Annotated in this window: 99 protein-coding genes, 1 tRNA gene, 9 rRNA genes and 2 riboswitches; of the genes, 12 read left to right on the top strand and 97 right to left on the bottom strand. The window is 45.5% G+C overall.

From position 1 onward, the window contains the following. Positions 1-47: 47 nt before the first annotated feature. From MKY99_RS00545 to MKY99_RS00530, 4 genes are all read left to right on the top strand, one after another. Positions 48-476 carry a C40 family peptidase gene (locus tag MKY99_RS00545; RefSeq protein ID WP_042193080.1) on the top strand — a complete coding sequence of 143 codons (429 nt, stop codon included), beginning with the start codon at positions 48-50 and terminating at the stop codon, positions 474-476. 359 nt (positions 477-835) lie between these two features. Beyond that, positions 836-977: riboswitch (cyclic di-AMP (ydaO/yuaA leader) on the top strand. Positions 978-982: 5 nt separating this feature from the next. Then, positions 983-1,474, top strand: coding sequence for a C40 family peptidase (locus tag MKY99_RS00540; RefSeq protein WP_042183954.1), 492 nt, complete (start codon positions 983-985; stop codon positions 1,472-1,474). Positions 1,475-1,729: 255 nt separating this feature from the next. Beyond that, positions 1,730-2,215: a GNAT family N-acetyltransferase gene (locus MKY99_RS00535; protein WP_076301049.1), complete on the top strand. Its 486-nt coding sequence runs from the start codon at positions 1,730-1,732 to the stop codon at positions 2,213-2,215. Between the two features lie 127 nt (positions 2,216-2,342). Next, the gene (locus tag MKY99_RS00530; RefSeq protein ID WP_042183950.1) at positions 2,343-2,699 is read left to right on the top strand and encodes a cytochrome c; all 357 of its coding nucleotides are present in this window, start codon (positions 2,343-2,345) and stop codon (positions 2,697-2,699) included. A 91-nt stretch (positions 2,700-2,790) separates the two neighbouring features. Here the strand turns inward: MKY99_RS00530 and MKY99_RS00525 are convergent, their stop codons facing one another. Together MKY99_RS00525 and MKY99_RS00520 are read right to left on the bottom strand one after the other, a co-directional pair. Then, complete coding sequence (locus tag MKY99_RS00525) at positions 2,791-3,078, bottom strand: 4a-hydroxytetrahydrobiopterin dehydratase (RefSeq protein ID WP_042123209.1); 288 nt, start codon at positions 3,076-3,078, stop codon at positions 2,791-2,793. Positions 3,079-3,306: 228 nt separating this feature from the next. After that, the gene (locus MKY99_RS00520) at positions 3,307-3,600 is read right to left on the bottom strand and encodes a hypothetical protein (protein ID WP_042131745.1); all 294 of its coding nucleotides are present in this window, start codon (positions 3,598-3,600) and stop codon (positions 3,307-3,309) included. A 206-nt stretch (positions 3,601-3,806) separates the two neighbouring features. Here MKY99_RS00520 and motA point away from each other — a divergent pair, with 206 nt between their 5' ends. Then, positions 3,807-4,610: a flagellar motor stator protein MotA gene (gene motA, locus MKY99_RS00515; protein WP_076286892.1), complete on the top strand. Its 804-nt coding sequence runs from the start codon at positions 3,807-3,809 to the stop codon at positions 4,608-4,610. Beyond that, positions 4,594-5,412, top strand: a complete 819-nt coding sequence (gene motB / locus MKY99_RS00510; protein ID WP_042183946.1) for a flagellar motor protein MotB — start codon at positions 4,594-4,596, stop codon at positions 5,410-5,412. The genes motA and motB overlap by 17 nt, the downstream gene beginning before the upstream one ends. A 99-nt stretch (positions 5,413-5,511) precedes the next feature. Here the strand turns inward: motB and rluF are convergent, their stop codons facing one another. Continuing rightward, complete coding sequence (gene rluF / locus MKY99_RS00505) at positions 5,512-6,213, bottom strand: 23S rRNA pseudouridine(2604) synthase RluF (protein WP_076286905.1); 702 nt, start codon at positions 6,211-6,213, stop codon at positions 5,512-5,514. Continuing rightward, positions 6,203-8,530 carry an ATP-binding protein gene (locus tag MKY99_RS00500; protein ID WP_339268103.1) on the bottom strand — a complete coding sequence of 776 codons (2,328 nt, stop codon included), beginning with the start codon at positions 8,528-8,530 and terminating at the stop codon, positions 6,203-6,205. The genes rluF and MKY99_RS00500 overlap by 11 nt, the downstream gene beginning before the upstream one ends. A gap of 442 nt (positions 8,531-8,972) precedes the next feature. Between MKY99_RS00500 and tadA the strand changes: the two genes are divergently transcribed. Beyond that, the gene (tadA, locus tag MKY99_RS00495; protein ID WP_218641875.1) at positions 8,973-9,446 is read left to right on the top strand and encodes a tRNA adenosine(34) deaminase TadA; all 474 of its coding nucleotides are present in this window, start codon (positions 8,973-8,975) and stop codon (positions 9,444-9,446) included. 111 nt (positions 9,447-9,557) lie between these two features. Further along, positions 9,558-10,127: a GNAT family protein gene (locus tag MKY99_RS00490; protein WP_339268101.1), complete on the top strand. Its 570-nt coding sequence runs from the start codon at positions 9,558-9,560 to the stop codon at positions 10,125-10,127. Positions 10,128-10,236: 109 nt separating this feature from the next. Here the strand turns inward: MKY99_RS00490 and MKY99_RS00485 are convergent, their stop codons facing one another. The 48 genes from MKY99_RS00485 to pth all read right to left on the bottom strand — a co-directional run bounded on the left by MKY99_RS00485 (position 10,237) and on the right by pth (position 62,341). Then, positions 10,237-11,328 carry a hypothetical protein gene (locus MKY99_RS00485; RefSeq protein WP_339268099.1) on the bottom strand — a complete coding sequence of 364 codons (1,092 nt, stop codon included), beginning with the start codon at positions 11,326-11,328 and terminating at the stop codon, positions 10,237-10,239. Positions 11,329-11,430: 102 nt separating this feature from the next. Further along, the gene (locus MKY99_RS00480; RefSeq protein ID WP_042183936.1) at positions 11,431-11,583 is read right to left on the bottom strand and encodes a small acid-soluble spore protein P; all 153 of its coding nucleotides are present in this window, start codon (positions 11,581-11,583) and stop codon (positions 11,431-11,433) included. A gap of 12 nt (positions 11,584-11,595) precedes the next feature. Further along, on the bottom strand, positions 11,596-11,937 hold the full coding sequence (locus MKY99_RS00475; RefSeq protein WP_042183934.1) for a hypothetical protein: 342 nt from the start codon (positions 11,935-11,937) through the stop codon (positions 11,596-11,598). 173 nt (positions 11,938-12,110) lie between these two features. Then, positions 12,111-12,199, bottom strand: a tRNA-Ser gene (locus MKY99_RS00470). Between the two features lie 68 nt (positions 12,200-12,267). Continuing rightward, complete coding sequence (gene serS / locus MKY99_RS00465) at positions 12,268-13,554, bottom strand: serine--tRNA ligase (protein ID WP_076301054.1); 1,287 nt, start codon at positions 13,552-13,554, stop codon at positions 12,268-12,270. 73 nt (positions 13,555-13,627) lie between these two features. Further along, positions 13,628-14,224, bottom strand: a complete 597-nt coding sequence (gene pdxT, locus MKY99_RS00460) for a pyridoxal 5'-phosphate synthase glutaminase subunit PdxT (protein WP_280789057.1) — start codon at positions 14,222-14,224, stop codon at positions 13,628-13,630. Positions 14,225-14,242: 18 nt separating this feature from the next. Then, the gene (pdxS, locus tag MKY99_RS00455) at positions 14,243-15,124 is read right to left on the bottom strand and encodes a pyridoxal 5'-phosphate synthase lyase subunit PdxS (protein ID WP_042123186.1); all 882 of its coding nucleotides are present in this window, start codon (positions 15,122-15,124) and stop codon (positions 14,243-14,245) included. A 111-nt stretch (positions 15,125-15,235) separates the two neighbouring features. Continuing rightward, positions 15,236-16,582 (bottom strand): D-alanyl-D-alanine carboxypeptidase family protein, encoded by a 1,347-nt coding sequence (locus MKY99_RS00450; RefSeq protein ID WP_076286904.1) that lies wholly within the window; start codon positions 16,580-16,582, stop codon positions 15,236-15,238. 161 nt (positions 16,583-16,743) lie between these two features. Then, a complete protein-coding gene (guaB, locus tag MKY99_RS00445; protein WP_042183912.1) occupies positions 16,744-18,201 on the bottom strand; it encodes an IMP dehydrogenase in 1,458 nt (485 codons plus the stop codon). Between the two features lie 530 nt (positions 18,202-18,731). Then, a 5S ribosomal RNA gene (gene rrf, locus MKY99_RS00440) occupies positions 18,732-18,848 on the bottom strand. Positions 18,849-18,976: 128 nt separating this feature from the next. Continuing rightward, a 23S ribosomal RNA gene (locus tag MKY99_RS00435) occupies positions 18,977-21,905 on the bottom strand. 233 nt (positions 21,906-22,138) lie between these two features. Further along, a 16S ribosomal RNA gene (locus tag MKY99_RS00430) occupies positions 22,139-23,696 on the bottom strand. The 16S, 23S and 5S rRNA genes sit together here, the layout of an rRNA operon. Before the next feature lie 407 nt (positions 23,697-24,103). Continuing rightward, a complete protein-coding gene (gene lysS, locus MKY99_RS00425) occupies positions 24,104-25,624 on the bottom strand; it encodes a lysine--tRNA ligase (protein WP_339268095.1) in 1,521 nt (506 codons plus the stop codon). A gap of 156 nt (positions 25,625-25,780) precedes the next feature. Further along, entirely contained in the window at positions 25,781-26,260 is a 480-nt protein-coding gene (gene greA, locus MKY99_RS00420; protein WP_042183910.1) for a transcription elongation factor GreA, read from the bottom strand. Positions 26,261-26,461: 201 nt separating this feature from the next. Further along, positions 26,462-27,478, bottom strand: coding sequence for a tRNA dihydrouridine synthase DusB (dusB, locus tag MKY99_RS00415; protein ID WP_339268093.1), 1,017 nt, complete (start codon positions 27,476-27,478; stop codon positions 26,462-26,464). Positions 27,479-27,518: 40 nt separating this feature from the next. After that, a complete protein-coding gene (locus tag MKY99_RS00410; protein WP_234540301.1) occupies positions 27,519-27,713 on the bottom strand; it encodes a helix-turn-helix transcriptional regulator in 195 nt (64 codons plus the stop codon). Continuing rightward, positions 27,680-28,231 carry a 2-amino-4-hydroxy-6-hydroxymethyldihydropteridine diphosphokinase gene (folK, locus tag MKY99_RS00405; protein WP_339268091.1) on the bottom strand — a complete coding sequence of 184 codons (552 nt, stop codon included), beginning with the start codon at positions 28,229-28,231 and terminating at the stop codon, positions 27,680-27,682. Before folK ends, MKY99_RS00410 begins: the two co-directional genes overlap by 34 nt. Positions 28,232-28,242: 11 nt before the next feature. Beyond that, on the bottom strand, positions 28,243-28,605 hold the full coding sequence (folB, locus tag MKY99_RS00400) for a dihydroneopterin aldolase (protein ID WP_042183904.1): 363 nt from the start codon (positions 28,603-28,605) through the stop codon (positions 28,243-28,245). 30 nt (positions 28,606-28,635) lie between these two features. Then, a complete protein-coding gene (gene folP, locus MKY99_RS00395) occupies positions 28,636-29,493 on the bottom strand; it encodes a dihydropteroate synthase (RefSeq protein WP_339268090.1) in 858 nt (285 codons plus the stop codon). Next, positions 29,490-30,371, bottom strand: a complete 882-nt coding sequence (locus tag MKY99_RS00390) for an aminotransferase class IV (protein WP_339268088.1) — start codon at positions 30,369-30,371, stop codon at positions 29,490-29,492. Before MKY99_RS00390 ends, folP begins: the two co-directional genes overlap by 4 nt. Further along, complete coding sequence (pabA, locus tag MKY99_RS00385) at positions 30,368-30,949, bottom strand: aminodeoxychorismate/anthranilate synthase component II (protein WP_339268086.1); 582 nt, start codon at positions 30,947-30,949, stop codon at positions 30,368-30,370. Before pabA ends, MKY99_RS00390 begins: the two co-directional genes overlap by 4 nt. Then, on the bottom strand, positions 30,946-32,490 hold the full coding sequence (locus MKY99_RS00380) for an anthranilate synthase component I family protein (protein ID WP_339271427.1): 1,545 nt from the start codon (positions 32,488-32,490) through the stop codon (positions 30,946-30,948). The genes pabA and MKY99_RS00380 overlap by 4 nt, the downstream gene beginning before the upstream one ends. 416 nt (positions 32,491-32,906) lie before the next feature. Next, complete coding sequence (gene cysK / locus MKY99_RS00375; protein ID WP_042123166.1) at positions 32,907-33,845, bottom strand: cysteine synthase A; 939 nt, start codon at positions 33,843-33,845, stop codon at positions 32,907-32,909. A gap of 174 nt (positions 33,846-34,019) precedes the next feature. Continuing rightward, a complete protein-coding gene (locus MKY99_RS00370) occupies positions 34,020-34,964 on the bottom strand; it encodes a peptidylprolyl isomerase (protein WP_339244202.1) in 945 nt (314 codons plus the stop codon). A gap of 8 nt (positions 34,965-34,972) precedes the next feature. Next, a complete protein-coding gene (hslO, locus tag MKY99_RS00365; RefSeq protein ID WP_339268084.1) occupies positions 34,973-35,857 on the bottom strand; it encodes an Hsp33 family molecular chaperone HslO in 885 nt (294 codons plus the stop codon). A gap of 47 nt (positions 35,858-35,904) precedes the next feature. Next, on the bottom strand, positions 35,905-36,672 hold the full coding sequence (locus tag MKY99_RS00360) for a type III pantothenate kinase (protein WP_042183892.1): 768 nt from the start codon (positions 36,670-36,672) through the stop codon (positions 35,905-35,907). Further along, on the bottom strand, positions 36,669-37,544 hold the full coding sequence (nadC, locus tag MKY99_RS00355; RefSeq protein ID WP_042183890.1) for a carboxylating nicotinate-nucleotide diphosphorylase: 876 nt from the start codon (positions 37,542-37,544) through the stop codon (positions 36,669-36,671). Before nadC ends, MKY99_RS00360 begins: the two co-directional genes overlap by 4 nt. Further along, positions 37,534-39,150: an L-aspartate oxidase gene (nadB, locus tag MKY99_RS00350; protein WP_339268081.1), complete on the bottom strand. Its 1,617-nt coding sequence runs from the start codon at positions 39,148-39,150 to the stop codon at positions 37,534-37,536. The genes nadC and nadB overlap by 11 nt, the downstream gene beginning before the upstream one ends. Positions 39,151-39,189: 39 nt before the next feature. Further along, on the bottom strand, positions 39,190-40,128 hold the full coding sequence (nadA, locus tag MKY99_RS00345) for a quinolinate synthase NadA (RefSeq protein ID WP_042183878.1): 939 nt from the start codon (positions 40,126-40,128) through the stop codon (positions 39,190-39,192). A 258-nt stretch (positions 40,129-40,386) separates the two neighbouring features. Next, positions 40,387-42,441: an ATP-dependent zinc metalloprotease FtsH gene (ftsH, locus tag MKY99_RS00340; protein WP_339268079.1), complete on the bottom strand. Its 2,055-nt coding sequence runs from the start codon at positions 42,439-42,441 to the stop codon at positions 40,387-40,389. A gap of 109 nt (positions 42,442-42,550) precedes the next feature. Further along, complete coding sequence (gene hpt, locus MKY99_RS00335; protein WP_042183870.1) at positions 42,551-43,090, bottom strand: hypoxanthine phosphoribosyltransferase; 540 nt, start codon at positions 43,088-43,090, stop codon at positions 42,551-42,553. Positions 43,091-43,136: 46 nt separating this feature from the next. Next, positions 43,137-44,579 carry a tRNA lysidine(34) synthetase TilS gene (gene tilS, locus MKY99_RS00330; RefSeq protein WP_339268077.1) on the bottom strand — a complete coding sequence of 481 codons (1,443 nt, stop codon included), beginning with the start codon at positions 44,577-44,579 and terminating at the stop codon, positions 43,137-43,139. 36 nt (positions 44,580-44,615) lie between these two features. Continuing rightward, on the bottom strand, positions 44,616-45,554 hold the full coding sequence (locus MKY99_RS00325; protein ID WP_339268075.1) for a serine/threonine protein kinase: 939 nt from the start codon (positions 45,552-45,554) through the stop codon (positions 44,616-44,618). After that, complete coding sequence (locus MKY99_RS00320; RefSeq protein WP_042183866.1) at positions 45,544-46,290, bottom strand: VWA domain-containing protein; 747 nt, start codon at positions 46,288-46,290, stop codon at positions 45,544-45,546. Before MKY99_RS00320 ends, MKY99_RS00325 begins: the two co-directional genes overlap by 11 nt. A gap of 538 nt (positions 46,291-46,828) precedes the next feature. Continuing rightward, a complete protein-coding gene (gene spoIIE, locus MKY99_RS00315) occupies positions 46,829-49,336 on the bottom strand; it encodes a stage II sporulation protein E (protein WP_149643863.1) in 2,508 nt (835 codons plus the stop codon). 343 nt (positions 49,337-49,679) lie between these two features. Beyond that, a complete protein-coding gene (locus MKY99_RS00310; RefSeq protein ID WP_036678766.1) occupies positions 49,680-50,180 on the bottom strand; it encodes a S1 domain-containing RNA-binding protein in 501 nt (166 codons plus the stop codon). 124 nt (positions 50,181-50,304) lie between these two features. Further along, a complete protein-coding gene (locus tag MKY99_RS00305) occupies positions 50,305-50,640 on the bottom strand; it encodes a septum formation initiator family protein (RefSeq protein ID WP_042183861.1) in 336 nt (111 codons plus the stop codon). 23 nt (positions 50,641-50,663) lie between these two features. After that, on the bottom strand, positions 50,664-51,227 hold the full coding sequence (gene yabQ, locus MKY99_RS00300; RefSeq protein WP_042183859.1) for a spore cortex biosynthesis protein YabQ: 564 nt from the start codon (positions 51,225-51,227) through the stop codon (positions 50,664-50,666). Next, positions 51,224-51,508, bottom strand: coding sequence for a sporulation protein YabP (gene yabP, locus MKY99_RS00295; protein WP_042123140.1), 285 nt, complete (start codon positions 51,506-51,508; stop codon positions 51,224-51,226). The genes yabQ and yabP overlap by 4 nt, the downstream gene beginning before the upstream one ends. 137 nt (positions 51,509-51,645) lie before the next feature. Further along, the gene (locus tag MKY99_RS00290) at positions 51,646-51,924 is read right to left on the bottom strand and encodes an RNA-binding S4 domain-containing protein (protein WP_042183857.1); all 279 of its coding nucleotides are present in this window, start codon (positions 51,922-51,924) and stop codon (positions 51,646-51,648) included. Beyond that, on the bottom strand, positions 51,924-52,196 hold the full coding sequence (locus MKY99_RS00285; protein WP_036678778.1) for an HU family DNA-binding protein: 273 nt from the start codon (positions 52,194-52,196) through the stop codon (positions 51,924-51,926). The genes MKY99_RS00290 and MKY99_RS00285 overlap by 1 nt, the downstream gene beginning before the upstream one ends. A 287-nt stretch (positions 52,197-52,483) precedes the next feature. Further along, positions 52,484-53,983, bottom strand: a complete 1,500-nt coding sequence (gene mazG / locus MKY99_RS00280) for a nucleoside triphosphate pyrophosphohydrolase (RefSeq protein ID WP_076286875.1) — start codon at positions 53,981-53,983, stop codon at positions 52,484-52,486. Between the two features lie 66 nt (positions 53,984-54,049). Next, positions 54,050-55,732: a polysaccharide biosynthesis protein gene (locus tag MKY99_RS00275; RefSeq protein ID WP_339268071.1), complete on the bottom strand. Its 1,683-nt coding sequence runs from the start codon at positions 55,730-55,732 to the stop codon at positions 54,050-54,052. Positions 55,733-55,880: 148 nt separating this feature from the next. Continuing rightward, positions 55,881-56,423: a stage V sporulation protein T gene (gene spoVT, locus MKY99_RS00270; RefSeq protein ID WP_042123132.1), complete on the bottom strand. Its 543-nt coding sequence runs from the start codon at positions 56,421-56,423 to the stop codon at positions 55,881-55,883. A 355-nt stretch (positions 56,424-56,778) separates the two neighbouring features. Further along, positions 56,779-57,822: a peptidylprolyl isomerase gene (locus tag MKY99_RS00265; protein ID WP_076286878.1), complete on the bottom strand. Its 1,044-nt coding sequence runs from the start codon at positions 57,820-57,822 to the stop codon at positions 56,779-56,781. Beyond that, positions 57,809-61,333: a transcription-repair coupling factor gene (gene mfd, locus MKY99_RS00260; protein WP_042123128.1), complete on the bottom strand. Its 3,525-nt coding sequence runs from the start codon at positions 61,331-61,333 to the stop codon at positions 57,809-57,811. Before mfd ends, MKY99_RS00265 begins: the two co-directional genes overlap by 14 nt. Positions 61,334-61,464: 131 nt before the next feature. Continuing rightward, positions 61,465-61,695, bottom strand: a complete 231-nt coding sequence (locus tag MKY99_RS00255) for an anti-sigma-F factor Fin family protein (RefSeq protein WP_042123127.1) — start codon at positions 61,693-61,695, stop codon at positions 61,465-61,467. Between the two features lie 85 nt (positions 61,696-61,780). Beyond that, positions 61,781-62,341 (bottom strand): aminoacyl-tRNA hydrolase, encoded by a 561-nt coding sequence (gene pth, locus MKY99_RS00250; RefSeq protein WP_042183849.1) that lies wholly within the window; start codon positions 62,339-62,341, stop codon positions 61,781-61,783. 125 nt (positions 62,342-62,466) lie between these two features. On the opposite strand from pth, the gene MKY99_RS00245 reads away from it, so the two are divergent. Then, positions 62,467-62,667: a hypothetical protein gene (locus MKY99_RS00245; protein WP_042183847.1), complete on the top strand. Its 201-nt coding sequence runs from the start codon at positions 62,467-62,469 to the stop codon at positions 62,665-62,667. A gap of 185 nt (positions 62,668-62,852) precedes the next feature. Here the strand turns inward: MKY99_RS00245 and MKY99_RS00240 are convergent, their stop codons facing one another. The 13 genes from MKY99_RS00240 to MKY99_RS00180 form a co-directional block, all read right to left on the bottom strand. Beyond that, positions 62,853-63,806: a ribose-phosphate diphosphokinase gene (locus MKY99_RS00240; protein WP_036678796.1), complete on the bottom strand. Its 954-nt coding sequence runs from the start codon at positions 63,804-63,806 to the stop codon at positions 62,853-62,855. Positions 63,807-63,893: 87 nt separating this feature from the next. After that, a complete protein-coding gene (gene glmU, locus MKY99_RS00235; RefSeq protein WP_042183845.1) occupies positions 63,894-65,294 on the bottom strand; it encodes a bifunctional UDP-N-acetylglucosamine diphosphorylase/glucosamine-1-phosphate N-acetyltransferase GlmU in 1,401 nt (466 codons plus the stop codon). Positions 65,295-65,566: 272 nt separating this feature from the next. Beyond that, positions 65,567-65,854, bottom strand: coding sequence for a septation regulator SpoVG (gene spoVG / locus MKY99_RS00230; RefSeq protein WP_020425826.1), 288 nt, complete (start codon positions 65,852-65,854; stop codon positions 65,567-65,569). A gap of 210 nt (positions 65,855-66,064) precedes the next feature. Further along, the gene (gene purR, locus MKY99_RS00225; RefSeq protein ID WP_042183840.1) at positions 66,065-66,892 is read right to left on the bottom strand and encodes a pur operon repressor; all 828 of its coding nucleotides are present in this window, start codon (positions 66,890-66,892) and stop codon (positions 66,065-66,067) included. A 76-nt stretch (positions 66,893-66,968) separates the two neighbouring features. After that, complete coding sequence (gene ispE, locus MKY99_RS00220) at positions 66,969-67,823, bottom strand: 4-(cytidine 5'-diphospho)-2-C-methyl-D-erythritol kinase (RefSeq protein WP_042183839.1); 855 nt, start codon at positions 67,821-67,823, stop codon at positions 66,969-66,971. A 140-nt stretch (positions 67,824-67,963) separates the two neighbouring features. Then, positions 67,964-68,140, bottom strand: a complete 177-nt coding sequence (locus MKY99_RS00215) for a small, acid-soluble spore protein, alpha/beta type (protein WP_042183837.1) — start codon at positions 68,138-68,140, stop codon at positions 67,964-67,966. Positions 68,141-68,320: 180 nt separating this feature from the next. Beyond that, on the bottom strand, positions 68,321-68,596 hold the full coding sequence (locus MKY99_RS00210) for a Veg family protein (protein ID WP_019914493.1): 276 nt from the start codon (positions 68,594-68,596) through the stop codon (positions 68,321-68,323). A 414-nt stretch (positions 68,597-69,010) separates the two neighbouring features. Then, complete coding sequence (gene yabG, locus MKY99_RS00205) at positions 69,011-69,913, bottom strand: sporulation peptidase YabG (RefSeq protein ID WP_042183835.1); 903 nt, start codon at positions 69,911-69,913, stop codon at positions 69,011-69,013. Between the two features lie 71 nt (positions 69,914-69,984). Next, on the bottom strand, positions 69,985-70,869 hold the full coding sequence (gene rsmA, locus MKY99_RS00200; RefSeq protein ID WP_042183833.1) for a 16S rRNA (adenine(1518)-N(6)/adenine(1519)-N(6))-dimethyltransferase RsmA: 885 nt from the start codon (positions 70,867-70,869) through the stop codon (positions 69,985-69,987). Further along, a complete protein-coding gene (gene rnmV / locus MKY99_RS00195) occupies positions 70,866-71,417 on the bottom strand; it encodes a ribonuclease M5 (RefSeq protein WP_042183831.1) in 552 nt (183 codons plus the stop codon). Before rnmV ends, rsmA begins: the two co-directional genes overlap by 4 nt. 176 nt (positions 71,418-71,593) lie before the next feature. Further along, positions 71,594-72,757, bottom strand: a complete 1,164-nt coding sequence (locus MKY99_RS00190; RefSeq protein ID WP_149643867.1) for a 3D domain-containing protein — start codon at positions 72,755-72,757, stop codon at positions 71,594-71,596. 281 nt (positions 72,758-73,038) lie between these two features. After that, positions 73,039-73,268, bottom strand: a riboswitch (cyclic di-AMP (ydaO/yuaA leader). 197 nt (positions 73,269-73,465) lie between these two features. After that, positions 73,466-74,236, bottom strand: coding sequence for a TatD family hydrolase (locus MKY99_RS00185; protein WP_042183828.1), 771 nt, complete (start codon positions 74,234-74,236; stop codon positions 73,466-73,468). A 111-nt stretch (positions 74,237-74,347) separates the two neighbouring features. Further along, positions 74,348-75,631 carry an HD domain-containing protein gene (locus MKY99_RS00180; RefSeq protein ID WP_339268065.1) on the bottom strand — a complete coding sequence of 428 codons (1,284 nt, stop codon included), beginning with the start codon at positions 75,629-75,631 and terminating at the stop codon, positions 74,348-74,350. 304 nt (positions 75,632-75,935) lie between these two features. Between MKY99_RS00180 and MKY99_RS00175 the strand changes: the two genes are divergently transcribed. Continuing rightward, positions 75,936-76,190: an AbrB/MazE/SpoVT family DNA-binding domain-containing protein gene (locus tag MKY99_RS00175; protein ID WP_042123095.1), complete on the top strand. Its 255-nt coding sequence runs from the start codon at positions 75,936-75,938 to the stop codon at positions 76,188-76,190. A gap of 325 nt (positions 76,191-76,515) precedes the next feature. Here the strand turns inward: MKY99_RS00175 and rsmI are convergent, their stop codons facing one another. From rsmI to MKY99_RS00125, 10 genes are all read right to left on the bottom strand, one after another. Continuing rightward, entirely contained in the window at positions 76,516-77,430 is a 915-nt protein-coding gene (gene rsmI / locus MKY99_RS00170; RefSeq protein ID WP_339268063.1) for a 16S rRNA (cytidine(1402)-2'-O)-methyltransferase, read from the bottom strand. After that, on the bottom strand, positions 77,427-78,200 hold the full coding sequence (locus MKY99_RS00165) for a tRNA1(Val) (adenine(37)-N6)-methyltransferase (protein WP_042183822.1): 774 nt from the start codon (positions 78,198-78,200) through the stop codon (positions 77,427-77,429). The genes rsmI and MKY99_RS00165 overlap by 4 nt, the downstream gene beginning before the upstream one ends. A gap of 76 nt (positions 78,201-78,276) precedes the next feature. Continuing rightward, on the bottom strand, positions 78,277-78,642 hold the full coding sequence (gene yabA / locus MKY99_RS00160) for a DNA replication initiation control protein YabA (protein ID WP_042123089.1): 366 nt from the start codon (positions 78,640-78,642) through the stop codon (positions 78,277-78,279). Between the two features lie 31 nt (positions 78,643-78,673). After that, entirely contained in the window at positions 78,674-79,474 is an 801-nt protein-coding gene (locus tag MKY99_RS00155) for a stage 0 sporulation family protein (RefSeq protein ID WP_076286882.1), read from the bottom strand. Between the two features lie 137 nt (positions 79,475-79,611). After that, positions 79,612-80,586: a DNA polymerase III subunit delta' gene (gene holB / locus MKY99_RS00150; protein ID WP_339268061.1), complete on the bottom strand. Its 975-nt coding sequence runs from the start codon at positions 80,584-80,586 to the stop codon at positions 79,612-79,614. 117 nt (positions 80,587-80,703) lie between these two features. Further along, a complete protein-coding gene (locus MKY99_RS00145) occupies positions 80,704-81,147 on the bottom strand; it encodes a YaaR family protein (RefSeq protein ID WP_042183820.1) in 444 nt (147 codons plus the stop codon). A 49-nt stretch (positions 81,148-81,196) separates the two neighbouring features. Beyond that, positions 81,197-81,526: a cyclic-di-AMP receptor gene (locus MKY99_RS00140; RefSeq protein WP_042183817.1), complete on the bottom strand. Its 330-nt coding sequence runs from the start codon at positions 81,524-81,526 to the stop codon at positions 81,197-81,199. 123 nt (positions 81,527-81,649) lie between these two features. Then, on the bottom strand, positions 81,650-82,291 hold the full coding sequence (gene tmk, locus MKY99_RS00135) for a dTMP kinase (protein ID WP_042183814.1): 642 nt from the start codon (positions 82,289-82,291) through the stop codon (positions 81,650-81,652). Next, positions 82,292-83,833 (bottom strand): aminotransferase class I/II-fold pyridoxal phosphate-dependent enzyme, encoded by a 1,542-nt coding sequence (locus MKY99_RS00130; RefSeq protein WP_339268059.1) that lies wholly within the window; start codon positions 83,831-83,833, stop codon positions 82,292-82,294. A gap of 209 nt (positions 83,834-84,042) precedes the next feature. Beyond that, entirely contained in the window at positions 84,043-84,228 is a 186-nt protein-coding gene (locus MKY99_RS00125) for a sigma factor G inhibitor Gin (RefSeq protein ID WP_042123074.1), read from the bottom strand. 208 nt (positions 84,229-84,436) lie between these two features. Between MKY99_RS00125 and MKY99_RS00120 the strand changes: the two genes are divergently transcribed. Further along, on the top strand, positions 84,437-84,961 hold the full coding sequence (locus tag MKY99_RS00120) for a hypothetical protein (protein ID WP_042183802.1): 525 nt from the start codon (positions 84,437-84,439) through the stop codon (positions 84,959-84,961). Positions 84,962-85,033: 72 nt separating this feature from the next. Here MKY99_RS00120 and MKY99_RS00115 read toward each other — a convergent pair whose 3' ends face one another. The 16 genes from MKY99_RS00115 to gyrA all read right to left on the bottom strand — a co-directional run bounded on the left by MKY99_RS00115 (position 85,034) and on the right by gyrA (position 107,698). Next, complete coding sequence (locus MKY99_RS00115) at positions 85,034-85,447, bottom strand: hypothetical protein (RefSeq protein ID WP_042183800.1); 414 nt, start codon at positions 85,445-85,447, stop codon at positions 85,034-85,036. A gap of 256 nt (positions 85,448-85,703) precedes the next feature. After that, a 5S ribosomal RNA gene (gene rrf / locus MKY99_RS00110) occupies positions 85,704-85,820 on the bottom strand. Positions 85,821-85,948: 128 nt separating this feature from the next. After that, positions 85,949-88,877 (bottom strand): 23S ribosomal RNA (locus tag MKY99_RS00105). A 212-nt stretch (positions 88,878-89,089) separates the two neighbouring features. Further along, positions 89,090-90,647: ribosomal RNA gene (locus MKY99_RS00100) — 16S ribosomal RNA — on the bottom strand. A 425-nt stretch (positions 90,648-91,072) separates the two neighbouring features. Next, positions 91,073-92,224, bottom strand: a complete 1,152-nt coding sequence (locus MKY99_RS00095) for an amidohydrolase family protein (protein WP_339268057.1) — start codon at positions 92,222-92,224, stop codon at positions 91,073-91,075. A 2-nt stretch (positions 92,225-92,226) separates the two neighbouring features. Then, positions 92,227-93,285, bottom strand: a complete 1,059-nt coding sequence (locus tag MKY99_RS00090; protein WP_339268055.1) for an aminotransferase class V-fold PLP-dependent enzyme — start codon at positions 93,283-93,285, stop codon at positions 92,227-92,229. Next, positions 93,282-94,055 (bottom strand): ATP-binding cassette domain-containing protein, encoded by a 774-nt coding sequence (locus MKY99_RS00085; protein ID WP_339268053.1) that lies wholly within the window; start codon positions 94,053-94,055, stop codon positions 93,282-93,284. Before MKY99_RS00085 ends, MKY99_RS00090 begins: the two co-directional genes overlap by 4 nt. Beyond that, a complete protein-coding gene (locus tag MKY99_RS00080; protein WP_231573369.1) occupies positions 94,046-94,813 on the bottom strand; it encodes an ABC transporter ATP-binding protein in 768 nt (255 codons plus the stop codon). The genes MKY99_RS00085 and MKY99_RS00080 overlap by 10 nt, the downstream gene beginning before the upstream one ends. Continuing rightward, the gene (locus tag MKY99_RS00075; protein ID WP_143764167.1) at positions 94,810-95,676 is read right to left on the bottom strand and encodes an ABC transporter permease; all 867 of its coding nucleotides are present in this window, start codon (positions 95,674-95,676) and stop codon (positions 94,810-94,812) included. Before MKY99_RS00075 ends, MKY99_RS00080 begins: the two co-directional genes overlap by 4 nt. Further along, positions 95,673-96,662, bottom strand: coding sequence for an ABC transporter permease (locus tag MKY99_RS00070; protein WP_339268051.1), 990 nt, complete (start codon positions 96,660-96,662; stop codon positions 95,673-95,675). The genes MKY99_RS00075 and MKY99_RS00070 overlap by 4 nt, the downstream gene beginning before the upstream one ends. Beyond that, positions 96,659-98,281: an ABC transporter substrate-binding protein gene (locus MKY99_RS00065; RefSeq protein ID WP_339268049.1), complete on the bottom strand. Its 1,623-nt coding sequence runs from the start codon at positions 98,279-98,281 to the stop codon at positions 96,659-96,661. The genes MKY99_RS00070 and MKY99_RS00065 overlap by 4 nt, the downstream gene beginning before the upstream one ends. Before the next feature lie 154 nt (positions 98,282-98,435). Next, positions 98,436-98,552, bottom strand: a 5S ribosomal RNA gene (gene rrf / locus MKY99_RS00060). 128 nt (positions 98,553-98,680) lie between these two features. Beyond that, a 23S ribosomal RNA gene (locus MKY99_RS00055) occupies positions 98,681-101,609 on the bottom strand. A gap of 234 nt (positions 101,610-101,843) precedes the next feature. Continuing rightward, positions 101,844-103,401 (bottom strand): 16S ribosomal RNA (locus tag MKY99_RS00050). Between the two features lie 390 nt (positions 103,402-103,791). Next, complete coding sequence (locus tag MKY99_RS00045) at positions 103,792-104,889, bottom strand: HD-GYP domain-containing protein (protein ID WP_339268047.1); 1,098 nt, start codon at positions 104,887-104,889, stop codon at positions 103,792-103,794. A gap of 268 nt (positions 104,890-105,157) precedes the next feature. After that, complete coding sequence (gyrA, locus tag MKY99_RS00040; RefSeq protein WP_042183783.1) at positions 105,158-107,698, bottom strand: DNA gyrase subunit A; 2,541 nt, start codon at positions 107,696-107,698, stop codon at positions 105,158-105,160. A gap of 355 nt (positions 107,699-108,053) precedes the next feature. On the opposite strand from gyrA, the gene MKY99_RS00035 reads away from it, so the two are divergent. Beyond that, a complete protein-coding gene (locus MKY99_RS00035; protein WP_339268046.1) occupies positions 108,054-108,929 on the top strand; it encodes a YheC/YheD family protein in 876 nt (291 codons plus the stop codon). 86 nt (positions 108,930-109,015) lie between these two features. Here the strand turns inward: MKY99_RS00035 and gyrB are convergent, their stop codons facing one another. From gyrB to dnaA, 6 genes are all read right to left on the bottom strand, one after another. Beyond that, the gene (gyrB, locus tag MKY99_RS00030) at positions 109,016-110,926 is read right to left on the bottom strand and encodes a DNA topoisomerase (ATP-hydrolyzing) subunit B (protein WP_042183779.1); all 1,911 of its coding nucleotides are present in this window, start codon (positions 110,924-110,926) and stop codon (positions 109,016-109,018) included. Positions 110,927-110,973: 47 nt separating this feature from the next. Then, a complete protein-coding gene (locus tag MKY99_RS00025) occupies positions 110,974-111,222 on the bottom strand; it encodes an extracellular matrix/biofilm biosynthesis regulator RemA family protein (RefSeq protein WP_036677731.1) in 249 nt (82 codons plus the stop codon). A 16-nt stretch (positions 111,223-111,238) separates the two neighbouring features. Further along, positions 111,239-112,357: a DNA replication/repair protein RecF gene (recF, locus tag MKY99_RS00020; RefSeq protein WP_042123050.1), complete on the bottom strand. Its 1,119-nt coding sequence runs from the start codon at positions 112,355-112,357 to the stop codon at positions 111,239-111,241. 20 nt (positions 112,358-112,377) lie between these two features. Then, positions 112,378-112,608, bottom strand: coding sequence for a S4 domain-containing protein YaaA (yaaA, locus tag MKY99_RS00015; protein ID WP_042123047.1), 231 nt, complete (start codon positions 112,606-112,608; stop codon positions 112,378-112,380). 48 nt (positions 112,609-112,656) lie between these two features. Further along, entirely contained in the window at positions 112,657-113,799 is a 1,143-nt protein-coding gene (dnaN, locus tag MKY99_RS00010) for a DNA polymerase III subunit beta (RefSeq protein ID WP_042123045.1), read from the bottom strand. 197 nt (positions 113,800-113,996) lie between these two features. Beyond that, on the bottom strand, positions 113,997-115,343 hold the full coding sequence (gene dnaA / locus MKY99_RS00005; protein WP_042183777.1) for a chromosomal replication initiator protein DnaA: 1,347 nt from the start codon (positions 115,341-115,343) through the stop codon (positions 113,997-113,999).

The following is a 115,343-nucleotide window of genomic DNA, read 5'->3' as shown; positions in this document are numbered from 1 at the left end:
TGAAGAATTTAAGAAAAGCATGCGTCGCTGCGGCGCTAGGACTTGTGATGGCGTTCTCTATTGGTGGAGGAAGTGCCTTTGCAGATTCTAAGATGGACAGTGTTATTTCAAAGACAATTGGAGTTGCCTATAAAACCGGAGGCACTAGCACTGCCGGGTTTGACTGTTCTGGATTTACTACGTATGTATTCAAGAAGGTGGGTCTTTCTTTGCCCCGTACTTCAAAAGCTCAATATAATGTCGGAACTCCTGTAGCCAAAAGTAAATTACGTTCAGGTGACCTAGTTTTCTTTAACACATTGGGCAACGGCGTATCCCATGTCGGCATTTATGTTGGAAACGGAAAATTCGCACAATCATCATCTTCATATGGCGTGACCATCACTTCACTTAGCCAGTCCTACTGGGCCAATCGCTACGTTGGTGCTAAAAGAGTAATGAGTACTTCCTCATATCAAGCTATAGCCTACGATTAATACTTCCCCACAACTATAACCTCACAATTACATTATATAGACCTGGGTTTGATTATTGACTTAATCGAATCCAGGTTTTCTTTTGCCTTATTATATTCTTTACACCTCTTGAACGGACTTTAAACACTTTTATTTGATAAAAATTTCAATAAATATAAAAATTAGTTTAATATTATCGCTTACATATGCATTTTGACTTTAAAAAAACGAATTTTTCTGCATGATTATGTTAAAAACGATTGCCAAGCGGCACTCTGTTTGTTACAATAACTGCAGTAAGATTTTAGTAACATTTTTGTAATCATTAAGTTGTTATTTACAAAGGTTTTGTCATGTATTGATTACAAGCTATTCCTAATCAACAGTATCAGCCGAGTTTCCTAACTATTAGGAAAACGGGGGAACCAACTTTGGGTGAATTGACCTCCATTTTTAGAGGGGTCATAGGGGACCTTCAACCGAACCCTTAAGCTAACCTCGTAGGCATCCGGAAGGGGTATAAACTTTTGAAGAAGAAGCTAGCAGCAGCAGTACTTAGCTTTTCCATTATTTTCACCATCGGAGCAGGAAGCGCTTTCGCGGATTCCAAAATGGATAAAGTGATCGACAAGACCATCGGAACTAAGTACGTATCCGGCGGCATCTCCACAAATGGATTTGATTGCTCCGGATTTACAATGTATGTATTTGATAAAATTGGTATAAACCTACCACACCAATCAGGTTCCCAGTATCAAATGGGTACTGCTATCTCCCAAGATGATTTAAGATCTGGAGATCTTGTATTCTTCAATACAAGTGGTAAGGGTGTCTCCCATGTCGGTATTTATGTCGGTGAAGGCAAGTTTGCACACGCATCTTCCTCACGCGGTGTAACGATTAGCTCCCTGAGTGATAGCTACTACGTGAAACGCTACATCGGTGCTAAACGAATTATGAGCACGGATGCTTATCATTCTGTTGCTTCTGAGACAGAAGATAATGATGATGTTCAATAAGTAAATCGTACATAGGCTCTTTTCCAAGATGTTGATTCTTGGGGAAGAGCTTGTTTTTTGTCTTATTTAGTATTTACCCCTCTCAGAATTTGTAAAACAATAATCCTCATAAATTTCTGAGTCGACCATGCCTCTTTTTGTATATAATTAGTTACAAGCATAAACGCCTTCGATGTCCTTATAAGGACCATAAGTATTTTAAGCTACAAATATAAGACATTTAAAGTTCCCCCGTGAAAGGAGGTCCTTGACCTTATGATAAATCCCTCTGTTACTTTTCATGTAGCGCCTATGGAGACCAGTCACGCGGAAGAGGTTTGCAACTGGGATTACACTGCCCCTTATAATATTTACGGCTGGATGCCGTGGGAGCAAATGCAGGCTCTTGGAATCGAGTTCGGTGACCCGCAGCTACGGAATGAGCAATATGTCTCCATACTAAATGGGCAAGGGATTTTGTGTGGATTCGCGCAGTTGTTTCCAATGGAAGGTGTTGTTCGCTTGGGGATTGGTATGCGCCCTGATCTATGCGGTCAAGGTCTAGGGAAAATATTCATGGATGCAATCGTGCAAGCAGCCTTAATTCGTTATCCTGAGCGTGAGATTGATCTAGAGGTATTGACCTGGAACCAGCGGGCGATCCGAACTTACCAAAAGTGTGGATTTACGATTACCGATACGTATGAGCGCCTAACCCCCACAGGAAACAAACCTTTTTATTGCATGGTCTATGATAAATAATATTAAATTCCATATTTTTCAATGATTTGATGGCATTATCGTTCATTTTTTTGTCACAAACCCTATGATAACGCTTCACCTTGAGCTATAATGTAGGGAGCAGCTTACATAGAAGGGACGAACTGGGATGCAGAAATGGATCATGAGCGGTTTGTTTTTTGCCGCCTGTGCCTTTGCGGTAGTACTTATGTTTACACTTCCAGGTAAAGAAGAGGTAGCTGAACAGAATAAACCGACGATGCCGGAAGTTCAATTGGATGCGGCAAAGGCCGAAGCAACCGTGAAAGCCAGCTGTATCACCTGTCACGGCGATCAGCTTCAAGGTGGAGTTGGACCCAGTCTTCAAAATGAAGGCGGTCAGCATGATGCTGAAGAAATCTACAGTATCGTCACTAAAGGACGCGGTCAAATGCCTTCCTTTAAAGAAAAGCTAGCCCCTGAGGAGATTGCAAACGTCGCCCTCTGGCTCTCAGAGAAAAAGTAACAGTAACTACTACCTAAGCAACTAAAAACGCCCGTGCCAGAAGATAGTTCACTATCTGCGCACGGGCGTTTATTTATGAGTTTGGGTGACACTAACGATTTTTCTCAAAGGCTTCATTAAATTCATGTGCCTCTCGAATATCTAGAGCTGTAATACCGTCTTCCTCATTTGATTTCAGTCGTAAAGTCACTGTCTTATAATCAATCGTAATATGTGGATGGTGATCAAAGGCTTCTGAAATGGTGGCTACTTCATCAACGAAAGCAATACCCTTCATATATTGGCTGAACATATATTTTCGCACCATGGTATTCTCTTCCAGCTTCCAACCTTCCAGCTTGCTGATCTGCTCACGCAGTTCTTCTTCCGTAAATAACAATTCGTTTCCTCCCTTACTAAAAATTGCAGTAAAATCCGCAGGTCCCTTTACTCGTCTTATTCGTTAAACAAAACATCCCTTAGCTTCTGAGGTCCAAGGGATGTGCCAGGATAAAGGCAATATTTTCGATTAAATGTATTCAAGAATCCCAGCGATTATAACTCGGCTACACCAATTTTAACACGGGCTACTAACTACGGGCAAATTACGCCCCCCCGCCCCCTCTTCTTAAATCAAAACAACAGAGGCTAAATCCTCTTCTCCGACTAAAATATTAATGCGGTGCGTGTCCTTATCGTAGATGATAACGCCGCTCCCCACCTCAATCATAGGTTCATTACCCAGCGCGAAGAAAAGATCCTCAGCCAGTGCCTCCCATACCTCCATCTTGGATTCCTGCGGCAATTCTTGCCACTCTTCTGGATCCATTTCAAAAAATAAGTACCCATCGGAAATTCTTCCGACAGCCTCAGTCAAATCCGTTAGGATTTCACCGTAATCTCTACCATGCTTTACACCCACATGTATCACTCCGTTTTCTCCACAGATGAATAATTACTTACCTTATCCATTATAGCCGAAAAAATGACTTCACAAAAAACGGAATGATGTCGATAAATAAGAATATACGTTATTCGGTTTCGAACAGAGTGCCTTGCCGCTGTTTCAAGGATGATATACGCGGCTTTGTCGGAACACATCTTATAATCTCATGGACGAGGTGCATAATGGAAATTTCAACAATACTTGGTTTAATTTTTGGTCTAGTTGCAGTTATTTGGGGTATGATCCTCAAGCACGCTCCTCTTCACGCTTTAGCCACACCTGCTGCTTACGTTATTATCTTAGTGGGTACGGCAGCTTCCATCTTTATGGCCTTTCCGTTCTCGGAGGTCAAGAAGATTCCAAGTCTGTTTAAAATGATTTTTGTCAAAAAGAAATTAATCAGTAAATCCGAATTAATTACTATGTTCATGGAGTGGGCTTCTATTACACGGCGTGAAGGTCTGCTGGCTCTTGAGTCGAAAGTCGATGAAATAGAAGATAACTTCCTCAGAAATGGCATGCGGATGATTATTGATGGAAATGATCAGGATTTTGTCCGCGATGTTCTCATGGAGGACATCCACGCCACAGAGGATAGACATAAAGCAGGCGCACTCATTTTCTCACAAGCAGGTATGTATGCTCCTACACTTGGCGTACTTGGGGCCGTTATCGGACTTATAGCCGCTCTGGCTGATATGAGTGATATGAACAAATTGGCTGCAGCAATCGGGGCTGCCTTCATCGCAACGCTACTCGGTATCTTTACAGGTTACGTATTATGGCATCCTATTGCCAATAAGCTAAAACGACTTTCCAAACGTGAAATTGAAGTTCGAATGATGATGGTCGAAGGTCTTTTGTCCATACAATCCGGTGTATCCACTATTGCCATCAATCAGAAGCTTGCTGTCTTCCTGACACCTTCGGAACGAGCTAAGTTAAATGATGAGAAGGAGAGTGGATCGGGTGAGCAAAAAGACTAGACGACACGAAGAGCATGAAGAACACGCCGATGAATCGTGGCTACTGCCTTATTCTGATCTTATGACCCTTCTGGTAGCCTTGTTCATCGTAATGTATTCTATGAGTGCAACGGATGCCAAAAAATTCGAAGAGATGAGTCAAGCCTTCAGTTCTGCTCTTAATGGCGGTACAGGTGTTCTTGAAGAGCGGGCGGCAATGCCATCTAAGAGTCAAGAGGATTTAGGAAAAAATGATCAAATGGATAAATCAGTAACCAAGAAAAATGAACAAACAGAAATGGCTAAGCTGCGGCAAAAGGAACAAGAGGATTTAGAGAAGCTTAAGAAGCAGTTTGATCAATATATCAGCAAGAACGGCCTTACCGATCTACTCAGTACTAAGCTCAATCAATCCCAGCTTATGATTACGATAAGTGATAACGCGTTGTTCGCATCCGGACAGGCAGTAGTTAAAGATGATTCTCGACAATTAGCAAAGTCCATCTCAACCATGCTGCAGCAATTCCCGGATTATGATGTAGTCGTGCAAGGACATACCGATAATATCCCTATCTCTAATAGCGACTATTCTTCCAACTGGGACCTGAGCGCCGATCGCGCCCTTCAGTTCATGAAGATCTTGCTAACAAATACGAACCTGAATCCACGGAAATTTAGTGCGATTGGATACGGGGAATACCACCCCATTTCTGAAAATACAACAGCTGTTGGACGAAGTAAGAACCGCCGGGTTGAAGTATCCATTATTCGTAAATATCAAGAAACCAAAGAGTTCTCAGGTATTGCTCCTTCCGATGAATAATGGTTATCCTATTACAAACATAAAGAGCTGTCCCAAGGTCTTAGACCGATGGAACAGCTCTTTTTTGACACATTGTATTCAAATCTAGGCTTTTCTAAGTTATAGAAGTTCGTAGTTCAGTGTAGCTCCAAGTTCTTGCTTCTCTTCAGCAGACAGCTCACGCCATTCTCCTGTTTGTAATGCCCCTAGACGAATATTCATAATCCGAATGCGTTGAAGCTTTCTAACCTCGTAGCCAAAAGCGCTGCACATACGGCGGATCTGACGATTCTTACCCTCCGTCAAAATAATACGGAATACACGCTCTGTAATACGAGTGACCTCACAAGGTAGCGTCTTCTCACCTAATATCTTTACGCCGCTGGACATGCCGGTAATAAATGATGGCGTAATCGGTCTGTCTACAGTAACAACATACTCTTTTTCATGCCGACCTTCGGACCGTAAAATCTTGTTAACGATGTCCCCATCGTTGGTAAGCAAAATCAATCCTTCTGAATCCTTATCGAGTCGCCCAATCGGAAAGATTCGCTCATGATGACCTACAAAGTCAACAATATTCCCCTTAATATGCTGCTCTGTAGTTGAAGTGATACCCACTGGCTTGTTTAACGCAATGTAAACCGTCTGGCTTGATGTTTCAAGCGCAACACCATCTATTCTCACATCATCGCCTGGAACGGCCTGACTGCCAAGCACAGCAGGTTGTCCGTTGATCGTAACTCTACCACCTTCCACCAGCTTATCTGCTTCACGGCGTGAACAGTACCCTGTCTCACTGATGAATTTATTAATTCTCACGTTGTCCTTCACTCCGTTCATCCTTAATATTAAGCCAAGGGCTATCCGTACCAGCTGCAGGCAGCTTGATCATAACAGTTGTCCCTTGACCCACTTCACTTTGTATTTCCAAATGACCCTTATGAGCCTGAATAATACGTTGGCTAATCATTAGCCCTAAGCCTGTTCCCGACTCCTTATTGGTGAAGAAGGGCTCACCCAGCTTAGGCAGCATATCCTTAGGAATTCCTTCGCCTTGATCTGAAATAAGAATGAAGACCGAATCCAAGGTATTTCTTAACTCCATTGAAATCACACCACCATCAGGCATAGCTTCAATAGCATTTTTGACGATGTTAATAAACACCTGCTTTAGCTGGTTCACTTCACAATGTACGGTGGATGGATATTCAGAGAATGTCGCACTAAACTGAATCCCAAACAAATGAGCTTGACTGTCTAATAGAGAAACCACATCGCCAAGGATATCCCGCACATCTTTTTCCTGGAAATGAACAGCTTGAGGCTTGGCCAAAATCAAAAATTCACTTACGATCAGATTAATCCGCTCGAGCTCGGACAACATCAGTTCAATATGAAGGGGAACCAAAATCTGCTTTTCTTGTTGAAGCTGCAGAAATCCTTTTAGCGTCGTAAGAGGATTACGAATCTCATGAGCTACTCCCGCGGCTAATTGACCAACTGTAGTCAGCTTCTCAGAGCGTCTAAGCAGTTCCTCCATTCGGTTACGTTCTGTCATATCACGTGAGACGTGAATAAAGGAATGTGGATACCCGTCTTCATCACGAATCACTGAGGTACTAACACTAACTTCAACAATTGTTCCATCACGTTTAAGTCTTACGGTTTCAATTGGTGGTAGAACCGCACCACTCTTTAACGCATCAAGCCGTTCTTCCTCCTGCCTAAGCGCTGTCGCAGGCACAAGGTAAGGCTTATTCCCTAGCACCTCTTTGGCACTCCATCCATACAGCTCTTCGAAGGCTCTGTTCGTACTAGTAATTCGGCCGTCCATATCGATGGTATGTATCGCATCAGAGGTTCCATTAATGACCGATTCCAAATGCTCCTTAACCGCTCGGTTCTCTTCCAGTGTCTGTTTGAGTCGATTAGTGCGCTGCATGAGATGAGCCGTCATAGCGTTGATTCGTAGTGCCAGTTGCCCTAACTCATCCCGGCTAGTTACCTTAAGTGGAGGCTCGAATTTCCCTTTGGCTACATCGTTCACTTTGGCAAGTATCGCCTGAATAGGACGAGTAACAAATCCAGACAGTATGTAACTGCATAACAAGAATAATGTAAGTAATAACAGTGAAGTTGTCAGATTATTAATTAATTGTTCATGAACCACAGATGAAATCACGGAGTAATCCAAAACGACACCAATTACATAAGCTTTCAGTCCAGGTGATTGGATAGGAATGAAGCTTTTGAGCACTCTTTTTCCAAGCACTTTCGTCTCCAGTGTAACCGGCTTCTGCTTCTCCTGAGCCAATAGCATCGCTGTTCTATCCTGCTCCACATTACCATAAGTATAGGTGCCGTACTTAATGGGACGGTTACCAAGATTCTTATTCAATGTGTCAGTTCCGTCAGCCTTCATACTTGCTGAACCAAATGTTACCGGGTTAAATCCTGTGAGTTCTAAGATCCCTGGATTAGCTTCCTTAGTCTGCGCTGCGATTTGATCGGGATTGGTAATCTTGACATAGTCGCTGGCTGCAGTATTGAGAATAACAGGATTTATGATGTAGTTGCTCTCTTCATCATGGTAATATCCCCACTTTTCAATGAAATCGAGATTGTAGGTTGAATAATCAAAAGGGCCTGACCAAAAATGGTCCATGGCCTGCCCCTGACCCACGGATACCTCCTGATTATCGAACAACTCCAAAAAGGCCAGATACCAGTACCCCCAGTCCTTTGTGGACACCCCAATATCACTAGGCACCGAAGACCTCGCTATTACAATATCGTTATCAGTCTTTACCAGAATTGAAATATTAGACACGCCCACCTTGGAAGTTAGGGCCTTAAGTTCTTCATTCGTCACATTCCTATAGTCGGGGTCCAGCTCTTCGGAGGCAAAGATAGCCGCCATCCTTAAATTATGCGCAATTTGATATTCTACATAGTTAGAGCTATAGTTACTTTGTTCTACAGAAACGGCCATTTGCATAGCGGTTAGTTGCATATTATTAATGCTTTCATTCCGTAGATTATTTTGGGCGGCATAAAGGTTAAATGTCAGGTTCAGTGCTAAAATTAGCAACACCGCCCCAAAAATAATAGCAGATAGTTTTGTCTTTATGGACAAACTGTTTGTTCACCTCTTATCCACTGGTAAATCCTTGCGGGGCCTACAATAAACATCATACCTTTTGCCCTCACATTTGAAAAGACATTTCAATGAAGCGTTCCAATTCAAGAAATATTGAAATTCAAAAGGTCTTTCTCTACAATATACAAGTATAAATGCCTTCGGCGTACTTATACCGACGGGAAGCGTTTAAGCGCGAAATATAAGGATAAAGTATAGCGTGAAACTTATACTTTCTTATATTTTAAGAAACCATCCACAGCTTATGCACATATAAACATTTTATTATAAAACGATGTGTACAAAAATGTGCATAAGTAGGCGGTTATCCACAGAGTTATGCACATTTTGTTAAGAACGAATATTTGTTCGTTGTACAATGGATATAAAGGAAGGGAAGATGATCTTGAATATTAAAGCAGGTGAATCGCTAGATGATATGCGAGCGGTTCATGAACACTGGATGAGGCAGGCGATAGCAGAAGCCCGCAAGGCTGAAGCATTAGGGGAGGTTCCCATTGGGGCGGTCATCGTACGGCATGGTGAAATTATCGGACGTGGATACAATTTAAGAGAAACTACAATGGATTCTACAGCTCATGCAGAAATGGTTGCCATTCGTGAGGCCAGCAATGTCATGAACTCATGGCGACTGCTGGATTGCCAGCTGTATGTTACTTTAGAGCCTTGTCCTATGTGTGCGGGAGCGATTGTACAATCAAGAGTACCCCTCACTGTATATGGCACTCCTGATCCTAAGGCTGGATGTGCTGGGACCCTCATGAATTTGCTTGAAGAACCGCGTTTTAACCATCGCACCGAAGTGATTCAGGGGATTTTACAAGAAGAATGTGCAGACCTACTGACCTCATTCTTTCGTCGTTTACGTCAAAAACCATCGAAACAAGCATAAACGCCTTCGGCGTCCTTATAAGGACGGTAAGCGTTTAAGCGAGAAATATAAAACATAAAGTATAGGTGCTAAACTTATACTTTCTTATATTTAAAAAAGGAGAGACCTGAAATGACCCTTACTTTATATCATACCTCACATGGTATCTATATTTCTCCTCTAGAGCTAAAGGATACAGAGAAATTACTGGAGCTGCGTTTGAATAATCGGTTAACACATGAACCATTTGAACCAAAACGCGATGAGCAATTCTACACTTTGGAGAGTCAACAACGGATCATCAATCAGCGTCTGGTGGATGCTCAGGAGGACAAAGCCTATATGTTCGGTGTCTATCTGCTTGATGGACAACTAATAGGTCAAATCACGCTATCTAATGTCTCAAGAGGTGTAGCTCAGTATGCTGATTTAGGCTATTTAATGGATCATCGGATGCAGGCAAAAGGTTACATGACTGCTGCGGTCGGATTAGTTCTCGGCTACGCTTTTCGAGCCTTAGGTCTTCATAGGATTCAAGCAGCCATCTTATTGCATAACGAGGCTTCTCGGAGGGTGCTGGAGAAGAGCGGATTTAAACCTGAAGGTATTGCACGCCGGTATCTCAAAATAAACGGCCAGTGGCAGGATCATCAAACCTATGCAATATTAGCCGAAGATATGCTGCCGGATGAACACAAATAACTTTCTGCTGACTCGTTCAGGATTAAAAATCTTATTCTTCTAATAAAAAAAAGACCCGCATGGGCGTATATCATACGCAACATGCGGGTCTTTCTCTCGTAACTTCTTATTAATAAGTCCCCAAGCTACCGAATTGCTCCTCTAGTTGATCCATTGTAATTACATCATCGCCCTGAGGAATGCCAATCTTGAACTCTGGCTTCTCGTTAATCTTGCCATATTGACCTGTTCCGTTTACAGAGAAGGCTACGTTCGTGCCATCTTCCGGATCATTTACTTTAATGTCCATCAATAAATCCTGATACACAGGGAATCCGTCTTTATTGATCGCTGTATTGTAGTGGAACTGATTAATTGTAAGATACTTATCAAGATCCGCCAAACTCTTATCGAATTCAGTTCTAGTTTCACTTGATGTGATCTCTTCTTTAGCCTTAGCCAGATCAGCATCATTAATTTGCAGCATATCCTTGTATTCTTCCTTGCTCACAATATCAATGATTTTAGGCAGGGCATTATTCACAAAGATGGTGATTGCTTCTTTAACATTATCGTTTGTCACTTGGAACTGAACGACCTGTTTAGCTTCAACACCCTCCGGTAAATTTGCTTCTTTTGGACTAAGCTCATTAAAATATTTTCCTTCATCATATTCCGCTAATACAGTGTCCATCACTTCATTAGAGAACTTTTGCATTTTCTGTGTATCAAGAGCACTTGGATTAAACTCAGCACCCTCTTGCTCTGCCAACGCCTTCAGATCCACCTCTACAAACTTATTTACGATTGTCTCCGGAATCGGGAAGAACGGAATCGATGGAATCTTAACATACAACTTCTCAGTGGTCATCACCATAGGGACATTGAAGCTCATGCTCATATCGCCCTTGAGATTCAGAACCATAGTTAGCTCTGTCTGCATTGGATCAGCCTGATAAACCCCGTCGACGGTAATATCAGCATTCTTGAGCATGCTGAGTACCTGTGTGGTCATTGCAGCAGATTCAGCATCAGCAGTCTCGATGGTTAAATCATTGATCGAGAATTTACTCTTCATCTCATATGAAGACATCGTAGTCGCTTTTGACGCAGCTGATTTTAAGGCCTCTTTTGGCGCCTCCTGTTTACTTGCACATCCCGGCAGAATTACTGCTGCTGTAAGCAACAGTGCCGCGGCCGATAAACCCCATTTTTTGTTCATTATTTTTCTCCTCTCCCATGTAAAAAAAATCTCCCCCACTTATCATAAACTATTTGTAAAAATCAAGAAACACTTCTTTATAATTCTTATTGTTTTTATTTGTTATCCTTGCGGATTATGATGGTCTACATGATTAGCCTGCTTCACCTTTTTAGAGCCAGAAAGTGGTTCTGGTGCAGAAGAATTATGCTCCTTTCTACGCTGGCCATCGTTGGGCTGTGCCCCGGGAACTGGAATACTTTTTGGCTTTGACATTGTTCATTCCTCCTAAGGATTAGTTATATTCTGTAGAGCCTGAGCACATTCGTGAATTTGTCGTGAATACTGCTGTGCTAATAGCTGTACTGCATCACTATGCTCATCAATATGAATTCCACTCTGCTCCACATCAAGCAGATCAACAGCGACCTCCCTGCTATCTACATACCTGCAACGAAAATCAAGTGAGTATCCTTGACGTCCTGCTGCATTAAAATGAATAAGCAGACTATTCGGATCACCATCATCCGCTAGTACATTGAAACTGTCCCCATCCTCCATTAACGCAGGCAGGCGTTCTTGCCAGGCCGAGACAAGATTATGCTGATCTACTTCCAATTGTCTGTCCATAATTATGATCATCCTCCTTCTCTAATACATTGCGGAGAAATCAATCTTTTTATTCTCAATGGAACTAGGTTCATCAAACAATAACTAAAACTGTACCAGTTCAAGCAGAACAAAAAAACCGCCTCCAAAGGAGACGGTTTCTATCTGCTTATTTCTTAAAGTTCATAAAGGAATGGCGGAGAGGATGGGATTCGAACCCATGTGGGCTTGCACCCTAACGGTTTTCAAGACCGCCCCGTTATGACCGCTTCGGTACCTCTCCAAATGCATATAAATTTCACATGCATTAGTAATTGTACCATATGGTGCGAAGAAAAAGCAACTATTTTCTTAAATAGTTTTAGGTTGGATCGATTTTACATTGCGCATATACGGTTGTAGACATTCCGGAATCAGAACACTACCATCCTCTTGCTGATAATTCTCAAGAATTGCTGCAACAGTACGCCCAACAGCCAAAGCAGATCCGTTCAGTGTATGAACAAATTCAGGTTTGGATTTCGGATCTTTACGGAAACGAATATTTGCCCGACGCGCTTGGAAGTCCTCCGTATTTGAGCAAGAAGAGATCTCACGGTACATTCCACTCTCAGGCAGCCATACTTCCAAATCGTACGTCTTAGCCGATGTAAAGCCCATATCAGCTGTACATAGCCCAAGTACGCGATATGGCAATCCAAGAAGCTGCAGCACACGCTCAGCATCTGCTGTCATTTTTTCTAACTCCTCATAAGAGGATTCAGGTGTAGTAAGCTTCACCAGCTCTACCTTGTTGAATTGATGCTGACGGATCAGACCGCGAGTATCACGGCCAGCTGAACCCGCCTCAGAACGGAAACAAGAGCTGTATGCTACATGATACTTAGGTAGATCTGCTGCTGTCAAAATCTCTTCGCGATAGTAGTTGGTCACAGGTACTTCCGCTGTAGGAATCAAATAGTATTCAGTGTCACGTAACTTAAACAGATCTTCCTCAAACTTAGGAAGTTGCCCCGTTCCGTACAAGCTGTCTTTATTCACAATGTAAGGCGGCAGCATTTCTTCATAGTTATGCTCACCACTGTGCAGATCCATCATAAAGTTAATAAGCGCCCGCTCTAAACGTGCTCCCAGTCCTTTATAAAAAACAAACCGAGATCCCGTAACCTTCGCTGCAGCTTCAAAATCAATAATATCGAGCTGCTGCGCAAGCTCCCAATGTGATTTCGGAGTAAATCCGAATTCCTTTGGCTCCGACCAGCGACGCAATTCAACGTTATCATCCTCAGATTTACCAACTGGAACTGAATCATGAGGAATATTCGGAATACTCATAGTAAGTTCAGCAATCTGAACTTCCAATTCACGCACTTCGTCATCAAGCTCTTTAATTCGGTCAGATACCGTACGCATTTCTGCAATTAGATCATCTGCTGGCTCACCATTCTTCTTCTTCTTCGCTACTTCACCAGAAACCGTATTACGACGGTTCTTAAGACCTTCTGTTTCTTGCAGTAATTCACGTCTGCGTAGATCAAGTTGTGGAAAATCAGCAATTAAATCCAGTGATTTACCCCGTTTCTCTAAGGCTTGTTCAACTCGAGCGTAATCACTGCGTAATACTTTTACGTCTAACACAAAGTTTCCCTCCTGAAAACAGCCTAAACTCTTTCAAATTGCTGCTTACAGCTTTGAAAGAGTCAGGATGTTCTTATATGCGATTCTGTTGTTGCACTTGCCTAGTAGCCTCTACCATATCAGCAAAATATTGATGCAGTCTGAAATCATCGGTCAATTCTGGATGAAAAGAAGACACCAGCAGATTACCCTCCCGTGCAGTTACAATCTCATCATTATAGACTGTAAGCACATCTACACCCGGGCCTACCTCGTTGATAAGCGGTGCACGTATAAAAACAGCGCGAACCGGCTCATCAATTCCTTTAACCTCCAGATCACATTCAAAGCTTTCCCGTTGACGACCGAATGCATTCCGAGCCACCGTAATATCCATTAGCTCCAAATGCCCTGGTTCGCCGCCGGCAATTTGTTTGGCCAGAACAATCATACCCGCGCATGTTCCAAAAATCGGCTTGCCTTGATTGGAGAAGTTACGTATGGCTTCGATGAAGCCATATTTTCGCATCAGTTTACCGATCGTTGTACTCTCACCACCAGGAATAATTAGACCATCAACCTCCTCAAGCTGCTCTACTCGCTTGATAGGTACGCCCACTGCTCCGGTCTTCTCTATACTAACAATATGCTCCGTAACTGCGCCTTGAAGCGCCAGCACTCCTATTTTCATCCGGCAACCTTCTCTCTATTAACGGCCACGCTCCGACATACGTTCAGCCGGGGTTAGAGTTGCAATATCAATCCCCTTCATTGGTGCGCCAAGGTTCTTAGATACTTCTGCAATCAGTTTGTAATCAGTATAGTGTGTAGTGGCTTCAACGATCGCACGGGCAAATTTCTCAGGGTTGTCCGATTTAAAAATACCTGAGCCTACAAACACACCATCCGCACCTAGATGCATCATCAGGGCAGCATCGGCAGGAGTTGCTACACCGCCAGCAGCAAAGTTAACAACCGGCAGCTTACCAAGCTCATGCACTTCAAGCAGTAGCTCGTAAGGAACTCCCAGGTTCTTAGCTTCATTATATAGCTCATCCTTGGACAAATTAGTTACTTTGCGGATTTGACTATTGATAAAGCGCATATGACGCACTGCTTCAACAATGTTGCCTGTTCCTGGTTCACCTTTCGTACGGATCATGGATGCACCTTCGTTAATACGTCTCAAGGCTTCACCCAAGTCTTTAGCTCCACATACGAACGGAACAGTGAACTCACGTTTATTAATATGGAAGACTTCATCAGCAGGAGTAAGAACTTCACTCTCATCCAAATAGTCAACACCCAAGGATTCCAGAACCTTTGCTTCTACGTAATGGCCAATACGAGCCTTAGCCATAACAGGGATACTTACCACTTTGATAACTTCTTCTACAATTGTAGGATCGGCCATCCGTGCTACACCGCCAGCTGCGCGAATATCAGAAGGCACGCGTTCCAATGCCATAACAGCTACTGCACCCGCAGCCTCAGCAATTTTTGCTTGTTCTGCATTCATGACGTCCATAATGACGCCGCCTTTTTGCATTTCTGCCATGCCTCTTTTAACTCGCGATGTTCCAGTTTCCATGTCCTAGCCCCCCGAATGATCTATCTTAATCTAACTTGTAATTTTACCCCAATGAAGGGAAATATACAATCCACTTACTCGGATTTAACGCAATTTTCGATGCTAAATTCATTAGAACAAGTTCTTGATCCCTGTAAATAAATCGCCGAAGAAATCTCCAATGGCTCTAAGGAATAAACTGAACCAACCGGCTTTCTCCGCTTCTTCAGCAGTAATCAGATTAACTGTCTTCTGCTGAACATCAGACATGCCTTCAACTTGGTAGGAATAAGTAACCTTACCCACTTTAGCAGATTGTTCTATAGGAGCAACTAAGGTTGCTGGATCATTTATTTCAACAGTTGTTTTAATTTGAGGGGAGGTTGTTCCCTTAGGGACGATAAACGAAACAGCTTCATCCGTAACTACAGACACCTTTTTATTTTTCCCTTTAAGAACTGGCACGGTTTCGTTGCCGGCTATCACTGCTTTAGGGGCCACAACCTGTTTAATTTCAAAATTATTAAATCCGAAATCAAGTACTTTCTTCGTCTCTGTAAAACGGTGTGGCTCTGTATTAGCCCCCATTACTACACTTATCAGACGCATGCCATCACGTACAGCTGTACCTGCAAAACAATATTTTGCTCTAGCGGTATGGCCTGTTTTCAAACCATCCAATCCCTCATAAGCATAAGCCTTAAAATTCTGGATACTCTTGTTAGCTTCCAACATCCAGTTAAAGTTAATCATTGGTGCGGTATCACGTTCACGGAACTTATAAGACTGAACCGTTGTAAATCTATTAAAATCAGGATGATCAGTAACGATATATTTGGCAAGAATAGCAGCATCCATCGCTGACATTACGTTTTCTTTTTTATCAGTTGAGCGGAACTTCTTAGGCATGTCAGCTTTGTCTAATCCAGTAGAATTAACAAAATAGGCAGTTTTCATCCCCATCTTCTGGGCAGTCTGATTCATTAGCTCTACGAATTCCAATTCTGATCCGGAAACTAGTTCTGCCAAAGCTACTGTAGCATCATTTGCAGATCCGACAGCCATTGCTATATACAGCTCTTCAACCGTATGCTCGTCATTTTCCGCTAGAAAAATTCGTGATCCAACCTGTTTAGACGCATTTTCTCCTACTATGACTTTTTGATCCCATGAAAGCTGTCCAGTCTTCACCGCTTCTGCTACAAGATACTCTGTCATCATCTTAGTCATACTAGCTGGAGGCAAAGCCTCATCTGCATTCATAGATAAAAGAATTTCACCTGTTGTTGGTTCTATTAGAACCGCTGATTTCAAATTTAGACCCAGTGATTCCACAGAAGGGATCTTCACTGCTTTCTGAGTCGTCTGAGTTGCAGTACCAGCTTGTATTGTCGTTGTCGTACCTTCCTCAGCGAATGCCGGAAGTGGAGTGGAAACTAACATATTTAAAAGTAGACCTACTGTGACTGTCTTAATCATAAATTGCTTACCGTTAAATTTCTGTTTGTGATTCAATGATTACTACTCTCCTTTAAACCTCATATCAATAGCTTGTTCTATTCTAACACAGGGGTACACGCAAAAAAAGACAGACAGGACGAAATAGTCCTGTCTGTCCAAAAAATAGTCTTTCTAGTCCATTACACGGAATAGTTTGGCGCTTCTTTCGTAATTTGCACATCATGTGGATGGCTTTCGCGAAGTCCGGCACTTGTGATGCGAATGAAAGAAGTGTCATTCCGAAGTTCTTCGAGTGACTTGGTCCCACAGTAGCCCATACCCGAACGCAGTCCGCCAATCAATTGATGAACGGTATCCGAAAGAGGCCCTTTAAAAGCGATACGACCCTCAATTCCTTCAGGAACAAGCTTCTTATCGTCATCCTGGAAATAACGATCCTTACTACCTTGTTTCATGGCACTCATACTGCCCATACCACGATATACTTTAAATTTACGGCCTTGATAAAGCTCCGATTCTCCTGGGCTTTCTTCTGTACCCGCAAACATACTTCCCATCATTACAGCATGAGCACCTGCGGCAATAGCCTTCGTGATTTCACCGGAGTACTTGATTCCACCGTCAGCGATGATAGGAACTCCGTACTCACGAGCAACCGTTGCACAATCATAAATGGCTGTAACCTGCGGAACACCGATACCAGCGATAACTCGTGTTGTACAGATAGATCCAGGTCCAATACCTACTTTAACTACAGAAGCTCCAGCCTCAATAAGTTCACGGGTTGCTTCACCTGTAGCCACGTTACCAGCAACAATTGTAAGATCAGGATACAACTCACGAATTTGGCGAACCGCTTCAATAATATTAATGTGGTGGCCATGTGCAGAATCGACGACGATCAAATCCACACCTGATTTCACTAACGCTGCAGTACGCTCGAATGTATCTTTAGAGATACCAACAGCTGCTCCAACCAGTAAGCGACCCTGTGCATCTTTCGCTCCGTTAGGGAACTGAATCGCCTTCTCGATATCTTTAATTGTGATTAGGCCCTTAAGAACGTTATTCTCGTCCACCAGCGGCAATTTCTCAATTTTATGACGTTGTAAGATGCCTTCTGCTTCTTGAAGTGTCGTGCCTACAGCAGCAGTCACGAGATTCTCATGTGTCATAACTTCTTTGATTGGAATATTAAAGTCATGAATAAAACGTAAATCTCTATTAGTTAGAATACCGACCAGTTTGTTGTCATTGTCTACAATCGGTACTCCGGAAATACGATATTTACCCATCAGCAGTTCAGCATCGGATACCAGATGTTCTGCTGAAAGAGAGAATGGGTTAGTAATAACTCCGCTCTCAGAACGTTTTACACGATCCACTTCTTCCGCTTGCTGCTCTACAGGCATATTCTTGTGAATAATCCCGATACCACCCTCACGAGCAATAGCAATGGCCATAGCCGCTTCTGTGACTGTGTCCATACCTGCACTCATAAGCGGGATGTTCAACTTCACATTCTTACTTAGAACTGTAGTCAAATCTACTTCCTTCGGCAGTACCTCAGATTTACGCGGAACCAGCAGCACATCATCAAAAGTCAGACCTTCTTTACCAAACTTATCTTTCCACACCTGGGTCATTCCTCCTCGGTTGTTTTTAAATTATACCCGCCTACAAACTTTACAAGCTAAAACGCCTTTGCCGTCCTTTTAAGGATGGTAAGCATTTATGCGAGAATTATAAGGATAAAGTATAGCGTGAAACTCATACCTTCTTATAATTTAAAAGAAGAACCTTCGACTTTAAGTCCATTCACGACAGACAACTCTGTACATCTGGAAGTTGAACAAGTTCATATCTTCAATTTAGGTTTGAGATGCTTATCCAAAAATATATTATTGCCATCTTAGCAAAGGGCATTTGGACTGTCAAGAACATTACATCATCAGAGTAGGTATTCAAAAAACGACTCCCGCGTAAGCGAATTATTGGACTATTGTCCGCACAGAGTGGACATTTAGTGGTGAAATTATACAATCCACCATACCCATCACCAATGCTTACACCTATCTCTAATGTAGTATCTCAAAATAAACCCTAATGAATTCTTCAATAATATAACAAAAAGACCACTGTCGATTACTCAACAGTGGTCTTGCATGCTTGGCAACGTCCTACTCTCCCAGGACCCTTCGGTCCAAGTACCATCGGCGCTGGAGGGCTTAACGGTCGTGTTCGGGATGGGTACGCGTGGAACCCCTCCGCTATCGCCACCAAACATGCGTCTGTGAAACAGACGCTGCCGCGTGAAATTTCGTTCATCACCAGTAGTGAGAATGAATTTCTAAGCGTGTTACAGGCTTGATGCCTGAAAACTGAATCCGAATTGAATTTGCGTATTAAGTATAGGATAAGCCCTCGACCGATTAGTATTGGTCAGCTCCATGCATTACTGCACTTCCACCTCCAACCTATCTACCTCGTCGTCTTCAAGGGGTCTTACTAATTGGGAAATCTCATCTTGAGGGGGGCTTCACGCTTAGATGCTTTCAGCGCTTATCCCGTCCGTACGTAGCTACCCAGCCATGCTTCTGGCGAAACAACTGGTGCACCAGCGGTACGTCCATCCCGGTCCTCTCGTACTAAGGACAGCTCCTCTCAAATTTCCTGCGCCCACGACAGATAGGGACCGAACTGTCTCACGACGTTCTGAACCCAGCTCGCGTACCGCTTTAATGGGCGAACAGCCCAACCCTTGGGACCTACTTCAGCCCCAGGATGCGATGAGCCGACATCGAGGTGCCAAACCTCCCCGTCGATGTGGACTCTTGGGGGAGATAAGCCTGTTATCCCCAGGGTAGCTTTTATCCGTTGAGCGATGGCCCTTCCATGCGGTACCACCGGATCACTAAGTCCGACTTTCGTCCCTGCTCGACTTGTAGGTCTCGCAGTCAAGCTCCCTTATGCCTTTGCACTCTTCGAATGATTTCCAACCATTCTGAGGGAACCTTGGAACGCCTCCGTTACTCTTTAGGAGGCGACCGCCCCAGTCAAACTGCCCGCCTGACACGGTCCCCGTACCCGGTAAGGGTACTAGGTTAGAACCTAGATACGATCAGGGTGGTATCCCAACGGCGCCTCCACCGAAGCTTGCGCTCCGATTTCTACGGCTCCCACCTATCCTGTACAGATCGTACCCAAATTCAATATCAAGCTGCAGTAAAGCTCCATGGGGTCTTTCCGTCTTGTCGCGGGTAACCTGCATCTTCACAGGTATTAAAATTTCACCGGATCTCTCGTTGAGACAGCGCCCAAGTCGTTACGCCATTCGTGCGGGTCAGAATTTACCTGACAAGGAATTTCGCTACCTTAGGACCGTTATAGTTACGGCCGCCGTTTACTGGGGCTTCGGTTCATAGCTTCGGGTTACCCCTAACCACTCCCCTTAACCTTCCAGCACCGGGCAGGCGTCAGCCCGTATACTTCGCCTTGCGGCTTCGCACAGACCTGTGTTTTTGCTAAACAGTCGCTTGGGCCTTTTCACTGCGGCCCCCTCGTGCTATTCACACTACCGGGGCACCCCTTCTCCCGAAGTTACGGGGTCATTTTGCCGAGTTCCTTAACGAGAGTTCTTCCGCGCGCCTTAGAATTCTCTTCTCGCCTACCTGTGTCGGTTTGCGGTACGGGCACCTTCTCCTGGCTAGAGGCTTTTCTTGGCAGTGTGAGATCATGACCTTCGCTACTGTAATTTTCGCTCCCCATCACAGCCCAGCCTTAATGATGTGCGGATTTGCCTACACATCAGCCTCACTGCTTAGACGGACATATCCATCAGTCCGCGTCACTACCCTCCTGCGTCACCCCATCGCTCATAGCGGATTACGGTGGTACAGTAATTTCAAACTGTTGTCCTTCGACTACGCCTTTCGGCCTCGCCTTAGGTCCCGACTTACCCTGAGCGGACGAGCCTTCCTCAGGAAACCTTGGGCTTTCGGCGGATCAGATTCTCACTGATCTTTTCGTTACTCATACCGGCATTCTCACTTGTATGCTGTCCAGCGCTCCTTACGGTACACCTTCAACCCACATACAACGCTCCCCTACCCCAGATACATACGTATCTAGCCATAGCTTCGGTGGTGTGTTTAGCCCCGTTACATTTTCGGCGCAGAGTCACTCGACCAGTGAGCTATTACGCACTCTTTCAATGGTGGCTGCTTCTAAGCCAACATCCTGGTTGTCTGTGCAACTCCACATCCTTTCCCACTTAACACACACTTGGGGACCTTAGCTGATGGTCTGGGCTGTTTCCCTTTTGACAATGGATCTTAGCACTCACTGTCTGACTCCCGGCAATAAGTATATGGCATTCGGAGTTTGACTGAGCTTGGTAATCCTTGCGGACCCCGCACCCAATCAGTGCTCTACCTCCACTACTCTTATACCGAGGCTAGCCCTAAAGCTATTTCGGGGAGAACCAGCTATCTCCGAGTTCGATTGGAATTTCTCCGCTACCCCCACCTCATCCCCGCATTTTTCAACATGCGTGGGTTCGGGCCTCCAGTGCGTGTTACCGCACCTTCACCCTGGACAGGGGTAGATCACACGGTTTCGGGTCTACGTCCACATACTAAATCGCCCTATTCAGACTCGCTTTCGCTGCGGCTCCGTCTTCTCGACTTAACCTTGCATGTTAAACGTAACTCGCCGGTTCATTCTACAAAAGGCACGCCATCACCCATAGATAGGGCTCTGACTTTTTGTAAGCACACGGTTTCAGGTTCTATTTCACTCCCCTTCCGGGGTGCTTTTCACCTTTCCCTCACGGTACTGTTTCACTATCGGTCGCCAGGTAGTATTTAGCCTTAGCAGATGGTCCTGCTGGATTCATACGGGGTTTCACGTGCCCCGCACTACTCGGGATCCGTCTCGGAGAGAACACAGTTTAGGTTACAGGGCTTTTACCTCTATCGCGGGCCTTTCCAGACCTCTTCACCTACCATATTCCTTTGTAACTCCATGTGAGACGTCCCACAACCCCTAAGAGCAAGCTCTTAGGTTTAGGCTGTTCCGCGTTCGCTCGCCGCTACTGACGGAATCACTATTGTTTTCTCTTCCTCAGGGTACTTAGATGTTTCAGTTCCCCTGGTCTGCCTCTACATCTCCTATGTGTTCAGAGATGAGTAACTGCGAATTACCACAGCTGGGTTTCCCCATTCGGACACCCCCGGATCAAAGCTTGCTTACAGCTCCCCGAGGCAGTTTCGTTGTTCGCCACGTCCTTCGTCGGCTCCTGGCGCCTAGGCATCCTCCGTGTGCTCTTATTAGCTTAACCTTGATTTTTCCTAAGAAAAATCTCACTAATAACATTTACTTGTTTGCACAAGTTGCTAAAAGATGTTCTAAAACGCAAATTCGTTTCGGTATCCAGTTTTCAAGGATCAAGTCTTACTTGAGAGCTTAAACTCTCAAAACTGAGCAACGAGTGAGTAACAGGCCTAAACCTGAGATTTTGGAAGTTTAACTTCCGATTTGAATGTCTTCATTGCAGAAGACGATTCTCCATAGAAAGGAGGTGATCCAGCCGCACCTTCCGATACGGCTACCTTGTTACGACTTCACCCCAATCATCTACCCCACCTTCGGCGGCTGGCTCCCTTGCGGGTTACCCCACCGACTTCGGGTGTTGTAAACTCTCGTGGTGTGACGGGCGGTGTGTACAAGACCCGGGAACGTATTCACCGCGGCATGCTGATCCGCGATTACTAGCAATTCCGACTTCATGCAGGCGAGTTGCAGCCTGCAATCCGAACTGAGACCGGCTTTGATGGGATTGGCTTCACCTCGCGGTTTCGCTTCCCGTTGTACCGGCCATTGTAGTACGTGTGTAGCCCAGGTCATAAGGGGCATGATGATTTGACGTCATCCCCACCTTCCTCCGGTTTGTCACCGGCAGTCACTCTAGAGTGCCCAACATTACTTGCTGGCAACTAAAGTTAAGGGTTGCGCTCGTTGCGGGACTTAACCCAACATCTCACGACACGAGCTGACGACAACCATGCACCACCTGTCTCCTCTGTCCCGAAGGCCGCCACTATCTCTAGTGGATTCAGAGGGATGTCAAGACCTGGTAAGGTTCTTCGCGTTGCTTCGAATTAAACCACATACTCCACTGCTTGTGCGGGTCCCCGTCAATTCCTTTGAGTTTCAGTCTTGCGACCGTACTCCCCAGGCGGAGTGCTTACTGTGTTAACTTCGGCACCAAGGGTATCGAAACCCCTAACACCTAGCACTCATCGTTTACGGCGTGGACTACCAGGGTATCTAATCCTGTTTGCTCCCCACGCTTTCGCGCCTCAGCGTCAGTTACAGCCCAGAAAGTCGCCTTCGCCACTGGTGTTCCTCCACATATCTACGCATTTCACCGCTACACGTGGAATTCCACTTTCCTCTTCTGTACTCAAGTCACCCAGTTTCCAGTGCGACCTCAGGTTGAGCCCAAGGTTTAAACACCAGACTTAAATGACCGCCTGCGCGCGCTTTACGCCCAATAATTCCGGACAACGCTTGCCCCCTACGTATTACCGCGGCTGCTGGCACGTAGTTAGCCGGGGCTTTCTTCTCAGGTACCGTCACTCCGATAGCAGTTACTCTACCGGACGTTCTTCCCTGGCAACAGAGCTTTACGATCCGAAAACCTTCATCACTCACGCGGCGTTGCTCCGTCAGACTTTCGTCCATTGCGGAAGATTCCCTACTGCTGCCTCCCGTAGGAGTCTGGGCCGTGTCTCAGTCCCAGTGTGGCCGTTCACCCTCTCAGGTCGGCTACGCATCGTCGCCTTGGTGGGCCGTTACCCCACCAACTAGCTAATGCGCCGCAGGCCCATCCCTCAGTGACAGATTGCTCCGTCTTTCATTCTTCCTTCAGGAGAAAAAAGAAATTATCCGGTATTAGCTACCGTTTCCGGTAGTTATCCCAGTCTAAGGGGCAGGTTGCCTACGTGTTACTCACCCGTCCGCCGCTAAGTTATTTTGAAAGCAAGCTTTCAAAGTGACTCCGCTCGACTTGCATGTATTAGGCACGCCGCCAGCGTTCGTCCTGAGCCAGGATCAAACTCTCCAATTAGTATTGAAAAGAGCGATATGCTCATTTTGAAACATCTGACGAGAAAATTAATTCTCTAATTTTGGATTTCACTTTCGTGATTTCCTACTCACTCGTTGTTCAGTTTTCAAAGATCAAGTTCTCGTTGGCGCCGTTTAATGTCTCAGCAGCAACTCTTATACTATATCATGTTCAGCCGTTTAATGTCAAGCTCTTTTTTTAACTTCTTTTTCGAGCTCGGCATGTGTGTTTATCGGCCAGAAATAGAATATATCATGTATAGAGATTCATTGCAACACTTTTTTTCAAACAAATTAGTATTAAGCTATATATCCTCATAACGATACCAGAATCTTTACCTTCTGATCAACAGTAGCCAAGGAGAACCGCCGCTAGACAGCTCCCCTGTGCTCATTGTTGTATAAATACTATTCGTTTGTACGGTTACGCATATGCGGGAATAGCAGTACGTCACGAATAGATGCAGAATTGGTAAGCAACATGATCAAACGGTCTACACCGATTCCCAGTCCACCTGTAGGAGGCATACCATATTCCAAAGCACGGATAAAGTCATCGTCCATTTCATGAGCTTCGTCATTACCTTGCTCTTTCTCCTGGATTTGTGCTTCAAAGCGTTGACGCTGGTCGATCGGATCATTCAATTCACTAAATGCATTCGCATGTTCACGACCCACAATAAACAATTCAAAACGATCGGTGAAGCGTGGATCCTCATCGTTTTTCTTCGCCAGTGGTGAGATTTCAACCGGATGTCCCATTACAAAGGTAGGCTGAATCAGAGTTTCCTCTACAAATTGCTCGAAGAAAGCATTAAGGATATGACCGAAAGACATGTGCTTTTCTACAGGTACACGGTGCTCTTTTGCCAGAGCCTGTGCTTCCTCATCTGTCATATGAACACTGAAATCAACACCGGTTACTTCTTTAACGGCATCAACCATAGTTACACGACGCCATCCTGGTGACAGATCTACCGGCTTGCCTTGATAGTCGACCTGTTGAGTTCCTAATACCTCTTGGGCAATATGAGCGATCATATTCTCCGTAAGGTTCATGATGTCCTTGTAATCAGCATAAGCTTCATACAGCTCAATCATAGTAAACTCAGGATTGTGACGAGTCGAAATTCCTTCATTACGGTATACACGACCGATTTCGTATACTTTTTCCAGTCCACCAACAATAAGACGTTTCAAATGAAGCTCAATAGCAATACGCATATAAAGCTGCATTTCAAGCGTGTTGTGGTAAGTAATGAACGGACGCGCTGCAGCTCCACCGGCAATCGCATGAAGTGTAGGTGTCTCAACTTCAAGATAGCCAAGTGAATCCAAATAACGACGCATAGATTGAATGATTCTTGAACGAGCAATAAAGGTCTGTTGAACTTCCGGATTAATAATCAAATCAACATAGCGCTGACGGTAACGCAGCTCTACATCTTTAAGACCATGATATTTCTCAGGAAGCGGCAACAAGGACTTGGACAAGACTTCGAGATTATGCACTTTGATGGAGGTCTCGCCTGTTTTGGTTTTGAATACTGTTCCGCGAACGCCGATGATGTCTCCTAGATCGAGAACATTGAACGCTGCGTATTGCGTTTCAGGAATGCTGTCTTGACGAACATAAAGCTGAATTCTTCCACTGAGATCTTGGATATGCGCAAAACTGGCTTTACCCATAACACGTTTTGCCATAATGCGACCCGCTATGCTGACTTCAGCAGATAGCTCGTCCAATTCTTCTTTAGAAAGTCCATCATACTTCGATACTAGTTCGCCAGCATTAGCTGTACGCTCATACTTTTTGCCGAAAGGATCGATACCAAGTCCTCTTAGCTCGTCCAATTTGGCACGGCGGATTTGCAAAAGCTCACTAAGTTCGTTCTCTGCATTCTCCACATTATTCATTTCCTCGGTCATGCTATTCATCCCCTTGCAGATATAAATCCCTTATATTTTGAAAAAAAGCTTCCCTAAGGAAGCTTTCCCAAACAATGTTCCCTTATCTGCCTGCATACAAGAAAACTACTTATACATTCGGCAGCACATCTATTTACAGACTATAAGATCTGTACACTACTTCATTCTGATATCGAGAATTTTATATTGAATAACGCCTGCAGGTGTATTAACGTCAACAATCGTGCCTATTTTCTTGCCGATGATGGCTTTGCCTACTGGACTTTCGTTGGAGATCTTATTATTCAGTGGATCGGACTCCGCTGTACCTACGATCGTGTATTCCATAGTGTCACCATATTCCAAATCTTCAACACTTACAGTAACACCGATACTTACCACATCAGTAACGATCTCGTCGCTATTAATGATGCGCGCGTTGCGAAGCATCTTCTCCAAGGTGATAACGCGTCCTTCGATAAAAGCCTGCTCATTCTTCGCGTCTTCATACTCCGAGTTCTCACTGATATCTCCGTAGCCAATCGCTACCTTAATCCGTTCAGCAACCTCGCGGCGTTTCACAGATTTGAGGAATTCCAGCTCATCTTCCAGACGCTTTAGCCCGTCCGGCGTAAGGATGACTTCTTTATCGCTCATCTCAACCGATTCTCCTGTCGTATACATTTATTGAAAACACCATACTATATGCTAATCTAGGAGGATAAGAACCCTCCCTGCTGCATTGCTCTTACTGTAACGGCGATTTTATACTGTGAAATTATATTGGAACCGCTACAAAATGTCAATGACACCACATATAAAGTGGGATGTGTTCAAAAAGCGTAAGGAAAACAACGTTTATACTGCGGAAGCAGACATTTCATTACCCTTATTCTCTTCTTCATGCTTTAGTTGAACGACAAAATCATTCAAAATCTTCACCATTCCATCACGTTCTGTCTCTAACATGAGCACATCCTTTACTCGTGCAGCAGACTTCAGGCCTTTTAAATACCAAGCCACATGCTTACGCATATCCCGAACGGCTACTGCTTCTCCCTTAAGTGCAACCAGCCGATCCATATGAAGAATGGCAACCTTAATCTTCTCATCCAATCCAGGTTCAGGCATCAGTTCCCCGGTGCTTAAATACTGAATCGTACGATACAGCATCCATGGGTTACCTAGCGCACCGCGCCCGATCATCACGCCATCACAACCGGTCTGATCAAGCATAGCCCGAGCATCTTCAGGTGTATTGACATCACCATTGCCGATAACCGGAATGGAGACCGCTTCTTTTGCCATCTTGATATAATTCCAATCCGCACGCCCCGTGTAGAGTTGCTCCCGTGTTCGTCCATGTACACTGACAGCCTTGCCACCGGCACGTTCTACTGCACGTGCATTATCTTCGACAAAAATATGCTCGCTATCCCAGCCAATCCGCATTTTCACGGTTACGGGTTTATCGACAACATCGACAACTGCAGAGACCATTTCATAGATTTTATCGGGATTCAAAAGCCAGCGGGCTCCCGCATCACATTTAGTTACTTTAGGCACTGGGCATCCCATATTGATATCGATAATATCAGCATTGGTTTCTTTATCAACCACTTTAGCTGCTTGCACCAGTGATTCTCTATCCCCGCCAAAAATCTGCAAACTAAGCGGTTTCTCCCGTTCATCTACAAACAACATTTCGCGAGTACGCGTATTCCCGTGAATAATAGCCTTGTCGCTCACCATTTCCGCACAGACTAAACCTGTACCAAACTCTTTAGCGATTAGACGAAAGGCCGGATTGCACACCCCAGCCATAGGTGCCAGAACAACTTGATTTTTCATCTCAATGTCGCCAATCTTCAGCATTCGTATCACTTCCATTATTCCTATTTAAATTGCTTAAAAATTATGAGTCAGGGTTTACCAATTCTTCGGTTGTAACCCCTAATACATTCGCAATTTTATCTAAAATTTGATCTTCCAAACGTCTATTGCCCCTCTCGACTGCGCCAAGCACAGCCAAGGAAATCCCAGTGAGATCCGCAAGTTCCTGCTGAGTATAGCCTTTTAGCTTGCGGAATGCCCTGACCCTCCGTCCCATACGCTTGTTGTCCACAACCGAATTCCTTCCTTTCCGTCTATGTCTTGAAGCGCTGCTGTAATCAACTTGCGGAGTCCGGAAGACTGTTCATTCTGTGGAACGATATCACTGAGCGGAAGCATTACAAATGCACGCTCAAACATACGCGGATGCGGTAACGTTAAATGCGGAGTATCAAGTGTCTGGCCCTCTACCCACAATAAATCTAGATCTACCGTTCTCGGTCCATAGCGAATATCCCGGATACGACCCAGTTGCGTTTCGATCCCCAGCATTACTTCCAGCAAGGTCTCTGGCGCAAGCGTCGTGCGCAAAGCTGCTGCCATATTAAGAAACTGCGGCTGATCTAAATAACCTACTGGCTCTGTCTCGTAGACATTGGAGCAGCGAACTACCGATATTTCATCATGATTATTCAGTCTGTTCAAAGCCTCTGACAGCGTGCCCTCACGGTCGCCCAAATTAGCCCCTAAAGCAATATAAGCCTCTGATTCTTCAGAGGTGGAATGTATATTCATGGACTTTGTTCTCACTTTCTAGTTCTGCGCAGCTCCACAGTCACTCCCTGAAAATGAATGTCGAATGGCGGATGCGGTTTAGTTACCTTTACCGTTACTGCATTGATAACAGTATAAGTGTCCAGTACGGAGGATGCAATATATTCTGCCAGAGCTTCAATTAACTTAAAGGACTTTATTTCGACAATGTTTTTGACCAGTTCATGCACTTCAGCATAGTTTACGGTTTGGTTCAAATCATCGTTCTGGCCCGCTCCCTGTAGATCGAGTTCCAGCTCCAAATCAATGTAAAAACGTTGGCCCAGCTTACGCTCTTCTTCAAACACACCATGATATCCGTAATATTCCATTCGATGCAGTGTCATTTTATCCATCTTTAAACCCGCCCTTTTTATAAAATATCTTTATTCACGCACCAATGGAGGTGCAGCATACAACATCGCATCACACATCTTGACCGTTCGTTTTATTAGGGATACATCATGCACTCGTACGATCTGGCAGCCCTGAGCAATACCAAAGGCTACTGTAGCTGCGGTACCTTCCACAACATCATCAGCGGGCAAATCAAGTACGGTCCGGATGAATTTTTTGCGTGAAGTCGCCAGTAACAGTGGATAGCCAAACTCAGTCAACCCGTCCAAAAGCATCATCGCCTGCAAATTTTCATTAAAATCCTTCGCAAAGCCGATCCCTGGATCCAAGATGATATTGGCCGGCTTCACTCCTGCGGCTAAAGCAAGATCAATACTTTCCTTAAGGTCTGCCGACATATCCGCACTTAGATTCGTATAATCACGGTCCTGCCGGTTATGCATCAAAATAATGGGACAGTCCGCATCAGCTGCCACTGCCGCCATTTCCGGATCAGCTTTACAGCCCCATATATCATTAATGATATGGGCACCAGCAGCAATAGCTTGGCGTGCCACTTCAGCTTTGTACGTATCTATAGATAACGGAATATGCGGTGCCGCTCGATGAATACTCTCGATGACAGGCAATACACGAGCTAATTCCTCTTCAAGCCCCACTGGTTTATGACCAGGACGGGTAGATTCTCCACCAATATCTATAATATCAGCACCGTCTGCGGCCATTTGTAGCGCATGTTCTACTGCTTTGTCCGGATCATCCCAAAGTCCTCCATCTGAAAAAGAATCCGGGGTTACATTCAGGATGCCCATAATCAGCGTTCGCTTTCCCAATTCCAAATCAGTATTTCCACAGCGGTATGTCCGCTTGAATATGGCTGGTCTCATTTCGATATTCCCGTCCTTTCTCTATAGAATGAAATCAAATCCGAAGTCATTCTGCCGCAAAGGCCATCGCCTACGGTAATTTTTTTATCTTTTTCCCAAAGCGTTGTGACCGGGACAATTTCTTGTACGGAATTAGTAAGAAATACTTCGTCGGCTATTTTTAACTGCTCCCAATGATATGCGCCCTCTTCTACCCTAATTCCAGCACTACGAGCCAGCTCCATTACCATTTCCCGGGTAATTCCCGGTAGAATCCCAGCTGAGATATCTGGAGTGTGGAGAATATTGTTTTTTATAAAAAAGATGTTACTGACAATGCCCTCTGCTATGATCTCTTGTGCAGTCAACATCAGTCCTTCAGCACCATTCGCCGCAGAGGCATAACCCCTAAGCTCACGCTTGGCCAAAATATTATTCATATAATGCAGAGACTTGAATCGCACTGCTCCCTCCGGAGTGTTACGCCTTAAGGACAACAATTGCAGGTCTTTGCCTTCGCTATATATCTTTTCGGATACTTTCGGCAGCGCTTTGATGTACAGCAAATGATTGGGTTCGCAATAGTCGCCCGCAGGTAATCCGAGAATATCCTCACCAGCGGTCACGGTATAGCGTATATAAGCTTCTTTTAATTCATTTTTGTCCATAACACGCTGGATCCACTCCTGCAGCTGTTCAACATCCTGCGCAAATGGAATACCAAGTTCCTTGCAGCCCTCTGCCATACGCTTCAAATGACGCTCCAGTAGAAAAGGCACTCCCCCATACGTCCGAAAGGTCTCGAACAATCCTATGCCGTATAAAAAACCGTGATCCAGGGCGGAAACCACGGCTTGTCTTGCATCTATGACACCATTGTTAAATCCTATATATTTCATGCCGTTTCTCCGGCTCTCCGTTTCAAGAAATTACGCAGCATCGTATGACCATGATCCGTAATAATCGATTCCGGATGGAATTGCACACCTTCGATAGGGTATTCTTTATGGCGCAGTGCCATAATCTCCCCTTCTTCGGTCTCCGCTGTAATCTCCAGACAATCCGGCAGACTCTCGCGCTCTACAATCAAAGAATGATATCTCGTTGCCGTAAAGGGAGACTCCAGACCTTCAAAAACCGACGTGCCCTTATGATGAATCGGGGATGTTTTTCCATGCATCAAACGTTCTGCACGAATAACATTTCCACCAAATGCTTGGCCTATCGCCTGATGCCCAAGGCATACGCCGAAGATCGGAATAATACCTTTGAAATGATGTAACAATTCCAAACTGATCCCCGCTTCATTAGGTGTACATGGTCCTGGAGAAATTAAAATATGATTGGGAGCCATTTTTTCAATCTCTTCAATGGTAATTTCATCGTTGCGGTGTACTTTAACCTCTTCCCCAAGTTCACCCAAATACTGTACGAGGTTATACGTAAAGGAATCATAATTATCGATGACCAAGATCACAGTGTTTCTCCCCCTTCGGCGCCGCTGGTAGTTTGGGATTCCTGCTGTAACTCACTACAGAGTACTGCCTTCACTACCGCTTTGGCTTTATTATGGCATTCACGGTATTCACGGTAGGGATCAGAGTCGATCACGATGCCCGCACCTGTCTGAATATATCCGACTCCATCCTTTACAGCCAGTGTTCTAATAATAATATTTAATTCCATATTTCCGTTATAGTCAATAAAGCCCATGGATCCTGTATACGGCCCACGCCGAACCGGCTCCAGCTCTTCAATGATTTCCATTGTTCTTACTTTGGGCGCGCCTGTAATCGTTCCCCCTGGGAACAATGCTGCGATTACAGCATAAGCATCCTTATCCGGTGCGACCTGGCCCTCTACCTGCGAAACGAGATGCATCACATGAGAGTAGCGCTCCACCGTCATCAGCTCAGGCACGCTGACGGATCCATATGCAGCGACACGCCCGATGTCGTTGCGCTCCAGATCGACAAGCATAATATGCTCGGCGATCTCCTTTTCGCTCCCGCGAAGCTCCGCCTCCATGGCGGCATCCTCCGCGGGAGTCAGGCCTCGCCGCCGGGTGCCGGCGATTGGCCGTGCGCTCACTTTGTCCCCGTGCAGCTTGACGAGCAGCTCCGGTGAAGCGCTGGATAGCGCGAAGCCGGGCGACCGCAAGAGCCCCATGTACGGGGACGGATTGAGCTTGCGCAGCCATTCGTAAACATCCTCCGGCGAGGACTTCAGCTGCGCCTCCTGGCGCAGCGAGAGGTTCACTTGAAATACATCGCCTTGGCGGATGTATTCCTGAACGTCCAGCACGGCCTGCTGGAACTTCTCAGGTGAGAAGGCCGAGGTCATACCCGGCCACTCCCCTGAGGAATCTGTGAGGGCCTCAATGCTACCTTTGACCTCTTCGTTCAATCCCGAAGCAGCGGATACCAACTGCCACTGCTCTACCATTCGTCCAGCCTGTTCTATAGCACCGAGATAAAGGTTCTGCAAATCCTCCATCCCACATTCTGCTGGAACCAGGACGTGAACAGCACAATAAAGCACATGCTCTTCGTGATCATAAATCCATACCTCATCCATCCTCATAAAGAGATAATCAGGAAAACCGGGATCATCTTGTGCGAGAGACGGTAAACGCTCCAATGAGCGAACCACATCGTACCCTATAAATCCAATACATCCACCGGTAAATGGAGGAATGCCCTGAACGTTTAGACTTGGCGAGGTGAAACCTGACATCCATTGCTGTAGCAGCTCTAGCGGCTGACCTAGCAGCGTTGTTGTCTCATGTGAACCCTCATCGGCTGTATGACCCAATGATTCGGGAGAAAGGCTAAACACCTCAGCGCCTTCTCCCTTGCCTTTTAATATTGATACAGGATTTAAACCTAAGTACGTATAGCGGCCACCCTTGCCACTCTCCAACACTACGGAGTATTCGGAAGCTAGTTCCCAGGCCTTCTTCCAGGATGCGGGCAGTTCCCCCGAGCACTTGGGTGATTTTATAATCAAGGGGAACATGCTCCAGTCTTCAGCTGCCCATTGTTCCCACTCATTCCATGTCGTTATGATTTCCAAAGCCATCCTCCTAAAAGTTTTGTCTAGCATAATCCTACAGTTTAATCTTCGGGACAAAACTTACTTCGTAAGCATTTGCTTAGTTTTATCTAGCAATTACTTATTATTAATCATCAGTAGTATATTGCCTGTCAGTATACTGTACTTAAGGCATTATTGAAAAGCCCCCAGCTATAGGAAATTATTATGGCTTTTAAGTCTTCAGTAAAAACCATAGCATTTTTCAAAAATAATAAATTACCACGTCTAGGTCGTCATATATACATAGAGCCTTTTGCCCATATAATCAACGAAAAGAGTCTCCATCACCACCAGAAAAGTGGTATGAAGACTCTTATAAATTACGTTATTGCAAACAATTACGCTTCGAAATTGTAAAGTGGTGTACTCAGGTAACGTTCACCATTACTTGGGATGATGACAACTACCTTCTTGCCAGGACCGAGGTCTTTAGCAACCTTAAGTGCTGCAAATACTGCTGCACCGGAAGAAATGCCAGACAAGACGCCTTCTTCTTTAGCTACACGGCGTGCAGTTTCGAATGCTTCATCGTTCTCAACATGGATGATCTCATCATAAATGTCCTGGTTCAGGATTTCAGGAATGAAGTTTGCTCCGATACCCTGAATTTTGTGAGGGCCTGGTTTGCCTCCTGCCAAGATTGGAGAAGCAGCAGGCTCCACAGCATAGATCTTCACGTCAGGATATTTGCTCTTCAGCACTTCACCTGCACCCGTGATCGTTCCACCTGTTCCGATACCTGCAATAAAAGCATCCAGTGGGCCTCCGATGGACTCAATAGCTTCAACGATTTCAGGTCCAGTGGTCTCACGGTGGATCTTCACGTTCGCTTTATTCTTGAATTGCTCCGATGGGAAATAGCTTGGGTTCTCTTTCAGAATTTCTTCCGCTTTCTTAACCGCACCATTCATGCCTTCCGATCCTGGAGTCAGAACCAATTCTGCTCCGTATGCACGAAGTAGATTACGGCGTTCCAAGCTCATGGTTTCCGGCATTACGATAACTGCCTTATAACCTTTAGCCGCAGCCACAAGTGCCAAGCCAATACCAGTGTTACCACTGGTTGCTTCTACAATTGTACCTCCAGGCTTCAGTAGACCTTCACGTTCAGCTTCTTCAACGATGCTGATTGCGATACGGTCTTTTACGCTTGATCCCGGATTCTGATATTCCAATTTCAAATAAATATCTGCGGAGCCTTCCTGTGCCAGACGATTCAAACGAACGAGCGGAGTACCTCCGATCAATTCTGTTACGTTGTTAACGACTTTAGCCATGAGCAAAAACCTCCTTAGAATGATAAATGCGATATAAGAACGTAAATTGTGACTTTACTCTTCTGTATGTGTGTCCCTATTATGCAATAATAACTGCTATAAAGGGGTATAGATATTGGACCACCGTTAGTTATTTCCGACTAAAACGGTAGGTTTTACGTTAATATCATATTATCAATCTTGCAGGCTGTTGTCAATATTTATTGCCACATCATATTTCGTGCGCAAATCACTCTCCACTTGCTGTAGAGGGGGTGCTTGCTCCAACGCCAGCTCTTGACGTATCAGCGCCCGAATTTCCTTTTGATCAGGAATATTTTGTGTGTGAATACTCTCTAGTCGAATGATAGCGAAGTCGTCCTCCGCCTGAATCGGCCCCGCTATATCACCCTCATCCAAACTAGCAGCGGTCTTAAGCAGTCCCTCAGGCCAAAAAGGATCGTCTTCCTCTACTTTGCCCAAACGGCCTCCTTGCAGCCGACTCTCTGCATCAATGGAAACTTCCCTAGCTAAATCAGCAAAATTCTCGCCCTGCTCCAAGCGATCCATTACTTGCTCGCCTTCGTCATAAGATGAAACCTTAATCATGGAGAGTTCCAATTCCCTTTTGGGAGTGAAACGCTCCGTGTTTTGGTCTAAATAAGTATCGATATCAGCTTCCTTAATCGTAATACCATCAGTGGCTATTGCTTGTAAGGTCAGACGATAAGCCGTTTCTGCGAACACTTCCTGACGAGATAACCCCAGCTGAGACTGCATTTGTGCATAATACTGTTCTTCCGATCCGTATCCAACCATAGTTCGTGCAAGTTCTTGCTCAACCTCATCGTCGGTCACGGTAATCCCCAGAGCCTTTGCTTCCATCTCCACAACAATATGATTGATCATTCCAACCAGCACTTCGTGGCCATGCTTTTTTTTGAGCTCATCCATCCACTGCTTATCTGTTATCGGTAATCCGCCTGCAGTCGCTGCATCCGGTGTTTCGTTTTCTGTTGTGTCCCCTTTTAGAAGAGCCATGGCGCGTAAGCTCCAGAACAATAGGCCCCCGAGCATTAAAGTTGCAACAGCCAGAATAACAACCGTATTGCGAAGTGCACGTTCCTGTCTCGTCATCATCCCATGCCCTACGATTTCGCTTGTTCTAAAATGACCTGTAATTCGTCCTTATTAAAAACATAAGCCTCGTTGCAAAAATGACATACAACTTCAGCCTGCTCATCTTCTGCAATTAATCTCTCCAGTTCATCTTGCCCTAAGCTAACCAATGTCTGCTCTACCCGCTCACGCGAACATTGACAAGCAAAGTTAATATCCAGTTCATCCATAACTACCGCATCCGGCAAAAGAAAACGCAGCATTTCTTCTGGCTCTAGACCCTGATCAAGAAGTGTTGTCACGGAAGGCATAGCCCCTAGAGCTTTTTCGATCTCCGTAATCTCCGCATCCGTCAGTCCTGGAAGAAGCTGCACGATAAACCCTCCGGCTACAATCACTGACTCATCGGTATCCACTAATACACCTAATCCAACTGCAGCTGGGGTTTGTTCAGAAACAGCGAAATAATAAGTGAAATCTTCCGCAAGTTCTCCGGAGATGATAGGAATACTACCTCGATAAGGTTCCTTCAAACCTAAATCCTTTATAATATCAATGAACCCTTCAGTTCCTACGGCTCCAGCGACATCCAATTTGCCCATACTATTGCTAGGTAAGTGAATGTGAGGATGGTGTACATAACCGCACACTTCTCCCAATGCATTGGACTCCGCAACGATTTGCCCGATCGGTCCATCCCCTTTGACCATGATACATAGCTTCTCTCTTCCTTTGAGCATAGCGCCCATCATGGCTGCAGCGGTAACTGTACGTCCAAGTGCGGCTGTAGCCATTGGATACGTATCATGTCTGCGCCGCAATTCCTCGACCAATTCTGTTGTGCGGACAGCAAACGCTCTCACTTTACCATTCATAGCCGTTCCACGGATAAGTCGATCCTTCTTTTTTTCCATTGGGTGCATAGCCCTCCTATCTCTTCGCCCTTTAGGCTTCTTTATCTTTATTGGTTACGGTCATAAATAATTCGTAATCCTTCTAGTGTTAACATAGGATTTACTTCGTCGATACAATCCGTCTCCCCCGCAATTAGCGAAGCGAGGCCTCCAGTAGAAATAACCTTCAGTTCCGGAGCGTTCATCTCGATTTTGATACGCTTTACAATCCCCTCGACTTGGCCTGCATACCCAAAAATAATACCAGCCTGCATAGCGTGAACTGTATTACGTCCGATAACCTTTTTAGGCTTCTCCAACTCAATTCGTGGCAGTTTCGACGCCCGCTGGTATAAGGCCTCTGTAGAAATAACAAGACCCGGAACAATCGCTCCTCCAAGATAATTAGCCCCTGCATCGATACAGTCGAAGGTCGTAGCCGTACCAAAATCAACAACAACAAGCGGACATTTATATTGTTCAATCGCAGCCACAGCATTAACAATCCGGTCTGCGCCAATCTCACGCGGATTCTCATAGCGAAGATTAAGTCCCGTTTTTATCCCTGGTCCTACGAGTAACGGATCTTTGCCTATATACTTTATACACATATCCACGATAGTCTTAACCAGAGGTGGAACTACCGAGGATATAATTACACCTTCCACATCTTTAACAGAGATCCCTGACATCTGAAAAAGATTGTGTATCAGCACCCCATATTCGTCCACGGTGGATTGGCGCGCAGTACTTAGCCGAAAATGATGCAACAATTCGCGCTTTCTGTATACACCGAGAACAATATTGGTATTACCGACATCGACAGCAAGCATCATGATGAGGACCCTTCCTTCTTGGCATTAAGGTCTAGACTAATATCCAGACTGGAGAAGGAGTACGTAAGGCGTCCTACAGAAATCACATCCACACCTGTTTCTGCAATCCCACGAACCGTTTCTAACGATACATTGCCGGAGGCCTCTGTCTTGACATGTGGAGCTTTAGCTTTAATCCTAGCCACCGCTTGCTTCATCATCTCGTTAGACATATTATCAAGCATAATAATATCAGCACCTGCTGCCAGCGCCTCTTCGACTTGCTCTAAGTTCTCAGTCTCTACTTCAATGCTCATCGTATGTGGAATGTTCTTCCGCGCACGACCTACTGCCTGCCTAATACCACCTGCACCTTTGATATGATTGTCCTTGATCATAACCGCATCATATAGACCAAAGCGATGATTAAAGCCTCCACCAACACGAACTGCATATTTTTCCAGCATACGATGTCCTGGTGTAGTCTTACGTGTATCTACTAGACGAGTCGGTAATCCATCGAGCACCTGTACGAAAGATGACGTACGTGATGCTACACCGGAAAGACGCTGCATCAAGTTGAGTGCAAGCCGTTCACCCGTAAGAATTGCATGTGTGCTTCCCTCTACCTCAATAATTACAGTCCCTTTTGTCACTGCTTGACCTTCTTCTACAAGGGCTGTAAAGCTAAGCGTAGGATCAACAATTTCAAAAACCAACTCTGCAATCGGGATACCACAAATTACGCCATCTTCTTTAGCATGAATAATCCCTTTAGATTCATGGCCAACAGGTATTGTCATTTGTGTTGTTACATCACCGGAACCAACATCTTCCCGCAGCCAAGCCTTAATGGATTGTACTAGTTCTTCATTGTAACCATTAAACATCATCGCTTAATTCCTCCACTATTCCCAGATCGCGAATTTGAAGCAGGTGCTTGCGCCACTGATCATCACTTCGCTGCGGGTAATCCTCACGGTAATGTGCCCCGCGACTCTCTTCCCGTGCTAGAGCAGACTCTGTCACGAGCAAACAGCAGGTCAGCATATTAGCGAACTCGTATTCCTCGCGTTTAGTCAATACGGATCCAAAGATGGGTAGCTGCCGTTTCAATTCTTCTATTCCCTTAAACAAGGTCTCTTCATTACGTCGTAATCCAGCATATCGAACCATTACCTTTTGTAGCTTCAAACGGCGTTCCACAATAGCTTGAGTTGGCGAATCAACACGCCCTTCGTTGCTACTAACTGATGTTACATCACGTCCAAGCGGAGATAATTGGCGAATCCGCTCAATAATACGATGTCCAAAAACAACTGCTTCCGATAATGAATTGCTTGCTAATCGATTAGCCCCATGTACGCCTGTGGAAGAAACCTCCCCGCAAGCAAACAAGCGAGGAATCGTACTCTCCCCATTCAGATCGGTCTTAATGCCCCCCATCATATAATGCGCAGCTGGAGCCACTGGAATCCAATCACTTGTAATATCCAGTCCATAGCCCATACAGGTCTCATGTATTGTAGGGAAACGATGCTTCACCATTTCTGGGGATTCATGCGTAATATCCAAATAGACAAACGTTGACTTTGTAAGCTCCATTTCACTTACAATAGCCCGAGCTACAATATCTCGTGGGGCTAGCTCAAGCAACTCATGATATCGTTCCATGAACCGCTCTCCATTAATATTGCGCAATACTGCTCCTTCCCCACGAACTGCTTCGGAGATTAGGAATCTAGGAGCTCCAGGATAACTCAATGCTGTAGGATGAAATTGAATAAATTCCATATCTCGTATATGAGCCCCGGCACGATAAGCAATGGCTACCCCGTCGCCTGTAGCTACTTCAGGGTTGGTAGTGTATCTAAATAATTGTCCTGCACCGCCAGAGCACAAAATAGTCGCATCCCCTTGCAGGAATAACCGTCCGCCGCCGGGACGCTGCAACAATGCGCCTACACATTCTCCACCTTCAGTGATGAGATCAATGACATAATGATCATCCCACACCTCAATGTTCTCATGTTCAGCTACCTGTTCAGCCAAGGCACGAACAATCTCATAACCTGTAGCATCTCCATTAGCATGCAAAATACGACGGTGACTATGCGCTCCTTCCTGCGTCAAAGCCAGTACCCCATCTTCCTTATCAAAAAGAGTACCTAAACGAATTAGCTCATGAACTCTATCTGGTCCTTCATTAACAAGTGCATCGACAGCTGTGGATGAGCACAGACCTGCTCCCGCCATTAATGTATCCTGCCGGTGGTAAGCAGGGGAATCGTCCTCAGCGATTACAGCTGCGATCCCCCCCTGTGCATAGCGAGTATTACTCTCCATTACTGATTTCTTTGTGATCATAATGACACGCCGATCTTCACTAGCTTTAATAGCTGTGAACAATCCGGCAATCCCTGAACCGATAACAATACAATCTGTCTTTACTTTAGGAATATCCCGAAGATCAAAATCAACCAAATATTGTGGAATCATGACCGCGTTTCACCTGTTTCAACGAAAGAGTAGCGCATACTACCGGACTTGTAGCATGCGCTCTAGGGAAGTTCTGGCTTTGTCGGCGACAGCAGGCGGTACATAGATTTGTGGCTTCATTGTCTCCAGGCATTTCACCAGTTTTTTTAGATTGTTAACTTTCATATTAGGACAAACAAGAAATTTTGTAGCAAAATGGAATTCTTTATCCGGACTATCTTTACGAAGCTGATATCCTGTACCATCCTCAGTTCCAACGATAAATTGCTTACGGTCAGATTTCCGGCAATACTCGAGAATGGATGTAGTACTACCTACATAATCACCCATGGCCACTACTTCCGGGCGACATTCTGGATGAACTACAAATTCTGCTTCTGGGTATTTCGCTCTCATTTCTACTACATCTTTAACAGTCAACATATCATGAGTGTTGCAATAGCCTTCCCAGATAATCAGTTTTTTGCCGGTCTGATCTTGTACGTATTGACCAAGATTCTTATCGGGTACCCAGATAATTTCTTCAGCATCGAGGGATTCGATTACTTTCACGGCATTGGCAGAGGTACAACAGATATCAGTTTCCGCTTTAATCTCTGCAGACGAGTTGATATAAGTCACCACTTTAGCATTTGGATGTTGCGCTTTAAGCTTACGCAAACCGTCTACATTGACCATATCAGCCATTGGGCAGCCTGCACGTTCATCAGGAATAAGGACGGTTTTGTTTGGAGCCAAAATTTTAGCACTTTCCCCCATGAAATGAACACCGCAGAATACAATAACCTCTGCATCAGTCTCTGCAGCCTTCTGAGCGAGTAAAAAAGAGTCTCCCCGGAAATCGGCAACCTCCTGAATTTCATCACGTTGATAATAATGAGCTAAAATGATTGCGTTTCTTTCCTTCTTAAGCTGTTCAAGACGTATACGAAGTTCTCGATTCTGTTCCTGCTTACGCTCAAGTGCCAGAGCTTCCACCGATTGTTCTCCCCCTTAAATCTTCGCGGCTTTACGCCGGTGCGATGTTATCAAATGGCATGAACCATCATCCGAAAAAATGAATAAGCTGATGTTAATAGTAAGTAATATTAATCACTAATGTACACAACGTTCCAGCCCCTGTCAATGTGACTAGACAGGCTTCCAAGCATGAAATTACCTAAAAATTAAAATAAAAAATCCGGAGAGCAATTACGCTCTCCGGATTAATTTACATCTTATGAATAGTGATCCTGCTTAGGTAAGGCTAGTTCCGCCGCCTTTATTGTCATCATCAGATCCGTCACTACCCTCAGATTCAGGTTTGTTCGGGATTTCCTTTGATAGGTTCGGAGGCGTGGAATCAGTATCTTCAGACTTGCCTTGAATGCGGACACGCACATCACCGATATTATCAATGACAGGTTCGCCAACTTCAAGCGCAACGCCTTCGCCACCCTCAGCCTTACCATCTTCAGAAAGGAATCCTTGTTCAATCAGCTCTTTAATCTGATCAAGCTCAAGTGTTTCCTTCTCAAGTAACGTATTGGCAATCAGGTGCATTTCTTTAGAGTGTTTGAGCAACAGTTCTTTACAACGTTCGTAGCTCGAAGTAATAAAGTTCTGCATTTCTTGATCAATCTCATAAGCAATGGAATCACTATAATTCTGTTCATGCCCAATATCACGACCCAAGAATACTTGGCCTTGAGAAGAGCCGAACTGCATAGGTCCAAGCTTATCGCTCATACCGTACTCCATGATCATGGCACGCACGATGCGCGTAGCCTGTTGGAAGTCACTGTATGCGCCCGTACCGATCTCACCAATAAACAATTCTTCGGCAACACGTCCACCAAGTAATCCAGTAACCTTATCCAAAAGCTCCTGCTTGGTAACGATCATCCGATCTTCCTTCGGAAGCATAATAACATATCCGCCGGCACGTCCGCGTGGGATAATTGTAACTTTATGCACCATATCAGCATGCTCAAGGAAATAACCAGCTATAGTATGGCCTGCTTCATGGTAAGCAACAATGCGTTTCTCACGGTCACTGATAACCCGACTACGTTTCTCAGTACCCACGATAACACGGTCAATGGCTTCATCCACTTCAATCATGGAAATATCTTTGCGGTTACGACGTGCAGCTAGCAATGCTGCTTCATTTAGCAGATTCTCTAGATCAGCACCCGTGAATCCAGTTGTGCGTTTAGCGACAACATCCAGTCTTACATCTTTCGTAAGTGGCTTGTTACGGGCATGAACCTTAAGTACAGCTTCACGGCCTTTTACGTCAGGGCGGTCAACCGTAATTTGACGGTCGAAACGTCCTGGACGAAGTAATGCAGGATCAAGTATATCAGCGCGGTTAGTTGCCGCAACAATAATAATGCCTTCGTTACCACCGAATCCATCCATCTCAACCAGCAATTGGTTAAGTGTCTGCTCGCGCTCGTCATGTCCGCCGCCGAGTCCGGCGCCGCGTTGACGACCCACAGCATCAATTTCATCAATGAAGATAATACATGGTGCGTTCTTCTTAGCGTTCTCGAACAAATCACGTACCCGAGAAGCACCGACACCCACGAACATTTCTACAAAATCGGAACCGGAAATACTAAAGAAAGGAACACCGGCTTCACCTGCTACTGCACGTGCAAGCAATGTTTTACCTGTTCCCGGAGGGCCTACAAGCAGTACGCCTTTAGGGATACGTGCACCGACAGCTGCAAATTTGCGCGGATCTTTCAGGAACTCAACGACTTCGACAAGCTCTTGCTTCTCTTCGTCCGCCCCTGCAACATCCTCGAAGCTGATTTTCTTCTTCTCTTCATTATATAACCGAGCCTTGCTCTTGCCGAAATTCATGACTTTACCGCCGCCACCTTGCGCCTGGTTAAACAGGAAGAAGAACAAGATGAACATAATGACTAGCGGGATAATAGAAGAAAGGAATGTCAGCCAAATGCTGGTACCTTCCATTTTCTTCTGAGTTAATTCAATCCCATTAACATCACTGGCTTGAATCAGTTCATTAATAGCAGCATCTGTTGGAGGAATATATGTGGAGAAGCTTTTCGATTTAGTATCGGCAGGCAACTCTCTATATTCGCCTGTAACTAAAAAGGCATTACCCTCAAACTGAACCGTCAAATCCTTCACATTGTTGCTCTTGATCTCCTGCCGTAACTCGTCGTATCTAGGGAAATCGGCGGCTTCATTTCCATTGCTCACAAACTGGACAATACCCACCACGACTAAAAATAAAATCAAATAAAAACCAGAATTCCGGATGAACCGATTCATCCCCTACCTCCTCTCGCAACACTCAAGTTATTGTACCATAGCCTCTTGGGACACCTCAAATAAAGGAAGCCAAGGGTGCCCGATCCGTATGATCAAGGCAATCAATAGTTCAATTGGAATAAATCTCAGGCTTCAGTACTCCAACATATGGGAGGTTCCGATACCGCTCGGCATAATCCAATCCGTAGCCTACTACAAATTCGTCTGGCAACACGAAGCCTGTATAGCTGGCTTCCAGATTAACCGTACGACCTGAGGGCTTATCAAACAAGGTAACCACATTGATAGAAGCAGCATTGCGGTTGCGGAGTAGCTCAATCAAATAGCTGAGCGTAAGGCCACTGTCAATAATATCTTCAACGATCAAGATATCGCGGCCTTCTACCGATACATCTAAATCCTTAATAATTTTGACAACACCAGAGGACTTGGTGGATGCTCCATAGCTAGATACTGCCATGAAATCCATCTCAACAGGTACTGTAATGGCTTTAACCAGATCTGCCATAAATATAAACGCGCCTTTTAGTACACAAATGACTAAAGGGGTACGTCCTGCGTATTCTTCGCTCAGTGTTCGACCGAGCTCCTTAATTTTCTGCTGAAGTTCCTCTTCGGTGATCAAGACTTCTTGAATATCATTTTGCAACTTGCGAAACCTCCTAAGTTATACTATGAAAGACTTACATCGACCATTACGTTTCTTCACGGTCATCCAGCTCTGCTAGAGACAATAGAAGTACCGAGGTCGTTTGCCGCCCTACTGCGGCATGCATCGAGCGTCTTACGCCCGGAATCCAGACAATATTGCCCAAACCATCACAAACGAGGGGGATCATTGAGCGTTCAGCAGCAGGTATTTTATCATCAATATAAATATCTTTTACCTTTTTGCTTCCGTTTAATCCCATGACTCTTATGGTATCTCCAGGCAATCGGGAACGAATCGTTAGTGGAAAGACCAGTTCATCACGGTCAAACCAAGCCGACATCTTCCCATAATCCTCCCCCTGTACAAAAAAGTTTTCTCTCTCCAGCACCGCCATCGACATCACCTTACCTATTTCCTCCAGCTTAAGCTCGGAATCCGGTAAAAACAGACGATATGTATAGCTTGCCTGTTGCTGCGCGGGCTTGGACGAGAACAAGATGATATCATATTGCCGCACACAAGTCAGGCCTCCACCTAAATCCAAACTCCAGGTGGTGGGATAGCTCTGCAGCGTTCCCCGACGTACAGATTCAATCTTGGAGAAATCAAGGGCAGATAGATTCGCCGACAGATAATTTAATATTAGTTTAATCAAACGCCGTTGTAAAGCGGAGGGTATGGCCGCAAATGAAGCTCTGTTAAAGGTATATTTCCCTTCCCCTTCCGAAACCAGCTCCTCAAAGCATTTTACCGCAGATGCCTCCATATATTCATCCTCAGCTCCTGCAATTTCCGCAAGCTGCACAAGTGACTGTCTCACTCTGCCGTTATACCTTTCCAGAAAAGGAAGAACTTCCAATCGAACAGCATTCCGCTTGTATTTCGTCAGCAGATTAGTTGCATCCTCGGCATAGGTGAAACCTTCATTCTGACATAACCCAAGAAGAGCCGTTTTGTTAATACGTAGGAATGGACGAATGAGTTCCACCTTTTTTTCTGTTCTTTTCCACTTGATACCGGATAGACCCGATAAACCGCTTCCTCGCAATAGACGCATAATCACCGTTTCTGCCTGATCATCCGCATGATGAGCCAGAGCAACGGAGCGCGCCCCATAACGGTGTGCGGTATCAATCAGAAATTCGTATCGCTTCTCGCGTGCTGTCCCCTCAGGGCCGAGTCCACTCTCTTTAGCCAAAGAGGGAATATCGAATTCTGCCAACTCAAAGGGCAGTCCCAATTGTTCAGCCATACCACGTACTAGCTCCGCCTCTTCCTTAGACTCCGCTCTAAATCCGTGATTCACATGAGCGCATATTAAGGTAAGTGGCATAACGTTTAAAGCTATTTCATGCAAAACATGCAAAAGAGCCACAGAATCCGGGCCGCCGGAAACTGCGACTACAATGGTGTCATGGGGCGCCCACAGCTCGTGCTCGGCTGCTGACTCCAATACTGACTCCACCAGTCCATTCATTTGCTCCATATGCGGCCCCCCTTCTCTCTAACTATATGTATAAGTTCAAAACCGAAATACCCAATAAATTGTAAAGGCAAGCACAAACAAGGATACCCCAAAAGCATTTTTGAGCCAGCGAGGTGTGTCCATACTATCCGGACGCTTTCTACGCGAATTGTAAATATGGTTTCGCCAGAGCTCTGTAGCATCAGCGGAACCGGAGAAACCTCCTTTTAACGCCAAACAAATCCAAGAGGATAGTTTCTTGTCGGGTAGATTTCTAGCCAGCTTAAACAGCTCATCTACACTTCTTGTCTGCGGCAGCTGTAGCGCAGCTTTCTTGAGCCCCTCTTCATTCAAAAGACGAAGGCACAGTACAGCAAAAGCGAATAGATCATAACCCTCATCACTCGTGCGGCTACCTGCATTCCAAAAGCCACGGTCATGCCATTCGGTAAACTGCTTCACACTGCGACCAATAGGACTTGTGCCCCCAAAGTCGATCAGCTCCACTTCGCCGTACTTTGATACCATGACGTTCTCCGGCTTCAAATCCCCGAACACAAAACCGCATTCATGCAGTGTGCGCAGCTTATCAAGCAGACCAAGCCCTACCAGGCCTAACCAGTCGGGACCGTTTTTCGATAAAAAGTGATGCAGAGGTTTGCCTTCAACATACCTCATTACATAGAAGGGGACATTATCCCCATTCGCAAAATCATCCGCTTCCAAAAAATAAGAAGACAATGGATTCTCACGACGAGCACGATGCTCATTCCGCTTTCGCCGTGATTGCAGCGAGGTTAGTACATTGATCTCCGATTGAAGTTCAAGTGTATCGTATCCGATTTTTAGCGCGTACCTTTCCCGTCTGCCTTCTCTTTGCACAAGATATACGGTTCCGTTCGCGCCCCTTCCCAGCATCCGCTCAACGACATAACGGTTACCCCGCCATTTGCCGTTAATTAAGGTACCAGTAGGATAGGACGGATTAGACGACATACCCACCAATCATCCCTTCTCTTTCGTCGTGGTCATCACTTAGTCGGCGTCCACGATGTTCATCCAGTGTATCATAACGATAATGTTCAAGCACCTTGAAAATAGCTGGACCCGTCGGTGTCGCGCCTCTCATGTGTAATTTAGAGAATAACGTACGAATACCTGACATGTCATGGGTCCAATCTAGATCAAGCTTGGCATCTTCGCTGCTGTTATTTCCAGGATAATGGAACACAGCAATCTCACTCTTACCTTCCCGTGCTTCCAAACTGAGCGCCAAATCGCGGATAGCATCTTCCACAGCACCCAGTTTAGGTTTCATACTAGCACTGGCATCGATAAGAAGTGCAATGCGCAGCGGTGTTGTTTCTGTCAGTTCATCTACAACTGTAACAACCTGTGAACGTTGAACAGGAGGTAACTGATCCAATGAGCCATCGCCTAGTATCTTTTTTACCTCTTTATTAACCGCCTGCTGGATCGTCTGAACCACGGTCTTGCGTGTCATCATCTGAATCGTCTGTGCCAGTTGTGGCGTTCCGACTATTCGGCTAAGGCCTCCCCCGGCCTTGGCAATGTCGGCAATCTCCCGGCTCCCGAGCTCGCCGATCGTACCATAATCAACTACACCAACCACATTTACGGTGATTCCCTCCTGCAGGGCATGCGCCGCTGCCAACACCGGACTTTCTCCTACATTCGAACAACCGTCAGTAATGAGCATAATTTGCTTCATAACCCTCAACTCCCCCTTTGTTTGAACCTCTGTTTCTAGCATATCCAGAAATGAGAGATTTCAAACGGTCGCTTTTGTTGGGGAAATTTGTGATCTGAACTAAGAGGATAGTGAATAGGGGAACTGCGAGAAATGTTTGGGCTTTCGATCGCTGTTATTATTTGATTTCTCTATTAAAACCGCCCTCTGCGGTTGAAATCAAATAATAAAGGCGAACGCTCCGCTTCTACAGCTCCAAACTTTCTCTCCGTTCCGTACCTTCACTAGTAAACAGTTTAGATCTAAAAAATTACGCGCCAAAGTCAGCGAAACTTTGAAACGTAAATAGTAGAGACCGGCGAGTTTCACATCACAGACTCGCCCCGACTTCCAAGCACGCACGACACTTCGCGTACTTAAACCTCCTATAGCAGCACGGCGCATTGCGCGCACTGCAAATATATAGGCAACACGACACTTCGTGCGTGCTTAAACACACAAGCAATACGGCCCTTCGCGCGTACCAAACATAAAACCTAAGCCTAAACCGAGAAAATTCCTAACTCACCGTACGCGGACGCTCCATTCGGCCGACACCAGGCATATGCAGGCTGGACCATTCCGGATGGAAATGATCTACACGACTGACGACAATCGTCATGTCATCATGGATCTCATTGCCCTGATAACGAATTACCTTATCTAACAGGCTATCCGCCAAATCTTGAGGATCATCCCCCTCAAGCTCTTGGATCAACCGTTTCATCCATATCTCCTTATTAACGGCATATCCTGGCGCATCATAAATACCATCCGTCATCATAATCAAAATATCACCGGCCCGAAGCTGCATGCTAATCAGATCCACATCGATATCTTTAATGATTCCTATAGGCAGATTGCTAGAGGTTATTGGAATGACCTCACTACCCCTCCGGATAAAGCTCGGTGCGGAAGCAATCTTCATAAAAGTTGTCTGTGCGGAATACTGATCGATCAAAGCCATGTCAACGGTAGCGTAGAACTCGTCAGGAGAACGTAATAAGAGAATAGAGTTTACCGACTTTACAGCCAGCTTCTCATCCATACCGGATTGCAGTAGCTTTTCTAACATACCGAGGGCGGCACTACTCTCCATTCTCGCCCGCTCACCATTTCCCATTCCGTCGCTAATGGATACTGCAAAGGTGCCGTTTCCAAGCTCTACGGTACTGAAGCTATCGCCAGATAACATATCTCCTCCTTTAGAAACAACGGCCACTCCTGTGTTTATCTCAAAGGCTTTGGCTGAACCGAAGGTAACCATCGACAATCCTTCCCGAGGATGGACTGCCGTCTCGCTCATGACAGCAATATTCTCATCTAGTATGTCGGAAAGGAGCGGAGCGATCATTTTACGGCATTCATCAAAACCACGAGTATAGGCATGCACCACCTCTATTTCTACACGCCCAGGATCTAAACTTAGGATTTCGATACTATGAATAGACAGCCCTAATTTCTCCAATGTCTCACGGATTTGAGCTTCCTGACGATACATAGCCTGTCCCTCACGTTTTATTTCACGCGCCAGGTCCTCCATAACCTGTGACACGCCCGATAACTGCTCGGCAACAAATTGACGACTATCGTATATTTGTCTTTTCCATCGCATATCATGTTGGTAAAGATCATATTGTCCTTTCATGACTTCAAGCACTTCACCAGTTTTACCGCAAATCCGGCTCCATTCCGGAGGCAGCTGAGCTGCCGTAATATCAGGGCATTCCTCAACAGTAGTCATCATATCTGTCATGTATCTATACGTCTGATAGAATTTTGCATCCCAGCAGTGGGAACGCCGAATGCATCCTGCACAGGCCCCCTCTGTCACCGTACTCATGAAATCCTCCATCTCACGGTCTGACTTCCCTACTTCTCCGGCACGTGGAATCTGCCCAAAGCTGCTCGACAGCTGCTGGAATACCTGTGAGAATTGCGTCACCCGTTCTGCCGTTAAATCCCTGACCCTTCGCGCATATTCGTGTTGCGATCGGCTATGATCTGACGTGCCAGGAACATATTTAGCAATGGCAGATATCATCGCCTTAGGCGTTATAAGAAATAGCACTACCGCTACGCAGGTTTCCCATGTTGAGGCCATCATATCACCCGGACCCGTAAAATAGACGGAAAGGATCGTGGATCCTAGCAACATCCCGATAGATACTGCACCTTTTCGACCACCTTGCATCATTCCCGCTAGCATTCCAGAAAAAGCAAGCAGGCTCATCTGATAGATAGCACTAATATCCGCCAAACTGAGAATCAATCCGGTCACGACCCCAACAGCAGCCCCAAGAGGAGCCCCCCCTGCCATGGCGAAGAGTAGAATCAAATATCGTGACAATATATGCTCCAAAGACAAACCATTAAGGGTCCAGCCCACAAGGCCCGTCATTACTGAGGCAAGTAATATAATAAGGCACAGAATCTCCTCGTTCCTGAGCGCTCTACTTTTTTGCTTATAGGTTAGTAGAGGCAGCGCTTGAATGAACACAAGTGTAAGCACAAAACCTAGTAAAGCATCTAGTGTTGTCATCATAAGCGGATACCAAGAAAGAGAAGGTCCAATAACAATCTGGAACAAGCCAACCATAAACGAAGACACGAACACCATAAGTGGTGCATAGGATAAATCTATTCGTTCATAACTTTCCAAGCCTTTATAAACTAAAAAGAAAATAATCAGCTCAGCAGTAGTAACCAAAGCTCCAGGGAATGGAGTAAAGAGACTTCCAGCTATAATGGCTGCAGCTACAGGTAGAATAGAGTCGCGACGCATAAACACAATGACGGCAAAGTATGCGACAGCAAAAGGGGATAGTTCGTCCAGAATCATGGCTCTACCCAGCAGAAACCCCATGAAACTAAGCAATAGCATCCATTTCTTCGCTGCTATTAGCTGAACATACCGCTGCTTCTGACCCCAAGCTGTAATACGCGTGCGCAATGCTTGTCTCTGCTTCTTATCTTCACTTCCCACTCTTGTCCACTCTGGCAAATTTACCACGTTGCTTTTACTCATTCCCCTACACCACCCGTTTAAGAATTTATGGTACTCATTATATAACCGGGGAATTGAGAAAGTTTGTCAGAAATGGAGGGACACACACAAGAAATTTCCGACAAAAAAGCCTTCATTCATGATCTGTAAAAAAGCGGTTCTATCCCTTGCGGGACGGTAGGTTGATTGGTTTCAAGATTGTTTACAACGTAATTTCACGCGCTGACGCGGCGGTTATTCGTCAGCGATTGCCCTAGAGTTATGTGAGAATGACATGGATGCTGTCGGCAATTTTATATGACATGACAAAAAAACCGCAAGGGCGAAATGCCCCTGCGGTTATTTATGATGTACAGGTATTGGATTATACGCGTTTAGCTCCACGGCCTCCGCGCTTTCCTTCTGTGTTCTTCTTAATCGAAGATATCCGTTCTTCGCTGTCTTTCAGGAATCGCGACATTTTATCCTCGAATGAAGGTTTACCGGCTGCAGGCTTAAATGGACGCCCACCCCGTTCACGATTGAATCCACCGCCGCCTCCACCACTGCCGCCTCCACCGCCGAAACGGTCTCCGCCGCTAGGACGTTCTGGTCTTGGAGCTCTAGGCGGACGTACTTCCGATGCTGGCTTGTCAACAGCCTGCTTAATGGAAAGTCCGATCTTGCCGTCCTTATCGACGTTGATCACCTTGACTGTTACTACATCACTAATCTTCAGATGATCGTTAACATCCTTGACATAATTATCGGCGATTTCCGAGATGTGAACGAGACCTGTGACACCTCCTGACAGATCCACAAATGCTCCGAAATGCGTGATGCCTGTCACTTTGCCTTCTAACTTGGTGCCCACTTCAATTGCCATAGAATAAAATGATCCTCCCTTAAAAATATACAGACGAATATTAAGGTCATCCTGTCTGCGGTGATTTGATTATACAGTAAAGAGCAAAGCAAGGCAACAGAGTAAAAGCCTCTTTTCGCCGCTATTATTGCTCTGATTGCTCTGTTCGAATAGGAGTTTCCCCTTGAGGATAGATATTGTACCATTTACGTGCTAATTGGCCAATATACTCGTCATCATTAAGTCTGGATAATTCATATTTTAATTGAGTTAAAGATGCCATGACATCCTCACTAGTCTCCTGTTTCTTTGCAAGTTCCTCACCCTTGTCCGCAATGACCGCACTTTGAGCGAAGTAAGTATAACCCGCCCAACCAAAAAATACTGCCACAAAGACAATCCACATAAATCTTCTTCTCTTCGCGCCTGCGGCCGAATTTTTGCTATGATTACTTTTCTCTTCCGCAGTAAATCTGTTCATGCAACGTACCCCCTAATTCAAGGTCAGCGTTTCCGCCATTTGGTAATCCATTCAGTGATCCTCACAATCCAGGCGCTATGTGTCAGCCGCGATAACTGTGGAGAGATCCACCTAACAGGTAATACCCAAATTGGTTTGGTCAGACGCAGCAGAAGCTTAAAGATGAACCGCAGAATACGACCTAGTAGCTTTAGCAGCCCTAAAATAAATCGCCAAAGCCAGAGAAGAGGTGTACCTATCAGGATCTCCACAAGTCTCCACAGCAACCTGCACATATACTGAACCGATTGAATTAACCTTAACACAAAACGCCGCACCGTAACACTGAAGATTAAAAAATAGATCCATACTCCTAGAAACAAACCTAGAAAGACATAAAACCGCAATTGTCCTTGATTTCCGGCATACAGCATACGAAAAACGAGCAAGGCGGCCCAAAGCCAATACAGTAGATCTAGCATGGCATTCAGCCATTTGGGAAAATTGAACTTCAGCGACAGCACCCGGTAGCTGTCATAGGCCAGTCCCATTGCCAGCCCGGCCATGATCATGTAGAACAGCGTCACCCACTGGACTGCAGGATTCATTTAAATAGCTTACCGAGCAGACCTTTATTTTTGCCCTGCGATCCGGGATCGAGATAAATCAGGGAATGTACATTGCCCTCTAAGGACAACATTCCGTTCTCCAGACTTAAATTTTTGATATGTAAATGATTCCCGCGAATGGTGAGATGGCCGAGTTCTGTACGAAGCAAAAATTCCTCGCTGTCGAAGCTCTCCACATTTTGCACGCCCGTCAACTCCAGCTGCTTCCGACTGCGCATGTGCAGATCATGCTGTTTGTTTACCTTTCCTGGCTCAATCATAGCATGTACCCCTCCTTCTTACCTCTAATCTATGGCAGAGGCAGAAGTTATAGAACATCCCGTCCCACTAAAAATAATAGAAACAAAAAGAAGGCACAACTCTACAAAATGTAAAGTTATGCCTTCTTCTATTACTCTTACCAGTCCAGTCCGCTGCTTTTGGCAACAGGCTCTTCCCGAACTAGAGTATACATACCAGCGGCCTCGTCCTTGCGAGTCGTTTCGACCAGCTTTTCTACTTTGACCGTTACAAGCTTTTGTCCAAATTGTACAGTAATCTCGTCACCGATCTTAACTGCACTACTAGGTTTAGATTCCCGCCCGTTAATCAGTACCCGGCCTTGTTCGGACACATCCTTGGCCACTGTACGGCGCTTAATTAAACGGGACACTTTCAGGAATTTGTCAAGACGCATTAGTTAACGGCTTCTTTAAGCTTGTTACCAGCTTTGAAAGCCGGTACAGTCGATTCTGGAATTTCAATCGTAGTGCCCGTTTGCGGGTTGCGACCAGTGCGTCCTGCACGTTTGCGAGTTTCAAAAGTTCCGAAACCGATCAGTTGGACTTTATCACCTTTTGCCAAAGCTTCTGTAATCTCACCCAAGAATCCGTTCAATACTGCTTCTACATCTTTTTTTGCCAATCCGTTTTTCTCGGAAATGTTGTTTACCAAATCTGTCTTGTTCATAATTTAAAGTTCCTCCTAGGATACGAAAAAATAAATGAAACGAGAATCACCACCATAATATGGGGCGAATCGCATTTCGTCTTTATGTTATTCTTGATGTCACCTTAAAATCCTGCCACGATTCGTCGTTTTTTTAAAAAAGAAGCAGTTATTTCTCAGAAATCGTCGCAGAATCTATTCTATAGCACTATTAAACTACTGACCACATTCTAAATCAGAAAATAAAAGCTACATCCACAGCATTGCCCCATTTTTGAGTCCATATACCGTAAAGAGGCTGTGAATTACTAGACTTTTCGCTCCTCAGCCTTAGCCTCTTGCCATAGTTCTTCCATCTCTTCCAAACTACTATCCTTAACGCTCGTTCCCTTGCGCTGCAAGCTTTGCTCAATATATTGAAACCGGCGCACAAATTTGCGGTTAGTCCGGGTTAATGCCTCTTCCGGATCTGCACCGATAAAACGAGCGACATTCGTAACTGCAAACAACAAATCCCCAAGTTCCAGAATTTGATCATCTGTTGCCGCATCTGTGTCAATCGCCTCCTGCAGCTCATCAATCTCCTCACGAATCTTGGCTATGCAATCCGTAGCGTTGTCCCAGTCAAACCCCACCTTGGATGCTTTTTTCTGAAGCTTGTATGCCTTCATAAGAGCAGGCAGGTCACGCGGAACACCACTAAGAACGGATAATTCCTCTGGCTTCACACCTTTACGCCGCTTCTCTTCTGCCTTCATGCCCTCCCAGTTCTTCAGCGCTTCTTCGGCATCATTCGCATTGGTATCCCCAAATACGTGAGGGTGACGGAAGATAAGCTTATCATTCAGCCCTTCAATGACGTCATACACGTTGAACATGCCAAGCTCCTCCTCCATTTGAGAGTGAAGCATAATTTGCAGCAAAAGGTCGCCCAGCTCCTCTTTCATATGATCGGGGTCATCCTCATCAATCGTTTCAAGGACTTCATAGGTTTCTTCGATTAAATTTTTGCGCAGGGATTCATGTGTCTGCTCCCGATCCCATGGACAACCTTCCGGGCTTCGAAGAATATCGACAATCTCATGCAGACGGGCAAAGGTACGATTCCTTAGATTCTCGTCACGATTCGCAGGTACATAAACTAACGACAGGTTGCCATAACCGTCGAGTCGATCCAGTTCGTACAGTGGGACTCTTACAATACTTTCTTCGTTCTCGACACCGAGTGCATGCCCCACAACAACTTCATATTCAGGCGGGTACAGCTCCATCAAACATAATTTTGTCTCCGAGGCTGTAAAGCTATCGTACACCTGACCAATCAGAGTATGTAGTTCAGGCTGAAGCTGAGCACTGCGAATGCCTGAAGCATCTAGTAACTGAAACCCTTCAATGGGGTCAAACCCCAGTCGAACAAACGCCTCGTCGAGAAAGCTCTCCCCACCCAATATTTGCAGTTCAATGCCTTCCTCAGGACACCGCTCGCGCAGCTGCGAAACCGCTGATTCCGCAACCATAGGATGACCCGGAACCGCGTAAACAATATCTGTACCGTCTGCTGCTGCTTGAGCCTCTTCAATCAGTTTTGAAGTAATCGCTGCATACACCTCTGGAAACGAGGATAAAGATTCATACAATCCATCAAAGGACTGGGAAGTTATTTCAAGCTCGGAAAGGGCAGCCATGACTGGATGCTCTTTTGTGCGGACATAGACAACGGATGCTGCCTTCAGCTTCTTTATAATTCCTAGCGTCAATCGATCAGGGTTGCCTGAACCCAGACCGACGACCGTTAATGTTGCACTCATGTCTGTTCCTCCTCTTAAGCGGCTGTCTCAGCAGACCGCATTTTTATATTGTGATGAAAACGTTGATTAAGGGAATAAGCGCAGCTTCTTCAACTTGTCCGCCAGGGACGGGCCGAAGCCCGGAAGCTGGCGAAGCTCGCTCTCGCTAAGGAGCCGAAGGACTATAGCCCCTACGGCAAAGACAGCGCAGCCTGCGAGCACCCCGAGCAGGCTCTGCGCCAAGCTGGCAGTGCGCCCGCCGCCGATGCCAGCGGCCGTAGCCGCAGCGTCCACGCCCCAGCTGGTGGCTGCAGCGGCAAGAGCCAGGCCCGCTGTGAGCAGCGCGGGCCGTGCCAGGGCATCTGCGAGGCGAAGCCGCAGATGGCCCTGGCGGTAGAGCAGCAGCACGTTGAGCGCTGCTGCAAACGAATGCGCGGCCACGCCAGCGATGGCTGCGCCGGTAATGCCCTGCTGCGGAACCAGCAGCAGGTTCAGGGCCGCCTTGAGCAGCGCGGCGGCCAAAAGGTGCAGGGCCGGGGCGCGCACGTAGCCGAGGCCCTGCAGGAGTGCAGCCGAGATGATGCTGACCGTACCGCCAACAGCGGTTAAGGCCAGCCAAGTCATAGTGCTGCTACCGGCGGTATCGCCGTAAAGAGCCATATTAATCGGCTCAGCAAGCACTGCAAGTCCCGCTGACGCTGCCAACCCTAGCAGCCAGAACCAACGCAGCGACAAGCTGCAACGGTTCTCGATCAGCTTCATGTCTCCCTTGTACTTCGCCTCTGCTAAGGCTGGTATGAACACAACAGACAAAGAAGTGGCAATCATCGTTACAATCTGCACTAGTGGCAAACCACGATTGTATATACCAAACTGTGTCATTGCCTCCACTTCGCTTCCTAGAGAGGATAGCAAGCGAGGTACAGTGAATACATCTACAAGACCGATAAGAGGCATTGCGAGCGCGCCAAGCATCACGGGAATTCCATAAGCCAGCAAGGCCCCTGCTTTAACGCCCATAATTCGTTGATTTGAACGCCCCTCATTATCTGCATTGGGCAGCTTTAAACCCTGACTTTCGACAGAAGCGGTAGCATCTAAAGGGGACCCTTGTCTTAACACCCGCCGATGACGTCGCAAAAATAGCAGCATAATCACAAGCCCTGCTGCCCCTCCCCCGGCTGAGCCAAGCAATGCGCCAGCAGCAATGCTCTCAGCTCCTGCACCCAGTGAGGTCAGGTATAAGAGCAGTACAATCATTACTGTAACACGTACGGACTGCTCTACAATTTGTGACACAGCCGTCGGAACCATATTATGAAGACCCTGAAAGTAACCCCGAAGAGCTGACATGATTGGAACAACCACAAGTCCCCACGCACTTGCCCGCAAAGCGGGCATCACATGCGAGTTGCCGACCCACCCAGCTATAATCGGCGCACCTGCATAGGTGATTGCTCCGATAACCAAACCGCTTATGGCTGTTATAACCGCAGATAACCGCAGAATCCGCCGACCCTCGTCATCCCGCCTTCCTGCAGAGGCTTCAGCGACAAATTTGGATATGGCCGCTGGCAGACCCAGCATCGCTACCGTCAACAACATCGTGTACAAAGGATAAACCGTGTTGTATATACCAAATACCGCATCTCCGCCTAGATTTTGCAGCGGGATTTTTTGGAGTGTACCTATAAGCTTTGAAATAATCGCTGCTGCACTTAGAATAAATGCCCCTTGCAGCAATCGTGATGTTTGTGAGTTCGATTTCATAAAGTACCTGCTTCTACAACTTTAATGGGATGAATTTCTATATTATAACGTATGTATACCCACAAGTAGAAACGGTTTTGTAAGAACGACAAAACCCCGTTTGCCCTTTGTATATCTTACCAAAAGGAAAGCGGGGTCTACATTACGGTTATTGCTCCATTTGCTTGCCAAGGAATGCGGCGGCGGTTTCGGCCATTTTCACTTCCATTGACGACATTTTCGCTGAATCATCCTTACTTACCATCACTACACAACCAATAGGATCTCCACCGGAAATGATCGGTGAGGCTACATATGAGGACACCAAATCCGGATGATCTTTAGCGATTTCATAACTGCCTTCGTTGGTTTCCAGTACAGTCTTACGACTATCCATGACCTTCTCCAAAAGAATTCCTACTTGTTTTTCCAAATAGTCTTTCTTGGAGCCACCAGCCAGTGCAATAAAGGTATCACGATCAGCAATCATCGTAATATGCCCTGTACCCTCGAACAAGGACTCCGCGTACTCTTTTGCAAAGTCACCAAGCTCGCCAATCGGGGAATATTTCTTGAGTATGACTTCACCGTCCCGATCGACGAAAATTTCCAGTGGGTCGCCTTCTCTAATCCGTAGAGTACGTCTAATTTCTTTGGGAATAACCACTCGTCCGAGATCATCAATACGCCGAACAATTCCAGTAGCTTTCATTTCACATGTGCCCCGCTTTCTTAAGAAGTATGGTCTTACTACTGTCCATTATGGGAAAGGATAATCCCAGTGATTTATCGTAATATCTGACCATAGTATTCATCTCTTCCCAGATCCTTATACATAAGCTGACATGTATTAATATCTGCATCAAGATAAAGGCCGTTCTGAAGATGTTTCTTCGAACAAGCATAAACGCCTTCGGCGTCCTTAATAAGGACGGTAAGCGCTTAAGCGAGAAATATAAGGAAAAAGTATAGTGTGAAACTTATACTACCTTATATTTATAAAAAGCCATCTTCACATTAAGTGAGGATGGCTTTTCTAAGGTAAGCTTGTCCATTTTTACCGATGTTTATTCAGCAGCTTTTGTAGCACTTGGGGATGCGCTTGGCGCTGTAGTGGCTTCTGTTCCGCTATTTTTTGTTCCGGATTCATCTGCGGCAGCAGAGCTCTTCGGCAGATTGATGCTCTCAATAATGCCTTCCAGATCTTTCTCCATGAATGCTTCTAGGTTCTTGGACACAATGGAGCTCTTAATGCCTTCTTTTTGTTCATCCGTTAACTGATCAAAGGTTTTGTCGGTACGGGACTCCACCTTGATGATGTGGTAACCATAAGAAGTCTCTACAGGATCACTAATGGTATTCAAAGGCAAGGTTTGCGCAGCCTTCTTAAACTCATCTACATACGTTCCTACAGCTTTATCTTTATATTCTCCGCCTGTTTCCTTAGAGGCTGTATCGTCAGTGTATTCCTTAGCGATTGCTGCAAAATCAGCTCCGCCGTCCAGCTTTGCCTTAACTTCCTTCGCGATTTTCAGTGCTTCTTCACTAGTGCGCTCTTTGTTGTTAGCATCGGTCAGACCGATTAGCACATGACGCAAAGTCGCTACCGTAAAGTCACCTTTTGTAGCTTCAAATTCTTTGACAACCTGATCATCTGTCACTTTAAGCAGCATATCCTGATAAACCGTCAGCACACGCTCCATATAACTATGGATATCGCCCTCTGTAACGTCAGCGTCTTTAAGTGTTTTTTTATAATTGTCGCCCAGAGCTTTCTTCAAGTCAGCGATTTGGCTATCAGCCTCTTTCTTCGCCTGCTTCTTCGCTTCATCCGTTGCTTTGGAAGCCAAATATTCAAAGCCCACTTCCTGCTTCAAAATAGACTCCTTAAACGCCTCAATCTCTAAATATTGCGCTTGCTGTGGGGAGAGGAATTTCATGATTTTTTGATCCATAGCAAATTCCTTCTCTGTGATTGTTCCACCTTTATAAGTCGCAACTGCCTTGCTATCATCAGCACTACTACCGCATGCTGCTAGCATAGAAAAGGAAACCGCTGCTACCAATGAAACGAGCAGAACTTTCCATGATTTTTTTTTATTTAACGACATTGTGTAGTTCTCCCTTCGATTTAAAAGACTGTTTAGCTTCCTTAAGAAACTGTTCAAGCAAGTCAAGCAGCTGTTTATCACTTAAGTCTTTCGACTTTACTCGGATACTGGCTTTAGCATCTCTATCGAATTGTACACGTCTTTCGAAGCTATTTCCAACTTTGGCGAGTTTGGCCGTATCCAGAGCGCCAAGACTTCCCTCATAGAAATTCAGGGTAACATCATCACCACGTCTGATCATGGAATCAATGCCATACATTTTTCCATACACTTTCAGACGAGCCACAGTTAATAGATTAACAACTGCTTCAGGCAGTTCTCCGAACCGATCCAAGAGCTCATCCTCAAGCTCAGAAGCATCATCGAAGGATGTTACTGCCGCAACTTTTTTGTAGATTTCAATTTTCTGGATACTGTCGTAAATATACTCGGACGGCAGATATGCGTCAATCGACAAATCAATGACGGTATTGCCCTCTTTGAGCGAGGTATCTTCCTCTCCAAGCACAGTAACCTTACGCTTGCGGATCTCCTCCGCCAGCATTTGTGAGTATAGATCAAATCCTACGGATGCAATAAAACCATGCTGTTCTGCACCAAGTAAGTTACCGGCACCACGAATAGATAAATCCCGCATCGCTATTTTGAAACCAGAACCCAGTTCCGTAAATTCCTTAATAGATTGCAGCCGCTTCTCTGCCACTTCAGTCAGAACCTTGTCCCGCTGGTAGGTAAAATAGGCGTACGCAATCCGGTTGGACCGGCCTACACGTCCACGTAGTTGATAGAGCTGAGACAAGCCCATCTTATCGGCATCATGCACAATAAGTGTATTTACGTTAGGAATATCTACACCCGTCTCAATAATACTTGTGCTGACCAGCACATCGTATTCTCCATCAAGAAAATCAAGGATCGTCTTCTCCAGCTCCGCTTCCGACATTTGGCCATGTCCGATGCCTACCCTAGCCTCAGGAACAAGCATAGAAATTTGAGCGGCCATTTCTTGAATGCCCTGCACACGATTATAGAGATAGTAGACTTGACCGCCACGAGCCAATTCACGCTCTACAGCTTCCCTCGTAAGCGTCTGACTATGCTCAACAACATAAGTCTGCACGGGGAAACGGTTCTCAGGCGGCGTCTCAATAACAGACAAATCACGCACTCCCAGCATCGACATATGCAATGTACGAGGAATTGGAGTTGCTGTCAGGGTAAGAACATCTACATTCGTTTTTAACTTCTTCAGCTTCTCTTTATGAGTCACGCCAAATCGCTGTTCCTCATCCACGATCAATAAACCTAAGTCCTTAAATACAAGGTCCTGAGACAATAAACGGTGGGTACCAATAACCACGTCAACCGTTCCTGCCCGAACGCCTTTTATCGTCTCATTCTGCTCCTTACGGCTGCGGAAACGACTTAGGACTTGAATATTTAGCGGATAATTTGCGAAGCGTTCCCGGAAGGTCTCATAATGCTGCTGAGCTAGAATCGTTGTCGGTACCAGTACAGCCACCTGTTTACCTTCAATCGCTGATTTAAAGGCTGCTCGTATAGCTACCTCCGTCTTACCATATCCAACGTCTCCACAAAGAAGCCGATCCATTGGACGATTCTGTTCCATATCCTTCTTAATCTCTTCAATCGCTCGAAGCTGATCCCGAGTCTCCTCGTAAGGGAACATTTCTTCAAATTCACGCTGTTCCTGTGTGTCCTTCTCAAAACCATACCCTGCTGCACTTTGGCGTTCAGCGTACAGTTTGATTAGATCATCAGCAATATCCTGAACGGAAGAGCGAACCTTATTGGTCACCCGCGTCCATTCATTACCGCCTAATTTATATACTTTCGGCTCTTTATCTTCTGAACCGACATATTTCTGAATCAAGTCAATTTGCTCAATTGGAACCGAGAGCTTATCGCCACCCGCATATAAAATATGCATATAGTCGCGATGAATACCGCTGACCTCCAGCGTGCCGATCCCCATATACTTACCGATACCATGGTTCTGGTGAACAACATAATCACCAATTTTCAGCTCAGTATAACTCTTGATCCGTTCTGCATTATCTATCCCTTTGGAGATCTTCCGTGCCTTCCGCTGCTTCTGAGAGAACATCTCTCCTTCAGTGATAACGGCTAAATGAATAGAAGGCAGCTCAAAGCCTGAACCCAGGTTTCCTTGTACGATCGTTGGCTCATCAATGCCGTAGTCATAAAGGACTCTGCGCACACGTTCAATCCGTTCTTCACTGCTCGCAAGCATCATTACCTTTACACCAGACTTCTGCCAACGCTCCATTTCCGATTTAAGCACATTCATCTGACCATGGAAATCCTGCATCCCACGACTAATAAACCCAAGAATGTTCTGTGGTTGAATGTGTGGGACCTGGCGCAAAAAGATCGACATAAACAGGCTTTGGAACGGACGTTTGTACATCACAACATCTGTCTCGACAGAGAGATCCAGATCCGGCAATGTTTTGCCGTTTTGCATCAGATGGAGGTTCCATTCCGATTCATCTCTTTCGAGCTGTTTCGCCGTTTCAAGCAGTCTTGTCGGCTCATCGAGAATAAGGATCGTATCCTGGGCCATGTAATCAAATAAATGAGAGCGTTCAGGGTATAAAAGACTGATATATTTATAGATTTCAGGAAAATAGGTTCCTTCGCGCAGCATTTCTAGCTCGCGTCCAATTTCTTCTTTTAGACGCAACTTAGCCTGCCGATCCGCCATTTTCTCAAGCTGTCGTTCCAGCATAACAGATGCTTCAGCAGAAGCAGATTCCTGGCGAAATCGGCTCGCTATAATCTCTTTAGCCGGTGTAATCTTCACACTTCGTACTTTATCAATAGAACGCTGATCGACTGGATCAAAAGTTCTGATGGAATCAACCTCATCATCAAATAACTCAACACGATATGCCAAAGGAGAAGTCATTGGATAAAAATCAATAATTCCACCTCTTACACTCAGTTCACCGCGATTCTCAACCCGCTCTACTCTTTCATAACCCATTTCGATCATGGACATCAAGAATTCATCCAGAGCAAGCGTTCCATCCTGAGAAACCGTAACCTGCGCCTCTGCCATAACCTCTGGTGCAGGGAGCAGTCTGCGCACTCCCGAGTAGGGAACTACAACAATACCACGGAAGCCCTGAGCACATTTGGTCAGTACATCAATACGCTGGGCTAATGTCTCTGGACTTGAGACAGCCGCTTCCGCAGCCACAAGTTCATTAGCAGGATAGAGCAGAACTCGTTCCGGGGAAAGCGCTTCCTGTAAATCATCGGCCATTTTCTGAGCCGAAAACATATTATGAGTCACTACAAGCAAGGGACGAGCTGTCTCTTCATGCAGTGCTGCAAGCATGATCTGTCTAGCTGAACCTGTAAGCCCCGATATGAGCTGCTCTTTCATACCTGCAGCTACACCCTGGGTGATAGACTGGAAATCGGGATCCTTGGAAAAAGCTTCTATAATACCTTGTAACAACAGGCGCACCTCTCTTACTAAACAGGCTAACGGAAGTCAAAGCCACCGTCACCTATTATGATTGGAATCGAAAAGAAGCCTCAGCTGTAACGCCAAGGCTTGCGGATGACGATAGAGACAGGCGCTATCACCTACTGAAGCGGACTCGTCAGCAGGCTAAGCTCCGGATTATGCTCTAAAGCCTCCTTGCAATAGTCGCAAGTCACCTTTACCGTGATCTCACCTTCTGAATTATACGCTATTATATCTCTGCGCTCCGCAGGGGTCAAGGAATGAAGGCCCAACTGCATTTCTGTAACATCACTTCTATTAATGCTGCCTAGAGATGTCTTGCAGTGCCTACATACATAGTTTATTGCCATCTATATGCCTCCTGAAGGTACTATATACCTTCAGTATGTCCGGGGAGCATCATCTTTAGCCTCATAACTAACAGAGTTTTACAGGTCAACCATTGAATTTAGCCATCGTCTGTTCGAATGAATTCTGTAAGCTGAACTCCAGTGCATCACAAGTATTAAGGATCATCTGCTTCAGAGGATCGCCTTCCTTTTTAGGAAAAGAAGAGAGAACATAATCCACTATTGCAAAACCCGGTTCAGGGCGAGAAATACCCATGCGTACCCGATTAAAGCTTTGTGTACCTACATGCTGAATGATCGATTTAATTCCGTTATGCCCACCAGCACTACCTTGATAACGCAAGCGAATTTTTCCGATTTCGGTATCCAGATCATCGTAGACGACGATCATATCTTCTAGTTTAACTTTGTAATAATCCATATAAGCGCGAACGGCCTCACCGGACAAATTCATAAAGGTCATCGGTTTAATCAATACGGTTTTGACTCCCCCGATAACCCCTTCACCGATCACGGATTTACATTTGCTTTGGTTGAAGGAAATCCCGTTCTGAGCCGCAAGCTCATCCAATGCCATAAAACCAACATTATGCCTTGTTTTCGCATATTGTGTTCCTGGATTTCCCAATCCGACAATCCATTTCATTATCGAACCTTTCCTTTCCATTCGGGCTCTCCGGCAAGAGAAGTCCGTTTTTGGTACAATAGATCTTATCTACATATCTCTGTGCAACCAGAGCGAAATTATACTCCGAAGACAGGTGATAACCTATGCTACATCAAAGTGGAATCTTAACACATCAGCGCGATTTTCAGTACCATATCCAATATGCTGTGCCTGTGGAAATATACAGAGGCGACGTGCACATTGACATTGGTGTATTGACAGCAGTGGACGAAGGATTCGTAGAGCTGCAAGGGACACTCTATAACCGCAGCATATTCACCTTCGTCTCCCGCGCCGGGTATTGAAGCCAGCGCTTCTACCTGCATCACGCCGATAAGGGTTACATCTCCGAGAGCGGAGGTGTAACCCTTTTGTACAATATAAGAATGTATAAGTTTCACGCTATACATTATCCTTATATTTCTCGCATAAACGCTTACCGTCCTTTGGGGACGCCGAAGGCGTTTTTGCTTGCTATTATTGATTATATTTATTCAATTTCAAACAATTTACTAATCGACAACTCTTCATGAACGCGGATAATTGCCTCACCCATAAGTGGAGCCACGGACAACACTTTGAGTTTAGAAGTTGGGTTCGCGCTGCGAATTGGAATCGTATCTGTCACGATAATCTCTTTAATTGGAGAATTCTCCAGACGTTCATGTGCAGGACCAGACAATACTGGGTGTGTACAGCAAGCGTATACTTCCTTCACGCCGCCTTCCATCAAAGCATTAGCACCAAGTACAATGGTTCCAGCAGTATCGATAATATCATCGATCAGAATGGCTGTTTTACCTTCAATATTACCGATAATGTTCATGACTTCGCTGACATTCGGCTCTGGACGACGCTTGTCTATAATTGCAAGCGGAGCGTTCAGGAAATCAGCAAGCTTTCTTGCACGTACTACACCGCCGTGATCTGGCGATACGACAACTGGGTTCTCGATTTGTTTGGAACGGAAATACTGAGCCAGGATGGGAACTCCCAGCAAGTGATCCACTGGAATATCAAAGAATCCCTGAATCTGCATAGCATGGAGGTCCATCGTAATTACACGGTGGGCGCCGGCTTTTTCAATCAAATTTGCTACCAGCTTGGCCGTAATAGGGTCACGGGAACGAGCTTTCCGATCCTGACGAGCGTAACCATAGTAAGGGATAACCACATTGATGCTTTTTGCGGAGGCGCGTTTGAGTGCATCCACCATAACTAAAAGCTCCATTAGGTTGTCATTAACCGGGCCGCAGGTGGATTGAACAATATACACATGACAACCCCGAACGCTCTCTGACAGCTTGACCTGAATTTCTCCATCGCTAAAACTTGTAGTATGCGATTCACCCATCGGAATTCCGATGTAATCAGCGATTTGACTAGCAAGCTTTGGGTTGGAGTTACAGGTGAAAATCTTTAATTTGGAATCACAATAAGTCATAAAATTTAAACCCTCCGTGACGGAATTTAGCTTTCCAAAGGCGCCGGCGCGGAAATATAAGTCCGTCCGGCGCTTCTTAGCAACGCTTTACGATGGACTCGAGTGGTCTTTCTTCGCTTTTGCACGGGAACGGATCTTCTCTGCATATCCCGGTTTATTCTCCTGCCGTACTCTGGCAACAGCCAGATCGTTCTCTGAAACGGAACGCGTAATTGTCGAACCAGCTACAACAAAAGCCCCCTTGCCCACAGAAACCGGTGCAATAAGGTTAACGTTACTGCCGATAAAGGCATCGTCTTCAATTGTTGTCGTAAATTTATTATACCCGTCGTAGTTAACAGTAATCGCACCGCAACCGACGTTTACATTCTTACCCACAGATGCGTCGCCAATATAGCTAAGATGCGACACCTTAGAACCGTCACCAATCGTAGCATTCTTGATCTCGACGAAATCTCCAACCTTCACTTCTTCTCCAAGTATAGAACCTGGACGCAAATAGGCAAAAGGCCCAACGGTAGTCCGTGCGCCAACTTGTGCTTGATTCAATACGGACTGCTTAATCGTCGCGTCGTCCATGATCTGACAATCTTCGATTTCACTTGCCGGTCCGATCACACAGTTCTCACCGATTACAGTTTTACCCTTCAAGATGGTTCCTGGATAGATCGTTGTATCCGACCCAATGACTACATCTGCTCCGATATATGTGGAGGCAGGATCGATTATGGTTACGCCACCCAGCATATGTTTGCGGTTGATACGTTGACGCATAATACCTTCCGCATCAGATAAAGCTAAACGGTCATTAACACCAATAGACTCGTTAGCATCCTCAGTCTGGAATGCTAGAACAAGATCACCTTGCTCACGCAGAATACTGATAACATCTGTCAAATAATATTCCTGTTGATTATTGCTGTTAGTAACCTTCTCTAAAGCCGAAAATAACTTGATGTTATCAAAGCAATAAATTCCTGTGTTGATTTCATGAATAGCTGCCTGTTCGGCATTACAATCTTTCTGTTCTACGATCTTCATTAAGCCGCCATCTTCACTACGTATAATCCGTCCTAATCCAGATGGATCATCCATTACTGCGGTTAATACAGTCGCTGCCGCCTGACGCTCCTCATGCAGAGCCATCAATCCTATCAGCGTCTCCGATGTAATAAGCGGAGTGTCACCATAAGCAACAATCGTCGTTCCTTCTTCACCACCGAGCAAATCCTTAGCTTGTTTGACAGCGTGACCAGTACCGAGCTGAGTTTCCTGCAGCACGTATTCCGCACTTTGCCCTACATAGGCCTTAACCTTCTCTGCGCCATGCCCAACAACAACAACGGTGCGCTGGCATCCGGTCGCTTCTACTGTATCAAGCACGTGCCCTACCATTGGCTTACCGCAAACGGGGTGCAGCACCTTATATAATTTAGATTTCATTCGCTTGCCTTGACCTGCGGCAAGAACTACAGCCATTCTTTTCAAGAATGCCAACCTCCTACTCTTGAACTCACTACTGAATATATCTCATTCCGGGCAAAAAGAAAAGAGAACCATGAAGTCATGGTTCTCTTTTCTATAAACCCCATGTTAGAAAAGCATTTATCGCTGCCTTTCGAAGATGTCGTCAAATCCTTCACTAGCGCTAGCTTTTCTTGCAAGATCAAGCTGCTTAAGTCATGAAGTATATTCGGTATGATCTTATCAAAAACGGCGGATCCTACGCCACCCAAAAGGTAGCCGTCTTCCGAGGCAGCCTAAGCTCCCTCTTCAATAACTTCTTCTTCTTCAGTAGCGGCGCGATCGTACTCGGCCAGAACCGCGGATTGAATCTTCTCGCGTGTTCCCGAAGAGATCGGGTGAGCGATATCGCGGAATTCGCCATCCGGTGTACGCTTGCTGGGCATTGCAACAAACATCCCGTTATTACCATCGATGACGCGAATGTCATGAACAACAAACTCGTTATCGATTGTAATGGATGCGATTGCTTTCATTCTCCCCTCAGAGTTAACGCGGCGGAGTCTGACATCCGTAATTTGCATGTGTGTGTTCACCACCTTTTTCCATCAGAGACTTGGTGTATAATTCCACACAGCAAAGCGAATTCCTTCTTTTTGATTCCATAAAATACCTAAAAAAGAAATATATTTTTTAGGATCTTTTGTTTTCGACACGCATCGGGTGATTTTCTTAATATCCCTTACGTTTTCGACAATTTCCACGCTTTTTGAAAACAAAGAAACGCCAATCTATCAAGAGGAAAAGTAGTTACCCGGATGCGCGGAAATCCGCCGCTCTTTCGAGTCTACCTCGCTTAGTTTCACTAAAGAAACATAGTCATGCAACAGACGCTCTTCCGTCTCTACTGCACCTGATTCGACCAACACACCCACTCCAGCAACTTCGGCATTGAACTCACCGAGTAAATCAACCATCCCTCGAACGGTCCCGCCTGCCTTCATAAAGTCATCTACAATGAGTACCCGTGATTTCTCCTTGAGTGCTCGTCTAGAAAGAGACATGGTATGTATGCTCTTATGTGATCCAGATACATAATTAATGCTTACTGCTGAGCCTTCTGTAACCTGATGATCACGTCGTACCAGCACCACTGGCAAGCCGAGCTGTGCTGCCGTTGCATAGGCTAGCGGAATCCCTTTAGTTTCTACTGTCATCACCACATCGATTTCCGATCCATAAAAGGCCGTTGCGATGATCTTCCCAGCTTGCTCCATCAAAGATGGCAGTCCAAGCAGGTCCGACATATACAAATAACCACCAGGCAATATCCGATCTGTCTGTTCCAGCTGCACACATAAACGTTTAACAAAAGAGAGCGCCATTTCTTTAGGCATCACAGGAATATAACGTACTCCACCTGCTGCACCGGCTAAGGTCTGAAGCTCTCCAATGCCCTCACCTTCAAATACTTCTTTTATGATTGCCAAATCTTCACTGATGGAGGACTTAGCCGCTCCATACCGATCGGCAAATATAGACAGCGGCAGTAGGTCATGTGGCCGCTCAAGTAAAAACTGAGTCATGTCTACCAAACGTTGGCTTCTTTTTAATTTCTTCACGGAATGCTCCTCGCCAAAACCGAATATTTTATGAAAAATATATCACTTTTGTACGGGTTTACACAAGAGAAGCATACTAATTGAGTGATCTCACTGCATAGACTTCCTTGCAGAACCCTCGCAGTCCATTATAAATTCTTGCTACTTTAGACTGCTTGGACACTAAACCGAACACTGTAGGACCGCTGCCGGACATTAATACTCCGTCTGCTCCGAGCTTAACCATCGCCTCTTTGAGCTGCTGGACCTCTGGATGCAGTTTTAGGGTAACATCCTCAAGCACATTGCCCAGATGATTACACACGCCCCCAAAATCTCCAGCTTCGATCGCGTCCTGCATCTTTCGAGCCGAAGGATGAACAGCTATATTATTGCTCCGCACACGTCCGTATACTTCCGCAGTCGATACATTGATAGGTGGCTTAGCCAATACTACCCAGCATTGCGGAGGATTCTTAATCGGCGTCAGCTTCTCGCCACGACCTGTTGCCAAGGCAGTGCCACCTGTAACGCAGAAAGGCACATCTGAGCCAAGCTCAGCGCCAAGCTCCTGCAGCTCCTGCGCAGGTATACCTAGGCGCCACAGTCTGTTCAGACCACGTAGGGTAGCCGCTGCATCACTGCTGCCGCCAGCCAGGCCAGCTGCGACCGGTATTCTTTTATCCAGATGGATATGTACACCACTCTTCACGTTATAACGCTCTTTAATAAGCCTAGCCGCTTGAAAGGCCAGGTTCTTCTCATCTAGAGGAATATAACCCGCTTGACTTGATATTATAATAGTATCCCTTGGCAGCTCAGACAGCTCTAAACGGTCTGCTAGATCTACCATGGTCATAATCATTTCCACCTCATGAAAACCGTCAGCACGCTTGTGCAGCACATCCAGCATCAAATTAATTTTAGCTGGTGCCTTCTCATACATTTTCAAGGCGTTCACCCACCTTCAGCTTTTCCCGTAAAAACAACTTAACATATTATATGAAAAACTTCTAATGAAGTCCAATAATAAAAGGGTGTCGCCAGTTAGACGCACCCTTTTTCGTTAAATAATTGTTCACACGCTAAAGATTAAGATTTCCGGGCAGCCTCTTCAGCGAGCTGAATCGCTCTTTTCACCATATTACCTGCATCCTTCGCCCGTATTCCTCCCCAGCCTTCACGTTCCACCGTTTCGTAAAAACCAAGCTCCTTGGCTAACTCTGTCTTTAGTTCTTCCGACATCATGCCTCGTTTTCTGCGGCTCATTACGGAGTTCCTCCCTTATGAAAGAAAATGATAAACCGATTGCTCAATTAGTATGCTTGCTTAGAACAAGGATCATTCACTGAATATTAACGCAAAAAAAGAAACGGTCATCCTTTATGAAGGACAACCGTTTCTGATACAAATAAAAAACAGCCTCCAAAGGAAGCTGCCCGTGAAACATTAAGCTTTAATATACATAATCCGCATCTGCCCATCGTCTTCACATACTGTGATTTCCACAGATTCAGTAAGGATATCGGCATAGCTATAGGAGACTCGCTTGAATGTTTGCTGCTCCTGATCCAGTTTGACAATAAATACAGAAGGGTACGTTTCTTCCAGGACACCGGTGCGTTCTACGGTTTTACGACGACCTCCGTTTGCACGCAACGTGATCTTATGACCGACGTGAGCTTCGAGACTGCGTTTGATTTCCAACAGCGCGTTATTAGCCATTGCCTGACGACCACCTCTTTTCTTGTCCATTATACAACTTCCCCAGGTGTTTGTCAAAGCAAATAAATAATTATAGATGATGAATATTTAGTTGTCAACGGAATTTTTTTGCGGAGAATCAGAGGCGAACTAATAGCCTTGTTATCTGTAATAGGTTTACCACAATGCAAGAAAAATAACATTGTCGATCTTTAAAGATAACTACCATTTCACACAAGCATAATCGCCTTTGGCGTCGTCCCTATAAGGACGGTTAGCGTTAATGCGGGAAATATAAGGATAATGTATAGCGTGAAACTTATACTTTCTTATATAAAAAAAGGGTTAAGCTTATCGCTCACCCTTTCTTCGCGTTACTCTATTCGGCCACTCCAAATTACCTATTAGCTTTGAAAATAGACCAGTACCTGTCGATTAAATTGCGGAAGGTGTCACTTTTAGTGCTGACAGGTTCTGCAGACGCGGCATCCCAATACGGAAGCTGCCACGGGTCTCAATACCGCCGATTCCCTGATTACCACTAATGGTGTTGTTCAAAACCTCACTCAGATTCACCGTATCCCTAATGGGCGTGAACGACGATTTTGCCGCTACATAAACTGGGTCTAGGGCATGGATCAATATCCGTCCAGGAGAACTGGCGAAATTCGCCCCTGCCCCCAGCAGTGCTTCAAAATGTGACTGACAAGCACCTGCAACAATCGTCAACGCATCAAAATTTCGCTCATAATCCCTAGCTACCCTAATAGCAGCTACGAAGTTTTGCGAATTTTTATAGCTGCTCAGACTGTGAAGATCGTAAGTATGCTGTTGCTTCAGCACCCCGTCATGACCGGTAATCACCACAATATCTGGACGCACGCGGGGCAGCAGCCGGTATAAAGTGTCAGCCATTGCGGACTCATGAACATGATGACCTTCAGCAGGGATCCGCAATTGCTCGTATAAGCTAAGGCTCTTATTCAAATACGCTGGATCGCCATCCAGATGCAGTACTTTCCCCGGCACTTCAAAATAAGCAGCTTCCTTGGGCGATGGAGCCCATGCTCCTTCTGATAGAGCGCTCCCGCTCCGCTGACTTTGCTCCTGTCGGTCTTTCCGCAGCTGTGTCAGTGATTCATTCGCTTTAATCTGTGCCTGCTGTCCTCGTTCCGTAATTCGGGTAGGAGGCACTTGAACCAAGTCATTCAGAGGAGAATCCGCCAACAGACGGAAATCTGTGCCTTTAATGACGGCTCTGTCCTGCACAATATGATCTACACGAAAAGTCAAATCTCCGCCATAAGATTTGCGAACGACCAAGTCTCCTAAATTCATTACAACCACCACCTCTACCCCATCGTATGGGCAAAGGCCTCAGTTGGTTCATAACTAGCTATGTTTTTAGCTTATTCAATTCCAGCAGCCAACAGAACACCGCTTAATCGGGCGTATTCTTCTAGACTTAACGTTTCTCCACGACGTGTTGGTTCAATACCAGCTTCTGCGAGTAAAGCCTCCAGACGCTCACGTCCCTCTTCCGGGAAGTAACGAGCCTTGAGATTGTTAGCAATCGTCTTGCGACGCTGTGTGAAAGAAGCTTGGACGACCTCAAAGAAGTGCTTCTCACTCTCAACTTCTACCGGTGGACGCTCTCTTACCTTTAGACGGATTACAGCGGACTCCACATTAGGTTGAGGAATGAACACCGTACGCGGCACAATGCAGACGAGCTCAGGCTCGCTGTAGTACTGCACGGCAATGCTAAGGCTCCCGTATTCCTTTCCTCCCGGAGAAGCGGCCATACGCTCCGCAACCTCTTTCTGAATCATTACAACGATGTTATCAAGCGGAAGCTTCTCTTCGAGCAGCTTCATCAGAATCGGAGTAGTTACATAATACGGCAGATTGGCAACTACGCTTACCTTGTTCACGGATGCAAAATCTTCTTTGAACAGCTCCTGCAGATTTACATTCAGAACATCATCATTACGAACCTTTACATGCGGATAAGGGGAAAGTACGTCCCTTAAAATAGGAATCAGCCTACGGTCGATCTCCACAGCAGTCACCGCACCGGCGGTTAGCGCCAAACGCTCCGTCAGGGCACCAATCCCAGGACCGATTTCCAATGCCCCTGATTCACTATCTAGCCCAGCAGCGTCAACAATCTTGTCCAATATATTTTGATCAATCAAAAAATTCTGTCCTAAGCTCTTCTTGAACTTGAATCCATAACGTTGAATAATTTCTTTCGTCCGTTTTGGAGTCGAAATTTCCTCTCTACCACTCATGAAGTAATGCCCCCCTGATCAATTTGGGCGAGAGCTCCGGCAAATTCCTCCCGCGTAATTCCAAACATCGCCAGCCGCTTGTACAGCTGCTTGCCATTACAATATCCGATTCCAAGCAAATTACCAAGTGCCATACGTCTTTCAGCTGCCCGAGGATGTACAAGCATTCCAGCGGCCATTAGATCATCAAGTCCAATTAAAGCAGGTGCACCTTCAAAAGAGGTATGTACATTCCGCAGCGCATGACGAATCGCCTCTGGAGAAGCGTTCTCCACACCAATATCTCCCTTGCGGGTTGCGTCCTTCTCCGGAATGAAGGCATGCTTACAGCCCGGCACCTTTGCGGACACAATCTTACGAATTCGTTCACCCGCGTGATCCGGGTCAGTAAGGATAATCACTCCTCTACGCTCCATAGCAAGCGCGATCTTCGCAATTACGGTCCGGTCTACAGCCGAGCCCCCTGTTTCGATCGTATCTGCTTCTACAGCGCGTTTAACAGCGACGGTATCACTCTTACCTTCAACGACAATTAATTCCTTAATCATATCTCTTGACTCCTTCCAAAAAAAGCAAAAAAGAAGAGGTTTCGCTCCTCTTCTTTTGGTTAAAGAATTTATAAGTGATGAGCGGTTGCTCTGCGATCAACGAAATGATCATCTGGCGTTCCTTAACGGTTATCATCACTATAGCTTATCAAAGAATAATTTGCAAAAGCTTCAGCCTAGTTTAACTCGGGCTTCACAGGTCCAATCACATAAACGGTACGCGATTTACGACCGAAATTACGGACATGGCTCAGTGAATCGTAATAGACATCTACTTTATTGCCTTTAATGGCACCGCCAGTATCTTCTGCTCGGCGGAATCCAAGCCCCTCGATATATACCCACCAGCCAATAGGGATTACATTCGGGTCTACCGCAATTGTACGACCTTCCGTTACGCGTGTTCCGGAGGCAGTTTTGGTACCAATACCTGGCTCTTCTGATGAATAAGCTGTCATGGAGACGTTCTTAATCATCTTCTTGTACTCAAAGTCTACGCCAGCCTTGCTAGTGACGTTATTAGTCTTGGCGCTAACCTTAGCCGTTTTTGAAGTGGTGTTTGATTTGGAAGTTGTTGTAGTCTTAGCTACAGCCGGCTTAGGAAGTGCTTTGGTACCAACGGCAATAATCTTATCTTTCGTTACCGTTTGTACTTCCTTACCAATCATGCGCATAGAGGCCAGTTCACCGTCTTGGTAGATCTTTTCAATATGCTGAATCATGACGCCTGGTTTGCCTGCCTGTGCCACTCTAACTGTTCCCACAGTAAGGGAGGGGTCTGCTGTCTTGATGACTCTGAAGGGTAAGTTAGTTGTTCGCTGTACGGTCTGTTTGTTGATGCGAACAATCTTAACCTCCATGTTTGCAGAAATGGTGGTGTCTAACGAAGGGAAAATCTTATCATGACCTTCTAGGGTAATGCCCATTTTCTCAATTGCTTTACCAATTGTGTCCTCGGTCGTATATAACGTTTTTGTTGCTCCATCCGCAGTAAGACTAATTTTCTGCGCACGATTGATAACGACACGGTCACCGTCTTTTATTTCATCACTCAGACCTAAAGATAGTTCATCATGCGGCTGCAGCGAAATTTGCTCTTTCTCCAACACATCACCAAGAAGCGCTTCCCGCGTTTCAAGCGTCTGTGTTTGCCCGTCTATTACTAAAAATAATTGTTTGTTACTTTGACCGTGTACGTACAGCAGAATAAGTAGCGCGATAGCGACTGAAATCACGCCTGCAAGTAAAAGTACGCGAGTATTTACTTGCTCCCACCGTAATGCGAAAGACCTGCTGGATGACTGCGAATCATGGGATACTTCTGGTTGGAATACGCCCATTCTCTCCATCCTCCTTACATAGCCCCGTCGTCAATTGTATATCATGAGGACTGAATTCCTTTGACGAAACTATTTGAGATTGTCACAGGACACGCACGTAATAACTTAGCGTCTCCTGCTCATGGATCGCCTGCTCGGCACAGCTACTCCCACCCCTGTTATATAACAGTATGTGGGCAACATTCTATTTATTCAAAAATAAAAAAGCCTAAAAAGAGTTCAACTGAGGACTCTTTCGTGGCTTCTCCAATATCAGAATAGAGAATGCTTGTGCACGAGGTTGCCTCTCTTACTTGCGCTTACGGGGTTAGCTGTCGGGTTCGGACGAAAGAGAGACGCCCTATTTCAGGTCACCCGCTCATGGCGGTTGCCCTTAAATTCACCCCAAAGACCACGTGAAGAAATCAAATACTGTCCTACGGCACGTCTAAACCGTATTTAAAATACAGGCATGCGGCAGGTCAATATTGGTTCCCCCGTTCTCCATACGGAGACTCAGCGAGACGATCCATGAATCAATGGCTGTCACTATAACACAGCTCACATCACTGAAAAGATGATATCCTGTTTTGATGCATGTTGTAAAGGACGATTCAACCACGTTTACGCAAAAATATGGTTAAAATATTGTAATATTCAGCCGTTTTTATATTAAAAAAGTTTAATATATCGGCCATTCTCTATTTTTCGCCTGTTTTGCTCCCGTTTTCACTCAATCCCAAATCGTTCCAGTGCGTTCGCATACGTTATTTTAGCCAATTCTTCCCATGTTAACCCTTTAATTTCAGCTGCTGCCTCTGCTACAAGCTTCACATGAGCGCTCTCATTTCGCTTCCCGCGGAAGGGGTGTGGAGTCAAATATGGAGCATCGGTTTCGATCAATAATCGGTCTAGTGGTGTCTGCGCAAGCACTTCTTTTGGCACTCTTGCATTTTTGAACGTAATGGGTCCTCCAAAGGATAAATGAAAACCAAGATTCAAGCACATTTTAGCTGTTTCCCAGCTTCCTGAGAACGAGTGCATCACGCCTCCAACCTCATTTGCTTTTTCCTCCCGTAAAATCCGTACAACATCCTCATGTGCATCACGATCATGAATACAAATCGGCATATTTAGTTCACGGGCTAGTCCAATTTGCTTGCGAAAAACTTCATGTTGCACATCCTTGGGAGAAGTATCCCAGTAATAATCCAGTCCGATTTCACCAATAGCCACTACTTTTTTATGGCTGCATAGAGAAGCGATCCAATCGAGATCTCCTTCTTTCATATCAATCGCATCCTGAGGATGCCAACCCACTGCCGCATAAATATAATCATAAGATTCCGCCAGCTTCATCGTTGAGGGAATCGTCTCCCGATTAAATCCGATATTAATCATCTTGCTAACTCCTGCTTCTACAGCACGAGCGATAACTTCTTCGCGATCCTCGTCGAATTGAGGTGCATCCAGATGCGTATGTGTGTCAAACAGAAACATTTTAACCCTCACTCCTTGTTCTTTTTTAAATATAAGACAATATAAGTTTCAAGCTATCCGTTATATCTTATATTTCTACTCTTCTTGTCAAAAATCCCATATTTTCTTGTATTATTTTGCAAAAATCTCTGCAATAGAAGCAGGCAATCGCGTAAGCGCATTTCTCAACTTATCCTGAGGAAAATAAAGATGATATCTGCCACGGTGAATGCCGCTAATAGAACGCACAATATCCGACACCTCTGAAATTTCCCGCAGATGATCATGCCGATCAAGCAGCAGAATTTGTTTATTGTCAAAAGCTTCTCCCGGACGGAACACATCATAGGGCAGATCTGTCGGAAAATCAATCTCCAAATCATATTCTGGGTGAAGTCCCGCTGCCGAAAAACTGCTGCGAATTTCAGTAATCATATCTGTATCGAGATTCTCCACCTCAACATATTTATACAGTTTACGATGAATAAAACGGGTACACAAGTCGCTTAGTAGCTCATCTTTCTCAAGCGTCCACTGCATAAAAGCCGTCTGTACCAGTGCTTCATCTAGCATTAAATATTGCTTCACTGTCACCTCACCACGGAACAAATCCTCCAGCGGATTAATCATGAAACTAAAATTGTACCCCTCTTGGAAAAGCTCCTTGGCTCTACGGAAAATTTGTCGCAAAATAATCTCTGAGCTACGTGTCACCGGATGAAAATAGACTTGCCAGTACATTTGATAACGCGACATTAAATAATCTTCAATAGCATGCATTCCCGATTCTTTTACAACAATTCGACCATTATAAGGACGCAGCATTCTTAAAATCCGATCAATGTCGATCGTCCCATAATTTACACCTGTATAGTACGCATCACGCAGCAAATAATCCATGCGATCAGCATCTAGCGGACTGGAAACCAGATTTACAACAATTTCGTGCTCATAAGTTTTAGCGATTACAGAGGCTACTTTACGAGGAAAATCCTCCTCCACATCACGCAAGATCTCAGTAATCTCTGTGTCCTCCAGAATAATTCGACAAGTCCAATCCTCATGATTCATTTCAAAAGCCTCTTCTATAGAATGGGAAAATGGACCATGTCCCAGATCATGCAGCAAGGCCGCACACAAGGTGAGCAGACTTTCTTCAGGAATCCAATCCTTATACCCGCTTCGTTCAAATTGCGAAATAATTCTACGTGTAATTTCGTAAACCCCTAGGGAATGAGAAAATCGACTATGCTCTGCGCCATGAAAAGTAAGATACGAGGTACCCAGCTGGCGAATTCGGCGTAAACGCTGAAATTCCTTTGTATTTATTAGTCGCCAAATAATAGTATCCTGCACGTGGATATAATTGTGAACCGGATCTTTGAAAACCTTTTCTTCTGTGAGCGGCTGCTTCATGAGATCAACTCCTTTATTAAATTTAATATGATTTTAACCAATATAAGTATATAATAAGTAATTATGTCGTACTTTGTCGAATAGTGACGTTTTTAGTCTTGGTAAATCGACAAAGTTTATTTTTTCGCTTTTTTTAGAATTCGTGATTGTTATAGGGAATTCAAAGTTTTCGTGAAAAAGCACTTATTCAACAGATGAAAAAAGGTTGACTGTTTTGGGAATCGTTGGTATTATAAATATCATAAAACAGTGAACAATGTCGAATAATGACGTTTTTGGAACATTGAGAGGAGTAACGATTGTTATGATGAAATCAACAGGAATTGTAAGAAAAGTAGACGAACTTGGACGGGTAGTTATTCCCATTGAATTGCGCCGTACTCTTGGCATTGGTGAAAAAGACGCACTTGAAATTTACGTTGATGGTGAGCGCATTATGCTTAAGAAATATGAGCCTGCCTGCATTTTCTGCGGCAACGCTGAGAACGTAACTTACTTCAAAGGAAAAATAGTTTGTCATGAATGCATTTCTACTATCCCTACCCCTGTGACAAACTAAAATAAATAGTATATAATAGAACTAATCAAATTGTTAATTCTAACCTTTTCATATCTCCTTGACCTCCCGTGACCGCGGGAGGTATTTTTTTTCTGCAATCACCAGTGTTTCCTGCCCAAAAGGTGTCTACAAGGATTTACTCCCCCCATGACACCTAATAATGATGGGTAATGCGATGAGAGCACGAAGTGAACCGAGTTTTCACCGTAATCTGGTCTATCTTGGGCTTCCTTTTGGGAACCACCTTCAGGCTAGAATCTCGTCAGCTTCGTAATACCCCTCCGCACCTTGTTAGCCTCTTAGAATTAGAATCCGTCAATAACACTTACTGCTGCTCCGTTTTATCCAGAAGTGCGTTATAAATATCCCGCTTTGAAACACCACGATCAGAGGCTGCTTTTTTCATAGCTTCTTTACGCGGCATATCTGCTGCTTCGTAATGAGCAACATGTTCTTCAATATTTAACTGGCGCCACCAAGCCGATTCCGCCATATCAGCATCTTCCTTGCTCTCGCCTTCAACGACAATGACATACTCACCAAGCGGTGGATGTTCAGCGAGCCAATCCGTACATTCCTCGATCGTCCCACGTAGAAACTCCTCATATCTCTTCGTCAGTTCACGAGCAAGCACAATTCGCCGATTGCCAAATGCTTCATGGAGATGAGCCAGTGTCTTCACCACGCGATGTGGAGATTCGTAGAACAGTATAGTCCCTTGCGCCGAACGAAGTGGACTTAATACCGCACGGATATCTTTACGTTCTCGAGGTAAGAAGCCGATAAAAGTGAACGTAGTCGTAGGCAGACCAGAGGCAATTAATGCTGACAAAGCTGCGTTAGCTCCGGGTATAGGAATTACTGGTATACCGTGACTTATGGCAAGGGCTACAAGGTCTGCACCAGGGTCGGAAATGGCTGGCAAACCGGCATCGCTGACGAGTGCCAAATTTTTTCCTTCTATTATATAGCGGATAAGTTCAGGTCCACTGGCAGCCTTATTATGCTCATGATAACTGAACAACATAGAGGGTGTAATTTCAAAATGGCTCAACAATTTCCGAGTTTGTCTTGTATCCTCAGCTGCAATAATATCGCATTCCTGCAAAGTGCGGACAGCACGATAAGTCATATCCTCTAAATTACCGATGGGTGTTGCCACTAAAAAAAGTGAACCTGTTGATTCCTGCTTATGTGTATTGTTATTGTTCTGAAAACTGCTTTGGCATGATATTGTCATGATTTACCCTCTTTAGCACCATAGTAGATGTCCATAATTTCTGGACAGTATTGATTGTCCTCATTATATACAATGAGTGGTGGATGTAAACGAACCTCCGGCTTACCATCACGTATCGCTTCAATTAATACCATATTAGCTTCCAGATGCGCACGTGGATGTACAAAGCGAATAATCTTAGGCTCGAGCCTATATTTTCTCATAAGACTAATAATATCGACCAATCGTTGTGGCTTGTGAACCATACTTACCTTTCCACCGGTGCGAACCAGTCTCACACAGGCTTGAATGACCTCCTCCAGCGTACACCCGATTTCATGACGAGCCATAGCCTGATGAGTGTTCAGCTTGAGGTCACTGCCGTTAAGCGGCATATAAGGAGGATTGACTGTTATTGCATCATATACGCCATGCCCTGCAACTTTATATAACTCACGTAAATCGCCTTCATGGATCACAACCTGATCCTGTAGCCCATTTAGAGCCACGCTACGCCGAGCCATATCCGCTAAACGGGGCTGAATTTCAATCCCTTCTATAGAAGCTTTAGTTCGGGTCGTCATCAAAATAGGGATTACACCATTTCCAGTACAAAGATCCAGGACTCTCCCACGAGGCGGAACGCTGGCGAAACGCGCAAGCAGTACAGCATCCATAGAAAAGCTAAATACTTCGTCACTTTGAATAATTCGCAAGTCATGCGTTAATAAATCATCCACCCGCTCCGTCGGCAACAAAGGAACAGATATATCGTTAAAAGAATTTGTCATGTAGTAATCTCCTAAATGTTTTGTTGAGCTAAATTCAAAAAAAACCGTAGGATCAATCTCCTACGGCTGGATATCCTCATTTATTAAGAAAAGAAAGACAGAACAGACAATCACCTTCCGTGCGTAAATGTCCAAAATAAACATTACAGATGTGAAAGCCTTCATGGTAAAGCCGGGCCAAGTTGTCATAACCTTCCCCGACAACCTCTTCTGTTCCCTCTCCGGCAGCTAAAAGAGCTTCCGCCTCCGCAGAATCTACGGTAGGATCCAAAGGTGCATCCCGCTTTAAAATTTTGCGAAGCTGTTCATTCTCCAGAGTTAACCTCTGATTAGCTTCCATCAGTTCTTTTACCGTCTGTTTCCATTCTCCAAGATTGGCGCGCATCGTTTCCATCTGTGCTTCCATATCCTGCATGTGTGCAAATATATTTTTCTTCTCCAAGTTTCCACCCCGAAAGTAACCTTATAATGGTTTACTTGACGACAACATCATCCATTGGAAGTTCCTTAACTTTGCCCACTTCAAACAACTGTACATGAACCGTACGGCTTCCGGCATTAAGTCCTACTACTTTGCCATCACCCAATGAGGTCACGACAATCTTGCCGACCGCTGGCATTTCTTCCTTTACACTCTCATAATTGTCATGCTCAAATTTCAAACAACACATCAGACGTCCACAAAGTCCTGAAATCTTCGTCGGATTAAGTGACAGGTTCTGATCCTTCGCCATTTTAATGGATACGGGTTCAAAATCCCCTAACCAAGATGAACAACAAAGTACTCGCCCACAAGGTCCAAGTCCACCTAGCATTTTAGCCTCATCACGCACCCCAATTTGCCGTAGCTCAATGCGGGTCCGGAAGATACTTGCTAGATCTTTAACCAATTCTCTGAAGTCGACCCGTCCTTCGGCCGTAAAGTAAAATATAATCTTATTACGGTCAAAAGTAAACTCTACATCGACGAGCTTCATTTTGAGACCATGGTCGCGTATTTTATTTAAACAGGTGGTAAAAGCCTCTTTAGCGGCCCCTTTGTTCTCTTCAACTACGCGTGCGTCGGTTTCTCCGGCAATACGCATCACTTTTTTGAGGGGCAAAACTACGTCGGACTCTTCCACCTCTTTTTTGCCTACGACAACTTTACCGTATTCAACCCCACGTGCTGTCTCCACAATAACATGTTGATCCCGTTCAATCGGAAAATCAAGTGGATCGAAATAATATATTTTACCCGCTTTTTTAAAACGGACACCTACTACGCTGTACAAAAATTAACCCCCTTGTTTGCCGGTAAAAGGAATCTATGGGCATGTCCGCTCCCTGATGATCCATGCTTCCTTCCTCGTCTGTTAAAACGATATTTCCAGGTAAAGCGACATCCGGAGGATATATCATAACTAATCCTTTAACTTTCCAGTCGGATTAAAAACTGCTCCAGACACAATTGGGCATTGGCATTGGATCGCAGCTTCTTAGTGCTCTCTGCAGCAAATCCCATATAAGCCACCCATTGTTCCGCACTCCGCTCACGGGCATGCCTGGAAATAAAGTCTAACTGATCTATGAAAACGATACTCTCATGCTTACGATACAGGAAGTAAAGCATATCTTTAAACCACAGATGGAACATGCTGAAAAAGATATCCAAATGTTCAGCGAGTCCGGTCTTGAACAGCTTCTGCCCAGCAGTTGCTACAGCGGAGCTGCCCTTGCCTAAGGACTCCTTAGCTAATTGTAACATTACATTTCTCATTTCTGCAAACCAATTCTGTTCCAAAAGTTTCCTGCAACCATCAAGTCCTGAACTAAGTGATACTGCACATCGAGCTAAGGGTATGGGAACGCCCTCACTTGCCAGAGCTTGGAGCATAATATCGGGGTTTAACGGACTAAATGGAATCCGCTGAGTCCGCGACTGAATAGTTGGCAATAAGGAACGGCTATTATCAGAAATTAAGATTCCAACAGCCGGAGCTGGTGGTTCCTCCAGAAATTTCAGCAGACTATTGGCAGCTTGTACCGTCATTTTGTCTGCTCCATCTATAATATAAACTTTCGGATTCACACCCTCTGACCGATAGGAAAAGACGCGCTGCAGCTCACGGATTTGATCTATTTTAATACTTGCTCCATCTGGCTGCAGCAGTGACAAATCAGGGTGGTTTCCATGCTCTACTTTGCGGCACTCCAGGCATTGCCCACAGGCATCGTCCTTGCTCTGGGTACAAAATAAAGCTTGGGCAAACATCAGCGCCGTTTTCATTTGTCCACTGCCTGCCGGCCCTGTAAATAAATAAGCATGACTCACAGCTTCTTTGCGCAAGGCATTTTGGAGTAGCCGCTTGGCGTTCTCCTGGCCTACTATATCATGAAAAGGCATAATTTCCTCCCAAAACTTTCAAACATAAGCGCCTTTAGCGTCCTTATAAGGACGGTAAGTGTTTAATCGAGAAATATAAGGCTAAAGTATAGTGTAAAGCATATACTTTCTTATATTTTAAAAAGAAAGGTTGATTAACAACCCACGGATTTCTCCAACGCGTCCTAACAGATCGATCCGGCCTTGCTCACTATTCAGCAAATCATCTGCCATTGATAGCAAAGCCGAATCAATTTCCTCAAGCAGCTTGTAACGCTTGCCACGTCCACGTCGATCCCATCCGCGTGTTTCCTTCAGAATGACGCCTCTTCGGGCCGTTTCCTCCAGAAATCTTTTGATCATCATCCGGTAGATGGTAAGCTCACGAATCGTCATAGACTTAGATAAACGATCGCCTTGAGACTGTATTTCTTTGATCTGGCGATTCAGTTCATCTTTGGTTTTCTGCTCACTTTGCTGCTGAAAAACATCAGAGAACGTTTTTTGCTGAACGGGTTTGTTAGCCCCTTCTGCATTTGGCATCTCACTCTTCAAGGGCCTATACCCCGGATTGATCTTCAAAGGTTATCTACCGCCCTTTTTATAAATGGCTTGCTAATCTATATTATACTTAATAATGTTCAAAACGATCTACAGGAAGTACGAATACAGTAGCTCCACCCACTTGTACCTCAACAGGAAGTGGCAAATACGAATCCGTTGTTCCACTCATCGGTGTTACAGGAGTGACTAACTGCTCACGCACTTTACAACTGTTTCGGATTACGGTCAATACGGATTCAATCTGACTGTCTTCTACCCCGATCATAAATGTCGTATTCCCCGCTCGTAGAAATCCACCTGTACTTGCAAGTTTAGTAGCACGGAAATTGGCTTTGACTAGCTCGCTGGACAACCGGTTACTGTCTTTATCCTGGATAATTGCAATGATCAACTTCATCTTCGCATTCCCTCCCAATACTTTTATGGTGTATTACTACTTAGAGTTACTCGTAGTAACCCTTACTTCATAAGCACACGCCTAATTATATGTCACTTCTCTTAGTATATTAGACAAAACACCCTAAAAACCCTTTAATACTCTCTCTTCAAGAGTTCTCACGATATCTTGTTCTACCATATGAATGGGGCGATTAGCATCCAGAACTACTATTCTGTCCGGATTGGCCTGGGCTAATAATTGATAGCCTTCACGGACCTTCTTATGAAAAGAAAGGCTCTCCAGATCCAAACGATTCACTTCCCGTTCTTGATTCGCTGCAATCCGTGACAACCCTATCTCTGGGTCTACATCCAGATAAAAGGTTAGATCCGGCATACGGTTCCCTATCGCAAAACGATTAATACTCCATACCTCTTCTATTCCGAGTCCTCTCGCATGTCCTTGATAAACGAGGCTGCTGTCTACAAAGCGGTCACAGAGTACAGTAAGCCCTTCTCTAAGAGCCGGTTCAACGACTTCGGCGAGATGTTGGCTTCTTGATGCAGCATATAGTAATGCCTCTGTACGCGCATCCATAGCTGTATGGGCAGGATCTAGAATAATGGAACGAATCTTCTCAGCAATCTCAACGCCACCCGGTTCACGGGTAATTCGATAAGGCATGGACCGGTTCTGTAAATAGGCCGTTACTCTACCTAGTACCGTTGTTTTTCCGGAGCCTTCGCCCCCTTCTAATGTTATGAAGAAACCTTCTTTTCCCACTTATGCTTCTCCGCCCTTCTGAATGTTGTATACCTCAATACGCTGCAAGACCGGATCAGCACAAGCCTGAAATTTGGCGCCTCCTTTGGCTAAACCAGCCAGCCTTCTTTGGATCTGATCTGTGATCACTTCACCCGGATATAATACCGGGATGCCTGGTGGATAGGGAATAACCATCTCTGCCGCCACTCTACCCACGCAATGTTCAAGATCAATACTTTCAATCTCATTGGCCGACACCGGCTTCAATGAGAAGTGAACAGGATCTGAGATTTGTAAAGAATGGAAATTGTTCCACGTGGAAATATTGCGAGCGCCTGATAAGTCGGGGGCGTTCGGTGATTCGGAAGGTTCCTCCGAATCTATTTCCCGCAGCGCCTGCAGCAAATGATCTGCATCTCCAGCCTTCGATCCAAGGCTGAACAGCAGCACTACGTGCCGGTCATCGCTCATCTCCGGCACGCAGCCCTTTGCCTCGAGCTTGCGCTGCAGCTCGAAGCCGCTCAGGACCCCGATGGCGTCATAAATGACGACTTTAAAGGGGTCCTGTGTCACATACGCCGCCAAAGAATCAGGCGGCGTATTCGGGTGCAGCGGCTCTGCCGGCTGCACTAGTCCGTAGCGCGGCAGCTCCGCGAGTCCGCGCCGCAGAACGTCCACGGCGGCCAGCCCCGCCGTGAAGGCACCCTTGCCCCGGCTGTGCAGCAGCCGCCGGGCAAGATCCAGCGACGCCATCATAGGATATGATGGGCTGGAGCTCTGCACCATGGCGAGCCGCTGTCGGAGCAGAGCGCGGTTGAGCCGCGGCCCTTGAACATGCAGCATAGCGCCCATGGTCATCGCTGTGAGCATCTTGTGCGTGGACTGCACGACACCGTCCGCGCCACAAGCAAGTGCCCCGGCTGGCAGCGCCGGGTGCTGCCCGTAATGCGCCCCATGCGCCTCATCCACAAGCAGCGGTACACCGCTGTCGTGACAAATACTCGCGAGGGGCGCAAGATCACTACCCATGCCGTAATAATTCGGCATGGTAACAAGTACAGCTGCGGCTTCAGGATAGGCTGCAAGTGCAGCCTTAACAGCTTCGGCCGCCGGCGCCACTGCCAAGCCGCTAAGTGGATCAATCAGAGGCTCCAGAAAAACAGCACGTACTCCAGCCAACATCAGTCCATGAATGACTGACTTATGCACATTGCGTTGAACAATCATAATCATTCCAGGCTCGGGACAAGCGGTTAGAATGAGAGCCAGATTGCCGGCTGTGCTCCCTCCAACCAGAAAAAAGCTTTCCTCTGCTCCAAAGCAGTCTGCCGCCAACTCTTGCGCTTCCTTGATAACTCCCTCAGGATGATGAAGATCATCCGTTCCGGAAATTTCCGTAACATCATACTTCATTACCTCATCTAAAAAGCCAGCGCCTTCAACGCCCTCATATGCCTCTCCATTCTTATGACCTGGCACATGATATGATCTATTACCCATAATTCTATATTGTTCCAGCATTTCGTATATAGGCGCCCTACAACGTTGTAATTTATTCATATTAAATTCCTTCCCATAGGGTTCCTTCTATTTTAACGTAAATATTCGCAAACGCCTACGCTTCAGTGTAAAAGCGGCCCTTTGGACAACAAAACGGCTCCTCCCGCCTGAAGAACGAGGAAGCCGTGTATTGAATATCACTAATGCAGCCTTCGTATCTTTCATCCAGACCGCTCTCTTAATTGCATCATTTAACAGAGTTACTCTACTTAGGCGTTCTTTTGCAATCCAATCTTCTTCATCCGGCCGATAAAAAAACGGTACTTGGCATCTTCAGCCTCGGTACGTATCATCTCAGCCTCACATTCCTCACAAATAAAATGCGAGACAATCACAATACCTTCCTCTTTTACCTGTCCACAAATGATACAAGCTTGCCCGGTTTGCTGTTCCATAACCATCCCACCTTGACTCTTTTAAGAACAGTATGATACACCTTCTATCATTTTAAACCTTTTCATAGTTTTTTCATATCCTTCGTATCGTGCATTATATATATTCCGTTGCCGTTATATCGGTGAATTTTCGCCGCAGTTTAATAAAATACATCCAATCGCCGATATTAAGAACATACGAATTCACGAGGAGGTTAGACTATAATCTATGGAACCCACTACCAAAGGTGCAGCTACATTCTATCAATATAAACTAATTAAAAAAGTAAATCTAACGGCACGCCTGCTGCCTATTTATATTATGCTCCCCTTATTAGTCCTTGTGCTCGAAACCGTATTTCTTTCCTGGTGGAGCATTCTTTACATAATCATAGCAGCGCCTGTAGCCTTCTGGGTTCAATATGTCATTTCACGCTCAGTTCTTTTAATCTCAGGACACCCCATTTCAAAAAGATGGTCTGTCTCATTTAAACTGCCTTGGTTAGGGTTTATGCCTGATCAACATATTAGTTACCGTATATTCCGTAAAGTACAGCTACATAATTTCTATATCGGTCTTTGTATTGCAGCACTCTTTATTTTCTGGTCACCGCCAGCATTTACAGTATCACTGATCACTTGCCACTTATGGCTCCTACTGCCTCGTCTTTATACTCTGTTCAGACTGAATCGACAGGATCAGGGAGGCATGCTGAAATTCAATCCGACCGATGTATCCTATTACTCTCAATAAAGTGCAGCAGTATAGCTCATATTATTTTCACGTATTAAAAAATAAACCGCCATCCTTAGGGATGGCGATTCTTTATTTCGTCTTAAGGCCTTTAATGGAGGTCTTCTTTTCTTTAGGAATCATCACTACAAAATAATCATCATGCACTGTTAAATGAACCGTTAACCCATCCTTCAGAAAAACACCCGAAGAATCACTATCATCATCTTCCTGTTCTGTCCATCCCCAGGCTTTAATAGCCTCCAAATAAGGATCCGGAATACCATTCTTCTCCTTTAATCCAGGTAAAGAATAACGTACATAATCCATAGCAACGTTAGTAGTGGTCTGGTCTGGTGAGTTTGCCTCATGGGGGACAGGGAAGCTTTTCTCATTCAGTGCACCCTCAAAAGTATCCCACTTAGGTTCTTTAGCCCCGCAACTTGCCAGTATTAAAGTTAAAATACAAGAAATCATTATTAACTTGAATATTTTTAATTGTTTCATGCCTTAAATCCTCCCTACCTCTACAATGCATCTAAAGACACAAGAAAATTCAAAGTTAGAATTTATGAGTAGTTCCTTCGTATTAAAGATCTGCTAACTATTAGCACTTTTCTATTATACTTGTATCCACCGCAGCGTCGGTAACAAAAATGTCATTCCACAGTAACCTATTCTACTGTCATTACTAGCCTTAAATACTTGCATAATAAAAAAAGAAAAAAAGCCACTGCTGATATTATCAACAATGGCTTAATCTGCTTGGCAACGTCCTACTCTCCCAGGACCCTTCGGTCCAAGTACCATCGGCGCTGGAGGGCTTAACGGTCGTGTTCGGGATGGGTACGCGTGGAACCCCTCCGCTATCGCCACCAAACATGCGTCTGTGAAACAGACGCTGCCGCGTGAAATTTCGTTCATCACCAGTAGTGAGAATGAATTTCTAAGCGTGTTACAGGCTTGATGCCTGAAAACTGAATCCGAATTGAATTTGCGTATTAAGTATAGGATAAGCCCTCGACCGATTAGTATTGGTCAGCTCCATGCATTACTGCACTTCCACCTCCAACCTATCTACCTCGTCGTCTTCAAGGGGTCTTACTAATTGGGAAATCTCATCTTGAGGGGGGCTTCACGCTTAGATGCTTTCAGCGCTTATCCCGTCCGTACGTAGCTACCCAGCCATGCTTCTGGCGAAACAACTGGTGCACCAGCGGTACGTCCATCCCGGTCCTCTCGTACTAAGGACAGCTCCTCTCAAATTTCCTGCGCCCACGACAGATAGGGACCGAACTGTCTCACGACGTTCTGAACCCAGCTCGCGTACCGCTTTAATGGGCGAACAGCCCAACCCTTGGGACCTACTTCAGCCCCAGGATGCGATGAGCCGACATCGAGGTGCCAAACCTCCCCGTCGATGTGGACTCTTGGGGGAGATAAGCCTGTTATCCCCAGGGTAGCTTTTATCCGTTGAGCGATGGCCCTTCCATGCGGTACCACCGGATCACTAAGTCCGACTTTCGTCCCTGCTCGACTTGTAGGTCTCGCAGTCAAGCTCCCTTATGCCTTTGCACTCTTCGAATGATTTCCAACCATTCTGAGGGAACCTTGGAACGCCTCCGTTACTCTTTAGGAGGCGACCGCCCCAGTCAAACTGCCCGCCTGACACGGTCCCCGTACCCGGTAAGGGTACTAGGTTAGAACCTAGATACGATCAGGGTGGTATCCCAACGGCGCCTCCACCGAAGCTTGCGCTCCGATTTCTACGGCTCCCACCTATCCTGTACAGATCGTACCCAAATTCAATATCAAGCTGCAGTAAAGCTCCATGGGGTCTTTCCGTCTTGTCGCGGGTAACCTGCATCTTCACAGGTATTAAAATTTCACCGGATCTCTCGTTGAGACAGCGCCCAAGTCGTTACGCCATTCGTGCGGGTCAGAATTTACCTGACAAGGAATTTCGCTACCTTAGGACCGTTATAGTTACGGCCGCCGTTTACTGGGGCTTCGGTTCATAGCTTCGGGTTACCCCTAACCACTCCCCTTAACCTTCCAGCACCGGGCAGGCGTCAGCCCGTATACTTCGCCTTGCGGCTTCGCACAGACCTGTGTTTTTGCTAAACAGTCGCTTGGGCCTTTTCACTGCGGCCCCCTCGTGCTATTCACACTACCGGGGCACCCCTTCTCCCGAAGTTACGGGGTCATTTTGCCGAGTTCCTTAACGAGAGTTCTTCCGCGCGCCTTAGAATTCTCTTCTCGCCTACCTGTGTCGGTTTGCGGTACGGGCACCTTCTCCTGGCTAGAGGCTTTTCTTGGCAGTGTGAGATCATGACCTTCGCTACTGTAATTTTCGCTCCCCATCACAGCCCAGCCTTAATGATGTGCGGATTTGCCTACACATCAGCCTCACTGCTTAGACGGACATATCCATCAGTCCGCGTCACTACCCTCCTGCGTCACCCCATCGCTCATAGCGGATTACGGTGGTACAGTAATTTCAAACTGTTGTCCTTCGACTACGCCTTTCGGCCTCGCCTTAGGTCCCGACTTACCCTGAGCGGACGAGCCTTCCTCAGGAAACCTTGGGCTTTCGGCGGATCAGATTCTCACTGATCTTTTCGTTACTCATACCGGCATTCTCACTTGTATGCTGTCCAGCGCTCCTTACGGTACACCTTCAACCCACATACAACGCTCCCCTACCCCAGATACATACGTATCTAGCCATAGCTTCGGTGGTGTGTTTAGCCCCGTTACATTTTCGGCGCAGAGTCACTCGACCAGTGAGCTATTACGCACTCTTTCAATGGTGGCTGCTTCTAAGCCAACATCCTGGTTGTCTGTGCAACTCCACATCCTTTCCCACTTAACACACACTTGGGGACCTTAGCTGATGGTCTGGGCTGTTTCCCTTTTGACAATGGATCTTAGCACTCACTGTCTGACTCCCGGCAATAAGTATATGGCATTCGGAGTTTGACTGAGCTTGGTAATCCTTGCGGACCCCGCACCCAATCAGTGCTCTACCTCCACTACTCTTATACCGAGGCTAGCCCTAAAGCTATTTCGGGGAGAACCAGCTATCTCCGAGTTCGATTGGAATTTCTCCGCTACCCCCACCTCATCCCCGCATTTTTCAACATGCGTGGGTTCGGGCCTCCAGTGCGTGTTACCGCACCTTCACCCTGGACAGGGGTAGATCACACGGTTTCGGGTCTACGTCCACATACTAAATCGCCCTATTCAGACTCGCTTTCGCTGCGGCTCCGTCTTCTCGACTTAACCTTGCATGTTAAACGTAACTCGCCGGTTCATTCTACAAAAGGCACGCCATCACCCATAGATAGGGCTCTGACTTTTTGTAAGCACACGGTTTCAGGTTCTATTTCACTCCCCTTCCGGGGTGCTTTTCACCTTTCCCTCACGGTACTGTTTCACTATCGGTCGCCAGGTAGTATTTAGCCTTAGCAGATGGTCCTGCTGGATTCATACGGGGTTTCACGTGCCCCGCACTACTCGGGATCCGTCTCGGAGAGAACACAGTTTAGGTTACAGGGCTTTTACCTCTATCGCGGGCCTTTCCAGACCTCTTCACCTACCATATTCCTTTGTAACTCCATGTGAGACGTCCCACAACCCCTAAGAGCAAGCTCTTAGGTTTAGGCTGTTCCGCGTTCGCTCGCCGCTACTGACGGAATCACTATTGTTTTCTCTTCCTCAGGGTACTTAGATGTTTCAGTTCCCCTGGTCTGCCTCTACATCTCCTATGTGTTCAGAGATGAGTAACTGCGAATTACCACAGCTGGGTTTCCCCATTCGGACACCCCCGGATCAAAGCTTGCTTACAGCTCCCCGAGGCAGTTTCGTTGTTCGCCACGTCCTTCGTCGGCTCCTGGCGCCTAGGCATCCTCCGTGTGCTCTTATTAGCTTAACCTTGATTTTTCCTAAGAAAAATCTCACTAATAACATTTACTTGTTTGCACAAGTTGCTAAAAGATGTTCTAAAACGCAAATTCGTTTCGGTATCCAGTTTTCAAGGATCAAGTCTTACTGAGAGCTTAAACTCTCAAAACTGAGCAACGAGTGAGTTGTGGAAGCTTAACTTCCGATTTGAATGTCTTCATTGCAGAAGACGATTCTCCATAGAAAGGAGGTGATCCAGCCGCACCTTCCGATACGGCTACCTTGTTACGACTTCACCCCAATCATCTACCCCACCTTCGGCGGCTGGCTCCCTTGCGGGTTACCCCACCGACTTCGGGTGTTGTAAACTCTCGTGGTGTGACGGGCGGTGTGTACAAGACCCGGGAACGTATTCACCGCGGCATGCTGATCCGCGATTACTAGCAATTCCGACTTCATGCAGGCGAGTTGCAGCCTGCAATCCGAACTGAGACCGGCTTTGATGGGATTGGCTTCACCTCGCGGTTTCGCTTCCCGTTGTACCGGCCATTGTAGTACGTGTGTAGCCCAGGTCATAAGGGGCATGATGATTTGACGTCATCCCCACCTTCCTCCGGTTTGTCACCGGCAGTCACTCTAGAGTGCCCAACATTACTTGCTGGCAACTAAAGTTAAGGGTTGCGCTCGTTGCGGGACTTAACCCAACATCTCACGACACGAGCTGACGACAACCATGCACCACCTGTCTCCTCTGTCCCGAAGGCCGCCACTATCTCTAGTGGATTCAGAGGGATGTCAAGACCTGGTAAGGTTCTTCGCGTTGCTTCGAATTAAACCACATACTCCACTGCTTGTGCGGGTCCCCGTCAATTCCTTTGAGTTTCAGTCTTGCGACCGTACTCCCCAGGCGGAGTGCTTACTGTGTTAACTTCGGCACCAAGGGTATCGAAACCCCTAACACCTAGCACTCATCGTTTACGGCGTGGACTACCAGGGTATCTAATCCTGTTTGCTCCCCACGCTTTCGCGCCTCAGCGTCAGTTACAGCCCAGAAAGTCGCCTTCGCCACTGGTGTTCCTCCACATATCTACGCATTTCACCGCTACACGTGGAATTCCACTTTCCTCTTCTGTACTCAAGTCACCCAGTTTCCAGTGCGACCTCAGGTTGAGCCCAAGGTTTAAACACCAGACTTAAATGACCGCCTGCGCGCGCTTTACGCCCAATAATTCCGGACAACGCTTGCCCCCTACGTATTACCGCGGCTGCTGGCACGTAGTTAGCCGGGGCTTTCTTCTCAGGTACCGTCACTCCGGTAGCAGTTACTCTACCGGACGTTCTTCCCTGGCAACAGAGCTTTACGATCCGAAAACCTTCATCACTCACGCGGCGTTGCTCCGTCAGACTTTCGTCCATTGCGGAAGATTCCCTACTGCTGCCTCCCGTAGGAGTCTGGGCCGTGTCTCAGTCCCAGTGTGGCCGTTCACCCTCTCAGGTCGGCTACGCATCGTCGCCTTGGTGGGCCGTTACCCCACCAACTAGCTAATGCGCCGCAGGCCCATCCCTCAGTGACAGATTGCTCCGTCTTTCATTCTTTCTTCAGGAGAAAAAAGAAATTATCCGGTATTAGCTACCGTTTCCGGTAGTTATCCCAGTCTAAGGGGCAGGTTGCCTACGTGTTACTCACCCGTCCGCCGCTAAGTTATTTTGAAAGCAAGCTTTCAAAGTGACTCCGCTCGACTTGCATGTATTAGGCACGCCGCCAGCGTTCGTCCTGAGCCAGGATCAAACTCTCCAATTAGTATTGAAAAGAGCGATATGCTCATTTTGAAACATCTGACGAGAAAATTAATTCTCTAATTTTGGATTTCACTTTCGTGATTTCCTACTCACTCGTTGTTCAGTTTTCAAAGATCAAGTTCTCGTTGGCGCCGTTTAATGTCTCAGCAGCAACTCTTATACTATATCATGTTCAGCCGTTTAATGTCAAGCTCTTTTTTTACTTCTTTTTCGAGCTCGGCATGTGTGTTTCTCGGCCAGAAATAGAATATATCATGTATAGAGATTCATTGCAACACTTTTTTTTGAAAGATTTAAAAACCATAAATCATGTATTAATGAATACACTCTATCTTTATATACTGTTGCCTTATATACATTCCATAATATAAAAGAAAAACAACTGAAAAAGATATCAGTTGTTTTCAGAAGATAGCTTAGATGAATCTAAATTAATTCCGCTTCCTTCGCTCCAGTAATTACGGAAACGATACTGTATCGAAGTATCTCTGCATTATACGCCTGGTATGGATCGACGTTGAAAACAACAGCATCTGCAATAAAACCTTCTGCAATCTGCCCCAGCTCGTTACCGCTCCCTAGAATGTCAGCAGCGCTTTTAGTAGCAGACTGCCACGCTTCTCTGCGAGTTAAGCCATAATCAATCAACGTATCCAGTTCTTGAAGGTTATAACCATGTAATGAGGGTGTAGCATAATCTGTACCGAATCCAATACGAACGCCTTCTCTTTTTGCATAATTAATGGCTTTGGAATGCGATTCAGCAGCGCGGGCAGCTCGTTCGCAAATGATCGGGTTCAACGCTAGAACGCCTTTCGGATCTGCGGCAATGCGATAGATGGATGTAGTAGGTACAAAAGCTACCTCCGAATTAGCAAGTCTCCCTGCCTGATCTTCAGTTAGAAACATCCCATGCTCTATAGATTCCACCCCCGCCTGAATGGACCAGTCTATCGTCACTCCACCCCAGGTATGAACCAGTACCTTCTTATCATGGGCATGTGCATTACGAACAATGAATGCAAACTCTTCTTCGGAAAAGATCGGATCTACGACTTTCTCGGTGGGTGCCCCAAGACCGCCTGTGGCCATGATTTTTATCCAGCCCGCTCCTGTAGCAAAGATTTGCGCCATCCGTTGTTCCAAATGCTTAATTCCACGGGCATCTGCTGCTCCAAGCATATCGCTGCTGGTGTGCACTCTTAAAGGCTGCTGATACTGCTGAACAAGATGCTGCACTGTGCTTGGCACAATTCCGCCTGCATCCCGTACAGTCGTTACACCCGTCCTTAGAGTAGCCTCAAACGCTTGGCCCTGCATGGCTTCGATCTGCTGGGAGTCGCGCTTCAATTGGTCCGCATGATCAAAGTCTGTCCAAGCAAGATGCGTATGAAGATCAATTATACCAGGACTTATCCATAGTTCTGTGCCTGTAGGAGTTGAATTATTTTGTTGCGACTCCGCTTCAGTAATAGATGAAAAATAGCCATCCTTGATCACAACATCAAATCGTTTACCTTCGATACCGGCTATATAAATATTCTTGAATGTATGCAGTTCTGGATGCTTGTGAATCATCTTCATTCCCCCCAAGCCAGCCGAACAGCTTCTAATGCCTGATCAGGGTCTTGTTTCAATAACTCAGCAAGCGTTGATATGGCTTCCTCCACACTTTTCCGAGCAGCATTTGTTCCGAAATGATTGATCCGCAAAAGATGGCCAAATAATTCTCCGTCTCCTGGAGCCACAATGCCTATAGGTTTTTCGATCTGCAAATCTTGCTTTCCAGCAATCCGAACCGTTGTAGTCAGTGTAGAATAATGTCTGCTGTCCTTTTGCCAAGGCTCAAGCCCCAAGGATTCTATACCAGCTAATGTAGCAGCTGCAGCCCTTTCATGACGCTGAATGATTTGCTCCAATCCCTCTTCTTCAATTCGTGTCAAGGCCAGGATCAAAGCTCTAGCCTCTAATGTCGGAATATTTGGAGCAACTCGTAGTGGCGCGGCGCCATTCAGCGAAGGTCTGAGATCCAGCAAGGACAGAATGGAGTTACGCGGTGCATTTTTATTAGACTCAAGAAATTCCCAGCCACGTGGTGAAATACTGACGGCGCTAACACCGTTAGGTCCAGCCAAGGCTTTTTGTGCGCCTATCACAGCAAAATCAACTCCCCATTCATCGACCAGTAACGCCTCTCCCCCAACCGCAGAAACCGAGTCCGTCACAGTAATGAGATTGAACTCCTTTGCAATCTTAAATATTTCTTTAGCCGGATTAGATCCACCTGTAACCACTTCAGCCTGAACAAAGGAAAGGGCACAAGGGTTAAACTCTTTAATTGCGGAAGCAACTTGGTCGCCAGTGACCACTTCATCAAAAGGAACCTTTACTTCAATAACCGTTGCTCCTCCCCGCTCAAGCCACTTTCCAAATAGACTTCCATAGGGACCTGTTACTATATTTACAATGGTTCGACCAGGCGCGGCTATTCCTGCAGCCACTGCCTCGATCCCCAGAATTGCCTCAGCTGGGATGATAACTGGTGGGTGCTCAGTAAACAAGATAGTAGAAATCAATTGTGTAAGCTTATTGTACTCAGCCACTGAAAGTGGCACATGTACATTATATTCTGGGCTCATAAGAAACCTCCTGATGTACTTGATTTTGGCATTTTAGGAACTGCCGACAACAGCTCGTAACTGTATTCATGTTTAGGCCGGATGAAGAATTGATCCTTCGGACTCTGCTCCACGAGCTTTCCTTGCCGCATAACTGCTACCGTATCGCTAATTGCATTAATTACTCCTAGATCATGGGAAATAAAAAGCATGGTGAGATTAAGCTCAGCTTTCAGCGTATTGAACAGTTCGAGCACACTAAGCTGCACAGATACATCCAGCGCGCTGGTTGGTTCATCGGCGATCAGGATATTTGGTTCAACGCTTAATGCACGAGCGATCGCTATCCGTTGCCGTTGACCACCTGAAAATTCATGCGGCAATTTATCTAAAGCCTTTTGCTCCAAATGAACCTGGTTCAAAAGCTCTTTACATCTTTGCTCAACGTCTGTACGTCCCACAATTTTATGAAACAATAAGGGCTCGGAAAGAATTTGCCTAATCGAATGCTTTGGATTCAGCGATGCATCAGGATTTTGGAAGATCATCTGGATTATTTTACGCTGCTCACGGCTCCTTTTCTTTTTTAACTCTTGGGTACCTAACAGAATCTTCCCCTCATGCGGAGCAATCAGTCCAGCAATTACTCGCGCCAGCGTAGATTTCCCTGAACCGGATTCTCCAACAAGTCCAAGAGTGGTGTGCTGCTCAAGATTCAAATTGATACAATCCAGTGCAGTAAATCCGCCGTAGTGAACAGTTAAATCTTTTATTTGTAAGGCTAGTTCCATGAGTCTCTACTCCCTTCAAGCTCTGGCAAAGGAAGCACCGAATCAATCAGCATCTGTGTGTAAGGGTCGGATGGATTTTGCAAAATATCAAGGGTAGCGCCATGCTCCACAATCTGCCCTTGTTTCATTACACATAGGCGTGAGCACAAGTTGGCTGCAATCGCGAGATTATGCGTTACAAAAACCATAGCAAATCCCAGCTCCTGCTGGAGGTTCGTGATCGTTTCAATAATTTGTCGTTGAACCGTGACATCCAGCGCCGTTGTCGGCTCATCACAGAGAAGAATACCTGGCTTGCACGCCAGTGCCAAAGCGATGACTACCCGTTGACATTGACCGCCTGACAGCTGACTCGGATATCGATCCTTTTTCTTTAAAGAATCAGGGAGACCAAGCCTTTCGAGTAGCTCCAGCGCAATCATTCGCGAAGCCTTTCGACTAACTTTCTGTCTGTAATACACGACTTCAGCCAGCTGATTGACAACCATACAGAGTGGATCAAGCGCACCTCTTGGGTCTTGAAACACCATCGCACTGCTTACGTCACTCTTAATGGTGCCACCTGTCTGTTCAACACCATTTGGAAGTAGTCCCAGAATTGCACGCAGTGTAAGCGATTTTCCTGAACCCGACTCACCTACTAATCCTAGACTCTCCCCTTTGCTCAGCGAAAAGCTAACATTGTTGACTAATCTCTCTTTTGACTTCGCTGCCAGCGATAGTGCGTTTATTTCTAAAATGGGTTGTATAGACATCATTTTTTCCTCCATATGTCTGCCAAACCATCACCTAGGAGCGACAAAGCTATTCCGGTATACACCACTGCAAATCCTGGGACAGCTGAGAGCCACCAAGCTGTAGTGATGAAGGGCTGTCCATCCGAGATCATAGTTCCCCAGTCTGGAGTTGGCGGTGTAATACCGATCCCAAGATACCCCAGTGTAACAATGGCAACAAGCAATCCAATCATGTCTGTCATAAGAACGACAACGGCTTGCGGAAGTACATTGGGCAGCAGATGACGCAAAATAATTTTCACTCCGGGTAGCCCTAAGGTTTGAGCGGATGCCACCCATTCCTGATTGCGAAAAGATGCGCTAAGACCTCTCACTACACGGGCAAAAACAATCCAACCTACAAGTATAAAAGTAATATAAATGCCTCGTTCTCCTGCTCCACTGGCAAAAGCAACGATAATGACGATTAGATAAAAAGGAAAAGCGATCAACGTATCTGACAGCAGCGTAATAACTGTATCAATCCATTTGCCGTAATATCCTGCTAGCATTCCTAGGAACACACCTATGCAAAAGGGAATGATTTCTGCTAAGACCATGATTTTTAAATCAGTCCTCGCAGCATAAATCAATCTAGTAAACAGATCACGTCCCAGCTGATCGGTTCCTAGCCAGTGTTCAGCCGACGGAGGCTGCAGAAAGGCGCTCAAATTTTGCTCGGAGGGATCATATGGACTTATATACGGTATGAACACAGTCAAGAGAATAAGAGCTGCAAACATAATCAATCCCACTAGAAGTGAAGGGGTATTCCATATTCGTTTTAAGCCGCTAGTCATTTTGCCAGCCTCATACAATCGTGGTTCTAGTCTTATCGTTTTCATTGTTTTCCCTTCGTTCTGGGATCAAGCCACCAAGAAATGATTTCAATCAAGAGACTGATGATCACAACAGCTAGCGCACAGTAAAGTGCTATTCCTTGAATAACCGGAAAGTCCCGTTTCGAAATTGAAGTGAATAACAAGCTGCCAATTCCCTTTATTCCAAACACCTGTTCAACGACCAATGTACCGCCGATTAGATATGAAATATTCACACCCATCAGCATCAGTGTTGGAAGAGCCGAATTGCGCAGCACATGTTTAAATAAAATAACCCTGCTTGGTATTCCGGCAGCCTTAAGTGTAACTACAAAATCCGATTCTAACATTTCAAGCATCTGTGCTCTTAACGAACGGACCAGCGTAGGGATCTGTGAGAAAGCAACGGTGATTGCCGGAAGTGCAAGACTGTGCAAAGTTCCAATCCACCCTTCACTTACTCCCCCAACGGGGAACCAGCCAAGCCGGACACTAAAGAGCAAAATTAAAAGTAAGCCAACCCAGAAGATTGGCATACCCAAAGTTATTGTAGGAAAAATACGTATTAAATGATCCAGCAGTTTATCCTTATGCGTAGCTGCTACTGTAGCAAGCAGAAGTGATACGAAAATCGCCAACACACACGCCATTACTATGAGCAACAAAGTGACAGGGGCACGCTGCATAATTAACTCTCTTGTTGATGTACCCATAACAATGGAGTTTCCAGTATCCCCCTGAGTAAATAGCGTCTTCAAAAATCGCATGAACTGCTCCCATAAAGGAAGGTCCAGCCCAAGAGTATGATGCATACTCTTGAGCGCCTCAGGGGTACTGTATTCTCCCAATATCATTTTAGCTGGATCTCCAGGCACAATTCGGATGATGAAAAAGACTGCTATCATTACGCAGCAGATCACTGCCAGCGCCTTTATAAGTGATATCACAAGCCAGTTGTAAGAGTCCTTGCTTCCTCTAGGTTGATTTAACACCTGCTTAAGATTCGTCATTGGCTGATGTGGACATCTTCGAAACGGGCGCTGCCGTTAGGTAGAACAACAAGACCATCAACAGAAGAACGAATACCTTTCAAGACATCTGGATAATAAAGCGGAATATAAGGTACTTCATCAGCAAGTGTCTGCAGCAGTTTAGTATAGATTTGCTCACGAGCATCGCCATCTGCAGTTTTTTGGCCCTCATATAGAAGCTTCGTTACTTCATCATTCGTATAATGCGTCCAATACGATTTGCTGAAGCCTTCCGGATCAGTTTGAAAAGCAATGATCGAGTTCGCTTCCGGGGAATCCGCTTGACCGCTATTAAGCATTGCCGCAAAATCATATGCAAAGAAACGTTCACGGAAAGTAGCAAGCTCAATCGATTCAATCTCAATCTTAATCCCGATTGTTTGACCCGCTGCCTGGATAATTTGTGCTTCTTGTGCTCTTGTACTGTTGCCGGAGGCTACAAGTAATTTGGTAGTGAATCCATTAGGGAAGGCAGATTTAGCAAGCTCCTCCTTGGCTGCCTCAACATTGAAGTTCAGAGCCTTGATTGTATCATTGGAGTTATAAGGAATCGTTGTTGGCAGTAATGAGTTTGCCGTTTGTGCATAACCAAACGTTAATGCTTTGGTCAAGCCTTCACGATCAAGTGCCAGAGCCAGCGCGCGGCGAACATGCACATCCGAGAAATGTTCATCCAGCGTATTAAAGAACAATTGCTCTGTCACCCAACTGCCGTTAGTAATTACTTTAGTGTCAGCTCCATCTTTGATCTCATTGGCATTTTGCAGCGCTAAAGATTCAATAGCATTAACTTCCCCAGCCTTCAGCTGGTTGATTGCTTGGCTATCGTCCTCAATTAACTTATAAACAAGCTTATCAATATATGGTTTACCTTCTTGCCAGTAGAATTTGTTCTTAGTGAAGGTCAGATCACCTGCAGTATCCCATGTTTCAACTACAAAAGGTCCCGTTCCGATGGGCTTCTTAAAGAATTCTTCTTCGGAAACTCCACCAAAATTGTTAGGCACGATGCCATTTGAGAAATTGGATAGCTCTGAGATAAAAGGTGTATAAGGCTCTTTAAGTGTAATAACAAGCGTTTTGTTATCCTGCGCCTTAATTGTGCCGACCTTTGCCGATATTGCCAGCGGACCGCCAACCTTCAAGTGCCGCTCAAGGGAGAATACAGCATCTTCTGCAGTCACATCCGTACCATTCGAAAACTTCAAACCATCGCGAAGTTCAAAAGTATACGTCAGGCCATCCTCACTGATACTATGTGACTTCGCAAGCCAATCTACAATTTCGCCCTTGCTGTCAAAAGCAACTAACGATTCAAATACTTTGTCGATTGCAAAAGCATTATTGGACGTAATCTGATTATGCAAATCCAATGAGGTTACAGAAGCAGGGCGTCCATAGACGAAGGTTCCTCCTACTGCAGGCTCAGCTGTTTGAGGACTCTGAGTTGCTGTTGCTGGACTCGCACTTTCCTGCGCATCTTTATTTGAAGCAGCCTTATTATTAGATCCCGAGCATCCTGCAATTACCATCAATAGCAAAACTGCTATTGCCCCCAACAGAATCGGTTTCTTAATAGATACACTAAAGTACGACATAATTCTCTCCCCCTATAATTCTTATATGTTTAGTATGAATTGTATTATGGGTTAAACACTGTAGTCTGTCAAACATAATTTAATTTGCAACAATCCTTAAATAAATATACATAACAAAAAGACCACTGTCGATTACTCAACAGTGGTCTTGCGTGCTTGGCAACGTCCTACTCTCCCAGGACCCTTCGGTCCAAGTACCATCGGCGCTGGAGGGCTTAACGGTCGTGTTCGGGATGGGTACGCGTGGAACCCCTCCGCTATCGCCACCAAACATGCGTCTGTGAAACAGACGCTGCCGCGTGAAATTTCGTTCATCACCAGTAGTGAGAATGAATTTCTAAGCGTGTTACAGGCTTGATGCCTGAAAACTGAATCCGAATTGAATTTGCGTATTAAGTATAGGATAAGCCCTCGACCGATTAGTATTGGTCAGCTCCATGCATTACTGCACTTCCACCTCCAACCTATCTACCTCGTCGTCTTCAAGGGGTCTTACTAATTGGGAAATCTCATCTTGAGGGGGGCTTCACGCTTAGATGCTTTCAGCGCTTATCCCGTCCGTACGTAGCTACCCAGCCATGCTTCTGGCGAAACAACTGGTGCACCAGCGGTACGTCCATCCCGGTCCTCTCGTACTAAGGACAGCTCCTCTCAAATTTCCTGCGCCCACGACAGATAGGGACCGAACTGTCTCACGACGTTCTGAACCCAGCTCGCGTACCGCTTTAATGGGCGAACAGCCCAACCCTTGGGACCTACTTCAGCCCCAGGATGCGATGAGCCGACATCGAGGTGCCAAACCTCCCCGTCGATGTGGACTCTTGGGGGAGATAAGCCTGTTATCCCCAGGGTAGCTTTTATCCGTTGAGCGATGGCCCTTCCATGCGGTACCACCGGATCACTAAGTCCGACTTTCGTCCCTGCTCGACTTGTAGGTCTCGCAGTCAAGCTCCCTTATGCCTTTGCACTCTTCGAATGATTTCCAACCATTCTGAGGGAACCTTGGAACGCCTCCGTTACTCTTTAGGAGGCGACCGCCCCAGTCAAACTGCCCGCCTGACACGGTCCCCGTACCCGGTAAGGGTACTAGGTTAGAACCTAGATACGATCAGGGTGGTATCCCAACGGCGCCTCCACCGAAGCTTGCGCTCCGATTTCTACGGCTCCCACCTATCCTGTACAGATCGTACCCAAATTCAATATCAAGCTGCAGTAAAGCTCCATGGGGTCTTTCCGTCTTGTCGCGGGTAACCTGCATCTTCACAGGTATTAAAATTTCACCGGATCTCTCGTTGAGACAGCGCCCAAGTCGTTACGCCATTCGTGCGGGTCAGAATTTACCTGACAAGGAATTTCGCTACCTTAGGACCGTTATAGTTACGGCCGCCGTTTACTGGGGCTTCGGTTCATAGCTTCGGGTTACCCCTAACCACTCCCCTTAACCTTCCAGCACCGGGCAGGCGTCAGCCCGTATACTTCGCCTTGCGGCTTCGCACAGACCTGTGTTTTTGCTAAACAGTCGCTTGGGCCTTTTCACTGCGGCCCCCTCGTGCTATTCACACTACCGGGGCACCCCTTCTCCCGAAGTTACGGGGTCATTTTGCCGAGTTCCTTAACGAGAGTTCTTCCGCGCGCCTTAGAATTCTCTTCTCGCCTACCTGTGTCGGTTTGCGGTACGGGCACCTTCTCCTGGCTAGAGGCTTTTCTTGGCAGTGTGAGATCATGACCTTCGCTACTGTAATTTTCGCTCCCCATCACAGCCCAGCCTTAACGATGTGCGGATTTGCCTACACATCAGCCTCACTGCTTAGACGGACATATCCATCAGTCCGCGTCACTACCCTCCTGCGTCACCCCATCGCTCATAGCGGATTACGGTGGTACAGTAATTTCAAACTGTTGTCCTTCGACTACGCCTTTCGGCCTCGCCTTAGGTCCCGACTTACCCTGAGCGGACGAGCCTTCCTCAGGAAACCTTGGGCTTTCGGCGGATCAGATTCTCACTGATCTTTTCGTTACTCATACCGGCATTCTCACTTGTATGCTGTCCAGCGCTCCTTACGGTACACCTTCAACCCACATACAACGCTCCCCTACCCCAGATACATACGTATCTAGCCATAGCTTCGGTGGTGTGTTTAGCCCCGTTACATTTTCGGCGCAGAGTCACTCGACCAGTGAGCTATTACGCACTCTTTCAATGGTGGCTGCTTCTAAGCCAACATCCTGGTTGTCTGTGCAACTCCACATCCTTTCCCACTTAACACACACTTGGGGACCTTAGCTGATGGTCTGGGCTGTTTCCCTTTTGACAATGGATCTTAGCACTCACTGTCTGACTCCCGGCAATAAGTATATGGCATTCGGAGTTTGACTGAGCTTGGTAATCCTTGCGGACCCCGCACCCAATCAGTGCTCTACCTCCACTACTCTTATACCGAGGCTAGCCCTAAAGCTATTTCGGGGAGAACCAGCTATCTCCGAGTTCGATTGGAATTTCTCCGCTACCCCCACCTCATCCCCGCATTTTTCAACATGCGTGGGTTCGGGCCTCCAGTGCGTGTTACCGCACCTTCACCCTGGACAGGGGTAGATCACACGGTTTCGGGTCTACGTCCACATACTGAGTCGCCCTATTCAGACTCGCTTTCGCTGCGGCTCCGTCTTCTCGACTTAACCTTGCATGTTAAACGTAACTCGCCGGTTCATTCTACAAAAGGCACGCCATCACCCATAGATAGGGCTCTGACTTTTTGTAAGCACACGGTTTCAGGTTCTATTTCACTCCCCTTCCGGGGTGCTTTTCACCTTTCCCTCACGGTACTGTTTCACTATCGGTCGCCAGGTAGTATTTAGCCTTAGCAGATGGTCCTGCTGGATTCATACGGGGTTTCACGTGCCCCGCACTACTCGGGATCCGTCTCGGAGAGAACACAGTTTAGGTTACAGGGCTTTTACCTCTATCGCGGGCCTTTCCAGACCTCTTCACCTACCATATTCCTTTGTAACTCCATGTGAGACGTCCCACAACCCCTAAGAGCAAGCTCTTAGGTTTAGGCTGTTCCGCGTTCGCTCGCCGCTACTGACGGAATCACTATTGTTTTCTCTTCCTCAGGGTACTTAGATGTTTCAGTTCCCCTGGTCTGCCTCTACATCTCCTATGTGTTCAGAGATGAGTAACTGCGAATTACCACAGCTGGGTTTCCCCATTCGGACACCCCCGGATCAAAGCTTGCTTACAGCTCCCCGAGGCAGTTTCGTTGTTCGCCACGTCCTTCGTCGGCTCCTGGCGCCTAGGCATCCTCCGTGTGCTCTTATTAGCTTAACCTTGATTTTTCCTAAGAAAAATCTCACTAATAACATTTACTTGTTTGCACAAGTTGCTAAAAGATGTTCTAAAACGCAAATTCGTTTCGGTATCCAGTTTTCAAGGATCAAGTTTAAAGATGAGAGCTTAAACTCTCAAAACTGAGCAACGAGTGAGTAACAGGCCTAAACCTGAGATTTTGGAAGTTTAACTTCCGATTTGAATGTCTTCATTGCAGAAGACGATTCTCCATAGAAAGGAGGTGATCCAGCCGCACCTTCCGATACGGCTACCTTGTTACGACTTCACCCCAATCATCTACCCCACCTTCGGCGGCTGGCTCCCTTGCGGGTTACCCCACCGACTTCGGGTGTTGTAAACTCTCGTGGTGTGACGGGCGGTGTGTACAAGACCCGGGAACGTATTCACCGCGGCATGCTGATCCGCGATTACTAGCAATTCCGACTTCATGCAGGCGAGTTGCAGCCTGCAATCCGAACTGAGACCGGCTTTGATGGGATTGGCTTCACCTCGCGGTTTCGCTTCCCGTTGTACCGGCCATTGTAGTACGTGTGTAGCCCAGGTCATAAGGGGCATGATGATTTGACGTCATCCCCACCTTCCTCCGGTTTGTCACCGGCAGTCACTCTAGAGTGCCCAACATTACTTGCTGGCAACTAAAGTTAAGGGTTGCGCTCGTTGCGGGACTTAACCCAACATCTCACGACACGAGCTGACGACAACCATGCACCACCTGTCTCCTCTGTCCCGAAGGCCGCCACTATCTCTAGTGGATTCAGAGGGATGTCAAGACCTGGTAAGGTTCTTCGCGTTGCTTCGAATTAAACCACATACTCCACTGCTTGTGCGGGTCCCCGTCAATTCCTTTGAGTTTCAGTCTTGCGACCGTACTCCCCAGGCGGAGTGCTTACTGTGTTAACTTCGGCACCAAGGGTATCGAAACCCCTAACACCTAGCACTCATCGTTTACGGCGTGGACTACCAGGGTATCTAATCCTGTTTGCTCCCCACGCTTTCGCGCCTCAGCGTCAGTTACAGCCCAGAAAGTCGCCTTCGCCACTGGTGTTCCTCCACATATCTACGCATTTCACCGCTACACGTGGAATTCCACTTTCCTCTTCTGTACTCAAGTCACCCAGTTTCCAGTGCGACCTCAGGTTGAGCCCAAGGTTTAAACACCAGACTTAAATGACCGCCTGCGCGCGCTTTACGCCCAATAATTCCGGACAACGCTTGCCCCCTACGTATTACCGCGGCTGCTGGCACGTAGTTAGCCGGGGCTTTCTTCTCAGGTACCGTCACTCCGGTAGCAGTTACTCTACCGGACGTTCTTCCCTGGCAACAGAGCTTTACGATCCGAAAACCTTCATCACTCACGCGGCGTTGCTCCGTCAGACTTTCGTCCATTGCGGAAGATTCCCTACTGCTGCCTCCCGTAGGAGTCTGGGCCGTGTCTCAGTCCCAGTGTGGCCGTTCACCCTCTCAGGTCGGCTACGCATCGTCGCCTTGGTGGGCCGTTACCCCACCAACTAGCTAATGCGCCGCAGGCCCATCCCTCAGTGACAGATTGCTCCGTCTTTCATTCTTTCTTCAGGAGAAAAAAGAAATTATCCGGTATTAGCTACCGTTTCCGGTAGTTATCCCAGTCTAAGGGGCAGGTTGCCTACGTGTTACTCACCCGTCCGCCGCTAAGTTATTTTGAAAGCAAGCTTTCAAAGTGACTCCGCTCGACTTGCATGTATTAGGCACGCCGCCAGCGTTCGTCCTGAGCCAGGATCAAACTCTCCAATTAGTATTGAAAAGAGCGATATGCTCATTTTGAAACATCTGACGAGAAAATTAATTCTCTAATTTTGGATTTCACTTTCGTGATTTCCTACTCACTCGTTGTTCAGTTTTCAAAGATCAAGTTCTCGTTGGCGCCGTTTAATGTCTCAGCAGCAACTCTTATACTATATCATGTTCAGCCGTTTAATGTCAAGCTCTTTTTTTAACTTCTTTTTCGAGCTCGGCATGTGTGTTTCTTGGCCGGACTTAGAATATATCATGTATAGAGATTCATTGCAACACTTTTTTTAAATATAGTCTATAAATAAGAGACTGTGCTATTAATCACCCTTTATATATTGGTATATACCTGTTAGCACAGTCTCATTTATGCAGTCTCTTAATACTTCCTTCTCTAAGCAATGATCTCCTGAATATACAATTCTCGCTCCAACATTAGGTTCACAATCGTACCCTCTACCTTAATCATAGGACGTGTTGGATTAGCACGGTCAGTAAATATGATCTCTCCATGACGTCCATCGCTCAGACGTATTCTGGTTCCATTAAATAAATCGGTACTCTTCTGTATAAAGGTCTGTACAACGACTGGGTCGAGCTTACCGAAGCTTTCTGTCATTATCTGCTCTAACACTAAATAAGGAGACTGTGCTTTTCTATAGGCCCTTTCTAGAGTCATTGCATGGAATATATCTGCTACCGCAACTACTTTAGCGTAAAAATGAATCTGGCTACCTTCTAGCTTAAGTGGGTATCCAGACCCGTCAACCTTCTCATGATGCTGCAATGCTGTTAGTCTTACCCCTTCATTAATCGCTGTAACATTACGCAACAATTGATAGCCATATGTAGTATGTCTGCGAACCTCTTCTATTTCAGCACTATTAAGTGACTCCGGCTTATGTAAAAGAGAACTATCTACTTTTGCGTTTCCGATGTCATGTAGCAATCCGGCAAAAGCGATCTGCATCCAATCCTTTTGCGGATACCCGCACCACTGAGCGATCTTATATGATGTTAACGCGGACAGTACGGCATTGTGATAGTTGTAATCCTCGTCTTTTAGCGTACGTGGAGAAAACTTCAACACATGATAATCCTTCAAATGACTAATTAGTAACTCTAATTGACTCCGCAACTCAAAAATAGGAAGTGAAGCTGCCGTTACCGAACGATAGCTAGTCCTAATAAGTGCGATCATTTTTTCATATTCATCATGTAGTGGGGAATTGTTCTTGATCAGCATCGATTCATTTATAATCGCTCCAGCTTTAAGTGCTGTCTGCTTGGCGTTTTTTTTGACAGTATCAGAGTTGGCCTCTCCCTGAACACCTTCGATCTCCACTTGCCCAACCAAAAAAGCTTCTAAAATTTCTAGATCACGGGGGAGTAGTATTTTTCCCTTGGTGAACAAAATTCCCCCCAAAGGTGTAATTACATCTTTGGTTATCTTTGAGCCCGCTTTAACTTCTCCAGCCAATACACTTGGCATATACTCAGCCCCTTAATTTCTATAACAATAAGCTCAGGATTACCGAAATCTAATATGACAGATAATTTCTGAGAAAATAGTACTTTATATACTGATTTATACTCTATCGGCTAATTATAGTACGGATAAAAGGAAGCGACTAGTGAAATGAAAACTATTCTTATAAAAATCCTCATTAAATTTCATTAAATAACTAGCTATTAATTAATCACAGCAAAAAGAGCAAGGGTCTCTGTAATAGAAGCCCTTGCTCTTTATTGAATAAAACCTACTCTAAATTATCTTCTTGATCCTCAGCGATTGTTTCCGGTTGATCAATATCACCAGATTCATCTACTGTTACTTGTTCCTCGAGGCCTTCCATATCTTCAGACAATTCGTCCTCTTCGTTCTTATCTGCTCTGCACAGAGTAGCCACAGCATCATCCTCGCGGATGTTAATTAGCTTAACCCCTTGCGCATAACGACCCATAGTAGAGATTCCATCCATGCTGGTACGAATCAAGGTACCGCTTGTAGTAATGATCATTAAGTCTTCATCGTTCTTAACGACTTTTAGACCAACTACAGGGCCATTCTTCTCAGTGAGATTAATGGTCTTGATTCCTTTACCACCACGAGTCTGGGAACGATAGTCACCGGCTGGTGTCCGTTTACCATAACCCTTGCTAGTAACAATCAGAACCTCAAGCTCCTTATCGACACAATCCATACCGATGACATGGTCATTACTATCAAGCGTAATGCCCTTCACGCCTGTCGCGCTACGACCCATAGAACGAACATCATTCTCTGAGAACGTAATCGACATTCCGCGAGCTGTACCGATAATAAGATTTTGCTGTCCATCTGTCAGCTTAACCTCAATTAGAGAATCCTCTTCACGAAGGTTAATAGCGATAAGTCCGCCTTTGCGGATGTTATTGTAATCCTCAAGCGGCGTCTTCTTCACGATACCTTCGCGGGTAGCAAAGAACAAGTACTTGTCACTATCGGTCTCTTCCACTTGGATTACGGCACTAATCTTCTCACCTTGTTCAATTTGAATCAGGTTGATGATTGGTGTCCCACGTGCTGTACGTCCCAGCTCTGGGATCTCATAAGCTTTAATCCGGTATACCTTACCCTTATCGGTAAAGAACATCAGATAGTTATGAGAGTTACTCACGAAGAGATGCTCCACAAAGTCCTGATCCTTGGTGTCCATCCCCATGACTCCGCGCCCTCCACGCTTCTGACTGCGGTAGGTGCTGACAGGTAGACGTTTGATGTATCCCGTATGTGTAATAGTGATAACAACCTCTTCACGCGGAATAAGGTCTTCATCCAGGATACTTTCTTCACCAACGGTAATCTCTGTCCGGCGTTCATCAGAATATCTATCACGAATATCCTGCAGCTCGTTACTGATGATTTCCAGTACAAGATGCTCATTCGCCAAAATTTCACGGTACTCTGCAATTTTAGCTAGCAATTCGTTATATTCATTCTCGATCTTTTCTCTTTCCAGACCGGTCAGACGCTGCATCCGCATATCGAGGATCGCTTGAGCCTGCTCTACACTAAGGCTAAAGGTGCTCATTAATCCCTCACGGGCTATGTCCGTTGTCCGAGAAGCACGAATTAACGCAATCACTTCATCCAGATGATCCAGCGCAATACGCAGACCTTCTAAGATATGAGCGCGTGCTTCAGCTTTTTTAAGATCAAATATAGTACGACGACGAATAACTTCAATCTGGTGCTGCAAATAATGATAGAGCACATCACGCAGATTAAGAATTTTCGGCTCGTTGTTCACGATGGCCAGCATGTTGATACCAAATGTAGATTGCATAGAAGTATGTTTATATAGATTGTTCAACACAACATTGGGATTCACATCACGTCTCATCTCAACAACTACACGCATACCGTTACGGTCAGACTCATCTCGAAGATCCGTTATACCCTCGATCCGTTTCTCACGTACTAATTCTGCGATTTTTTCAACCAGTCTTGCCTTGTTCACCTGATACGGCAGCTCATGCACAATGATGCGAGCCTTACCGTTATTCTCTTCAATCGTTGCCTTTGCACGCATGGTCACTGAACCACGCCCTGTACGATAAGCCTGACGAATACCCTCACGACCCAAAATATATCCAGCCGTTGGGAAATCTGGGCCTTGAATATACTCCATCAATTCCATAGGGGTGATGTCAGGATTCTTAATCATCGCCTGCACACCATCGATAACTTCACCTAGGTTATGCGGTGGAATATTAGTAGCCATACCTACAGCTATACCAGATACCCCATTAACGAGCAGGTTCGGATAGCGAGCTGGTAATACAACTGGCTCATTCTCTTCACCATCATAGTTGGGTGCGAAATCAACTGTTTCTTTGTTCAAATCTCGAAGCATTTCGCCTGCAATCTTGGAAAGACGGGCTTCTGTATAACGCATCGCTGCAGCCATATCACCATCAATCGAACCAAAGTTCCCGTGACCGTCCACAAGCATATAGCGCATAGAGAAATCCTGAGCCATCCGTACCATTGTTTCATAGACGGCTGAGTCACCGTGAGGGTGGTACTTACCGATAACCTCACCGACGATTCTTGCCGATTTCTTATGAGGCTTATCCGCAGACATTCCAAGTTCCGACATCGCAAACAAAATGCGTCGGTGAACCGGCTTGAGTCCGTCCCGCACATCTGGCAAAGCCCGGCTAACAATGATGCTCATTGCGTAATCCATAAAGGATTCACGCATTTCCACGCCAATGTCCCGATCTTTGACTTGTGGGTTATTTTGTTCAGCCATGAGTTGCTGGACCTCCTTCAGTTAAAAAACCGCTACCCTTAATTATATTACTTTCACAAAAGTAGCACAATTAAACATGATAGCCTTTTATCTTCTAATATTGATTTCTTTTGCGCTGATTAGGGTATTCGCCCTTTCCGCAAATGTCTTTAGTACATAGACTGTAAAGACAAGAAACACGGTTTTATTATCCTAGTATCGTTCGATAAGGCATAACCCCATATCCTTATATTATACCATTGTTTAGGTAGCTTGTCCTGATTTTCAGCTGCCAAAGATTATGCTTCCACAGCAAGTTTTGTACAAGGGAATTCAAAAGAGCAAATGCTGCACAAAATTGTTAAGGAGGAAGATAATGAAGATTCAACGAGTCCCAAGTAAATGGGCTAAAACAAAAGTTATCCTTCAAAATCAATCTCTATCTCTATATGTGCCTGATACTCGTAAATATGATTTAAATGTTCTTAAAGAAATGCTTGCGTTATATGCCATGGTCTATATAAAACCTGATCGCGGAAGCTTTGGTATTGGTGTAATGAGAGCTGAGCAGCGTACGGTGATTTTAAGTCCTAGCCAGCAGAAGACTGAAATGACTGTCACCGCCAATAACGAGGAGAGAGAACAGCAAGAAGCACAGGTCCTATATATTTTAAGATATGCAAAGACGGCAGAAGTTTTCTTCTCCCCCGAAGAACTGCATGAGGCCTTACAGAAACGAATTCAGAACCGTACCTACCTCGTCCAAAAAGGAATTGATCTCCTGCGTCACCAAGATCGTCCCTTCGACCTTCGAGTTCTTGCCCAAAAGACTCCATCAGGTACATGGGAAACAACAGGAATGCTCGGAAGGGTAGCTGCCCCTCAGAAAATCGTCACCAATTATCATAGCGGAGGCAGTATTCTGTCAGTAAATACATTATTAAAAAATCATATGAACCCTTCTCAAACACTCTCCACGATTAATCAATTAAAATCTTTAGGGGTACAAATTGCAGGCCAATTGGAAACCACCTATCCAGGAATTAAAGAAATTGGTCTGGATATTGCCATGGATCAACATATGGATATGTGGCTGCTTGAGGTCAACACGCTTCCATCCATTGTTGTATTCAAGTTATTTCCTGATAAATCTATCTATCGTAGAATACACCGCTATGCTGTAGCATACGGACGTGTAAAAGCTAGAAAATCCCCATATACTACCCGCAATAGGCATTATACTAAAGCCTAAAAATCAGCTCTGAAACCAAAAAAACCTCCAGCATTCTCATTCCGTTAGGAACAGAAGCCGGAGGTTTTTATGCTTGAATGTAATTGTTACACATCAAGGTATCTGACGCTCTTCGCATGCTCATGGATAAAGTCACGTCTTGGTTCAACATTATCGCCCATCAGCGTATCAAAGATACTATCAGCGAGCATCGCATCTTCAATCGTTACTTGTAGCATCATACGAGCCTCAGGATCCATCGTCGTGTCCCACAGCTGGGTAGCATTCATTTCACCCAAACCTTTGTAGCGCTGAACATTGACCTTAACATTCTCACCAAAAGAGGCGATAATCTCATCGCGTTCCTTCTCGCTACCTGCATAACGGATCACTTTGTTGCGTTCTATCTTAAACAATGGCGGTTGTGCGATATAGATATAACCTGCATCTACTAGCTTCCGCATGTAACGGTAGAAGAATGTTAACAACAGAGTTCTAATATGAGCTCCATCGACGTCGGCATCCGTCATAATAACGACTTTATGGTAACGAGCCTTCGATAGATCAAAATCATCACTGATTCCTGTACCAAGAGCAGTAATAATAGCCCGGATCTCGGCGTTGGATAAAATACGGTCTAAGCGTGCCTTTTCTACGTTTAGAATCTTACCACGCAGCGGTAGAATCGCTTGGAAATGACGATCCCGGCCCTGCTTGGCCGATCCACCCGCAGAGTCACCTTCGACGATGTACAGTTCGCTGATAGACGCATCCTTGGATGAACAGTCCGCAAGTTTACCAGGTAGTGCACTGACTTCAAGCGCACTCTTACGGCGGGTTAACTCACGAGCCTTACGAGCGGCTTCTCGTGCACGTGAAGCTGAAAGCGACTTCTCAAGGACACGGCGTGATACTGCCGGATTCTCTTCCAGGAATTCCTGCAATTTCTCTCCGAACAGTGATTCTACTATTCCACGGACTTCACTATTTCCGAGCTTAGTCTTCGTTTGACCTTCGAACTGAGGCTCTGGAATTTTGACAGAAATAATGGCTGTCAATCCTTCACGCACGTCGTCGCCAGTCAGATTTGAATTACCATCCTTCAGCACACCCGCTTTACGGGCGTAGTCGTTGATAATACGTGTTAAAGCACTTTTGAAGCCGGATTCATGCGTTCCGCCCTCATGGGTATTAATATTATTCGCAAAAGAGTAGATGTTCTCTGTATACGAATCATTATATTGGAGAGCTACTTCAACCTGAATCATATCCCGTGAGCCTTCCACGTAGATTGGTTCCTCGTGCAGCGCTTCTTTTTTCTCATTCAGATATTTCACATATTCAACGATACCACCCTCATATTTGAACACGTTGGTGACATCGGTCCGCTCATCATGCAGTGAAAGCTCAATTCCTTTGTTAAGAAAAGCTAGCTCCCGAATACGAGTAAGCAGTGTCGCATATTCAAAGACCGTGGTTTCAGTAAAGATTTCAGGGTCCGGATGAAAAGTTGTAGTCGTACCTGTCTCTTCCGTATCTCCAACAACTTTGATCTCATACTGTGGTGCACCACGTCTGTATTCCTGCTGATAAATATGCCCATCACGCTTAACATTAACAACAACCTTCTCAGACAAGGCATTTACTACGGAGATACCCACACCGTGTAAGCCGCCTGATACTTTATATCCGCCGCCGCCGAACTTACCGCCTGCATGCAGTACTGTCATTACAACTTCAAGCGTCGACTTTTTAAGTTTTTCATTTTCACCTACAGGTATGCCACGTCCATTATCGATAACAGTAATCCCGTTATCCTCATGAATAATCACTTGAATCCGGTCACAATAACCTGCTAGGGCTTCATCGATACTATTATCTACGACCTCCCACACCAAGTGATGGAGACCTTTAGAACTAGTGGAACCAATATACATGCCCGGACGTTTCCGGACAGCTTCTAGCCCTTCCAGTACCTGAATCTGGCTCTCATCATATGTCGGTTGATTCATTGACATGCCTTCACCTACTTCTTTCAGATTATCTCTTTGTTACTAAACGCAAGTTATATTTCGAGCAAAATTTTGGCTCTTTTTTTGAGAGTGGAGGAGGAAATGGGGGAGTAATACACGATATTTTTAGTTACGACAATAGATTTTGCTTCCTCTTCACCAATCCGCTCAAGCTTCTTGTCCTGCTCAGAGTGAATGACGAATTGCTTAGACACCTTGGAAGATTTCTCAATCGAAATATCAAATATTGCAATTAACTCCGAAGAGCGAATAATCTTCTCCCCGCCCAAATGAATATACATGATCTTCCTCCGCTCTTTATAACTCCACTTTTCCATCATGAACATGATATAGGCTGGCGCCCTTTAATTTATCGGCATTCAGACCCTCAATCCCGGTAGCGGTAATGAATGTCTGTACCTTGCTTTGAAAGGTTTCAATAAGCTGGGTCTGTCGGTAAGGATCAAGCTCGGATAAAACATCATCAAGAAGCAGCACAGGATATTCTCCGATTTCTTCATGGATCAGCTCGATTTCCGCCAGCTTGAGCGATAAAGCCGTTGTACGCTGCTGTCCCTGAGAACCGTAGACCTGAGCTTCCCTTCCGTTGATAAAAAAGGACAGGTCATCCCGATGGGGACCCGTCAGCGTCATGCCGCGCCTGATTTCTTGTTCTCTCGTTTGTGATAACTTTAACATAAAATTGTCTAATAAGACAGCTTCATCTTCCTCATCCCGATCGCCGAAAGAGGGGACATAGAGCAATTTCAGTTCTTCTCCGCCGTTCGTAATCCCCCGGTGTATGCTTTCAGCCCATATTTGCAGCTTCTTTATGAATTGTTTCCTTTTTTTTACGATTTTAACACCATGCTCCACAAGTTGAGCATCCCAGATTTCCAAAAGGTCTTTTCCCGCTGCCTCTTTCCCCCACAACTGCTTCAGCAAATTGCCCCTTTGTAAGAGAATCTTTTGATACTGCTGAAGGTGAAATAGATAACTGGGCTGGACTTGGCCAATCTCCATATCGAGAAAACGCCGTCTGATGCCGGGTGTGCCTTTGACTATCTCTAAATCTTCCGGTGCAAACATGACCACATTGAGTGATCCCACAAACTCACTAAGACGTCGTTGTTCTAAACCGTTAATCTTAGCTTTTTTACCTTTGGCAGATAGGGTGAGCTCTAGCTTGAGATCGCCGTACTTACGTTCTACCTCGGCAATGATCTGAGCAGCGTCTCCAGGGGCATCAAATGAGATAAGTTCGCGATCCTTCGAGGTGCGGTGGCTTTTGGTCATCGCCAGGACGAACAATGCCTCCATGAGGTTTGTTTTGCCTTGGGCGTTCTGACCCAGAATCAGATTCACATCGCCCAAGCTCTCCAGACGCAGCAGCCCGTAATTCCGATAATGCTGCAGACCGATATTTTTAACAAACACGAAATGGTTCCTCCCCTAGCCTACTCCTCTTTGACTCCTCCGCCTTCAACCTGAAATGTGCCGTTATCCTGCACTTCAATTTGATCACCCGGATAAAGTTTTCTTCCGCGCCGTTCCTCTACTTCTCCGTTAACAAGTACATGTCCTTCTTGCAGCAAAGCTTTAGCCATTCCACCTGTGGATACACAATCAGAAAGTTTCAGGAATTGATCCAGCTTAATATATCCACTGTGGATAAGTATTTTTTTCATGGTTTTTATCCTTTCAGCCACTTATCCACATGTTCATGAATGTTGGCATTAATTTGTTGTACGGTAAGGCAAAATAATATACAAGCTATTGGTTTGATCGAGTGGCTTCAAAATGATCGGACTCATCATTCCTGTAAATGCTATTACAAGCTGCTCACTCTCAATAACTTTTAAGACATCGAGCATATATTTGGAGTTGAAAGATATTTTGAGCGGTTCACCTTTGAAATCAATGACTTCAAGTTCTTCGCGAACTTTACCAAGCTCAGAAGAGCTAGATGAAATTTCAATACCACCTTGCTCAAGCGTCTGCATGCGCACAATATTGGTTTTTTCTTCACGGGACAGCAAATAAGCACGATCAATCGATTCGCTTAATTTTTTTGTGTCCAAAGTTAGTTCTGTTTTGTAGGTTGTTGGAATAATTCTAGAAGTATCCGGATAAATTCCATCAAGGATCCGTGAATAGAACAGTACTTTGTCGATTTTAAAGAGAACTTGATTGTCCGCAACCACAATATCAACGAGCATATTTTGATCAGGAATAATTTTGCTTAGCTCATTAAGGGTTTTACCGGCGATTACGATATTTGCAAATTGGACATTCTCCGTACCTTCTAGTCTTGCTGCTCTTGTAGCTAAGCGGTGACGGTCTGTCGCTGTAAACTTAAACTCATTATCAGCCAGATTCCACAGTATACCTGTTAAAATCGGAGTTGTCTCTTGGGTAGAAATAGAAAAAGCGGTTTGTTTAATCATATTTTTCAGCAAATCACCTGGCAGGGAGATAGTATCGTTCTCCTCAATACTCGGTAGCACCGGGAATTCTTCAGGGTCTAAACCTACGATCTGAATCTCAGTGGATCCAGAAGAAATATATGTTTGGAATCCTTCTTTAACTTCCATGTGAATCTCTTTGGAGGGCAGCTTCTTAATAATCTCGACGAAAAATTTAGCGGGAAGAACAACACTTCCTGGCTGATCTATCTTCACGATCGTATGGCTGTCATTCTCTGCTGGAATAAACGATTGAATCGAAATATCGGTGTCGCTTGCAGTTAATGTGACGCCTTGATGGCTAACTTCCAGCTTAATACCGGTCAGAATAGGGATGGTTGTTCTACTGGAGATAGCTTTGGATACGTGTTGAATGGATTCGTTGAGTTCATTTTTAAGAATGCTTATTTTCATGATTTCACTCCTAGCTGAAAAATTGGGAATTTCGTTGTATTGGTAGCTCTTTATTACGCGTCTTTACATGATGAATTATTATAGTTATTTAATAGTATTAGTAGTAGGGGCGTCTAATATGTGGATAACCCTATCAAATAGCATAAAATTAAGCCTACCCACATGTGTATAGATTGTGTATAGGCTCTTTGTTCCTCTTAGGAAGGATTTTTAATTTTCTCCGCAAGATTATTTACCACTTTGTACAACTCCTGATCGACCTTTAATGACTGTGTAATTTTATCATGCGCATGAATTACGGTCGTATGGTCACGTCCTCCGAATGCCTCACCAATCTTAGGGAGCGAATAATCGGTTAGTTCACGGGAGAGATACATTGCGATTTGACGTGGAAAAGCTACGGCTTTCGTACGTTTTCGCGCTTTGAAGTCTTCAAGGCGTAAATTGTAGTATTCACCGACTTTTTGCTGAATATCAGCGATGGTAATCATCTTAGGCCGGCTGGAAGGAATAATATCCTTGAGTGCTTCAGCTGCCAAATGAGTAGTTACATCCTGGTTAGTTAGCGATGAGTAAGCAACAACCCGGATTAATGCACCCTCCAGCTCACGAATATTGGTGTCAATCTGGTTAGCAATATACATCATGGCCTCATTAGGGATATCAAGGTTCTCTGCCTTCGCCTTTTTGCGCAAAATCGCAATTCGGGTTTCTAGATCGGGTGGTTGAATATCCGTAATCAAGCCCCACTCGAACCGGGAACGTAGCCGTTCTTCCAGTGTGGGAATTTCCTTTGGCGGTCGGTCGCTGGAGATGATAATTTGCTTGCGTTCTTCGTGGAGCGCATTGAACGTATGAAAAAACTCCTCCTGCGTGGACTCTTTTCCAGCGAGGAATTGAATATCGTCAATAAGCAAAATGTCAACGTTACGATACTTATTGCGGAAGCTTTCACCGCGGTTATCACGGATTGAATTGATAAATTCATTCGTGAATTTCTCTGATGAGATGTAAATAACCTTGTTATTCGGGTTATGTTCTAGAACATAGTGCCCAATGGCATGCATTAAATGGGTTTTGCCCAGACCTACACCACCATATAAAAACAAGGGATTGTATGCTTTGGCCGGCGCTTCGGCTACTGCCAGTGAGGCTGCATGCGCAAAACGGTTGCCGGAGCCGATTACAAAAGTGTCAAAAGTGTACTTGGGATTGAGTAGATGCGTTTGCGCTTCTTCTCGTGATACTACGGGAGTGGGAGCGGATTGTTGAACCACAAGCTCAGGCGGCTTGCTTTCTTCAATCACGAATTTTACATCCACTTGTTTCCCAGTGACTTCGTAGACCGTTGCTCCTACTAGTTTGGTGTAGCGACTTTCCAGCCATTCTACTGCGAACGTTGTAGGTGCCGAGATAATGAGAACCTGGGAGTTGAAGGTTATCGCTTTAGTAGCCTTAAACCAGGTATCAAAGCTCGGCTTGCTTAATTTGGTTTGAATAATCGATAAAATTTGCTGCCATAATTCGGAAGTATGGCTGTCCAC

The sequence above is a fragment of the Paenibacillus sp. FSL R5-0470 genome (genome assembly GCF_037975205.1).
GTDB lineage: Bacteria > Bacillota > Bacilli > Paenibacillales > Paenibacillaceae > Paenibacillus_AQ.
Note: the sequence above shows the minus strand (reverse complement) of the source record. Positions and strands in the feature narration are given on the sequence as shown.

Coding starts and splice junctions, on each gene's coding strand:
- nadB (WP_339268081.1), bottom strand. CDS start 39,150: ATGATTCCACAATATTTGGTTGATTTTGATCTTCGGGATATTCCTAAA.
- MKY99_RS00310 (WP_036678766.1), bottom strand. CDS start 50,180: ATGGCAATTGAAGTGGGCACCAAGTTAGAAGGCAAAGTGACAGGCATC.
- gyrB (WP_042183779.1), bottom strand. CDS start 110,926: ATGTCAATGAATCAACCGACATATGATGAGAGCCAGATTCAGGTACTG.
- MKY99_RS00185 (WP_042183828.1), bottom strand. CDS start 74,236: ATGTTTCTGTTTGACACACATACGCATCTGGATGCACCTCAATTCGAC.
- MKY99_RS00240 (WP_036678796.1), bottom strand. CDS start 63,806: ATGACTTATTGTGATTCCAAATTAAAGATTTTCACCTGTAACTCCAAC.
- MKY99_RS00130 (WP_339268059.1), bottom strand. CDS start 83,833: ATGAATAAATTACAACGTTGTAGGGCGCCTATATACGAAATGCTGGAA.
- nadC (WP_042183890.1), bottom strand. CDS start 37,544: ATGATGTTTAATGGTTACAATGAAGAACTAGTACAATCCATTAAGGCT.
- spoVG (WP_020425826.1), bottom strand. CDS start 65,854: ATGCAAATTACGGATGTCAGACTCCGCCGCGTTAACTCTGAGGGGAGA.
- greA (WP_042183910.1), bottom strand. CDS start 26,260: ATGAGCGATAAAGAAGTCATCCTTACGCCGGACGGGCTAAAGCGTCTG.
- MKY99_RS00485 (WP_339268099.1), bottom strand. CDS start 11,328: ATGAACAAAAAATGGGGTTTATCGGCCGCGGCACTGTTGCTTACAGCA.
- tadA (WP_218641875.1), top strand. CDS start 8,973: ATGCGAGCGGTTCATGAACACTGGATGAGGCAGGCGATAGCAGAAGCC.
- MKY99_RS00290 (WP_042183857.1), bottom strand. CDS start 51,924: ATGCGTCTTGACAAATTCCTGAAAGTGTCCCGTTTAATTAAGCGCCGT.
- MKY99_RS00125 (WP_042123074.1), bottom strand. CDS start 84,228: ATGGAACAGCAAACCGGGCAAGCTTGTATCATTTGTGGACAGGTAAAA.
- MKY99_RS00180 (WP_339268065.1), bottom strand. CDS start 75,631: ATGAAGCAGCCGCTCACAGAAGAAAAGGTTTTCAAAGATCCGGTTCAC.
- MKY99_RS00390 (WP_339268088.1), bottom strand. CDS start 30,371: ATGAAATATATAGGATTTAACAATGGTGTCATAGATGCAAGACAAGCC.
- MKY99_RS00085 (WP_339268053.1), bottom strand. CDS start 94,055: ATGGAACTAGCCTTACAAATAAAAGATTTAACTGTTCACTACGGCGGA.
- MKY99_RS00065 (WP_339268049.1), bottom strand. CDS start 98,281: ATGTCGTACTTTAGTGTATCTATTAAGAAACCGATTCTGTTGGGGGCA.
- cysK (WP_042123166.1), bottom strand. CDS start 33,845: ATGGCTAAAGTCGTTAACAACGTAACAGAATTGATCGGAGGTACTCCG.
- MKY99_RS00090 (WP_339268055.1), bottom strand. CDS start 93,285: ATGAGCCCAGAATATAATGTACATGTGCCACTTTCAGTGGCTGAGTAC.
- MKY99_RS00275 (WP_339268071.1), bottom strand. CDS start 55,732: ATGAAATCGAACTCACAAACATCACGATTGCTGCAAGGGGCATTTATT.
- MKY99_RS00035 (WP_339268046.1), top strand. CDS start 108,054: ATGAAGATTCAACGAGTCCCAAGTAAATGGGCTAAAACAAAAGTTATC.
- rsmI (WP_339268063.1), bottom strand. CDS start 77,430: ATGACAATATCATGCCAAAGCAGTTTTCAGAACAATAACAATACACAT.
- yabG (WP_042183835.1), bottom strand. CDS start 69,913: ATGAATTTAGGAGACTTGGTCGTTCGCAAATCTTATGGCGGAGATTTG.
- MKY99_RS00140 (WP_042183817.1), bottom strand. CDS start 81,526: ATGAAGTTGATCATTGCAATTATCCAGGATAAAGACAGTAACCGGTTG.
- hslO (WP_339268084.1), bottom strand. CDS start 35,857: ATGGAAAAAAAGAAGGATCGACTTATCCGTGGAACGGCTATGAATGGT.
- MKY99_RS00265 (WP_076286878.1), bottom strand. CDS start 57,822: ATGTCGTTAAATAAAAAAAAATCATGGAAAGTTCTGCTCGTTTCATTG.
- MKY99_RS00165 (WP_042183822.1), bottom strand. CDS start 78,200: ATGACAAATTCTTTTAACGATATATCTGTTCCTTTGTTGCCGACGGAG.
- MKY99_RS00410 (WP_234540301.1), bottom strand. CDS start 27,713: ATGGGACGGAGGGTCAGGGCATTCCGCAAGCTAAAAGGCTATACTCAG.
- MKY99_RS00075 (WP_143764167.1), bottom strand. CDS start 95,676: ATGAAAACGATAAGACTAGAACCACGATTGTATGAGGCTGGCAAAATG.
- MKY99_RS00045 (WP_339268047.1), bottom strand. CDS start 104,889: ATGCCAAGTGTATTGGCTGGAGAAGTTAAAGCGGGCTCAAAGATAACC.
- MKY99_RS00285 (WP_036678778.1), bottom strand. CDS start 52,196: ATGAACAAGACAGATTTGGTAAACAACATTTCCGAGAAAAACGGATTG.
- MKY99_RS00120 (WP_042183802.1), top strand. CDS start 84,437: ATGGAACCCACTACCAAAGGTGCAGCTACATTCTATCAATATAAACTA.
- folB (WP_042183904.1), bottom strand. CDS start 28,605: ATGGATAAAATGACACTGCATCGAATGGAATATTACGGATATCATGGT.
- MKY99_RS00545 (WP_042193080.1), top strand. CDS start 48: ATGGCGTTCTCTATTGGTGGAGGAAGTGCCTTTGCAGATTCTAAGATG.
- MKY99_RS00380 (WP_339271427.1), bottom strand. CDS start 32,490: ATGTTCCCCTTGATTATAAAATCACCCAAGTGCTCGGGGGAACTGCCC.
- MKY99_RS00325 (WP_339268075.1), bottom strand. CDS start 45,554: ATGTCGTCTAATCCGTCCTATCCTACTGGTACCTTAATTAACGGCAAA.
- pdxS (WP_042123186.1), bottom strand. CDS start 15,124: ATGGAAACTGGAACATCGCGAGTTAAAAGAGGCATGGCAGAAATGCAA.
- spoIIE (WP_149643863.1), bottom strand. CDS start 49,336: ATGAGTAAAAGCAACGTGGTAAATTTGCCAGAGTGGACAAGAGTGGGA.
- MKY99_RS00175 (WP_042123095.1), top strand. CDS start 75,936: ATGATGAAATCAACAGGAATTGTAAGAAAAGTAGACGAACTTGGACGG.
- MKY99_RS00320 (WP_042183866.1), bottom strand. CDS start 46,290: ATGAAGCAAATTATGCTCATTACTGACGGTTGTTCGAATGTAGGAGAA.
- MKY99_RS00215 (WP_042183837.1), bottom strand. CDS start 68,140: ATGAGCCGCAGAAAACGAGGCATGATGTCGGAAGAACTAAAGACAGAG.
- tilS (WP_339268077.1), bottom strand. CDS start 44,579: ATGGAGCAAATGAATGGACTGGTGGAGTCAGTATTGGAGTCAGCAGCC.
- holB (WP_339268061.1), bottom strand. CDS start 80,586: ATGCCTTTTCATGATATAGTAGGCCAGGAGAACGCCAAGCGGCTACTC.
- MKY99_RS00370 (WP_339244202.1), bottom strand. CDS start 34,964: ATGATGACGAGACAGGAACGTGCACTTCGCAATACGGTTGTTATTCTG.
- MKY99_RS00245 (WP_042183847.1), top strand. CDS start 62,467: ATGCTACATCAAAGTGGAATCTTAACACATCAGCGCGATTTTCAGTAC.
- rsmA (WP_042183833.1), bottom strand. CDS start 70,869: ATGAGTGGTAGAGAGGAAATTTCGACTCCAAAACGGACGAAAGAAATT.
- MKY99_RS00070 (WP_339268051.1), bottom strand. CDS start 96,662: ATGACGAATCTTAAGCAGGTGTTAAATCAACCTAGAGGAAGCAAGGAC.
- ftsH (WP_339268079.1), bottom strand. CDS start 42,441: ATGAATCGGTTCATCCGGAATTCTGGTTTTTATTTGATTTTATTTTTA.
- MKY99_RS00480 (WP_042183936.1), bottom strand. CDS start 11,583: ATGTCAAAGCCAAAAAGTATTCCAGTTCCCGGGGCACAGCCCAACGAT.
- MKY99_RS00360 (WP_042183892.1), bottom strand. CDS start 36,672: ATGATGCTTGCTGTCGATGTCGGTAATACCAATATTGTTCTCGGTGTA.
- rnmV (WP_042183831.1), bottom strand. CDS start 71,417: ATGATTAAGGAATTAATTGTCGTTGAAGGTAAGAGTGATACCGTCGCT.
- MKY99_RS00490 (WP_339268101.1), top strand. CDS start 9,558: ATGACCCTTACTTTATATCATACCTCACATGGTATCTATATTTCTCCT.
- motA (WP_076286892.1), top strand. CDS start 3,807: ATGGAAATTTCAACAATACTTGGTTTAATTTTTGGTCTAGTTGCAGTT.
- spoVT (WP_042123132.1), bottom strand. CDS start 56,423: ATGAAAGCTACTGGAATTGTTCGGCGTATTGATGATCTCGGACGAGTG.
- MKY99_RS00025 (WP_036677731.1), bottom strand. CDS start 111,222: ATGTATATTCATTTGGGCGGGGAGAAGATTATTCGCTCTTCGGAGTTA.
- folK (WP_339268091.1), bottom strand. CDS start 28,231: ATGAATATACATTCCACCTCTGAAGAATCAGAGGCTTATATTGCTTTA.
- MKY99_RS00450 (WP_076286904.1), bottom strand. CDS start 16,582: ATGATTAAGACAGTCACAGTAGGTCTACTTTTAAATATGTTAGTTTCC.
- folP (WP_339268090.1), bottom strand. CDS start 29,493: ATGAGACCAGCCATATTCAAGCGGACATACCGCTGTGGAAATACTGAT.
- gyrA (WP_042183783.1), bottom strand. CDS start 107,698: ATGGCTGAACAAAATAACCCACAAGTCAAAGATCGGGACATTGGCGTG.
- MKY99_RS00530 (WP_042183950.1), top strand. CDS start 2,343: ATGCAGAAATGGATCATGAGCGGTTTGTTTTTTGCCGCCTGTGCCTTT.
- MKY99_RS00115 (WP_042183800.1), bottom strand. CDS start 85,447: ATGAAACAATTAAAAATATTCAAGTTAATAATGATTTCTTGTATTTTA.
- dusB (WP_339268093.1), bottom strand. CDS start 27,478: ATGCTGAAGATTGGCGACATTGAGATGAAAAATCAAGTTGTTCTGGCA.
- yaaA (WP_042123047.1), bottom strand. CDS start 112,608: ATGAAAAAAATACTTATCCACAGTGGATATATTAAGCTGGATCAATTC.
- lysS (WP_339268095.1), bottom strand. CDS start 25,624: ATGACCGAGGAAATGAATAATGTGGAGAATGCAGAGAACGAACTTAGT.
- MKY99_RS00255 (WP_042123127.1), bottom strand. CDS start 61,695: ATGGCAATAAACTATGTATGTAGGCACTGCAAGACATCTCTAGGCAGC.
- yabQ (WP_042183859.1), bottom strand. CDS start 51,227: ATGAATCCTGCAGTCCAGTGGGTGACGCTGTTCTACATGATCATGGCC.
- MKY99_RS00210 (WP_019914493.1), bottom strand. CDS start 68,596: ATGGCTAATAACGCGCTGTTGGAAATCAAACGCAGTCTCGAAGCTCAC.
- pdxT (WP_280789057.1), bottom strand. CDS start 14,224: ATGAAAATAGGAGTGCTGGCGCTTCAAGGCGCAGTTACGGAGCATATT.
- dnaN (WP_042123045.1), bottom strand. CDS start 113,799: ATGAAAATAAGCATTCTTAAAAATGAACTCAACGAATCCATTCAACAC.
- MKY99_RS00080 (WP_231573369.1), bottom strand. CDS start 94,813: ATGATGTCTATACAACCCATTTTAGAAATAAACGCACTATCGCTGGCA.
- MKY99_RS00095 (WP_339268057.1), bottom strand. CDS start 92,224: ATGATTCACAAGCATCCAGAACTGCATACATTCAAGAATATTTATATA.
- MKY99_RS00535 (WP_076301049.1), top strand. CDS start 1,730: ATGATAAATCCCTCTGTTACTTTTCATGTAGCGCCTATGGAGACCAGT.
- mazG (WP_076286875.1), bottom strand. CDS start 53,983: ATGAGTGCAACATTAACGGTCGTCGGTCTGGGTTCAGGCAACCCTGAT.
- MKY99_RS00190 (WP_149643867.1), bottom strand. CDS start 72,757: ATGGGCGTATTCCAACCAGAAGTATCCCATGATTCGCAGTCATCCAGC.
- MKY99_RS00305 (WP_042183861.1), bottom strand. CDS start 50,640: ATGAACAGATTTACTGCGGAAGAGAAAAGTAATCATAGCAAAAATTCG.
- MKY99_RS00475 (WP_042183934.1), bottom strand. CDS start 11,937: ATGGACAGACAATTGGAAGTAGATCAGCATAATCTTGTCTCGGCCTGG.
- yabP (WP_042123140.1), bottom strand. CDS start 51,508: ATGATTGAGCCAGGAAAGGTAAACAAACAGCATGATCTGCACATGCGC.
- pth (WP_042183849.1), bottom strand. CDS start 62,341: ATGAAATGGATTGTCGGATTGGGAAATCCAGGAACACAATATGCGAAA.